Annotated in this window: 112 protein-coding genes and 8 pseudogenes (1 of these 120 running past the window's edge); 41 read left to right on the forward strand and 79 right to left on the reverse strand. The window is 61.4% G+C overall.

The window, feature by feature from the left end:
- Positions 1-1000, forward strand: a 1000-nt coding sequence (locus tag HMPREF3104_RS12405; protein ID WP_168156338.1) for a hypothetical protein, incomplete at its 5' end; no start/stop codon positions are given.
- Positions 1001-1048: 48 nt separating this feature from the next.
- Here HMPREF3104_RS12405 and HMPREF3104_RS01410 read toward each other — a convergent pair.
- Positions 1049-4210, reverse strand: a complete 3162-nt coding sequence (locus HMPREF3104_RS01410; RefSeq protein WP_070493604.1) for an error-prone DNA polymerase — start codon at positions 4208-4210, stop codon at positions 1049-1051.
- A 169-nt stretch (positions 4211-4379) separates the two neighbouring features.
- Between HMPREF3104_RS01410 and HMPREF3104_RS01415 the strand changes: the two genes are divergently transcribed.
- From HMPREF3104_RS01415 to HMPREF3104_RS01430, 4 genes are read left to right on the forward strand one after another with little or no spacing between them, the layout of a single operon-like run.
- Complete coding sequence (locus HMPREF3104_RS01415; protein WP_052205298.1) at positions 4380-5276, forward strand: MetQ/NlpA family ABC transporter substrate-binding protein; 897 nt, start codon at positions 4380-4382, stop codon at positions 5274-5276.
- A 12-nt stretch (positions 5277-5288) separates the two neighbouring features.
- Positions 5289-6320 carry a methionine ABC transporter ATP-binding protein gene (locus HMPREF3104_RS01420; RefSeq protein ID WP_052205299.1) on the forward strand — a complete coding sequence of 344 codons (1032 nt, stop codon included), beginning with the start codon at positions 5289-5291 and terminating at the stop codon, positions 6318-6320.
- Positions 6317-7021, forward strand: a complete 705-nt coding sequence (locus tag HMPREF3104_RS01425; RefSeq protein ID WP_070493607.1) for a methionine ABC transporter permease — start codon at positions 6317-6319, stop codon at positions 7019-7021. The genes HMPREF3104_RS01420 and HMPREF3104_RS01425 overlap by 4 nt, the downstream gene beginning before the upstream one ends.
- Before the next feature lie 17 nt (positions 7022-7038).
- Positions 7039-7821, forward strand: a complete 783-nt coding sequence (locus HMPREF3104_RS01430; protein WP_246816297.1) for an HAD family hydrolase — start codon at positions 7039-7041, stop codon at positions 7819-7821.
- Here HMPREF3104_RS01430 and HMPREF3104_RS01435 read toward each other — a convergent pair.
- Entirely contained in the window at positions 7805-8695 is an 891-nt protein-coding gene (locus tag HMPREF3104_RS01435) for a sucrase ferredoxin (protein WP_070493614.1), read from the reverse strand. The genes HMPREF3104_RS01430 and HMPREF3104_RS01435 overlap by 17 nt on opposite strands.
- A gap of 93 nt (positions 8696-8788) precedes the next feature.
- Here HMPREF3104_RS01435 and HMPREF3104_RS01440 point away from each other — a divergent pair, with 93 nt between their 5' ends.
- Entirely contained in the window at positions 8789-9436 is a 648-nt protein-coding gene (locus HMPREF3104_RS01440; RefSeq protein ID WP_141738081.1) for an AMIN-like domain-containing (lipo)protein, read from the forward strand.
- A gap of 26 nt (positions 9437-9462) precedes the next feature.
- Here HMPREF3104_RS01440 and HMPREF3104_RS01445 read toward each other — a convergent pair whose 3' ends face one another.
- The 8 genes and pseudogenes from HMPREF3104_RS01445 to HMPREF3104_RS12690 all read right to left on the reverse strand — a co-directional run bounded on the left by HMPREF3104_RS01445 (position 9463) and on the right by HMPREF3104_RS12690 (position 16636).
- Positions 9463-11016, reverse strand: coding sequence for a DNA polymerase Y family protein (locus tag HMPREF3104_RS01445; RefSeq protein WP_070493617.1), 1554 nt, complete (start codon positions 11014-11016; stop codon positions 9463-9465).
- Between the two features lie 3 nt (positions 11017-11019).
- Entirely contained in the window at positions 11020-11754 is a 735-nt protein-coding gene (locus HMPREF3104_RS01450; protein ID WP_246816298.1) for a hypothetical protein, read from the reverse strand.
- 58 nt (positions 11755-11812) lie between these two features.
- Positions 11813-12529, reverse strand: coding sequence for a GIY-YIG nuclease family protein (locus tag HMPREF3104_RS12675; protein WP_246816300.1), 717 nt, complete (start codon positions 12527-12529; stop codon positions 11813-11815).
- Positions 12530-12581: 52 nt separating this feature from the next.
- Positions 12582-12986: a hypothetical protein gene (locus tag HMPREF3104_RS12680; RefSeq protein WP_246816301.1), complete on the reverse strand. Its 405-nt coding sequence runs from the start codon at positions 12984-12986 to the stop codon at positions 12582-12584.
- A complete protein-coding gene (locus HMPREF3104_RS01460; RefSeq protein WP_070493622.1) occupies positions 12986-15004 on the reverse strand; it encodes a DEAD/DEAH box helicase in 2019 nt (672 codons plus the stop codon). Before HMPREF3104_RS01460 ends, HMPREF3104_RS12680 begins: the two co-directional genes overlap by 1 nt.
- The gene (locus tag HMPREF3104_RS12890) at positions 15004-15378 is read right to left on the reverse strand and encodes a type IIL restriction-modification enzyme MmeI (RefSeq protein WP_330910990.1); all 375 of its coding nucleotides are present in this window, start codon (positions 15376-15378) and stop codon (positions 15004-15006) included. The genes HMPREF3104_RS01460 and HMPREF3104_RS12890 overlap by 1 nt, the downstream gene beginning before the upstream one ends.
- Positions 15379-15843 (reverse strand): annotated as a pseudogene (locus HMPREF3104_RS12895) (type IIL restriction-modification enzyme MmeI); the annotation flags it as partial.
- Positions 15800-16636, reverse strand: coding sequence for a DNA methyltransferase (locus tag HMPREF3104_RS12690; RefSeq protein WP_246816305.1), 837 nt, complete (start codon positions 16634-16636; stop codon positions 15800-15802). The pseudogene HMPREF3104_RS12895 and the gene HMPREF3104_RS12690, both read right to left, overlap by 44 nt.
- A 15-nt stretch (positions 16637-16651) precedes the next feature.
- Between HMPREF3104_RS12690 and HMPREF3104_RS01475 the strand changes: the two genes are divergently transcribed.
- Together HMPREF3104_RS01475 and HMPREF3104_RS11905 are read left to right on the forward strand one after the other, a co-directional pair.
- A complete protein-coding gene (locus HMPREF3104_RS01475) occupies positions 16652-16969 on the forward strand; it encodes a hypothetical protein (protein ID WP_246816306.1) in 318 nt (105 codons plus the stop codon).
- A gap of 144 nt (positions 16970-17113) precedes the next feature.
- Positions 17114-17494 carry an HNH endonuclease gene (locus tag HMPREF3104_RS11905; protein ID WP_083278868.1) on the forward strand — a complete coding sequence of 127 codons (381 nt, stop codon included), beginning with the start codon at positions 17114-17116 and terminating at the stop codon, positions 17492-17494.
- A gap of 245 nt (positions 17495-17739) precedes the next feature.
- On the opposite strand, the gene HMPREF3104_RS11910 is transcribed toward HMPREF3104_RS11905, so the two are convergent.
- The 3 genes and pseudogenes from HMPREF3104_RS11910 to HMPREF3104_RS01480 form a co-directional block, all read right to left on the reverse strand.
- Positions 17740-18438: a trypsin-like serine peptidase gene (locus tag HMPREF3104_RS11910; RefSeq protein ID WP_141738082.1), complete on the reverse strand. Its 699-nt coding sequence runs from the start codon at positions 18436-18438 to the stop codon at positions 17740-17742.
- Positions 18439-18452: 14 nt separating this feature from the next.
- Positions 18453-18749, reverse strand: coding sequence for a hypothetical protein (locus tag HMPREF3104_RS12230; RefSeq protein ID WP_201822813.1), 297 nt, complete (start codon positions 18747-18749; stop codon positions 18453-18455).
- Between the two features lie 105 nt (positions 18750-18854).
- Positions 18855-20047 (reverse strand): annotated as a pseudogene (locus tag HMPREF3104_RS01480) (IS3 family transposase).
- 291 nt (positions 20048-20338) lie between these two features.
- On the opposite strand from HMPREF3104_RS01480, the gene HMPREF3104_RS01490 reads away from it, so the two are divergent.
- From HMPREF3104_RS01490 to HMPREF3104_RS01515, 6 genes are all read left to right on the forward strand, one after another.
- Positions 20339-20716, forward strand: a complete 378-nt coding sequence (locus HMPREF3104_RS01490; RefSeq protein WP_070447350.1) for an HNH endonuclease — start codon at positions 20339-20341, stop codon at positions 20714-20716.
- A gap of 248 nt (positions 20717-20964) precedes the next feature.
- On the forward strand, positions 20965-21540 hold the full coding sequence (locus HMPREF3104_RS01495) for a P27 family phage terminase small subunit (RefSeq protein WP_014320313.1): 576 nt from the start codon (positions 20965-20967) through the stop codon (positions 21538-21540).
- An 88-nt stretch (positions 21541-21628) separates the two neighbouring features.
- Positions 21629-22819, forward strand: coding sequence for a methionine adenosyltransferase (gene metK, locus HMPREF3104_RS01500; RefSeq protein ID WP_070493632.1), 1191 nt, complete (start codon positions 21629-21631; stop codon positions 22817-22819).
- Entirely contained in the window at positions 22791-24041 is a 1251-nt protein-coding gene (locus tag HMPREF3104_RS01505; RefSeq protein WP_070493635.1) for a site-specific DNA-methyltransferase, read from the forward strand. Before metK ends, HMPREF3104_RS01505 begins: the two co-directional genes overlap by 29 nt.
- A gap of 310 nt (positions 24042-24351) precedes the next feature.
- The gene (locus HMPREF3104_RS01510) at positions 24352-24702 is read left to right on the forward strand and encodes a DMT family transporter (protein ID WP_035757987.1); all 351 of its coding nucleotides are present in this window, start codon (positions 24352-24354) and stop codon (positions 24700-24702) included.
- Positions 24699-25013: a DMT family transporter gene (locus HMPREF3104_RS01515; protein ID WP_035757985.1), complete on the forward strand. Its 315-nt coding sequence runs from the start codon at positions 24699-24701 to the stop codon at positions 25011-25013. The genes HMPREF3104_RS01510 and HMPREF3104_RS01515 overlap by 4 nt, the downstream gene beginning before the upstream one ends.
- 3 nt (positions 25014-25016) lie before the next feature.
- Here HMPREF3104_RS01515 and HMPREF3104_RS01520 read toward each other — a convergent pair.
- A pseudogene (locus HMPREF3104_RS01520) lies at positions 25017-26211 on the reverse strand (AMP-binding protein); the annotation flags it as partial.
- A gap of 59 nt (positions 26212-26270) precedes the next feature.
- Here HMPREF3104_RS01520 and HMPREF3104_RS01530 point away from each other — a divergent pair.
- From HMPREF3104_RS01530 to HMPREF3104_RS12900, 3 genes and pseudogenes are all read left to right on the forward strand, one after another.
- Positions 26271-26921, forward strand: coding sequence for a hypothetical protein (locus tag HMPREF3104_RS01530; RefSeq protein WP_014320309.1), 651 nt, complete (start codon positions 26271-26273; stop codon positions 26919-26921).
- A gap of 215 nt (positions 26922-27136) precedes the next feature.
- The gene (locus HMPREF3104_RS01535; protein WP_070493645.1) at positions 27137-27403 is read left to right on the forward strand and encodes an Nmad4 family putative nucleotide modification protein; all 267 of its coding nucleotides are present in this window, start codon (positions 27137-27139) and stop codon (positions 27401-27403) included.
- A 117-nt stretch (positions 27404-27520) separates the two neighbouring features.
- Positions 27521-27763 (forward strand): annotated as a pseudogene (locus tag HMPREF3104_RS12900) (transposase); the annotation flags it as partial.
- A gap of 24 nt (positions 27764-27787) precedes the next feature.
- On the opposite strand, the pseudogene HMPREF3104_RS01540 reads toward HMPREF3104_RS12900, so the two are convergent.
- Together HMPREF3104_RS01540 and HMPREF3104_RS12905 are read right to left on the reverse strand one after the other, a co-directional pair.
- Positions 27788-28819, reverse strand: a pseudogene (locus HMPREF3104_RS01540) (IS30 family transposase).
- On the reverse strand, positions 28753-29274 hold the full coding sequence (locus tag HMPREF3104_RS12905) for a transposase (RefSeq protein ID WP_083278850.1): 522 nt from the start codon (positions 29272-29274) through the stop codon (positions 28753-28755). Before HMPREF3104_RS12905 ends, HMPREF3104_RS01540 begins: the two are co-directional and overlap by 67 nt.
- Positions 29275-29591: 317 nt before the next feature.
- On the opposite strand from HMPREF3104_RS12905, the gene HMPREF3104_RS01545 reads away from it, so the two are divergent.
- The 3 genes and pseudogenes from HMPREF3104_RS01545 to HMPREF3104_RS01550 form a co-directional block, all read left to right on the forward strand.
- Complete coding sequence (locus HMPREF3104_RS01545) at positions 29592-30452, forward strand: alpha/beta fold hydrolase (RefSeq protein WP_256388251.1); 861 nt, start codon at positions 29592-29594, stop codon at positions 30450-30452.
- Positions 30453-30635: 183 nt separating this feature from the next.
- A complete protein-coding gene (locus HMPREF3104_RS12410; protein WP_167594494.1) occupies positions 30636-30800 on the forward strand; it encodes a hypothetical protein in 165 nt (54 codons plus the stop codon).
- An 85-nt stretch (positions 30801-30885) separates the two neighbouring features.
- A pseudogene (locus tag HMPREF3104_RS01550) lies at positions 30886-31311 on the forward strand (N-acetylmuramoyl-L-alanine amidase); the annotation flags it as partial.
- An 83-nt stretch (positions 31312-31394) separates the two neighbouring features.
- Here HMPREF3104_RS01550 and HMPREF3104_RS01555 read toward each other — a convergent pair.
- The gene (locus tag HMPREF3104_RS01555) at positions 31395-31583 is read right to left on the reverse strand and encodes a hypothetical protein (protein ID WP_070493649.1); all 189 of its coding nucleotides are present in this window, start codon (positions 31581-31583) and stop codon (positions 31395-31397) included.
- 209 nt (positions 31584-31792) lie between these two features.
- Here HMPREF3104_RS01555 and HMPREF3104_RS12240 point away from each other — a divergent pair, with 209 nt between their 5' ends.
- From HMPREF3104_RS12240 to HMPREF3104_RS01575, 4 genes are read left to right on the forward strand one after another with little or no spacing between them, the layout of a single operon-like run.
- On the forward strand, positions 31793-32203 hold the full coding sequence (locus HMPREF3104_RS12240; protein ID WP_049157412.1) for a hypothetical protein: 411 nt from the start codon (positions 31793-31795) through the stop codon (positions 32201-32203).
- Positions 32204-32205: 2 nt separating this feature from the next.
- Positions 32206-32415: a dihydroorotase gene (locus tag HMPREF3104_RS01565; RefSeq protein ID WP_231782322.1), complete on the forward strand. Its 210-nt coding sequence runs from the start codon at positions 32206-32208 to the stop codon at positions 32413-32415.
- Between the two features lie 19 nt (positions 32416-32434).
- Complete coding sequence (locus HMPREF3104_RS01570; protein WP_083278851.1) at positions 32435-33871, forward strand: recombinase family protein; 1437 nt, start codon at positions 32435-32437, stop codon at positions 33869-33871.
- On the forward strand, positions 33872-35485 hold the full coding sequence (locus tag HMPREF3104_RS01575) for a recombinase family protein (protein ID WP_070493655.1): 1614 nt from the start codon (positions 33872-33874) through the stop codon (positions 35483-35485).
- On the opposite strand, the gene HMPREF3104_RS12910 is transcribed toward HMPREF3104_RS01575, so the two are convergent.
- The 5 genes and pseudogenes from HMPREF3104_RS12910 to HMPREF3104_RS01595 form a co-directional block, all read right to left on the reverse strand.
- On the reverse strand, positions 35482-35925 hold the full coding sequence (locus HMPREF3104_RS12910) for a GmrSD restriction endonuclease domain-containing protein (protein ID WP_371441033.1): 444 nt from the start codon (positions 35923-35925) through the stop codon (positions 35482-35484). The genes HMPREF3104_RS01575 and HMPREF3104_RS12910 overlap by 4 nt on opposite strands.
- Before the next feature lie 83 nt (positions 35926-36008).
- On the reverse strand, positions 36009-36611 hold the full coding sequence (locus HMPREF3104_RS12245) for a hypothetical protein (protein ID WP_141738083.1): 603 nt from the start codon (positions 36609-36611) through the stop codon (positions 36009-36011).
- A 43-nt stretch (positions 36612-36654) separates the two neighbouring features.
- Entirely contained in the window at positions 36655-38388 is a 1734-nt protein-coding gene (locus HMPREF3104_RS01585; RefSeq protein WP_070493661.1) for an ABC transporter ATP-binding protein, read from the reverse strand.
- The gene (locus tag HMPREF3104_RS01590; protein ID WP_070493665.1) at positions 38385-40931 is read right to left on the reverse strand and encodes an ABC transporter ATP-binding protein/permease; all 2547 of its coding nucleotides are present in this window, start codon (positions 40929-40931) and stop codon (positions 38385-38387) included. Before HMPREF3104_RS01590 ends, HMPREF3104_RS01585 begins: the two co-directional genes overlap by 4 nt.
- Before the next feature lie 83 nt (positions 40932-41014).
- Positions 41015-41412 (reverse strand): annotated as a pseudogene (locus HMPREF3104_RS01595) (arsenate reductase ArsC).
- Positions 41413-41468: 56 nt separating this feature from the next.
- On the opposite strand from HMPREF3104_RS01595, the gene HMPREF3104_RS11935 reads away from it, so the two are divergent.
- Positions 41469-42269 carry an EamA family transporter gene (locus HMPREF3104_RS11935; RefSeq protein ID WP_210386474.1) on the forward strand — a complete coding sequence of 267 codons (801 nt, stop codon included), beginning with the start codon at positions 41469-41471 and terminating at the stop codon, positions 42267-42269.
- Here HMPREF3104_RS11935 and HMPREF3104_RS01600 read toward each other — a convergent pair.
- Positions 42220-42525: a hypothetical protein gene (locus tag HMPREF3104_RS01600; protein WP_070493668.1), complete on the reverse strand. Its 306-nt coding sequence runs from the start codon at positions 42523-42525 to the stop codon at positions 42220-42222. The two genes, HMPREF3104_RS11935 and HMPREF3104_RS01600, sit on opposite strands and share 50 nt — an antisense overlap.
- Positions 42526-43031: 506 nt before the next feature.
- Between HMPREF3104_RS01600 and HMPREF3104_RS12550 the strand changes: the two genes are divergently transcribed.
- Positions 43032-43376, forward strand: coding sequence for a hypothetical protein (locus HMPREF3104_RS12550; RefSeq protein WP_210386475.1), 345 nt, complete (start codon positions 43032-43034; stop codon positions 43374-43376).
- Positions 43377-43503: 127 nt separating this feature from the next.
- Here the strand turns inward: HMPREF3104_RS12550 and HMPREF3104_RS01610 are convergent, their stop codons facing one another.
- Positions 43504-44511, reverse strand: coding sequence for a type IIL restriction-modification enzyme MmeI (locus HMPREF3104_RS01610; protein ID WP_246816310.1), 1008 nt, complete (start codon positions 44509-44511; stop codon positions 43504-43506).
- Positions 44512-44781: 270 nt separating this feature from the next.
- Here HMPREF3104_RS01610 and HMPREF3104_RS01615 point away from each other — a divergent pair, with 270 nt between their 5' ends.
- A complete protein-coding gene (locus HMPREF3104_RS01615) occupies positions 44782-45198 on the forward strand; it encodes a hypothetical protein (protein ID WP_070493672.1) in 417 nt (138 codons plus the stop codon).
- 131 nt (positions 45199-45329) lie between these two features.
- Here HMPREF3104_RS01615 and HMPREF3104_RS01620 read toward each other — a convergent pair whose 3' ends face one another.
- The 6 genes from HMPREF3104_RS01620 to HMPREF3104_RS01645 all read right to left on the reverse strand — a co-directional run bounded on the left by HMPREF3104_RS01620 (position 45330) and on the right by HMPREF3104_RS01645 (position 53206).
- Positions 45330-46721 carry an ATP-binding protein gene (locus tag HMPREF3104_RS01620; RefSeq protein ID WP_070493675.1) on the reverse strand — a complete coding sequence of 464 codons (1392 nt, stop codon included), beginning with the start codon at positions 46719-46721 and terminating at the stop codon, positions 45330-45332.
- Positions 46722-46845: 124 nt separating this feature from the next.
- Positions 46846-48066 (reverse strand): alkylhydroperoxidase domain protein, encoded by a 1221-nt coding sequence (locus tag HMPREF3104_RS01625; RefSeq protein ID WP_070493678.1) that lies wholly within the window; start codon positions 48064-48066, stop codon positions 46846-46848.
- A gap of 1 nt (position 48067) precedes the next feature.
- Positions 48068-49684: a dipeptide ABC transporter ATP-binding protein gene (locus HMPREF3104_RS01630; protein ID WP_070493681.1), complete on the reverse strand. Its 1617-nt coding sequence runs from the start codon at positions 49682-49684 to the stop codon at positions 48068-48070.
- Positions 49684-50568 (reverse strand): ABC transporter permease, encoded by an 885-nt coding sequence (locus tag HMPREF3104_RS01635; RefSeq protein WP_070493685.1) that lies wholly within the window; start codon positions 50566-50568, stop codon positions 49684-49686. Before HMPREF3104_RS01635 ends, HMPREF3104_RS01630 begins: the two co-directional genes overlap by 1 nt.
- Positions 50565-51527 carry an ABC transporter permease gene (locus tag HMPREF3104_RS01640; protein WP_070493687.1) on the reverse strand — a complete coding sequence of 321 codons (963 nt, stop codon included), beginning with the start codon at positions 51525-51527 and terminating at the stop codon, positions 50565-50567. Before HMPREF3104_RS01640 ends, HMPREF3104_RS01635 begins: the two co-directional genes overlap by 4 nt.
- A complete protein-coding gene (locus HMPREF3104_RS01645; protein ID WP_371441032.1) occupies positions 51527-53206 on the reverse strand; it encodes a TIGR04028 family ABC transporter substrate-binding protein in 1680 nt (559 codons plus the stop codon). The genes HMPREF3104_RS01640 and HMPREF3104_RS01645 overlap by 1 nt, the downstream gene beginning before the upstream one ends.
- A gap of 55 nt (positions 53207-53261) precedes the next feature.
- Here HMPREF3104_RS01645 and HMPREF3104_RS01650 point away from each other — a divergent pair, with 55 nt between their 5' ends.
- A complete protein-coding gene (locus HMPREF3104_RS01650; protein ID WP_070493694.1) occupies positions 53262-55199 on the forward strand; it encodes an FAD/NAD(P)-binding protein in 1938 nt (645 codons plus the stop codon).
- A gap of 200 nt (positions 55200-55399) precedes the next feature.
- Here the strand turns inward: HMPREF3104_RS01650 and HMPREF3104_RS01655 are convergent, their stop codons facing one another.
- A complete protein-coding gene (locus HMPREF3104_RS01655; RefSeq protein ID WP_052205316.1) occupies positions 55400-56023 on the reverse strand; it encodes a LuxR C-terminal-related transcriptional regulator in 624 nt (207 codons plus the stop codon).
- Positions 56020-57147, reverse strand: a complete 1128-nt coding sequence (locus HMPREF3104_RS01660; protein WP_070493696.1) for an ATP-binding protein — start codon at positions 57145-57147, stop codon at positions 56020-56022. The genes HMPREF3104_RS01655 and HMPREF3104_RS01660 overlap by 4 nt, the downstream gene beginning before the upstream one ends.
- Positions 57148-57260: 113 nt before the next feature.
- Here HMPREF3104_RS01660 and HMPREF3104_RS01665 point away from each other — a divergent pair, with 113 nt between their 5' ends.
- Positions 57261-58340, forward strand: coding sequence for a PspC domain-containing protein (locus HMPREF3104_RS01665; RefSeq protein ID WP_070493702.1), 1080 nt, complete (start codon positions 57261-57263; stop codon positions 58338-58340).
- A gap of 1 nt (position 58341) precedes the next feature.
- Here HMPREF3104_RS01665 and guaA read toward each other — a convergent pair whose 3' ends face one another.
- Positions 58342-59943: a glutamine-hydrolyzing GMP synthase gene (gene guaA, locus HMPREF3104_RS01670; RefSeq protein WP_083278854.1), complete on the reverse strand. Its 1602-nt coding sequence runs from the start codon at positions 59941-59943 to the stop codon at positions 58342-58344.
- Between the two features lie 13 nt (positions 59944-59956).
- Here guaA and HMPREF3104_RS01675 point away from each other — a divergent pair, with 13 nt between their 5' ends.
- Positions 59957-60835 (forward strand): EamA family transporter, encoded by an 879-nt coding sequence (locus HMPREF3104_RS01675; protein WP_070493709.1) that lies wholly within the window; start codon positions 59957-59959, stop codon positions 60833-60835.
- 29 nt (positions 60836-60864) lie between these two features.
- Here the strand turns inward: HMPREF3104_RS01675 and HMPREF3104_RS01680 are convergent, their stop codons facing one another.
- Both HMPREF3104_RS01680 and guaB read right to left on the reverse strand, forming a co-directional pair.
- Positions 60865-62025 (reverse strand): GuaB3 family IMP dehydrogenase-related protein, encoded by a 1161-nt coding sequence (locus HMPREF3104_RS01680; protein ID WP_070493712.1) that lies wholly within the window; start codon positions 62023-62025, stop codon positions 60865-60867.
- 7 nt (positions 62026-62032) lie between these two features.
- On the reverse strand, positions 62033-63556 hold the full coding sequence (guaB, locus tag HMPREF3104_RS01685; RefSeq protein ID WP_070493714.1) for an IMP dehydrogenase: 1524 nt from the start codon (positions 63554-63556) through the stop codon (positions 62033-62035).
- Positions 63557-63643: 87 nt separating this feature from the next.
- Between guaB and HMPREF3104_RS01690 the strand changes: the two genes are divergently transcribed.
- Positions 63644-64006, forward strand: a complete 363-nt coding sequence (locus HMPREF3104_RS01690) for a DUF5319 domain-containing protein (RefSeq protein ID WP_052206452.1) — start codon at positions 63644-63646, stop codon at positions 64004-64006.
- Positions 64007-64050: 44 nt separating this feature from the next.
- Here HMPREF3104_RS01690 and HMPREF3104_RS01695 read toward each other — a convergent pair whose 3' ends face one another.
- Both HMPREF3104_RS01695 and HMPREF3104_RS01700 read right to left on the reverse strand, forming a co-directional pair.
- Positions 64051-64980: a hypothetical protein gene (locus HMPREF3104_RS01695; protein ID WP_070493717.1), complete on the reverse strand. Its 930-nt coding sequence runs from the start codon at positions 64978-64980 to the stop codon at positions 64051-64053.
- A complete protein-coding gene (locus tag HMPREF3104_RS01700; RefSeq protein ID WP_070493720.1) occupies positions 64977-65597 on the reverse strand; it encodes a sigma-70 family RNA polymerase sigma factor in 621 nt (206 codons plus the stop codon). The genes HMPREF3104_RS01695 and HMPREF3104_RS01700 overlap by 4 nt, the downstream gene beginning before the upstream one ends.
- Positions 65598-65882: 285 nt before the next feature.
- Here HMPREF3104_RS01700 and HMPREF3104_RS01705 point away from each other — a divergent pair, with 285 nt between their 5' ends.
- Positions 65883-66200 (forward strand): WhiB family transcriptional regulator, encoded by a 318-nt coding sequence (locus tag HMPREF3104_RS01705; RefSeq protein ID WP_052205325.1) that lies wholly within the window; start codon positions 65883-65885, stop codon positions 66198-66200.
- Positions 66201-66308: 108 nt separating this feature from the next.
- On the opposite strand, the gene groL is transcribed toward HMPREF3104_RS01705, so the two are convergent.
- The 10 genes from groL to HMPREF3104_RS01755 all read right to left on the reverse strand — a co-directional run bounded on the left by groL (position 66309) and on the right by HMPREF3104_RS01755 (position 73901).
- On the reverse strand, positions 66309-67934 hold the full coding sequence (gene groL, locus HMPREF3104_RS01710; protein WP_070493723.1) for a chaperonin GroEL: 1626 nt from the start codon (positions 67932-67934) through the stop codon (positions 66309-66311).
- 15 nt (positions 67935-67949) lie between these two features.
- Complete coding sequence (gene groES, locus HMPREF3104_RS01715; RefSeq protein WP_052205327.1) at positions 67950-68249, reverse strand: co-chaperone GroES; 300 nt, start codon at positions 68247-68249, stop codon at positions 67950-67952.
- A 161-nt stretch (positions 68250-68410) separates the two neighbouring features.
- Positions 68411-68854: a hypothetical protein gene (locus HMPREF3104_RS01720; RefSeq protein ID WP_052205328.1), complete on the reverse strand. Its 444-nt coding sequence runs from the start codon at positions 68852-68854 to the stop codon at positions 68411-68413.
- A gap of 101 nt (positions 68855-68955) precedes the next feature.
- A complete protein-coding gene (gene tsaD, locus HMPREF3104_RS01725) occupies positions 68956-69987 on the reverse strand; it encodes a tRNA (adenosine(37)-N6)-threonylcarbamoyltransferase complex transferase subunit TsaD (RefSeq protein ID WP_070493726.1) in 1032 nt (343 codons plus the stop codon).
- Positions 69984-70469 (reverse strand): ribosomal protein S18-alanine N-acetyltransferase, encoded by a 486-nt coding sequence (gene rimI, locus HMPREF3104_RS01730; RefSeq protein ID WP_052205330.1) that lies wholly within the window; start codon positions 70467-70469, stop codon positions 69984-69986. The genes tsaD and rimI overlap by 4 nt, the downstream gene beginning before the upstream one ends.
- Positions 70466-71101: a tRNA (adenosine(37)-N6)-threonylcarbamoyltransferase complex dimerization subunit type 1 TsaB gene (gene tsaB / locus HMPREF3104_RS01735; RefSeq protein WP_070493728.1), complete on the reverse strand. Its 636-nt coding sequence runs from the start codon at positions 71099-71101 to the stop codon at positions 70466-70468. The genes rimI and tsaB overlap by 4 nt, the downstream gene beginning before the upstream one ends.
- Positions 71101-71604 (reverse strand): hypothetical protein, encoded by a 504-nt coding sequence (locus HMPREF3104_RS01740; protein WP_070493731.1) that lies wholly within the window; start codon positions 71602-71604, stop codon positions 71101-71103. Before HMPREF3104_RS01740 ends, tsaB begins: the two co-directional genes overlap by 1 nt.
- A 10-nt stretch (positions 71605-71614) precedes the next feature.
- The gene (tsaE, locus tag HMPREF3104_RS01745) at positions 71615-72115 is read right to left on the reverse strand and encodes a tRNA (adenosine(37)-N6)-threonylcarbamoyltransferase complex ATPase subunit type 1 TsaE (RefSeq protein WP_070493734.1); all 501 of its coding nucleotides are present in this window, start codon (positions 72113-72115) and stop codon (positions 71615-71617) included.
- Between the two features lie 33 nt (positions 72116-72148).
- On the reverse strand, positions 72149-73234 hold the full coding sequence (gene alr / locus HMPREF3104_RS01750; RefSeq protein ID WP_070493736.1) for an alanine racemase: 1086 nt from the start codon (positions 73232-73234) through the stop codon (positions 72149-72151).
- 7 nt (positions 73235-73241) lie between these two features.
- On the reverse strand, positions 73242-73901 hold the full coding sequence (locus HMPREF3104_RS01755) for a hypothetical protein (RefSeq protein ID WP_052205335.1): 660 nt from the start codon (positions 73899-73901) through the stop codon (positions 73242-73244).
- 61 nt (positions 73902-73962) lie between these two features.
- Between HMPREF3104_RS01755 and HMPREF3104_RS01760 the strand changes: the two genes are divergently transcribed.
- A complete protein-coding gene (locus HMPREF3104_RS01760) occupies positions 73963-74817 on the forward strand; it encodes a poly(ethylene terephthalate) hydrolase family protein (RefSeq protein ID WP_070493739.1) in 855 nt (284 codons plus the stop codon).
- Between the two features lie 263 nt (positions 74818-75080).
- Positions 75081-75350: a hypothetical protein gene (locus tag HMPREF3104_RS01765; RefSeq protein WP_141738085.1), complete on the forward strand. Its 270-nt coding sequence runs from the start codon at positions 75081-75083 to the stop codon at positions 75348-75350.
- A 64-nt stretch (positions 75351-75414) separates the two neighbouring features.
- Here the strand turns inward: HMPREF3104_RS01765 and HMPREF3104_RS01770 are convergent, their stop codons facing one another.
- The 4 genes from HMPREF3104_RS01770 to glmM form a co-directional block, all read right to left on the reverse strand.
- Positions 75415-75690, reverse strand: a complete 276-nt coding sequence (locus tag HMPREF3104_RS01770) for a hypothetical protein (protein ID WP_070493742.1) — start codon at positions 75688-75690, stop codon at positions 75415-75417.
- Positions 75690-77153: a hypothetical protein gene (locus HMPREF3104_RS01775; protein ID WP_141738086.1), complete on the reverse strand. Its 1464-nt coding sequence runs from the start codon at positions 77151-77153 to the stop codon at positions 75690-75692. Before HMPREF3104_RS01775 ends, HMPREF3104_RS01770 begins: the two co-directional genes overlap by 1 nt.
- Positions 77150-77464: a hypothetical protein gene (locus tag HMPREF3104_RS01780; protein ID WP_052205340.1), complete on the reverse strand. Its 315-nt coding sequence runs from the start codon at positions 77462-77464 to the stop codon at positions 77150-77152. Before HMPREF3104_RS01780 ends, HMPREF3104_RS01775 begins: the two co-directional genes overlap by 4 nt.
- Positions 77465-77634: 170 nt before the next feature.
- On the reverse strand, positions 77635-78978 hold the full coding sequence (gene glmM, locus HMPREF3104_RS01785) for a phosphoglucosamine mutase (protein ID WP_070493747.1): 1344 nt from the start codon (positions 78976-78978) through the stop codon (positions 77635-77637).
- Between the two features lie 140 nt (positions 78979-79118).
- Between glmM and HMPREF3104_RS01790 the strand changes: the two genes are divergently transcribed.
- A complete protein-coding gene (locus HMPREF3104_RS01790; RefSeq protein ID WP_070493749.1) occupies positions 79119-80807 on the forward strand; it encodes an FAD-dependent oxidoreductase in 1689 nt (562 codons plus the stop codon).
- A gap of 90 nt (positions 80808-80897) precedes the next feature.
- Here HMPREF3104_RS01790 and rpsI read toward each other — a convergent pair whose 3' ends face one another.
- The 6 genes from rpsI to eccCa form a co-directional block, all read right to left on the reverse strand.
- Positions 80898-81449 carry a 30S ribosomal protein S9 gene (gene rpsI / locus HMPREF3104_RS01795; protein ID WP_070493751.1) on the reverse strand — a complete coding sequence of 184 codons (552 nt, stop codon included), beginning with the start codon at positions 81447-81449 and terminating at the stop codon, positions 80898-80900.
- On the reverse strand, positions 81449-81892 hold the full coding sequence (gene rplM / locus HMPREF3104_RS01800; protein WP_052205343.1) for a 50S ribosomal protein L13: 444 nt from the start codon (positions 81890-81892) through the stop codon (positions 81449-81451). Before rplM ends, rpsI begins: the two co-directional genes overlap by 1 nt.
- Positions 81893-82250: 358 nt before the next feature.
- On the reverse strand, positions 82251-82535 hold the full coding sequence (locus tag HMPREF3104_RS01805) for a WXG100 family type VII secretion target (protein ID WP_052205344.1): 285 nt from the start codon (positions 82533-82535) through the stop codon (positions 82251-82253).
- 36 nt (positions 82536-82571) lie between these two features.
- The gene (locus HMPREF3104_RS01810) at positions 82572-82889 is read right to left on the reverse strand and encodes a WXG100 family type VII secretion target (RefSeq protein ID WP_052205345.1); all 318 of its coding nucleotides are present in this window, start codon (positions 82887-82889) and stop codon (positions 82572-82574) included.
- 180 nt (positions 82890-83069) lie between these two features.
- Positions 83070-84041, reverse strand: a complete 972-nt coding sequence (locus tag HMPREF3104_RS01815) for a type VII secretion-associated protein (RefSeq protein ID WP_070493753.1) — start codon at positions 84039-84041, stop codon at positions 83070-83072.
- Positions 84038-87742: a type VII secretion protein EccCa gene (gene eccCa, locus HMPREF3104_RS01820; RefSeq protein WP_070493755.1), complete on the reverse strand. Its 3705-nt coding sequence runs from the start codon at positions 87740-87742 to the stop codon at positions 84038-84040. The genes HMPREF3104_RS01815 and eccCa overlap by 4 nt, the downstream gene beginning before the upstream one ends.
- 227 nt (positions 87743-87969) lie before the next feature.
- On the opposite strand from eccCa, the gene eccD reads away from it, so the two are divergent.
- Together eccD and HMPREF3104_RS01830 are read left to right on the forward strand one after the other, a co-directional pair.
- Positions 87970-89298, forward strand: a complete 1329-nt coding sequence (eccD, locus tag HMPREF3104_RS01825) for a type VII secretion integral membrane protein EccD (protein WP_070493757.1) — start codon at positions 87970-87972, stop codon at positions 89296-89298.
- A gap of 2 nt (positions 89299-89300) precedes the next feature.
- Positions 89301-90470, forward strand: coding sequence for a S8 family serine peptidase (locus HMPREF3104_RS01830; protein WP_070493760.1), 1170 nt, complete (start codon positions 89301-89303; stop codon positions 90468-90470).
- A gap of 7 nt (positions 90471-90477) precedes the next feature.
- Here the strand turns inward: HMPREF3104_RS01830 and eccB are convergent.
- The 14 genes and pseudogenes from eccB to secY form a co-directional block, all read right to left on the reverse strand.
- Positions 90478-91715, reverse strand: a pseudogene (gene eccB / locus HMPREF3104_RS01835) (type VII secretion protein EccB).
- A gap of 97 nt (positions 91716-91812) precedes the next feature.
- On the reverse strand, positions 91813-94038 hold the full coding sequence (locus HMPREF3104_RS01840) for a DUF6541 family protein (RefSeq protein ID WP_246816317.1): 2226 nt from the start codon (positions 94036-94038) through the stop codon (positions 91813-91815).
- Between the two features lie 5 nt (positions 94039-94043).
- Complete coding sequence (gene truA / locus HMPREF3104_RS01845; RefSeq protein ID WP_246816319.1) at positions 94044-94901, reverse strand: tRNA pseudouridine(38-40) synthase TruA; 858 nt, start codon at positions 94899-94901, stop codon at positions 94044-94046.
- Positions 94889-95866, reverse strand: coding sequence for a nucleoside hydrolase (locus tag HMPREF3104_RS01850; RefSeq protein ID WP_070493766.1), 978 nt, complete (start codon positions 95864-95866; stop codon positions 94889-94891). Before HMPREF3104_RS01850 ends, truA begins: the two co-directional genes overlap by 13 nt.
- Before the next feature lie 92 nt (positions 95867-95958).
- Positions 95959-96456: a 50S ribosomal protein L17 gene (gene rplQ / locus HMPREF3104_RS01855; protein WP_070493768.1), complete on the reverse strand. Its 498-nt coding sequence runs from the start codon at positions 96454-96456 to the stop codon at positions 95959-95961.
- A 65-nt stretch (positions 96457-96521) separates the two neighbouring features.
- Positions 96522-97535 carry a DNA-directed RNA polymerase subunit alpha gene (locus tag HMPREF3104_RS01860; protein ID WP_052205353.1) on the reverse strand — a complete coding sequence of 338 codons (1014 nt, stop codon included), beginning with the start codon at positions 97533-97535 and terminating at the stop codon, positions 96522-96524.
- Between the two features lie 82 nt (positions 97536-97617).
- Positions 97618-98223 carry a 30S ribosomal protein S4 gene (gene rpsD, locus HMPREF3104_RS01865; RefSeq protein WP_052205354.1) on the reverse strand — a complete coding sequence of 202 codons (606 nt, stop codon included), beginning with the start codon at positions 98221-98223 and terminating at the stop codon, positions 97618-97620.
- 26 nt (positions 98224-98249) lie between these two features.
- Positions 98250-98651 (reverse strand): 30S ribosomal protein S11, encoded by a 402-nt coding sequence (gene rpsK, locus HMPREF3104_RS01870; RefSeq protein ID WP_052205355.1) that lies wholly within the window; start codon positions 98649-98651, stop codon positions 98250-98252.
- 3 nt (positions 98652-98654) lie between these two features.
- Positions 98655-99023 carry a 30S ribosomal protein S13 gene (gene rpsM / locus HMPREF3104_RS01875; protein ID WP_052205356.1) on the reverse strand — a complete coding sequence of 123 codons (369 nt, stop codon included), beginning with the start codon at positions 99021-99023 and terminating at the stop codon, positions 98655-98657.
- A gap of 202 nt (positions 99024-99225) precedes the next feature.
- Positions 99226-99444: a translation initiation factor IF-1 gene (gene infA / locus HMPREF3104_RS01880; protein WP_052205357.1), complete on the reverse strand. Its 219-nt coding sequence runs from the start codon at positions 99442-99444 to the stop codon at positions 99226-99228.
- 148 nt (positions 99445-99592) lie between these two features.
- Positions 99593-100357 carry a L,D-transpeptidase gene (locus tag HMPREF3104_RS01885; protein WP_070493897.1) on the reverse strand — a complete coding sequence of 255 codons (765 nt, stop codon included), beginning with the start codon at positions 100355-100357 and terminating at the stop codon, positions 99593-99595.
- A 53-nt stretch (positions 100358-100410) separates the two neighbouring features.
- Positions 100411-101202: a type I methionyl aminopeptidase gene (gene map / locus HMPREF3104_RS01890; protein WP_070493770.1), complete on the reverse strand. Its 792-nt coding sequence runs from the start codon at positions 101200-101202 to the stop codon at positions 100411-100413.
- A gap of 85 nt (positions 101203-101287) precedes the next feature.
- Positions 101288-101833 (reverse strand): adenylate kinase, encoded by a 546-nt coding sequence (locus tag HMPREF3104_RS01895; RefSeq protein WP_070493772.1) that lies wholly within the window; start codon positions 101831-101833, stop codon positions 101288-101290.
- Complete coding sequence (secY, locus tag HMPREF3104_RS01900; RefSeq protein WP_052205361.1) at positions 101833-103161, reverse strand: preprotein translocase subunit SecY; 1329 nt, start codon at positions 103159-103161, stop codon at positions 101833-101835. The genes HMPREF3104_RS01895 and secY overlap by 1 nt, the downstream gene beginning before the upstream one ends.
- Before the next feature lie 423 nt (positions 103162-103584).
- On the opposite strand from secY, the gene HMPREF3104_RS12250 reads away from it, so the two are divergent.
- Both HMPREF3104_RS12250 and HMPREF3104_RS11940 read left to right on the forward strand, forming a co-directional pair.
- A complete protein-coding gene (locus HMPREF3104_RS12250; protein ID WP_168156340.1) occupies positions 103585-103980 on the forward strand; it encodes a TorD/DmsD family molecular chaperone in 396 nt (131 codons plus the stop codon).
- Entirely contained in the window at positions 103883-104212 is a 330-nt protein-coding gene (locus tag HMPREF3104_RS11940; protein ID WP_168156341.1) for a molecular chaperone TorD family protein, read from the forward strand. The genes HMPREF3104_RS12250 and HMPREF3104_RS11940 overlap by 98 nt, the downstream gene beginning before the upstream one ends.
- A gap of 123 nt (positions 104213-104335) precedes the next feature.
- Here the strand turns inward: HMPREF3104_RS11940 and rplO are convergent, their stop codons facing one another.
- The 7 genes from rplO to HMPREF3104_RS01945 all read right to left on the reverse strand — a co-directional run bounded on the left by rplO (position 104336) and on the right by HMPREF3104_RS01945 (position 108053).
- Positions 104336-104821: a 50S ribosomal protein L15 gene (gene rplO, locus HMPREF3104_RS01915; RefSeq protein ID WP_052205366.1), complete on the reverse strand. Its 486-nt coding sequence runs from the start codon at positions 104819-104821 to the stop codon at positions 104336-104338.
- 7 nt (positions 104822-104828) lie between these two features.
- Complete coding sequence (gene rpmD / locus HMPREF3104_RS01920) at positions 104829-105014, reverse strand: 50S ribosomal protein L30 (RefSeq protein WP_019249595.1); 186 nt, start codon at positions 105012-105014, stop codon at positions 104829-104831.
- A gap of 5 nt (positions 105015-105019) precedes the next feature.
- Entirely contained in the window at positions 105020-105649 is a 630-nt protein-coding gene (gene rpsE / locus HMPREF3104_RS01925) for a 30S ribosomal protein S5 (RefSeq protein WP_052205367.1), read from the reverse strand.
- Between the two features lie 40 nt (positions 105650-105689).
- Positions 105690-106094 (reverse strand): 50S ribosomal protein L18, encoded by a 405-nt coding sequence (gene rplR / locus HMPREF3104_RS01930; RefSeq protein ID WP_052205368.1) that lies wholly within the window; start codon positions 106092-106094, stop codon positions 105690-105692.
- A 2-nt stretch (positions 106095-106096) separates the two neighbouring features.
- Positions 106097-106633, reverse strand: a complete 537-nt coding sequence (gene rplF, locus HMPREF3104_RS01935) for a 50S ribosomal protein L6 (RefSeq protein ID WP_052205369.1) — start codon at positions 106631-106633, stop codon at positions 106097-106099.
- A gap of 18 nt (positions 106634-106651) precedes the next feature.
- Positions 106652-107050 carry a 30S ribosomal protein S8 gene (gene rpsH / locus HMPREF3104_RS01940; protein ID WP_052205370.1) on the reverse strand — a complete coding sequence of 133 codons (399 nt, stop codon included), beginning with the start codon at positions 107048-107050 and terminating at the stop codon, positions 106652-106654.
- 286 nt (positions 107051-107336) lie between these two features.
- Positions 107337-108053 carry a DUF2786 domain-containing protein gene (locus HMPREF3104_RS01945; protein ID WP_052205371.1) on the reverse strand — a complete coding sequence of 239 codons (717 nt, stop codon included), beginning with the start codon at positions 108051-108053 and terminating at the stop codon, positions 107337-107339.
- 201 nt (positions 108054-108254) lie between these two features.
- On the opposite strand from HMPREF3104_RS01945, the gene HMPREF3104_RS01950 reads away from it, so the two are divergent.
- Both HMPREF3104_RS01950 and fdhD read left to right on the forward strand, forming a co-directional pair.
- Positions 108255-108524, forward strand: a complete 270-nt coding sequence (locus tag HMPREF3104_RS01950) for a DUF6457 domain-containing protein (protein ID WP_052205372.1) — start codon at positions 108255-108257, stop codon at positions 108522-108524.
- A gap of 3 nt (positions 108525-108527) precedes the next feature.
- Positions 108528-109355 carry a formate dehydrogenase accessory sulfurtransferase FdhD gene (fdhD, locus tag HMPREF3104_RS01955; RefSeq protein ID WP_070493781.1) on the forward strand — a complete coding sequence of 276 codons (828 nt, stop codon included), beginning with the start codon at positions 108528-108530 and terminating at the stop codon, positions 109353-109355.
- Here the strand turns inward: fdhD and HMPREF3104_RS01960 are convergent.
- Positions 109334-110414, reverse strand: the 3' portion of a protein-coding gene (locus tag HMPREF3104_RS01960) for an HNH endonuclease signature motif containing protein (protein ID WP_070493784.1). Its footprint extends 503 nt past the window's final position; 1081 of the gene's 1584 nt are visible here — the last part of the coding sequence; the start codon falls outside the window, past its right edge — the gene reads right to left on this strand; the stop codon is at positions 109334-109336. The two genes, fdhD and HMPREF3104_RS01960, sit on opposite strands and share 22 nt — an antisense overlap.

A 110414-nucleotide genomic window follows, 5' to 3' on the forward strand; every position in this document is an offset into this window, starting at 1 on the left:
GCCGAGAAAAGCACACATTTTGTCACTTAACCCGCGGGTGATGGGCTTAAGAGACATTATCAAAATAAAAGCGGACACCGAAGTGCCCGCTTCAAAGGGAACTGTCAACCTAACGGTCCGTCTCCTTCTTCGCTGCCGAACCATCGACAGCGGATTGACTCATTATATCAAACATCTGACAGATATCGATGGCTACGCTGATTCTATGTCGTTAGGAGAGCCTTTAAATAAAGGGATAATTACAAACACGCTGCCACAACGTCGTTTCAGCAGTTATATTGACGCCGCCCAACAGTCGGTGGTCGATCCTGAAGCACTCTATGTTTGGGGAATTCGGATGGCGGGCGCTATCCAAGAAGCACTCGGTGTTACAGAAATCTATTTGCGGAATGCAATAGACGAGAGTTTAAAAAATTCACCTGATGGTAACCGACAATGGATTGCAAATTACCGCCTAGTCCCACACCTGAATCAACTTCTCGATTCTCGCGGCAACCCCTACTTCCGAGAAAGAACTCTGAAGGACCAAGTTCGGAGAAACCGCAGAGGATATAGCAGCTCTACCTCTAGAAACGCTATAACCCATGACGATCTTGTAGCCCAAACTTCGTTTGGATCCTGGGCATTATTACTCCCCGATCGATGGGAAAGGAATGCTCAGAGAAAGAGAGCCCGTGAGGAATTATGGAGATCGTGCTTACATAGCGCATTTCCCTGTCAGATACGCACCGCTTCACGGCGATCATCCGTCGGTGAAACTGTTGGTGAATACACACGAATCGCTGTTCACTTGAGGAATCGTGCGAATCATATTGATTCGCTTTTAAATATTGACGTGCTCGAGGCTTTCAATAAGTTTATTGTCCCTCTCATTTCCAGCATCGGTGCTGAGGAAAATGATGTCCTGATATCCGTGGAACGAATTGAAGCCACGTGGCATCTCCGCCCTTGTCAGTTGAGTACGCCAAAATATGACCTGCAACTAGCAACGCGCAGCTAAAGGATGGACGCTGGCGATTACGCTACCAGCCGCAGCGTCGAGTTCAGATCACCGGAAATCCCGTGATCCGCGGGTGAGCCACTCCCCCATCTCTAGCGGTTCTAAGCGATCAGCCACGATAGACACCGCCCCGGAAGCGTTTTGCACAATGCCACGCACAATCATCGCCTTTGCGGTGCGCGCCACCACACGCTGACGGTTCCATAATCCGACGGAGATAACTACGTTCATCAGGCCGGTCTCATCCTCCATACCCAGAAATGTCACCCCGCTGGCGGTAGATGGCTGCTGGCGGTGGGTGATAACGCCGGCGATGCGGACACGTGTGCCGTCTTCAACCAAGCGCAGCTGATCCGCGGGCACAACGCCGGCCGCACCAAGGGCGCTGCGCAGCATCTCTACCGGCATCAGACCAGGGGTGACACCGGTGGCGGCAACGTCGGCTGCCATGAGCTCAAACGCGTTCATGCCGGGCAGTGCTGGCGCGGAGATAGCGCTCACGCCCGGCAGCATGCCGTCGCGTTCGGTGGCGGCAATGCCTGCCTGCCACAGCGCCTGCCTGCGCGTCACGCCGAAACAATCCAAAGCACCTGCGCGCGCCAGCGCCTCAACGTGCTCCACGCTCAGCTCCGCCCGGCGCGCCAAATCCGGGATGTCTGCAAATGGGGCTGCGGCTTCTACTCGTGAAGCAGCATCCGCGCCGAGGCCGCGCACCAGCCCAAGGCCCATCCGGATTGTTGTGGAGTCCACGCACAGCGCCTCGCGCCCGGAGGCGTTCACACATACTGGCAGTACTTCTACGCCGTGGCGGCGGGCGTCTTGAATCAAGGACTGCGGCGAGTAGAACCCCATCGGCTGCGCACGAAGCAGCCCCACGCAGAACTGCGCCGGGTAGTAGTGCTTGAACCACGCGGAGAAATACACCAGGGATGCAAATGATTGGGAGTGGGATTCGGGGAACCCGTAGGCGGCAAAGGCCACGATCTTCTGCCACAACCGTTCCGCAACCTCCTCAGGGATCTGGTTGACCTCCCAGCAGCCGGTGAAGAAACGCTGCCGCATGGCCGCCATTTTCTCCGGGGAACGCTTCGAGCCCATGGCGCGTCGCACCGCATCGGCTTCGCGGCCGGAAAAGCCGGCGGCGTCCACGCAGATCTGCATCAGCTGCTCCTGAAACAGCGGAATCCCCAACGTTTTGCCCAGGGACTTCTCCAGCACCGGGTGGTCATATTCCACAGGCTCTAGCCCGTCGCGGCGCCGCAGGTACGGGTGTACGGATCCGCCCTGGATCGGCCCCGGACGAATCAGCGCGACCTCCACCACCAAGTCAAAGAAGCAACGCGGCTTCAACCTGGGCAGCGTGCTCATCTGGGCGCGCGACTCCACCTGGAATACGCCCACGGAATCGGCGCGGGCGAGCATGGAGTACACAGCGGCGTCGTCAAGCGGAAGCTCCCACAGGCGAACCTCGCGGCCGGTGGTGTCTAGGACCAGGTCCATCATGTGGTGCAGTGCTTCGAGCATGCCCAGGCCGAGCAGGTCGAACTTGACCAGGCCGGCGGACGCGCAGTCGTCTTTGTCCCACTGCACCACCGAGCGGCCTTCCATGCGCGCCCATTCGACCGGCACAACGTCTGCAATCGGGCGATCACAAATCACCATGCCGCCGGAGTGAATGCCCAGGTGGCGGGGCTGGCCGCGGAACTTGTCCGCCAGGGCAACCACGTTCACCGGCGGCTCCTCAATCCCCTTGGACCAGCTGTCGGCCGCGCCCTGCGCGTAGCCCAAAGCGCGCGCGGCATCGCGCACGGCACCTTTGCGGCGGTAGGTGATCACATTGGCCACCTGCGCGGCGTTCTCGCGCCCGTAGCGCGCGTACACGTACTGGATAACCTCCTCGCGCCTGCCGGATTCAATGTCAATGTCAATGTCCGGAGGGCCGTCCCGATCCGGCGACAGGAAGCGCTCAAACAGCAAGCCCGCTGAGACCGGCTCCACATTCGTTATGCCAAGTGCGAAACAGACCGCGGAGTTGGCCGCACTGCCGCGCCCCTGGCACAGGATGTTTTCGCGCCGGCAGAAATCCACCAGGTCATGCACGATGAGGAAGTAGCCGGGGAAGTTCAGCTCCTCGATTACGCCGAGCTCATAGTCAATTTGGGCTTTTGCTTGCCGACGCCACACCGCATCCCTCCCCACGTAACGCACCTGCGCCCCCGCGTGGGTGATTGAGCGCAAAAAGCTCATCTCGTTGTGACCCTCGGGGGTGGGAAACGTAGGCAGTTCCGGCGCAACCAGGTTCAGCGTGAAGGCGCACTGCGCGGCAAGTTCGGCGGCGTAGGCGATTTTTTCCTCACTACCTGGGCACATGCGCGCGATCTGGGCGGCGCTGCGCAGCCAGTTCGCGCCCATCGGGTGCAGGTCCCCATGCGCCTGGGCGAGCGACTGCCTGCGCGCAAGTGCGCGTTTGGCGGCGGCCAGGCGTGCCGCGTCCCGGGTGGCGGCGGCAGGCGCGGCAGTAATGATGGCCGGCAGCCGTGTTTGTGCGGCTATAGCGTCAAGCAAAGCGTGATTATCGGCATCTTCCGGGGTCATGGAGACCTCATATTCCAACACCACGTTGTCACTTCCGAAGGTGTCGACCAGGTGAGCGATATCACCCGCCCAGCGCCACCCGGCAAGTGCTATACACGTGCCGGCAAGTTCCTCCCCGATCACCTCCAGCGGCGGGTAGGCCACCTTGCCCTTTTCGCGCGTTGCCATATGCGCCCCCGCCATCAGGTGCGACAGGCGCTTATACCCCTCAGGCCCGCGGGCGATAACGGGCAGGATCCGCTCCTCCAGTCCCACACTCAAGGTCAGTTCGGCGCCAAATACCGTGCCCACGCCAGCTTCGGCGGCGGCCTCCGCAAACTTCACGGCGCCATAGAATCCATCACGATCCAGCAGGCCAACTGCCTGCAATCCCAGTTCCGCAGCACGCGCTACGAGCTCTTCCGGCTCGCTCGCGCCGCCGAGAAAACTGTAGGAGCTCACGGCGTGCAGCTCCGCAAACGGCATGAGCACTTCCGGCCGATCGCGTCGCCCAGCCGACTCTGCCCCCTCAGGCTCATCAACGTGCCCCACCGGCACAGGCGCAGGTCCCGGCCGGCCGGAGAGGATCCGCTCCAGCCGCGACCAGGAAAGTGGCGCTCCCCCGTTGAATCTCATGAGGGAAACACTAGCACTATCCGCCCGTACGTTCTAACGGTAAATCTTGATCTACAGACAGCTTGGTCAACCGTTACACCCCTTAATCGGGCCAGAAATAGACTAAGCGGTACATGGGGTGCTAAGTTCACTCCTCGTACATTCCCGATGCCTATAAAGGAGAACCCTCATGCGCGCATCTCGTATCACCGCCTCCCTGGCGGCACTGACCATCGCAGCAACCAGCCTGGTTGCTTGCTCCAACGAGTCCGACTCCGCTACCGACGCAGCTGCACAGGACGGCGACAACGTAGTGGTCAAGATCGGCACCACCGACGCTGACCAGCAGGCTTGGTCCGTCTTCGCCGACCTGGCTGCTGAAGAGGGCATCACCCTGGACATCGTGCAGTTCTCTGACTACCCGCCGGTCAACGAGGCCCTGGCGCAGGGCGAGCTAGACCTGAACAAGTACCAGCACATCCTCTACCTGGCTAAGTACAACGCTTCCTCCGGCAATGACCTGCGCGTGCTCGGCTCCACCGAGATCTACCCGCTGGCACTGTTCTGGAAGGACCACGACTCCCTGGACGGCATCGAGGGCTCCGAGATTGCCATCCCGAACGATGACTCCAACCAGGGCCGCGCCATCAACGTGCTGGTCCAGGCTGGCCTGCTCACCCTGAAGGAAGGCTCGGACGCGCTGGCTCCGACCCCGGCTGACATTGACGCTGCTGCGTCCAAGGTCTCCGTGGTTCCGGTTGACGCTTCCCAGACCCCGACTGCCTACAAGGAGGGCCGCCCGGCGATTATCAACAACTCCTGGCTGGACCGTGCTGGCATTGAGCCGACCGAGGCTATCTTCCAGGATGACCCGGCTTCTGAGCAGGGCGAGCCGTACATCAACGTCTTCGCGTCCCGCGCAGAAGACATTGACAACCCGACCTACCTGAAGCTGGCTGAGCTGTGGCACGACCCGGCTGTTGCTGAGGCTGTGCAGAAGGACTCCCGCAACACCGCTGTTGAGGTTGAGCGTCCGAAGGAAGAGCTCAACGAGATCCTCGACCGTCTGGTTGCAAACGAGAAGTAAGAGCTGTAATCCATGGCTAACACCGGCACCCGGGTCGAATTCCGGGACGTAGAAAAGGTATTTAAAACGGGCGGCCGCGAGGTCAGGGCGGTAGATGGGGTCACCCTTACCGTTGAGCCCGGCGAAATCCTCGGCGTCATTGGCTACTCGGGTGCCGGTAAATCAACGCTTGTGCGTTTGATTAACGGGCTTGATCAGGCGACTTCGGGGCAGCTGCTTTTAGACGGCACCGATGTGGTTGGCAAGTCCGAAAAAGACTTACGCAAGATCCGCCGCAACATTGGCATGATCTTCCAGCAGTTCAACCTGCTGTCTTCCCGCACCGCGGCGGCCAACGTGGAGTACCCGCTGCAGCTTGCGGGCATGGACAAGGCCGCGCGCAAGGCGCGTGTGGCTGAGCTGCTCGAGTTCGTCGGCCTGTCTGATCGTGGCCAGAACTATCCGGAGCAGCTCTCTGGCGGCCAGAAGCAGCGCGTTGGCATTGCCCGCGCCCTGGCCACCAACCCATCGCTGTTGCTTGCAGACGAAGCGACGTCCGCCCTTGACCCCGAAACCACCGAAGAGGTGCTGGGTCTTTTGCGTCGCGTCAACGAGGAGTTCGGCATCACCATCGTGGTGATCACCCACGAGATGGACGTGATCCGCGCTATCGCCGACAAGGTTGCGGTGATGGAACAAGGCCGCGTGGTTGAGTACGGCAGCGTCTATGAGGTGTTTTCCAACCCGCAGACCCGTGTTGCCGAGCGCTTTGTATCCACCAGCCTGCGCAACACGCCAAATGAGGTTGAGGAAAAGCAGCTGCTCAACGCCGCACCTGGACGCCTGTTCACGGTGGACCTGACCGACAACTCCGGCTTTTTCGGCGCTGCTGAGAAGGCTCGCGCGCGTGGCGTGTCGGTGCAGCCGGTACACGCCGGTATTACCACCTTGCAGGAGCACAGCTTTGGCAAGATGACGGTGCGCCTCAACGGCGATGACGCCGCGATCAATGAGTTCCTGCACACCCTGCAAACCACCACTGATATTCAGGAGATCACCCGATGAGCGCAAACGTGAGCGCAAACGTCAACGAGTTCCTCCTAGCAGAGGCCAACTGGGAGTGCCTCGGCCCCTTGTTCGTCGAAGCGATCGGCGACACCTTGTGGATGGTCGCCATCACCATGGTTGTCGGCGGTTTCTTCGGGTTGCTTCTGGGCGTGCTGCTCTACACCACCCGCTCGGGCGGCATTTTGCAGAACCGCGTGGTGTACACGCTGATCAACGTGGCCGTGAACTTCTTTAGGCCGATCCCGTTCATCATCATGATCGCCATGCTCTACCCCATCACCCTTGCGGTGCTGGACACCACGATTGGGCGCTCCGCCGCCACGTTCGTGATGTGCTTTTCGGCCACGTTTACGGTGGCACGCATTGTGGAGCAGAACCTGGTGGCCATTGACCCGGGTGTGATCGAGGCTGCTCGTTCCATGGGCGCCGGCCCGTGGAAGATCATCCAGTCTGTGATCCTGCCGGAGGCGCTCGGCCCGCTAATTCTGGGCTACACGTTCATCTTCATCGCCGTGATCGACATGTCCGCCATGGCGGGCTACATCGGCGGCGGTGGCTTGGGTGACTTTGCCATTGTGTACGGCTACCGCCAGTTCGAGCCGGCCGTGACGTGGGCTGCGGTGATCGTGATTGTGGTTGTGGTGCAGCTGGCGCAGTTTGTGGGCAACTGGTTGTCCAAGAAGGTCATGCGCCGCTAGTCACTACCATGAGGTGCGTGAAGATTGCGGTTTTCGATTTTGACGGCACCTTGTACCACCGCCGCCCAAACGGCACCTACAGCTTCAACCAGCAGGATTTAGAAGCAATCAGCGCCTGGCGCGACAACGGAAACCTGGCAGTAGCTGCCACGGGCCGGTCGCGCTCGGCGCTTACGTTTGCCATGCCCCCGGAAGATGCGCTGGTGTTTGATTACCGCGTGTTGTCCAACGGGGCGTCTGCAACCACCGGTGACGGCGCTGATCTGATCTACGCCTACCCCATTGACACTGACATCCTGCGCGCCGCGGTCGAAGAATTCGGCGACACCGAGGGCGTTGCCATTTTCGGCACCACGGTTGGTCCGGTCGATGGCGCGTTTAGCATCAACACCAAAACCGGCGACCTGTTCACGGACCACTTTGCACGCATGGAGCTTGCAGACATCCCGGATCACACCTTTGCTGTTGTGCCGATCCGTGTGACGGACCCTGCGTTACGACGCCACGTTGCCTCCTGGGCCGACCAATTCCCCCAAGTCACCGTCGCCCAGAACCTGGACTACGTGGACATCATGGCCAACGGCCGCAACAAAGGCACAGGCGTGCTTGAGCTGCTGGAGCACCTGGACATCAACCGTAAGGACGTGGAGATCTACACGTTTGGGGATTCCTGGAATGACCTGGACATGCACGCGATTGCGGATCAGTCCTTCAGCTTCACGCACTCGCCTGCAGACGTGAAGGAAGCCACCGACCACGTCATCGAGGACGTCGCCGACGTGCTCAGCGGCCTGGCGTAATGTTCTCCACGACCCAGCCCTTGCCGGTCTTCGGCGCCTTGCCGCAGGAATCCACCACGCCTTCGATATCTTTTTGGCGTAGTTTTACCTCGTATTCATCGCCAGTATCGCGGTTTTTCACGGTGACTGTTGCGGTTGGGTCGTTCGCGTTCGCGTCGATACGCACCTGCAACTGATCAATGCCCACCTTGATGCCCTGGTGGGACAGCGCAGCCGCAACGGCGATCTCCGCAGTCTGCTCTGGTGGGGTCAGCGTGCCGCGGCCGCGGTTGCCGGGCACGAAGAACAGGCCGTCATCGGCGTGCTCCAACATCGCGGAGGTCGCCTCACGGCTCATATGTCCGAAGCTGAACGCCCACGGCATCAGCATCATCGTCGGCGCAAACCTGTGGCCCTTGATGTGGGATGTCTCCCACACCTCATCACCACGACGCAGCTCATTGACCAGCGGACGGCCCTTCACCGCACAGCAGGTGTCACGCTTGGCGTGAGTACAGATCAAAAGCAGGGGCGTTGTGCGCAGTTTCGCCCCGTTTTTCCCCACCCCCGACAAATCCAAATCCAGCACGTCCTCTGGCCCATCCACGTGCAATACCTCAGTTATGCCCTGGTCGGCGAAGACGAGGTAGACGTGGTGATCCGTAATCTGGCGTGCTTCGCGCGTGGAGTGGCGGATCAGCAGCAGCGTAGCGTTGTAGCGCTCCACGTGTGCTTTGAGCTTGTTGGTGAGTTCCTCACCGAACGTGCCACCGTCGAGAACGTCGCGGCTCCACGCCCCCGGCCACTCAAAAAGCACATAGGTCGAGCCGGTCTTCGCGGTTCCGGGCAGGGCCTCAACCGCAACATCTGAGCAAGGCGGAGTTAGGGAAGTCATACCTCACACCATACTGTCTAACGTTTTTATAACCATTCCTAATTTTCACGCCTGTAGTTTTGCCCTGTACGCGGCGTTGGATAGCGTGAAAGTATGTTTGTTGCAGGGCGCGCGATTGCGGTGTTGGTGGGGACCTCGCTCATGTTGGGCGGCTGCGCTACTGCCACTCCCCCAGTCGCCGGCCATGGCCATCAAGCCTACGACGCAACAAGTACTCCCACTGCCCCAGCTACCAGTGCGGTCTTGGCGGGCATCACCCGCGACAGGGCGGACCACCGGGCAGACCACCCGGCAGACCACAGTGCAAACCTCTCCCCCGAATCCCAGCGCCCATCTGAGCCTGCCCAGCTTGCGATTTCCGGCGTGCGGGTGGACAGCCACAACAGTGCCGACGGTGTTGTTGACCGCATTGAGATGGACCTTGCAGGCGACGGTGAACCGGGCTGGTTTGTGGACTACACCGCAACCCCCATGAAAATCTCCGTGGGCAAGCCCCTGACTATGGACGGCCAGGTGTTCCTCAACATCAACGTCGACGGCACCATCCACCCCGGCGAGATCGGCGTGGACACCACAGAGCTTGTACAGATGGCCAACCCGTCTGAAAACGTGGTTGCCGTAGTCAACGGCGGCACTTCCGAAGGCCGCAGCCAGATCGTAGTGGGCTTGCGCGACAAGGCGCCCTACTCGGTGCAGATGCTGGATAACCCGAAGCGCCTGGTTATTGATCTTCAGCGTTAATACTGCGCCCGCAACTAGTACCGCAACTAGTACACGGCCTCTACTCGCCAGGCGCGCCGCGTCCACACCAGCAGCCACCCGGTGACCTCGCCTGCGAATTCACCACCGAGCTGACCGACAACCTGCATGCGTGCCGCCTTGTTGTGTTGCGCCTCTTGTCCCCACCACCCCTCATCTACCGGCCACGGACCCGCCCATGCGGTAACCAGGTATTTCTTCTCGCCCCACTTGAGTGCGTAGGGCTTGGATGACAGGAGGGCTTCGGCGGTGACGGTGATGGGGTTGGCGGTGGCGTCGATAAGCAGAATGCTCGAAGCGGGGTGATCGATGCCGCCGCCGAGGCGCGCGGGCAGCGGCGCGGGGATGGCGCCGGGCCAGGTGTGGTCGGTGGTGTCGGGTGGGGCTTCGCCGAAGGGGACAAGGCGGATGCGTTCGGCGACGCCACGGCCGCCAACCAGGTGTGGTTGGACAACTGCGTCGATACCAAGCTGGGACTGCACCCGCTCAATGACGCGGCGTGCGCCGTCGGATGATGTGCCTTGGGACCACAGCTCGCCCGCGATGTCTGGCTGAGCGAGTTCGAGTGGCTCCAGGATCAGTGAGGTGATCGCGCCAGCGCCGCCGGAGGTCAGCCAGCCGTCAAGCTGCCAGCGCACGCGATCCGCCGTGGCGTGCTCGGTGAGTGCTTCGCGGGTGCGCCAGATGCGTTCCACACGGGTGCCGTCTGCAAGTTCCGCGATAACTTTCAGGCGCAGGCAGTTGCGGCCAGTTTCTTTGAGACGCTCATGCAAACTCGCGGCGAGCGCGCGAGCGGCGAAGGCTGCCGCGTCTACACGTTCGATGGGATCTTCAGGGATGATCGCCACAGCGAGGTCCTCGGTGGGCAGCTCTGGTGCTACTCGACGATCCGGCGCAGCCACCGCCACCCGATGAATATGCATGCCGTGCGCACCGAAGCGCGTGGTCATTGCGGCAGGTGGGATCTCAGCAAGCTGGCCAAGCGTGGCAATACCGAGTTGGCCCAGCGTGCGCACAGTCTCTGGGTCGGCGGCAAGGGCGGTCTCTGCGGTCAAGGCAGTAATCGGATGGTTGGCCAAAAACTCGCGAGATTTTTGTGGCGGCACGATCTGGGAGGTACGCGCGGCGATCATGGCGGTGGCGATCTCATCGGCGGCACCGGCTTGGGTGTCGATGCCGCGTCTCGACACTGCGTCTATAAGCATCTCCAGCGCCACATCTTCACTGCCGTGAAACTTGGCGGCGGCCTGTAGATCCACAACCACCAAGCCCGGACGCAGTACTTCTACGCTTGCGGCGACGTCATCCAGGCTTGCGGCAAGGGAGGCGAACATGCGGCCGTCGCGGTCCGGATTGTCCTCAATGACCGTCAGCTCCGGCGCTGCCGCCTGGGCGTTTCGCACCCGCATGCCGCGGCGGATGCCTACGCGACGCGCCGCCTGCGAGCACACCTTAATCCGATGCTGGCTGGCAATCGCAATAGGTTCTTCCAGCGCATCATCATGTTCCAGCTTTGCCGCCTGCACTGGCCAATCCGGAAACCACAGTGCCGCGACCCGCATGGTTTAGGGCACCGCCCGGAGGTGGGTTGGTTGTTGTTCTTGTTGTTTCGGCTGTTTCTGGCCAAGCGTGACCGTGGTGCTGGCCGGGCGAGCGCCTTTATGCTCAACGCGCACGCGCAGGTCAATGCTTTGGATACGCCCTACGCCCTCGCCGATGCCGCGGAAGCCTTCGATGTGGCCGGTGATGGTGAGCGCCGGCGAGGGCACCGTGGTGTTGATAGTCAGCAGCGCGGCGTTGCCTTTACGCAGGCGTGCCAGCAAGGGACGCGCACGCACGGGCGTGAGCTCAAGCTGGGTTCTGGTGCGCAGGATAACCAGGTCGAGGCCTTCTGCAAGTACGCCCGCCACGGCGATGTCTTCAATGCCCGGTTCGGGCACTGCGATGATGCGTTCTAACCCTTCTTTGGAAATCGCCGCGTACGACAGCTCCGGCCACCCCACCACACCAACGTGCCCGCCGGCGGCAGTGACCTGGTCGATCACTTCCACGATCAGCGCCGGGGTGTCACTGCAATGCGTCACCGCTTGCCTTGGCAGCCCGTTGTTAGGCAGGACCTGCGACAGCGCTCCGTCGATAGTAAGGGTGCCATGCTTTTCAGCAACCGGGCGCACCACCTCCCCACCCAACGCCGCCATCTGGGCGCGCAACTGCGCGATTTGTTCCGCCCGGCTTGGGCGCTCTACTCCCGCGACCTCCTCCGGGAGCGCCGCGAGTGATCGAATAGACGTTCCACTCACAGCGTTTAGTATGCACCCCACCTAAAACACAGGCAACCGCCAAGGTCGAACGGGCTTTCTACTCTATTTCGATTAGGTCCTGCTGCGCTGGATCGTAAACATAGTTCACAATGTCACCCGACAGAATCAGGTCCACTGCATGATCAATCACTGGGAAGGGAACCAGGAACCACTCGTTCGCGTTTACTGCACCGCCTGCGGAATCCACAATGGACGCGTCCAACCGTGCGGAGGCGAACACTCGGTGAAGCAGGTGCTCCAGTGCTGAAGGCCGCAGGTTATAAGCGCGATAATCCGCGACTACCTCGACTGGCGCCATGAGGTACGTCGAGCTCTTTTCCGCGCCGCGGATACGCTTAGCCACCGGAGTGGTGGAGAACCCGATCTTGTACAGATCCTTCAATCCACGAATGTCTGGGTGGTCACTGAGTGAACGCAGCACGTAAATGTGTCCGGTCTCTACATCGGCATCACCGATCTCACTGACGTCAAACCCCGTACGGGTAACAGCAAATCCGCCCTGCTCCCCCATTCGCGCTGCGAAGGACTGTCGGTACATGGCGGATTCAGTGCCGTTCTCAAACACCACGCGGAGACGCTCCTTGCGCTGATCTTTATGCTTCAGGCTCTTCATCTCAGATTCACCAACCTCCGCGATGAAGGCCATGACACCGCGCAGGATGAAGAAGGCACCGGGAATGATTGTCTGGGCACCCTCAAACTTGGTCAGAGAGTAGGTGCCCTGTTCAAGCTCTGCGTGCTTCTGTTTGAACAAAGGCTCAAACTTTTCAAAATCTTTGCACCGCTTACGCAGCTGGCGGTCCGATTCAATCGGCGTATCCCGCTTTTTGTGGCAGTGAGGACGTGTCAAAGATTCCACCTGCGTTGCCAATCAGACCAAGGGGGTCCGAATTCAGCAGATCATCAACAGAGGTTGGTGCTTGTTCTGTTGCGAGCAGTCCGTAGGTATCCATATCTTCAAGAGCCTCAATTTTGAAGTTGCTCGCCCGGATCCCGGTTAGGCGCGCACCAAGCTTGCGCTCTGAGATGTTCATCGTCTCCGGGTCAGGTTCGCGGCCTTCTTTTTCGTAGAACTCCACAACCTCTTGGAACGCACGCTGAAGCCTGTCAGTTTCCGTTACCGGCAAGGGTTTTTCTGGTGTATCCAACAGCCCTTCATCGTCGCTTGCGATCAGGGCATCAAGTTGCGCAAGAATTGCATCATCTGTCATTACTGCTCACCTTCCCCAAGCTGAGCGGCTTCTGCCTGCTTTGCCTGCTGCTCACTTCTGCGCTCATTTGCAGCTTTACGCACTACCAAGAGTGCTTCTGCTAGCTGCTTTTCCTCTGCGTCATCAGAACGTCGGTCGGGATGACGCCCCTCCGCTCTCACCCACGCCTGAACCTGTGGGTATAACGCCATTGCTTCCTCAAGGCTCATATCAATGCGAGTTGTCGCAATCGCGTCGGAAATCAACGACAGCACGCTTGGCGTGACGGATTTCGACAAAATTTCGAAGGCACGCTGGAACGGATTAATGCTGTCAATCAGGTTGATGTTGAGCTCATCGATGTTGACAAACTGGTTCGCCATCTCAATGAACCGCTTGTCCCCAACCTCTTTGACCTCACCGGTCTTAATCACCGAATCAATGACCACCCGCTGACGGACCTGCTCAACCTCATCGTCCGAGAGGTCCGGATACTGCTCACGAATAATCTTCGGGATGAGCACTTTGTTGGTGGTCTGGGGATCAAGTTTGCCTACAGCTGCGCGTGCAAACGTATCGTCCTGGAGGATCGTGGCCTTGAGATTGAGATCATTGAGGTCATTGGAAACAATCTGTCGCACACGATCCGTGGTGAGCTCTTTGAGCCCTTCAATCTTGACCGTGTTGCCTTCAGAGCGCTCATCAGGGTTGAGCTTTGGCTTGAAGTCAAAGTTCTGGGCTAGCACCTGTTCCATCAACAGTGAGGCAGTGATTGCCTTGAGCATGTTGTTGACAGAGATGGTCACTTCGCTCTGTGCTGCGTCGGGTTCAGCCAGAAGGTTGGTGAATTGTGCATGCCTCTTGCCTTCGCTGTCACGTGTCACACGCCCGATGATCTGGATGATTTCAGTCAGTGAAGAGCGATATCCAACGGTGAGCGCATGCTCTGCGAATGGCCAGTCGAAGCCTTCCTTCGCCATGCCAAGGGCAATGATGATGTCCACGGCATCGCGGTTCTTGGAAGCAACGTCGGTCAAATACGTCAAGGTATGCGCACGTGCTTTCTGGTCCGTGTCATCTACAAGATCCGCAACGCGAAGTGTCTCACCGTTGTCTCGACGGCGGACGAGGATGATGCCGGTTTCTTCCTCTTGGCCGATCACTTCACCGATGGTGTCAATGATCTGGCCGACTTCTTCGATCTTGTCCTTGGTGGATTCACCCGAGTTCACGTTGGGAATGTGCAGGATCGTTTTCTTGTCTAGATCCAGCACTTGGTCAATCGCATCGGTGTAGCGACCTTGGTAAAAGTGGTGGCCGATACCTAATGATTTCAGGTACTGGTAGCCATTGAGCTGGTCGTAATAGTTGAAGGTGACGGAAGTAAACTTCGCTTCATCCTCCGGTAAGAGCACCGGCACGGTATCCCCGCGGAAGTACGAACCTGTCATGGCAACGATGTGCGCATCAGAGCCGTTCATCACTTCACGCAGCAAGTAGCCGAGGCGGCTGTTGTCTAGGTCTGCTGAGACATGGTGGAACTCATCGATTGCAAGCACTGTGCCATTGAATGCGTCTGGTGTGAGCTTTTCAAATGCGAAGCGCAAGGTGGCGTGCGTGCATACGAGCACCGCGTCAGGACCTTCCAGGAAGCGGATAAATTCTGCGACCTTGCTCTTGCTACTACCCGGAGTGCAGAGATTGTTTTCTGGTTTGATGTCCCAGTCTGCATAGAACCCGTGGGAGCGCAGATCAGTCGGTGCAAACGAACCACCGATGGAGCGCTCTGGCACTGCCACAATGACTTTCTTACGGCCCTGGTGGAAGAGCTTGTCCAGTGCGACGAACATCAGCGCACGTGATTTACCCGATGCCGGAGGAGCCTTAATCAGGAGGTACTGCGCACCACGTTGTTCGTAGACGCGGCGTTGCATTTCACGCATACCGAGTTCATCAGTACTTACCGAGGTTCCTGCCTGCGCATACTCAACCTGAATAATGCTTTCACGCGCGTTTGGATTTCCTGTTACTGCAGCCATTATTTCGCTCCTGCCTGGTCAGATTTTTTCACCGTTCTACGGCTACGTTTTGCGGCTTTCGCAGCTTCTTCGGCTGCAATCATTTCCTCGTACAACTCGAAGAGATCCGAAAGACGTGCCTCATCTGACTCGTAAGGTTTCTTGGAATACAGCGAATCCACTAAAGCATCGTTCGCCTCGTGTGCTTCGCGCAGGTTCCGCGGCATCGCCTCTGGGTCGTAGAGCTCTGCCAGCGTCTTTTCGCAGTGGTACTCACGCACATCCAGGATCCGCAGCGCAGTTTCCGTGAGTTGGTCTTTGTACTTTTCGATTCTCTTAGGAACCGGGAAGTTGTTGTAGACGATGGTGTTTGAATAGCGGTAGTCGGTCTTCATCTTCCCGCCGACGGCTCGAACCCAAGCCATATGCATCTTTGAAGTGAGCAGCGCAAACAGCCACGGTTCAGCGTCGTAGACCGCGAACGCAGCATTCGAAATGACGGTGTCCGGTCCGAGATACCCCATGGGGATATAGTCTCTTCGCTCAGAAGAAACCCTCGGCACAATGATGGAGTCTGTCTTTCCGCCTTTTTGCTCACGGAATTTCCAAGGTTCGGATGCCTTTTTACGTGTGCCAGCATCACTGCTGGAAAGCCGCTTAGCTTTCACTCTCTCAACCCGTTCACGAATCGGGTTGATGTCCAAGGCATCTTTCCTCTCTTCGTCCAAAATCTAGAGACAGTACCGTTCCTCGCCGTTGATAAATTCTTGACTGCCTAAAATTCGTCGAACAAATCGACTCGCATTTGGGTGATTCTCAACAATCCATCTCTTCGGCCGAGTTGAGAAGGAGGTTCCCACCGTCCATTGCCATGTTGCCGAATGTCATTTTCGGAAATATAGAACTCAGAGGCTTAGTACGCCGTGCAATCGAAATATTCCGCGCATCAGCCAAATAGCCGTTGATATTGCCCGCCTCTGTTTTTAAGTCATCGATGAATATGTACTTCGGCTGACTCGAGTTCGATCGCAGGCCAATCACAACAACGGTTACCCCCGCATTATGAGCAGCGTTGTTTTCCCACTTGAATGAGGTGTAAGCAAACCCGCTTTCGACGCCCATCTCAAGGATCATTGGAAACAAGAGTCCAACATGCTCCCCTTGAACTACCGAGTTGGTTGACACCAATGCGAGTTCTGCCGATGTCCCTGCAATGTAATCAGCGCCCTTGATAAACCAGAGAGCAATGTAGTCGAGATTTTTGTTAAACGGGCGATCCCCGAAAACAAACTTGTAATCTTCTTTTTGCTCAGCGGTTTGTTTCTTCGAACCAGCGTACGGCGGGTTTCCAATGAGGTACACTTCTTCCTCACCTTCGTTTGGACACACCGCATTCCAGTCCATGCGGGTCGCATTCCCTGCATGAACTTGGCCGGTTTCTTTCAGAGGGATAAGCGGAATCGCCACCTTGAACTGACGCTCAAATTCACGGTTCATTTGGTGCTTTGCAATCCACATAGAGAGGATCGCAATCTCCACAGCAAAATCATCAATCTCGATGCCATAGAAGTTCTGCAAGATTACCCACTCATGGAACACGCCGCAGGAGACACCAGCCACGTGGCAGATCAGCTTCGGGAGGATCTCGTCCACCCAGCCTCGCCTAGGTTGGATGGCCTGCCGCGCTATGTGAATCCGCACGGTAACGAAAACAGGATTGCTGCGACCTTAGACAAGATCGACCTGCTCGCCGAACGCCAACGCCAAGCCCGCGAATACCTCGACTGGTTCCTCCCCGCCTGGGGTTTGCTGTCGGAGGATGACAGGTTTGTGCTCGAGGCTTTCTTCCTCGGCGACGGTCCACAAGAAGACGCCGTCAACCTGGTGTGCGACCACTTCTACGTCGAACGCTCCACCGCGCACCAGAAGAAGTCACGGGCGCTGGGGCGGTTGGCGACGGCATTGTATGGGCCGAGTGGACTGTGAACCCACCCGCCAAAAGGTGCCGGCAAACGCGGATGACTTGCCCCAAACCAGCCCGTAACGTAGTAAGCGGTTGACAACTAGGCCAAGACCCCCAGACGCTCGGTAGCCCGTCTGGGGGTCTTGCCGTATTCGTGGGAGGTGGGTGTGGTACCGAGGAAACCGAAACGCCCCTGCTCCGAACCCGGCTGCCCAGAACTCACCGACCACCGCTTCTGCCCGGCTCACGCTCGTGCAGAAGACGAGCGGTACCGGACGTATCAGCGTGACCCTGCGATCAACAAGCGCTACGACCACCGCCGGCGCAAAATCCGCAACGCCTACATCCAAGCCCACCCGTTGTGCGAACAGTTCCAGACTCAGGGGCGTGTGACGCCAGCCCAAGAGGTTGACCACATCGTCCCGCTCGAAGATGGTGGCACGCATGATGAGGCGAACCTGCAAGCCTTGTGTAAGCCGTGTCATTCGTCCAAGACTGCGCGTGGTAACGACAGGTGGAGATACCGACGGCATGTGTATAAGAAATAATATGAGTAAGTTTGAACTGGGAAAGTATCACTGTTTTTACGGCGATGGCATGGGAGCGGGAGTAGCTGACTCCATTCGCTCTTTATTCCAATAATCACTCTGTTCAACAGGCGCTTGCGTTGATGTTGGAGAGTCCTGCACTGGAGTAGCTTGCCGTGAATAAAAGGCAAGAAAAACTATCCCGATCACAAGGCAGATAATAAATATTGCGACCGATATAGGCAACCAACTCCTCTTTATCAGGCTCATTTAATACCTTGGAAAAGGTTTTTTACCGCGTCATCGAAAGGTGTAGAAATCAGTAACTTACTTCCTGAAGTTGTACGGCGAGATGTTACACCGAAAACATGTCCCAGATTCGCATCGATTCTTGTTCGTAGCCAGGGGCCTCCACTTGCTCCACCGGTCATGTCGCAGGGCATTATCATGTCGCTGGACCAGAAACGCCACTTCTTGGTATTCCCATCACAGTAGTAAGGAGTTGTGCCATCGTAGGGTTTTTCTGCAGGCCAACCCCATATTCTCACTCCAGTTTGATTGTGTCCATAGTTATAAGCAAGTCCATTGCCACCAACTGTAGCCACTAGGGTCCTTCCGTTTCGAGGATGCACCGTGAAGAATGCTTGGTCGCGCGAAAAATCTGATGAGTTAGTCCATCCTGTAAACGTGTATGCCGTCTTCCAATTCCACAGACCGTATCCTGACGCGCCATTGTAGTAGGCAGGGGCGAATGCAACGTTTGAATGCCATCCTTCCCCTTTTCCCCCATGTACGCATTGGCCAGCGGTAGACACCACGTTTTTCGTCGGACCGTTAATTGCCGAACCTGAGCACACATAGTTTTTACCCTTATAGCTGAAAAATACTTTTCCAGCTGTTGAAGGTACTACGGCATTCCGAGTTTGTTGTCCTGGCGACAATTCGGGGTACACAGGATCTGACAAATCTTCTCCTAAGCTCAACCTTTTAGATCGCTCATCGGATGGGTTCGTATCGGTTTGATAAATTCGGGAGCTAATTTGTCTGCAGGAATTGCAGATCGCATCTTTTCTTCCGTCCAATAGCCTGTCGGATCTAATTCCCGAGCAGATGATCTTGACAGATCAACAGAGGGCGCATTGGCTGATACTGGCTGGTCACCTGTGTCGTCATCTGCAATTGGAGATGCGTGGGCAGGTGGCATCACGAAGCCTACAAACAATGCTAAGGTAGCGAGCAGAGCACTAACAGGTAGAGCTTGACGTCGAATTCTCATTATAACCCCCCATAATCTTCCCGATTCCACTCTTACTCTAGGTGGTTTTTAAGTAATGGACAAGGGTCTAAATGGGTCTGCTGAAGGTTTGGTTGAGCCCAGGGTTTATGCCGCCAGTGTAGTGGTGGGGGCCATGATTGCCTCGTACTCGACGGGGGTCAGTTTGCCTAGGCGTCGTTGTCGTCGTTTGCGGTGGTAGATCCCTTCGATCCATGCGACGATCGCCAGTCGTAGCTCTTGGCGGGTGGTCCAGCGTTGCCGGTCGAGGACGTTCTTCTGCAGGAGCGCGAAGAATGACTCCATAGGAGCGTTGTCACCACACGGGCCAACACGTCCCATGGAGCCGCGCAGCCCGAACTTCTTGAGGGCTTTGCGGTACTTCTTCGACCGGAATTGCGAGCCGCGATCCGAGTGCACGATCACGCCTTTCGGGAAGCCACGGTGATAGACGGCCATCGTCAACGCATCGACAGCGATCCGGGCCTTCATCCTGGGCTGGAAAGAGTAGCCGACGATCTTGTTGTGCCACAGATCCTTGATCGCACAGCAGTACAATTTCCCCTCGTCAGTCCAGTGTTCGGTGATGTCGGTGACCCACACCTGGTCAGGGCCATCAGCGACGAACAACCGCTGCACGAGGTCATCATGGACCGGCGCGCCGGCCTTGCGGTACTTGCGTTTGCGGCTGGTGATCCTCGAGGAGATCCCCGCAACGTGGCACAGCCGCCACACGCGCCGCTCCGAGATCTGGTAGCCCAGATCGTGGAGGTCGTCAGCCAGCACACGATAGCCGCCCTCGGGATCGTCCTCGTGGAGTTCGTGCAACACCTCGTGGAGTTCGTGCAACACCTCGATGAGGTGCCCCTCTTCCTGCTGGCGAGCAGAAATCGGCTGTTGGCGCCACTGGTAGTACCCCTGCTCAGAGAAGCCCAGTACCCGGCACGCCACCGCCACCGGCACCCGTAGCGGGGCGTTCTAGGCGGCCATCTCGCGGACGAGCGGGTACATCATTTTGGGGTCCGCAGATTCGCCTGCGAGAGATACGCCGCCGCGCGACGCAGCACCTCGTTTTCCATCTCCAACTCGCGGATCCGCTGCATCGCGGCCGTCATCTCGCGGCGTTCCTCGACGTCTGTGGTCGGCGTGAACCCGAGAGCCCGGAACCGGTCGTCCTTGACCCACGTCTGCAACGCGGACTTCGAGACTCCAAGGTCTCTACACACTTGCTTCTGCGACAAGCCGCTGTTCACCAGCGCCACTGCGTCACGCTTGAACTCGTCCGAATACATTCTTGGCACGATCGCCATCCTTTCAGCACGACCCTTCCAAAGTCATGCGGTCTTGGACTCAATCGAACCTTCAGCAGACCCCTGCTTCGCCAAGAAGCAGCGCGCCCTTGCCCGCTTCGCGCGTCTCTTGTTCGGCAGAGACTGAAGCATTGGCGCGCATGAGTGTCGCAAAGAGGGGATGACTTTCAGGGTGTGCCTGTCGCATGCTGTAAGTGGTTGAAAAGTAGGTCCCGACCCCCAGACGAATCATCACGGTCCGTCTGGGGGTCGTTGCCATGAACGACAAGGGCGGTGAGACGGATGCCTTTCAAACCCAAGCGCCCGTGCTCCCAGCCCGGCTGCCCCGAGCTGACCGAGACGCGGTTCTGCCCCGAGCACGCCCGCGCCGAGGACACCCGCTACCGGACCTACCAGCGCGACCCGAAGATCAACCGACGCTACGACCACCGGTGGCGAAAGATCCGCGCGGCCTACGTCGAAGCCCACCCGTTGTGCGAGGACTGCCTGACCCGTGGCCGGTACACGCCCGTGGCTGAGGTCCACCACGTGATCCCGCTCGACCACGGCGGCACCCACGACGAGTCGAACCTGCGCAGTCTGTGCAAGCCGTGCCACTCGCGCCAGTCCGCGCTCGATGGCGACCGGTGGCGGCAAGCCCCTCGGGTCTACAGCTACTAAAAAGCGCTGTGTGCCCGCCTGTCGCGGCCTCCCTGCTGACCTTCACCTGTGCCAGCTTCGAGGCCGCTGGCCCGGCACGAGGCGACGTGGCGCGCTTGCCGAGGGGGTGGGGGCGAGCGGATCTCCACAGCTGGGCTGCTCCTCAGCGGGCGGGGCCAACCGTGCGCAAAACCGCCGAATCAAACGGGGTATTGACCCCTTCACGCCCTCCACACCAGGGCACGATGCCCCAGGAAGGAGGCGAGACCATGGCCAAAGACGGCACCAACAGGGGCGGACGCAGGGTGCGCGCTGGGGCGAAGCCCGAGGCGCTTTCCGACAAGCTCGCCTCAGGTCGCCCCGCCACCCGGCTCACGACACCTGCCGAGCTCGATGTGTTCGACCTGGACGGCACCGACATCGGCGATGGTGCGCTGCTCGCAGGCGAGCCGATGCCAGAACCCGGCGAATATCTGTCGGCTGAGCAGCGTGACGGCCAACCGCTCGGCGCGGATTTGGTCTACCGGGAGACGTGGAGCTGGCTGGATGAGCGTGGCTGTACCGAGTTCGTCTCCAAACGGCTCATTGAGCAGTACGCGCAGGCGTTCGCTCGCTACATCCAGTGTGAGCAGGCGATTTCCAAGTTCGGTCTGCTCGGTAAACACCCCACCACGGGAGCTGCGATCGCCAGCCCGTTCGTGGCCATGTCGCAGTCGTTCGGCAAGCAGGCCAACGTGTACTGGTACGAGATCTTCGACATCGTACGCGCCACCTGCACCACCGACTACTCCGGCACCACACCAGGCGATGAGGTCATGGAGCAGCTGCTCAAAGCCTCCTCCTAACGCCCCGCGACCCCTTGTTTCGTTTCCTGCCTGCCCGGCACCCGGGCGGGCTTTCTTGTTGTTCGCTTTTGTGAAAGGAGCCCTCCGCGTGTCTGTAGTGCGAAGTGCTGAATCTGTGTGTATCGGCCACCCCGACAAGCTCTGCGATCTGATCGCAGACCACATCCTCGATGACATCCTCACCCTCGACCCGACGGCACGCGTGGCCGTTGAGGTCATGGCCACCGGCAGGCGCATCATCGTCACCGGCGAGATCACCACCACCATCCGGCCCCGTCTGCGCGCCTCCACGCGTGCTGCACTACGACGGGCCGGGTACAACCCGAACCGGTTCCTCATCTACGTGTGGGTGCGCCGCCAATCCGCCGACATCGGCGCAGGCGTCACCACCTCCATCGAGGCGCGTGCGGGTGACGAGTCGGCGTATGCGAGTCTCGGGGCGGGTGACCAGGGCACCGTCTACGGGTACGCCACGAACGAAACACCCCAGCGCCTGCCACTGCCACTCGTGCTCGCCCACGAGATCTGCCGCCGCCTCGACGCCGCCCGCACCGACGGCACGATCGCAGGCATCGGCCCGGACGGAAAGTCACAGGTCAGTGTGGTCTACGACGAGCTCGGCGCCCCGGTCGGCATCGACACCGTGATCGTCTCGATCCAACACGATGCGAACAAAGACCCCGAGGCGCTTGAACGCGAGGTGCGCACACTGATCGTTGCTCCCGCCATCGAGGCGCACCTGCCCGGTGCCACGCCCGAGCAGGTGCTGGTCAACCCGTCGGGACGGTTCGTCACCGGTGGGCCCACCGCTGACACCGGGCTGACCGGACGCAAGCTCATGGTCGACACCTACGGTGGGCTCGGCCCGCACGGCGGTGGCGCGTTCTCGGGGAAGGACCCCTCCAAGGTCGACCGGACAGGCGCGTACATGGCGCGCCTGATCGCGAAAACCGTGGTGGATGCGCGCCTGGCCGAAGAATGCCACGTCGCTATCTCCTATGCGATCGGTAAGGCCGACCCGGTCGCGTTCCACATCGACACCTTCGGCACAGGTCAGCACTCGGACTGGCTGCTCACCGACGCCGCCCAGGCGATCTTCCCGCTGCGACCGGCCGCGATGATCGAACGCCTCGGCCTTAGAGCCCCCATCTACGCGAAGCTTGCCACCTGCGGGCACATGGGCCATGGCCTGAGCGAGTGGGAATGGACACTGCCATATGCCGACAAGCTCAGAGAAGAGGTGACCCGCCGTGCTCATCAAGCAGCTACCCATCAGTGAGCTCAAGCCCGCCGACTACAACCCGCGTAAGGACCTAAAACCGGGAGATCCAGAATACGACAAGCTCAAGCGCTCGCTGGCGGAGTTCGGGTATGTCGAGCCGGTGATCTACAACCACACCACCGGCCACGTCGTCGGCGGCCACCAGCGCCTGAAAGTGCTCGCCGACCTGGGCCACACTGATGTTGACTGCGTGGTCGTCGAACTGGACGAGACCCGCGAGAAGGCCCTGAACGTCGCATTGAACAAGATCAGCGGCGACTGGGACGAGTCCAAGCTGGCCCTGCTCATCGCCGACCTGGACGCGGCCGACTTTGATGCCGAGCTCACCGGCTTCGACGATGACGAAATCGCCCAAATGATTGGCTCCCTCGACGATGACGAGGTCACCGATGACGGCTTTGATCTCACCGCCGCTCTCGAGGCCGCCTCCTTCGTCCAGCGCGGGGACATTTGGACTGTCGGCAGGCACCGCCTGGTCTGCGGGGACGCCACCAACGCAGACGATGTCGCGGTGCTCATGGATGGCAAGAGCGCGAACCTGGTGCTCACCGACCCGCCCTACAACGTCGCCTTCGAGTCCTCCGATGGGCTCACGATCAAGAACGATGCGATGAAGGCCGACTCCTTCTACGAGTTCCTGCTCACCGCGTTTACCAACATGGCGGGTGTTCTCGACAAGGGTGGGTCGGCGTATGTGTTCCACGCCGACACCGAAGGGCTGAACTTCCGCAAAGCGTTCATCGACGCCGGGTTCAAACTCTCCGGCTGCTGCATCTGGGTCAAAGACTCCCTTGTCCTGGGACGCTCGCCGTACCAGTGGCAGCACGAACCAGTGCTCTACGGGTGGAAGCAAGGTGCCAAGCACAAGTGGTTCGCTGACCGGAAACAGACTACGATCTGGAACTTCGCCAAGCCGCGAAGGAACTCCGACCACCCGACCTCCAAGCCGCTGGACCTGCTGGCTTATCCAATCCGCAACTCAACCCAAACCAACGCGATCATCCTCGACACCTTCGCTGGCAGCGGTTCGACCCTGATGGCCGCCGAGCAGACCGACCGCATCGCCTACCTCATGGAGTTGGACGAGAAGTACGCCTCGGTGATCCTGCGCCGCTACGCCGAGGCGACCGGGGACGCGGCCGGGATCACCTGCCAGCGAGGCGACACCCAATACGCCTACCTGGATGTGGTCAAACAGGTCGACCGCGACCGCGAATAAAACCCCGGAAATGCAGGCAAAACAGGGGCGTGAAAATGAGCCGTTGATGAGGGCAAAAACGACTGGATAAGCGGAAAAACGTATGGCTGTATGTACCTGACCGAAAGCACCCCCACACCTGGGGGAATCGAGCGAAAAGGACTGGTCATGAGTGAATTACACATCGAAATCAGCGAGCTCATCGCAGCCGGAGTTAACGGGCTCTTCGGAATTTTGGGTGTAGATGGGTTTGGTGATCGGGGTGTGTTGAAGTGGTCGGACGCGATTGATAGAGTAAGCCCGGACTCATTACGGAAGTTGGAAATCCCACATGCTCAAAAGCTGGCTGTTACTGATCGGGGCGGTTGTTGCCGAGGCGCTTGGCACCATGTGCCTGCGTGCAGCCGTTGATCAACCGCTCTATGCCATCGGGGTGGTCATCGGATACATCATTGCTTTCACCCTCTTGGGACTCGCCCTGGGAAGAGGTATTCCAATCGGCATTGCCTATGGAATTTGGGCAGCAGCCGGAGTTGCCCTGGTCGCGGTTCTGGGTGCCGTGTTATTCCATGAAACGCTCAGCTTAACGGCGATCATCGGCATTGTCACCATCATGGCCGGCGTCTTCATTGTCCAAACCGGCCAGCGCGATCCAGGCAAAGCTGAGGTGTTGGAATCATGAGCTGGCTGTTTCTGTCCTTTTCGATCGTTTCTGAAATTATCGCTACCCTGAGTCTGCGTGCTTCGGATGGCTTTCGGAAGAAAATCTGGATCCTGCCACTCGTGGTGTTCTACGGGCTCGCTTTCTTTTTCTTAGCGGTTACTATCTCCTACGGCATGCCGGTGGCCATTGCCTACGGCATCTGGTCAGCTATCGGTGTCGCGCTCATCGCAGTGCTGGCGCGGATCATCTGGAAAGAGCCGTTAACCCCGCGCATGATCTTGGGACTGGTGCTGATCATGGCGGGGGTGGTGCTCGTCGAACTGGGGTAAGCGCTATTGGGCCCGAGCGGCGCGAACCTGCTGCTGGATAGTCTCCATGACCGAAGCATCGGCCAAGGTTGTGGTATCACCAATCTCGCGGTCTTCGGCGAGATCTTTGAGCAGACGGCGCATAATCTTACCCGAGCGGGTCTTGGGGAGGTCAGTGACCACGGTGATTGATCGCGGTGTCGCAATCGGTCCGATCGCGGCACGAACATGATCACGCAGGACCCCGACGGCGTCGTCGAGTTGCTGAGCGCTTTCGCGCAGAATCACAAACGCCTCGATCGCCTGCCCGGTGGTTTCATCTTGGGCCCCGACCACAGCGGCCTCAGCAACCATCGCATGGGCGACCAACGCCGATTCAATTTCTGCCGTCGACATCCGGTGCCCGGAAACATTGAGCACATCATCGACCCGGCCCAGGACCCAAATATCGCCGTCCTTATCGAATTTCGCGCCGTCACCGGCAAAATATACGCCAGGGTACTGTGACCAGTAGGTTTTCTGATACCGTTCCTCATCGCCCCACAGGGTGCGCAGCATGCCGGGCCACGGTTCGGTGATCACCAGATAGCCACCGTTGCCGGGTTCTACCGGAACGCCGGCTTCGTCATAGATATCGGCCGTAATGCCGGGCAGGGCGCGCATCGCGGCCCCGGGTTTCGTGGCGGTCACCCCGGGTAGCGGGCTGATCAGAATATGGCCGTTTTCGGTCTGCCACCAGGTGTCCACGATCGGTGCGTTATTGCCCCCGATGTGCTCGCGGTACCACATCCACGCTTCGGGGTTGATCGGTTCACCCACGCTGCCCAACAACCGCAGCGACGACAGGTCATATTCGGCCGGGATATCGCGACCCCAGCGCATGAACGTACGGATACTGGTGGGCGCACAGTACAGAATCGTCACGCCGTATTTCTGCACGATCTCCCACCAGCGCCCCCGATGCGGAGTATCCGGGGTGCCCTCATACAGCACCGAGGTGGTCGCATTGGCCAGCGGCCCGTAGACGATATAGGAGTGCCCGGTGACCCAGCCGATATCGGCGGCCGTCCAGTAGATATCGGTTTCGGGTTTGATATCAAAAACCGCCCAGTGGGTGTAGGAAACCCCCACGAGATAGCCAGTTAACGTCTACGACCCCGAGGAAACCCTGCGGGTTGCCAGAGCTCGCGGCTACCAGCTGGTGGTGCGCGTGATCGAATACGACCCGACGCGTTTCCTCACCATGGTGGCCGCCTGGTTCGAGCAGGAGGTCGTGGCATGAGCATCCTCGCCTTCACCCCGCACAAAACGGGCAGGAAGAAGCTCGCCCAGCTTCTCGCCGATCACCTTGGCACCGAGGCCACCTATCTGGGCACGCCCTCGTTTGCCTACCAGATCGCAGACGCCACGCTGGATCGGGACTGGACCCTCTACCTGCCAGATGGTATCGAGGCGCAGGCCGTGCTCGAGTCCGCACACAAGGCGGGCTTTGAAACCGCCGACCCGGGCGAGGTGGCGTTGACGGTCACGATGCCCACCACCGGGTGGAGTGAGCGCACTCGCGCCAACCTCGAAGCGCTCCTGGCAGCCAAAGGGCCACTGATCGCCAAGGCCCTGGGCATCCCGGCCACACCCGTGCAGTTCAACGATGACGAGACCGTCTCGTTCCCGTGGTGTGAGTCGATTACGCCGGAGACGGCACGCGAGGCGGTGATCCCGCTTGTGGCAAAGCTCTGCCAGCGCGCCCAGGAGGCAACCCGGATCCGATCCACGCCGCCTGCACCGGGCAATGACAAGTACACGATGCGCTGCTTCCTGCTCTCCCTGGGCTTCATCGGCCCCGAACACAAGCAGGCACGCCGCATCTTGCTGGCAGGCCTGGAAGGCGACGCCGCCTGGCGCACCCCGGCAAGCAGGAAGGAGAACTGACGCATCAATCGCGACGCCTGACCTGCTGGCACCCGGAAACCCTGCCACGAGCGGGGTTTCCGCTCATCACAAGCCTTGTTTCTCCATGGTTTTCTTAAGTGCTGTAGATCCCAAAAAATAGTGCCTGATCTGGGCAAATACGACTGGATAAGTGCCCGCACCTATGGCTGTATGTACATGACAAAAGAACAGCCCCTCAGGAAAGGACAACAGCCATGAACACCACCGAGAAGCTCACCACCGAAGCCCTGCAGATGCGCGTCGACTCCTACGGGGCGATCCTCGCACACGGCGACTACACGCTGGCCACCTTCGCGACCTGGACCAAGAAAGACGGCTACGGCAACAGCGCCCAGGTCTACCGCCTGACCGAAGCCCCGATCGACGGCTTCGGCCCGAACGCACGCGGCCGCAGCGAATGCGCCCTGGAGCTCATCGCCGAGGCCGACCACCTTTTCGCAGACGCCGGGCACGCTGGGTGATGAGGTGGAAGCCTGCACTAAACGCGTTCGCGATCACCTTCGCCGGACGGTTCGAGAGAACCACCCACTAATGAAAACCGCCGGACCCCACACACCGTTCATCGGACAGACCCGATCATGCCAATTGTGTATACCCAGGAGTTCAAGCAGCGGGCGTTGCGTTTGATGGAGGATCATCTTCAGGACACGCAATGCTCGCAGTGGTCGGCTGCCCAGTCGGTTGGTACGAAGCTTGGAGTCTCACCGCATACGATGCGGGGATGGCTGAAACAGGCCCGACGTGATGCCGGTACTGAGCCGGGCGCGACTACAGATGAGCTCGAAGAGCTGAAACGGCTACGGCGGGAGAATCGTGAGCTGCGGCGGGCGAACGAGATGGCGGATTCAACCGGTGGTCGCAACGAGTTCCGTGAACTTCTCCGATGGTGTCAGATATCCGAGCGTCTTGCGCGGTCGGCCGTTGAGCGAGTCCTGAATCGCGGTCAGGTCCGCGCGGCTAACGATGCTCAGATCGGTGCTCTTCGGAAGGTATTGACGTAGCAACCCGTTGGTGTTCTCATTGCTGCCCCGCTGCCACGGGGAGTGCGGGTCGCAGAAGTAGATCGGGATCCCGGTTGTGGCTGTGAACTCGAGGTGCTTGGCCATCTCCGCGCCCTAATCCCAGGTGATCGTCCGCGCCAGCGACGACGGGAGCGCGGTGATCGCTTCGCGCATCGCGGCCTCCACCTTGTCTGCACTCTTCCCATCAGGCAAATGCAGCAGGAGCGTGAGGCGGGTGCTGCGTTCGACGAGGGTTCCGACGGCGCTACGGCTGTTCTCACCAAGAATGAGATCGCCTTCCCAATGCCCGGGAACGGCACGGTCCTCGACCTCAGCGGGGCGCTCGCTGATCATGACCATCCCTGGCAGACGGCCGCGCCGATCCGTTGCCGTTCGCGCCTTCCTGGCCGTGCGTCCCGATCTCAGGCAGCGGGCGAGTTCTCGGCGCAGTTGCCCGCGTCCCTGTACGAACAGGGACTGATAGATCGTCTCGTGGCTCACGTGCATCTCCGGGTCGTCGGGATGCTCCAACCGTAGGCGGGCAGCGATCTCCTGCGGCGACCACAGCTGCTTCAACTGCGCTGTCACGGTCTCGAGCAACCGGCCACCGTCAAGCTTGAACGGCTTCGGCCTGCGGGCCTGCTCCCGGGCGTCCTCATGCGCCCGCCACGCCGAGTACTCCTCGCGTCCGCCGCCCCGCTTGACCTCGCGGCTGATCGTCGACACCGCCCGCCCGAGGCTGCGCGCGATCGCAGTGAGCGTGTCACCGCGGGCGAGACCCACGAGTATCTCCTCGCGGTCGAAGACCGTCAGATGACCCTCGCGCGGCTCCCAGCCGAACGGTTTCCCGTCGAGGTGACGCCCTTCCCTCGCCATGCGGCCGACCATCGGCGCCGTGCACCCGATCTCGCGAGCGATGTCGATGAGTCTCCATCCCTTCGAGTGGAGACGGAGCGCGAGCTGCTTCTGCTCACGACTGAGATGACCATGCTTGCCCTGCAACCGATGCCTCCTGAGATCAACGTCTGCTTCATCTCACAGCACCCATTGCGTTGACCGGTTGAATCCGCCATCTCGTTCGCCCTGCGCAGCTCTTTATTCTCTCGCCGCAGACGCTTCAGCTCATCGTCTGCTAACTCGCCGGAGCTGCCCTCGACGCCGTGTGACGGCCCTGAAGGCTTCAACCAATTATTAAGCGTGTGCGCGGAGACACCGACCTTGTCACCGATCTCAACCGCCGCACCCCACTTCGAGCACCCTTCAAGCTCAACAAATTCCTCAGCCAGACGCACCGCCTTGGCCTTGAACTCATCACTGTACTTCCTTGGCATGATCCCAATCTTTCTCTAGAAACGATCGGAACCAAACCCAGGACGCTTCACTTCGTAGAGAGCCACGGCATTACGTTTGAACTCTTCGGAGTACCTAGGCATGGCGGTAGATTACCTTTCTTCCCAACCCGACAGGGTTGGATATCAGGTGTCTACCCCACGGGGGTCAGATCCTTCTACGGTCAATCCTGCTTTCACAGCTTCCTCGGTCAGGATGAATTAGGGTAGCCTATCTTTGTCTGTGTGAGCGGCGTTGGTATGATCACGCCGTTCGAGCCCACACCGGTCACCGCGAGAAAGGCACGCCTATGCAGCCGATGCCCACCCGTGATGTGGTCGTGACTCCTGACGGTAGACGCTTAGCATCGATCAGCCTCGGCGAGGGGCCGCGTTTGGTCGTGTGTGAGGCTGGCCTGGGGATGAGCGCACACTACTGGATTCCGGTCATGCGCCACCTTGCGCCCCACTGCCGCGTGGTCGCCTATAACCGGGCGGGCATCGGCGACAGCGATCCGGATCCAGCTACGCGGAAACTGCAACGACTCGCTAACGACCTGGCGTGTGTCGTTAAAGCTCAATCTTACGAGTCTGTCGTCCTCGTCGGACATAGCTGGGGCGGTCCCATCGTACGTACTGCACAGGGCATGTCGGCGGGCCGCATCGAGCGCGTCGCAGGACTTGTGCTCGTCGATCCAAGCGATGAACACCTCTTGGATAAGTTCCGCCCGCTGTCCTTGGCCCTGCAGCGCCTGAGTCTAGTGTCGCTTGCTCGGCTGCGGTTGCTTTCTGCGATGTACACCCCCATTCTCCGAGGGCTGCCGCCGGACGTGATGACACGAGTGCTTCAGGACTCTACGACCGTTTCAGCAGCACGTGAGGCCGCTGCCGAATTGCGATCGTTGCGTACTGGTCTCGCGCAGCTAGCAACCGACGATCAGCACTACGGCTCTCCCGTGACCGTGATCAGTGGCGCCCAAGCGATGGTCGGCGAGAGCGAAAAGATGCGTGCGGCAATCCGCAAGGCCCACCACTTATCTGCCGCTCGGACAGCAAGTTCCCAGCTCATCGTGGCACGTGATTCTGGTCACGCCATCCCGATTACGGAGCCGGAGGTGGTCGCTCGCGCGGCTCTCGCTCTCTTTGATCGGGACCACTTCGCAGCAGACCTCAACCGTTGAGCTCATCGCAACCTTGGCACGTCTATTACAGGAAGCACGAGCCGGCGTCCCTCATCGTCACATCGTGGCCACGGTGGACGCCACACTGGTATCCTCCGCTATCGTTCAGCCACCAGATATCCCGGGGCCAATGCCCCGAGGAAGCATCTAATCTAACGGGCCTGGCCCACTCAAGGAGAGCTAATGAAGAAGGCAATTTGGCTTGCCGTGCTATACACCGCGGTGATGGGTGCAGGGAAGGCCTACGTCAAAAACGTCAAGGGCGTGGGGTACTCCGACCCTGGGTTCCTGGAACATTTTTCTGGATCCTGCTCGGGTTGGCGACGGCCACCGTACTTTACACCGTAGTGTTCCGTAACGACGCGACGATTCCTTTCAACCAGAATCGCCGATGGGCAATGTACGCCGTCGTCATGGTTCCACTCATTGTATCGCTTCCACCGAATGCCCGGCCTCGCTGGCAGGCTCCCAGCATGCGGCCTACATGGCACGCGCCCAGTACTGGTACGACCGCATGAGCGGCACCAAGCCCGCCCCGACACCACCGGCAAAGCCCACACCGCCCACGCCCAAGCCCTCCGCCAACATCGACGCCCTCGCCGACGCGGTCATCCGAGGCGAGTACGGCAACGGCGACGAGCGCAAACGCCGACTCGGAGCCAACTACACTGCCGTGCAGAAGCTCGTCAACGAGAAGCTCACCGGAGGAAACCCCAACAAGCCTTCCGTCAACATCGATGCCCTGGCTGATGCGGTGATCCGTGGAGACTATGGCAACGGCGAGGAACGCAAGCGCCGCCTCGGAGCCAACTACGCCGCTGTGCAGAAACGCGTCAACGAGAAGCTCGGCATCAGCTAACCCACGCGAAATCAACCCTTGGCCCCGTCATCACCTTCATCGAGGTGGTGGCGGGGCCTTTTCTGCGTTTGCGGAGCTGGTGTTTACCGCAGGTCGTCGAACGGGTCGATGACGGACTGCACTCCACAGCTCGGGCAGATGAACGCGACCTTGATGCCTTGACCTTCGCCTGCAATAAACGGGTCAGGGACACAGACTGAGGTGCATTCTGAACAGGTTCGGTACGACTGGTCGTCGAGAAACACCGGGAGTTCAAAGTCGTCGCCAGTCATCTTCACCCGCCCTTGCTCTGTCGCGGTTCACACGTCGATCGGCCCGCATTGTGAATTGAGCAAAGAATTGCTGCCTTATCTGAATAGAGGCGCAGATCCCAGCCACGGGTGCGAACGCGGCAGGGAGCTTTGTTTCTGTTGCCGGTTTCGTCTGGCGTGACCGGCGTATGGGCGACCACCTTTCGCCTCGTTCCCAGGAGGGCCTGCTCATGGCTCTGAACCAGACTGATCGCCATCACATCCAGATGATGCGCGCTGCAGGAGTTGCCTACTCTCGTATCGCCGCGCACCTGGATCTCAACGCCAACAGCGTCAAGACCTATTGTCTGCGACACGGCATCACCGTCGATCCTGCCGTTGAGCAGGTCACGGATCCAGTTGGAGTGTGGTGTTTGCACTGCTGCAAGCCAATCGAGCTCCGGCAAGGATCGAAGTTCTGTTCCACTGCCTGTCGACGAGCCTGGTGGGCCACCCACCGCAGGGTGGTCACCGAAGAACTGGTCTGCGCGAACTGCCACCGACAGGTCACTGTGGCTCGCACGAGCCAGGTGAAACGCAAGTACTGCTGCCACCCGTGCTACATCCAGCACCGCTTCAATACCCGTGGCGGCAAACGATGAACATGGCAGCCGAGCTGACGGCTCATCACCAACTCACGCAGGTCAAGCAGCTTCTCGAACGCGGCATCCTCACCCCACGCGAAGCCATCACCGTCTGCCAGCGCCTCGACGCCCCAGATGCGCCGCTAGCCGCCCTACAAAGAGCCAGTTTCGTTGACTATCTCGAGGGTTTGAGTGATGTATGGATACAACCTGAAACCCTGTCTGACTAGGAGAAATACCTTGAAGAGAATGGAGCAAATCACCCCGCCACCGATCAGCACTTCTCCGCTTGTGAAAGTGGCAGCGTATGCCCGCATCAGCATGGAAACCGAACGCACACCGCTGAGTTTGTCCACCCAAGTTTCCTACTACCAGCAACTCGTTCACGACACTCCTGGCTGGACGTTCGCCGGAGTGTTCGCCGATTCTGGAATCTCTGGAACCACCACAAATCGCCCCCAGTTCCAAGAACTGCTGGCCCTCGCCCGGAAAGGGGCAATCGACCTGATCCTCACCAAGTCGATCTCGCGATTCGCTCGCAACACCGTCGACCTGCTCGAAACCGTTCGCGAGCTGAAAGACCTCGGGGTGGAGGTGCGATTCGAGAAAGAGAACATCTCCTCAACCAGCGCTGACGGAGAACTCATGCTCACCCTGCTGGCGTCTTTCGCGCAGGCAGAATCAGAGCAAATCAGCCAAAACGTCAAGTGGCGCATTTGGAAAGGCTTCGAAGAAGGCAAAGCGAACGGCTTCCACTTGTACGGTTACACCAACTCCGCTGACGGCACCGACGTGCAGATCATCGAAGAAGAAGCAGCCGTGGTGCGCTGGATATTCGACCAGTACATGAAGAAGATCTCGTGCGAAAAGATGGCCGCGCAGCTCATCGCCGACGGCAGGGTTCCACACCTGGCTGACAACAAGTTGCCCGGCGAATGGGTCCGTCACATCCTGAAGAACCCGCACTACACCGGCGACCTCCTGTTAGGGCGATGGTCCACTCCGGAGGGTAAGCCTGGACGAGCAGTGCGCAACACCGGCCAGTTGCCGCAATACCTGGTGGAAAACGCGATCCCCGCCATCATCGACCGCGACACCTTCGTCGCGGTTCAAACCGAGATTGCACGCCGACGCGAACTCGGGGCCCGTGCGAACTGGTCCATAGAAACTGTGGCGTTGACGTCGAAGATCAAATGCGTGTCCTGCAACTGCTCGTTCGTGCGCAACGTACGCAATCCAAAAACCCAAAACTCGATCTCCACCGAGCACTGGATCTGCACCGAACGGAAGAAAGGCCGCAAAACCGGATGCGGCACCTGCGAGATCTCTGACACGGCACTCAAAGGCTTCATCGCCCGAGTCCTGGGTATCGAGGCCTTCGACGAGGACGTGTTCACCGAGCGTATCGACCACATCGACGTGCAGGGAAAAGACCGCTACACGTTTCATTACACCGATGGCACCAGCAGCTCGCACACGTGGCGACCAAACCTGAAGAAGAGCTCGTGGACCCCAGTAAGAAAAGCCGCCTGGGGTGAACTCGTGCGTGCTCGCTGGGCCGAAGCCAAAAGGCTCGGGTTGGACAACCCACGGCAAGCACCAACACCACCAGAAGCATTGGCGAAGTACCGGGCCGTGGCCAAGGCAGAGGCTGAGCGCCTGCGCGCCGAGCGAGGCGAACGCTAAATGGCCCGCACCGTCACAGCAATCCCCGCCACCCGAGCGCTCCACACTGGTGCTCCACTTGGACAGACAACCCTGCGCAGGGTCGCCGGGTATGCCCGCGTGTCCACCGACCACGACGATCAGGTGACGTCCTACGAAGCCCAGGTCGACTACTACACCCGCTACATTAGCGATCACGCGGGCTGGCAGTTCGTGAAGGTCTATACCGATGAAGGCATCACAGGCACCTCAACCAAACACCGCGCTGGGTTCCAGCAGATGGTGATCGACGCGCTCGACGGCAAGATCGACCTGATCATCACCAAGAGTGTGTCCCGGTTCGCCCGCAACACCGTCGACTCGCTCACCACCGTTCGAGCCCTCAAAGACAAAGGCGTGGAGGTCTTCTTCGAGAAAGAAGGCATCTGGACCTTCGACGCCAAAGGCGAGCTCCTCATCACCATCATGAGCTCGCTGGCGCAAGAAGAAGCCCGCTCCATCTCCGAAAACGTCACCTGGGGGCACCGCAAACGCTTCGCCGACGGCAAGGTCACCGTCCCATATTCTCGGTTCCTCGGATACGACAAAGGCGAAGACGGCAGCCTCGTCATCAACCCCGAGCAAGCCAAACTCGTGCGCCGGATCTACAACATGTACTTAGGTGGCATGTCCATCGGAACGATCGCCCGCACCCTCACCGACGAACCAGAGACCTTCACCGCCGCAGGCAACAAGACCTGGTATTACCGATCCATACGAGCGATTCTCACCAACGAGAAATACAAGGGTGACGCTCTCCTGCAGAAGTCGTACGTCGCTGACTACCTGACGAAACGTCAAGTCATCAACCAAGGCGAAGTACCCCAGTACTACGTCACCGCCAGCCATGAGGCGATCATCAGCCCGGCAGTGTGGGACTTCGTCCAAGCCGAAATAGCTAAAGGGGCTAGAGATCAGCGAACCCAGCATCGCACCAGGCCCTTCTCATCGACCTTGGAGTGCAGCCAGTGCGGGCACTTCTTCGGCTCGAAAACCTGGCACGCGGGCAGTAAGTACGAAAAGGTCATCTGGCGGTGCGGCCACAAATACGCAGGCCAGGAAAAATGCGCCACCGGGCACATCAGCGATCAACGACTCAAGGACATGTTCCTCGAGGCTATCCGCCTCCGATTCGGCTCACCTGCCGATGACACCGTCAACCACGCCGTACTCGACGCGCTCGACACCAGCGACCTCGAAGTCGAAGCAGCCGGACTGATCGCCCAGATCGACCAGGTAGCGAAAAAGCTCGAATCACTAATCACCCACAACGCACGCGTCGCGCAAGACCAACAGGTTTACGAGAAGGCGTTCAACGCTAGCCACGAACAGCACCAGGCGCTGTTAGCTGAGCACGCTGCCGTGGTCGACGAAATCCACAACAAGCACAACCGACTAGCCGCCTACCACTACTACAGGCAAGAGACCGCCAACCTTGAACTTGAACAGTTGGCCTTCAAACCATACCTCTGCGTAGCTTTGCTCGACAAAGGCACCGTTAACATCGACGGTACGGTGACTTTCCACTTCCGCGACGGCAGCACCCAAGTAGTAGCCATCAAGGCGGACATTGGGCAGGCGCCAGGGTGTGATTAGAGTTGCCACTCCTTAATCAAGATCTCCAAAAGCTCTTTCTGACGTCGCTCGATAACACTCGGAGTCCACACCGGTTCTCCAAGTACCTGCGTGGTGAGTGCGAACACCGCCACGCCTTTCCCCGACTTGAAGTACCTCTCCTTCTTAACATCGAAGTCATAATTGCAAGCACTGGAGTTTTTCCGGCGATTGAGCAGCAGTAGGTTCCCAAGACGATGTGTCCATACTTTTGCTTCGCAGAAAATGACGGGCTCGATGGTGCTGGTTTTGGACAGGTCATCGGAATAGACCGTGCCGCGCAGTGCGTGGGCTTTGCCCTCGACCCGGTGTGCGGGTAGGACGTTTTTTCGTGCTGCCAGCCAAGCTGGTTGCCCGCTAGACGCAACTCCACGGCTTTTGGCACGGCGGGATCGGTGAAGTCCCGCGATAGGGATGCTGATTCTCCGCCGATCTCAAGATCGGCCCTCACATTGGTTTTAGCGACGAAGCTGGGGTCACATGACGTTTTCGTGACGGTCGCTGCCTACCCGTCGACTATCACCTCGCTTTGAGTCTTGGCGAATAGAGCATCGAGTGGCTCGAGCTGAGCTTTGCGCTCAGGGCTCGGTGCGTACTGGCCGTTGGCTACCGACTGATACGGGTCGTCGCGATGATGGCTCTCGTCAGACGTGCAGTCGATCTCCGCTTGGATTTCCATAGCCTTGAGTTCGGCCGCACCGTCGCCGCTGATTTCACGCACGGAGGCCTCGATCCGCCAGCGGTCTGCGTCAACACTCACGAGCGGGTCACGTCCAAAGTAGTCGCCTCCCCAGGAGTGCAGGGTGTTGCCAGCTTGCCATATCACATCCTTGACGGCGCCATCGGCAACCTTGACGGTGAGCAACGACTGCGGCTGATCCGGTGTTTCGAATGACACCGTTGATTCCCCGTCGATCGTGGCGCACGCGGCAGATGTCAGGGGCTTATCCGTGCTGTCAACGCTGAGCTTTGCGCTGATGGAAGGAGCTGAGGTGGTCGGGGGGTTATCTCGTCGCCACAACCGGCGAGCGTAGCTGCAAAAACCAGAGCCATTGCTGCACAGCGTTTCTTGATGCCATCCTTTCAACCCGGCGGTGAGCTGGGTCACGTAGGCTATGGCGTTGAATCTACCGTAGGGCTTGGCGGGAGCACTAGCGCACGCGCCAAGCGCTGGCGGCCTGCTGCTGGCGCCAGTATGCGGCGAAGCGGCCATCAAGGGCGAGCAGGTCCTCGATGCTGCCGTCCTCGATGATGCGGCCGGCATCGAAGAAGATGACGCGGTCGGCCTGGCGGATGGAGGACAGGCGGTGCGCGACGATGATGCGGGTGCGGGGCGTGGTCTCCGAGCTCAGGGCAGCGGCGACGGCGCGTTCGTTTTCGGTATCGAGCGCGCTGGTGGCCTCATCGACTAGCAGCACGGGGGCGCAGCTGAGCAGGGCGCGGGCGATCGAGACGCGCTGGCGCTGCCCGCCCGATAGCAGCGTGCCACCGTCGCCGACCATTGTGGCCATGCCGTCGGTGAGTTGCGCGGCAACGGCATCCACGCGCGCGAGTGCGGTGGCGCGCTCGATCTGCTCGCCGGTGGCGTGGGGATTACCGATGGAGATGTTGTCCAGCAGTGTGCCGTCAAACAGGTACGGGTCTTGGAAGATGACGGCGATGAGGGCGCGGCGGGCGGCGGGAGTGAGCTCGGCGAGGTCCGTGCCCTGGATACGGATGCTTCCGGAGGTGGGCTGGTGGAGCCCGGCCAGCAGGAACAGCAGGGTGGATTTGCCCGAGCCAGAAGGCCCGACGATCGCGGTTGTGGTGCCCGGCTGGAAGGTGAGGTTCAGGCCGTCAAGCACGGGGCGCTCGCGCGTGGCGTCATAACCGAAGGTGACGTCGGCGACCTCGATCTGGGGAGCGGTTGAGAGGGTTGGTGTCGCGGTTCCGGGGTGCTCGCGCGGTGCGGCAAGCACGGTGTGGATGGTGCGCAGTGCGTTCGTGGTCAGTTGCAAGCCGGCGGTGATATCGGCCACGAGCGCCAGGGGCTCCAAGAAGCGGACGATGACGACGATGAGCGCGATCGCGGCGGCGGGGGAAACCTCGCCGGTGACGGCGCGGCTGACCGCGAGGGCGCTGAGCGCAATGAGGGCGAGTTGGGTCAGCAGAGTGAAAACCAGCTGCTCGGGCGCGCGGTAGGCGAGCAGTCGACTCATCGCATGAGTGCGCGCGGCAAGTGCCTGGCCGACATGGCTGCTCTCGGTATCGACGCGGCGGGCGGAGCGCAACGCCTGCTGGGTGCGGGCGAACTCCAGGAGGCGCTCGGACAGCTGGGCGTGGGCGCGATCCGCGGCGGCGTCGGCGCTGCGCGCCAGGCGCATCGAGAGGACGAGGGCGCCAAGCAGCAGCGGCAGGAACGCCAGCGCTGCAGCGCCGAGCGTTGGAGAAAACCACAGCAGGCCGATGCCGATCGCGGCCGGAAGAATAAGGGCGTTCAGCAGCGGCGTCACCAGGTAGGCGATCAACCCGACGAGTTCGGGACCGGTGGCAGCGACCGCCTGACGCGTGGTGGCCAGGTTATCGCCGGTCAGCCACTGCAATCGGATGGTGGTGATGCGCTCGGCGACGGTGTGCTGAGCGTGATCCAGCAGCACGAAGCCAACAGCGTAGGCGTGGCGGGCCGCGGCGCTATCGCACCCCCAGCCAAGCGCCGTAGCGATCGCGATCATGGCCAGAGGGCGCCAGGCATCACCCGGCTGCGAGCTGAACAGGGCCGAGATGAGCGGAATGAGGGCGAGCGCCGCTGCGGCGCGTAGCGCGATACTTAGCGCCGTGAGCGCCAGGTAGGGGGTGATATGGCGGCGCTGGGCCGGTGGCAGCAGGTTAATGAGCGTGCGGATCATGAGGTGGCCTTCGTCTCGGCGGCTGCCCAGAGTTCGGCGTAGCGACCGCCGCGTGCGAGCAGTTCCTCGTGCCGACCCTGCTCGATGATCTGGCCGCCATCGAGCACAACGATGGTATCGACGCCAGTGATGGTGTGCAGGCGGTGAGCGATGAGCAGCACGGTGCGTCCGGCGGTCAGGCGGCTGACCGCCTGCTGGACGAGGTATTCGGATTCGGGGTCGGAAAATGCCGTCGCCTCGTCCAGCACGAGGATTGGGCAGTCGGCCAGCAGCGCACGGGCGATGGTGATGCGCTGGCGTTCACCGCCGGATAGGGCGATGTCAGCGCCCAGGATCGTGTCATAGCCGTCCGGTAGGGCGAGGATGCGCTCGTGAATGTGAGCGGCGCGGGCAGCCTGCTCCACCTCGTGCCGACTGGCATCCGGGCGGGCGAGCGCGATGTTCTCGTGGGCGCTGGCGCGCACCAGTTGCGGATTCTGGAAGACGAAGCCAACCCGCGAATACAGCTGTGATGCCTCGAGCGTACGAAGATCGTGGCCGCCGATGCGGATTGCGCCGTCGGTCACGTCGTAGAACCGGGCAAGCAGGCTCGCCAGGGTGGATTTACCCGCACCGGACGGGCCCACGAGCGCAGTGATGGTACCGGGCGCCAGGCGCAGCGAGACGCCCGACAGCACGGGGGTAGACGCGTCGTAGCCAAAGCTCACATCATCGAACTCGACGAGACCAGCGGGCCTCGGCGCGCTCGCCGCATGCTCGACCTCAGGCAGCGTGGACAGCTGCTCCTGGTCGAGCATGACCTGGATCCGGCGTGCCGCGAGCATACCGTCGCGCAGCGCCTGCAGACCGTAGCCGACGCCCAGTAGCCGCGCACCGAACGTCGTGCCAAGAAACAGGAAGGGCAGCAGCGAGATCGGATCCATCATGCCCGCGGTGATGAGCGCGGTGCCCACCACGCAGCTGAGGAACAGGAACGTCGCGGGGCGCGTGACCAGATCGATGAAGGTTTTGCGGCCGCTGAGCGGCTGCTGCCAGGATCGCAGGAAATCGAGGTAGTCTCGCAGGCTCCGGGTGAAGGGCGCGGCGGCTGCACCCCCGAAGACGCGCACGACGGCCTGCCCCTGCAGGTAGGCGTCAGCAGCGCTGGCCATCTGCTGGCGCCACTGCGGCGCCTGCACTATGCGCGGGCCCGACTGCGTCATCATGATGTACATGCCGATCAGGTAGGCGAGCACCGGCAGCAGCAGGGTGAGCGCCACCCGCCAGTCGATCACGAACAGGTAGCCCAAGACGGCCACAGGCGCGACGATGGCGCCGACCGCATCGGGCACCGCATGCGTGATGAGGTAGTGCATCGCCAGCGGATCATCGTGCACCAGCTGCTTGATGTGCGCCGCGCTGCGGGTATCGAAAAACCCGAGGGGCACGCGTCCGAGCGTCATCAGCAGTCGGGTGCGCAGGTCCTGACTGACGCGCGCATCGACGATGTGCAGCCAGGTCATCAGCCCGGTCGTGAGTAGCGCGCCCGCGATAAGGACCAGGCCGGCCCACCAGCCCAGGCGGATGAGCTCGTCGGTGCCGGCGCCGACGAGCAGCAGCCGGGAGAGTTCGACGAGCAGGACGTAGGGGGCCAGCTGCGCGAGTGTGGCCAGCGCTTGCACGATCGCTGCCAGGATGAAGGTTGTGCGCAGCGGGGCGAGCAGGCGCCGACCGGCCTCAGCCCGCCACGTCCCGCTGATAGGCGCAGCCTCGCCGGCCGCAGGTACCTGCGCGGTGGCAGCCTCGGGCAGATCCTTGGGGCGTTTTTTGCCGAATGCCCGCCCATAACACCAGTAGGCGCGGGCTTGGATTTCGGACTTCGGGAAGCCAAAATCGTTCATCAAGCGGCGACGCACATATTTCAAGCTGTCGGACTCACACGCCACCCACGCGCTCCAGTTCGACCAGTCCCGCGCAGCCAGTCCCGCCGCCAGGCTCGCCTCATCGACGCGCGGCACCCAATGCACTCGCGCGCGCGGATGCGTGCGGATTTCCAGCATGTGGTCATCGAGCGTGTGTTCTTCCAGGTACAGTTCGACCGGCAGCTCGGATGGAAGCACCTCGAGGATTGAATTGATGGCGGGCAGCGACGCGGCATCACCAATGACGAGGTATCCGTCGGGTAGTTCCTCGGGCAGGACGAAACCCGTCGAGCCGAGCGTAGTGACCGCGATGGTATCGCCCGGCTGTGCCTGGCTTGCCCAGCTGGAGGCCGGCCCGGCAGGTTCGTGCAGCACCACGTCGATCGCGAACTCACCGGTATCCGGGTCGGCCTCGACGATGGTGTAGCCGCGCTGATGTTCCTGGTCGCTGCCGTCCGGATCGGGGAACCAGAACCGCAGCCAGGCCGTGGGCGCGAGAACGACCTCGGCAAGCAGACTTGCACTCACCAGGTGGATTCGCACGAAATGCGGGGCGAGGTAGGTCACGGCCGTGACTGTTGCGCTGTGGTCGCGCGCTCCAAATCCGCGCGTCAGCACGCCCTCAAAACCCCGTTTCGCCATGTGCATTCCCTCCTGCGCCGCGCCACAAATTAAGGTGACCCTAACCTAAGTCGAGGGCGGGGTCAAATGCGTCGGCGCGGCGCCTAGGGCTGCGGGCTCGCCACCAGCTCGCGCACCCGAGCCTGAATCTCGTCGCGGATCACGCGCACGGTGGCAAGGTCCTGCCCAGCCGGATCGGCCAGCTGCCAATCCTCATAGCGCGTGCCGGGAAAAACGGACACGCATCGCCGCAGCCCATCGTGATGACGACGTCGGAGGATTGCACGTCCTCAGCCACCAGCACCCTCGGGCGCGCCGCGGCCAGATCGATCCCGACCTCCGCCATCGCCTCTCGTACCACGGGGTTGATCGAATCAGCGGGGGCGGAGCCCGCGGAGCGGACCTCAATGCGTCCGCCGGACAGCGTCTCGGCAAAAGCCGCCGCCATCTGGGAGCGGCCTGCATTGTGAACGCACACAAACATGATCGTGGGTCGGGTCATAGCCCCATTGAACCGCAGGCGTGGGCAATGGCCAAGGCAGGGTCTAGCCTGGAAGGGTGAGCCTATGGCGCGACAAGCAGCAAGCCCGGGCGGCCGAGGTGCCGCCCTGGCTACTCACCGTCCTTGCCATGCTTTCGGTCCAATTCTCGGGAGCCTTCGCCGTTGGCTTGATCAACGACGTCGGGCCGCGCGGGGCTGCCTGGCTGCGCGTGGCCGCCGGCGCCGTCCTCATCCTGGCAATCGCGCGCCCGCGCCTGCGCGGTATGACCTGGCGTGACGCCGGTCTCGTCACCGCCCTCGCCATGATCGGCGTCGTCTTACTGACCCGGCCCTGGATCGGTAACGTCGACGTCGTCGGCATCCTGTTCGCCCTCGGCTCCGGGCTCGGGTGGGCGCTGTATATCGTCTTAACCCAACGCGTCGGTGATCGGTTTTCCGGCATCAGCGCCCTCGCCTACACCATCCCGATCGTCGCCATCGCCTACGCGCCCATCGGTCTACCCGAGGCGCTGCCGTACCTGTCCCTGCCGGTCATCGCCACGGCGCTCGGGCTCGCACTCCTGATGCCGGTCATCCCTCTCGCCTTCGAAATCGTCGCGCTGCGTTCCATGGCCCCGGCCGCCTTCGGCACCCTCATGTGCTGGAGCCCGCGATCAGCGTGCTTATCGGCGCGATCGTCCTCGCCCAAGTACCGCTGCCAATCCAGGTCCTTGGCATCGTGCTCGTCGTCGCCGGAATCGGCTCGGAGTGCTTCACCGCCCGCGATGTGTCGCCCACGCCCATCACGTGGCCGGAGAGCGACGAAGCCTAGGTCAGCAGGGCCCGCACCTTCGTGTCGGTCGCCTTACCCGAGATGACCGTGCCCTTTTCAAACAGCTCGATCACCCGCGGATTGATATAGGAATCGCGCGCGATCGCCGGCGTATTGTGTAGCCACTCGGCCGTCGTCTTGATCGCCGCCGTCACGGCCCCGGGAGAGGTATCGCCCGCCTTGGCCGCGCGCGACAGGGCCTGCGCCGCGACGGCAGCGAACAGACAATCGCGACCAGTTCCTAGTGGTCCTAGGACTCTCCTCTCGTCACCCGGGCAGTTAGACACGTTGAATAAAGTCATGCGCTTTCCGGCAACCGTTCTGCGCGTTCTCGTCGCCCCCCATCCGACGTACCCGATGCCCGAGATGCAGTCGAGGGCGCTCTGCACTCATGGAATCGACTCCACGCGACGACTCGGAATGTAGTCTTACTGCCGTGGCGGTGGGAGACCAATTCTGTACCGCTGCTCGGAGGTCACCCTCAGGAGATCATCAACACCCAGGGAGTCGACGGAGCCGACATCGTGGTCGCGCTCTTCGGCAGCCGACTCGGCTCACCAACACCAGATGCAGTGTCGGGAACAGTTGAAGAGATTGAGCGAGCAGTAAACAGCGGGAAACCGGTACACCTGTTTTTCTCAAGAGCCCCACTGCCTCATGACGTCGATACTGCGCAACTCGAGGTCTCCGAAATTTCAAGAATGAAATCAAGGAGCGGGGACTGCTCGGAGAATTCGATGACATCCGCCAACTGGAGAACCAAGTCTGGGCTGCCGTCGAGCATGACCTAGTCAAAATCGATCTCTCCGTGGTCGGGGTGCGCCATGAGCCGCTCGGCTTCCGCTTCCGCGTCGAGTCAAAGAGCGAGCGACACGAAAAGGAAATTGACAAGCGCGGCAAGATCAAATACGAAACGAAACACTGGTTTGAGGTTACCAATACTGGTGATCTCGCTGCTGAAGCGGTGGCCTTCGAAAGCCAAGCCGCATCGGGCCTTATGAGACTCCTTGTGGATGATCAGCCAATCACGCTGGAACCTGGGGTCATCTGGAAAGTGCCAGTCTCGTATTCGATGGGCACCGCAGGCACAAAGCTAACCGTTCACTGGGTCGAAGATAATGAAAAACAGTCGAAGACTTTCGACGTCCAATGAAGCGCGAGGTTACGTCGGTGAACCAGTCAGGCGGCTAAATCGTAGTTCGCGCGCGTTTGTATCCGTCGTGGCATGAAAGTTTCAAAAACCTTGATGTTTGCAATGCGGTCGAGCAGTCGGTCGAGCTTCACCCGACTGTCATATATGCCGCGTCAAATTCTTCCTTCAGCTCATCCAAGAACAACGGCTCAATCGTCTTCAGAATGTTCGGTACTGAGGTGTAGTGCTGTCCAAGGTTGGAACGTTGTCCCGGGGTAACGATGGCTTGGAACATCGAACCGAAAATGTCCGGGTTAATGTCCTGCCACTTCAACGTTCCCAGATCGATCAGAGCCTCACGCGCCTTAGCGGTGAAGCGCGGGACGGTCAGCAGAGCATTCTCACGGAAAAGACGACCATTTACGTACGGAAAATCAGCGAGATACGCCGGTTTTTCTTCTGGGGCTGCTGTATCCAATGCTGCGAAAAGCTCACGCAGGAACGTGTCCATATCTGAGCCATCACCCAAAGTTTGTGAGGCAACAGCATTAGTGAACTGATTTTCCCCAAAAATGCCCGTGTCTTCTGCGAAGAAACAAAACAACAGACGTGTGAAAAAGACATCCAGACCGTGTCGCGATGCATCAACAGCCATCATGTCCGGATTGGCAGAAGCGAGCTCATCAAAGAGCTTGCCCATCCGCTCCGCAGCTTTAACGTCGGCGTGAGATTCCGAGGTGTACTGCGTCTTCTCCATCCCCGCCCACGGCAAGAAGAAGGTGAAGTGTTGATCGATTTCACGAAGGGGAAACTTACGGTTCTCCGTTGTCTTGGTGTCAAACGCCAGCATGTCCTGGTAGTCCGTGACAATGACAAAACGCGGGCTGTACTTCACTACGGTCGGTGACACTCGGAGTGTTTCTAGCTCTTCTAGTAGATCCCCGGTGGTCTCCCGAAAGTAGACCACGTTTTTCTGGCCTACCTCATGCGCGGGGTCCTCGGCGATATTAAGGCTGCCATTGCGTAGCCGGGTGACGTTTCCTTTTGATCGCCCATAGGCGAGCAACAAATCGAAGATGATTTCTCGGTCATATTCAACTTTTACGGCGAGCGGAGCAACCCGCTCTTCAATCGCCTTTAGCCCTAGTCTTGCCATGCGAAACAGTCTAGAGTGCGACGGCACAGCTTAGAGTGGCACGTCACTCCCATTCGAACATGATGATCAATGTGGAAGGCGTTGTTTTAGCTTCAGCAGGATTTTGCCTCCTGCGTATGTCGGAGCCGTGGTCCGTGCCTTACAAGATCAGCGTCCTTGTGCCTCGTACTCCCTCGACGCGCGAATCCCTGTAGTAGATCAACTGATTCGCCACTACGAACAGAAAACTGGAAGTTCTAAACCTGCCGGATAGACGGTAACGTCTCTGACGTGATCCCCATCAGTGCTGCCGAGGCCCTTAACCGAAAAACGCCGATCCCCACGCCGATCATCGTGCACGTGATTGGCTCACTTGGAGTCGCCGGATCGGTAGCAGTCCTAGTTTCACAACTGACCATTGGCACTAAAGTGATGCTCGCGCTGGCGTGCGTCATCGCGGCAGTAGCAGTCACGCTTGCACACCCCTACCGCAAGCAAATGCGGGCGTATGGGGAACAAAAGAACGTATACACGGGACCCCAGATAAGCATGATGCTTCCGCTTATGGCTTGGTGGCTGCTCCTCATGTTGGCGCCACTCGCAGCGTGGCCCGTATGGGGCGTGGCAGTGACGTTTGTCGTATTGTTCGGCGCCGCGTGGGTGCTGTACCCGCACGTGGATGGGTCGCGTCGACTGGCCTACGCCTAAGGCGCGAGTACTCGAAACAATCTACTCGAAACCGTTTCGAGTAGATTGCTATCCGCAGGTCAGACTAGGAAAATTCGTTTCGAGCACGTTTCAAGTACGTTTCAAGTAGCTCGAAATGCACTCAGAATTACTTAACGCAATATCCCCTCGACATACCAAACAGCGCGCGGATCACGCGGACCGTTTCCGCGCCACTGCACCAACCGTGCGTCGCGCATTGCCTGCAGCGCCCGGCGCACGGGCGGAGCGGAAAGCTCCAACACTTCAGCAATCTCACCTGTAGACATCGGCCGTCCATTTGTTTCAAGCACCGTCAGCACTTTCTCGGCGTAGCGAGGCAAGCTTTGCAAGACCTGGGGATCTAAACGCTGAATCGCATTCAGCGTAAGCACGACACTGCCACTTGTTTGGTTATAAACCGGATCAGCAAATCCCACCCTGCGCATGCTGGCAAACATGCGTCGGATCCCCTCCCCCAGCTCCTGACCGATACGAAGCTCCGCAGTCACGCGAGCGATAAGTGGGTTACGCGCAAAGCGCGCAATGGACTCAGGCTTAGTAGGGTCAGCCAAGCCCGGGAACCGCCCAGGACTCGAAATCTCAATACGTCCCGGGTAGATCTCAAAGCGAATATGATCCCCGGCCATGCTGTACGAGCGGTGCACTACTGCGTTGACTAACCCCTCAAGCCAGACGTCATGGGGAATCAGGTTCTCGTCCTCAAACAAGCCCGAGCCCGTCAACCTACGAACACTAGGCAGCATTGCGCCGATCACTTCTTGGGCAGCCTGGATTTGTTTCGGTATTGGTCCATCAAAACGCTGATCATCCATCAGCTGCTGCATCTGGCCAGGCAGTCGCTGATCCTCACCAAAGCGAAGCACCCGAATATGGGCGTTAGGGAAAAACTCTTGCGGGTTTTTACCAAACAGCAAGATGGCGGCCGTACGCGGATTGCCTTCGCGGTCAATCAGATTCCGGGCCTTCAAGGCATTTTCCGCGGAGGATGACCCAATCGCCTCGGCATAATCCCCGACCAGCTCCAGATCCAGGTCACTGACGCTAACCCTCGGCGGGACCGTCGCGTCGTACTGCTGCTCACCCTTGGTGTAGCGAAGCTCAAGAATATCGTCCGCCTTCAGCTGACGAGACTCATCGCCAACCCGCAGATAGCACTCGCCGGATTTTAAGTAATGCACACGCTCACTTGGCAGCACATGGAAGAGATACACCTGCGCACCCTCCCCTGCCCCGCAAACCTCAATCTGCACTCGGACTGTTGGATCGGTATGGTCCAACGCCGTCTGTCGCAGATCGTTGTCCTGCGTGGCGCTTGGACGCCCCTCAAACTCACAGTCCGTAATACCAACGGCAATAATGCCGCCTTCAGCATTGGCCATGCCCACAATGGTCTTGGCCAAATCCTTCGGCTTAATACGGAAGGACTTGCGCTCAAACCACTGATCCTCCGGGACCTGCAGAAGCTGGCGGGGATCCTCAGAAAAGTTGCGCTGCACACTCACGGCTCAACATTCTACTCGAAACCGTTTCGAGTGGATTGTTATTCGCAGGTCAGACTAGGAAAATTCGTTTCGAGCACGTTTCGAGTAGCTCGAAACGCACCCAGAATCACGCACCCCCGACCGCCTAGCGGAAGCGCTTCGGCACATCCGGCGCACCGAGGGTGAGCATCAGGCGGTTTGCCCAGTTGAAGAAGGCGGAGGCGTTGATGACGTCGATAATCGACACGTCATCAAGACCAGCCGCGCGCAGTGCTTCAACCTCGGCCGTACTAAACGCGAAGGGGGTGCAGGTCAGCGCCACAGCTGCATCCCGGATCGCGTTCCACAGTGGGGAGCCAAGATCGGTTTCTACGCCTTCGGCAAGCAGGCGATCAATAATCTCGGCGTCGCCGCCCTCTTCTTTGGCACGCGCCTGGTGGACGGAAGCGCAGTACTCGCACCCATTGAGCCGCGACGCCACCGTGGCCGCCAGCTCACGCTCCGCACGCGCAAGGCCACCTTCCGTGTTGTAGAAAATGTCTAAGTCCGTCAAGGTGCGCGCCTTCAGCGCCGCCGGGTCACGTGCCAGGAGACGGAAGTACTCCATATCAATACGTTCAGGCTTAATCAGCGCATCAATGTGTGCCTGCGTGAACTGCTCCTTCGGCAGTGGTGCAACCCACGGCTTCCACCCCAGCGAGTGGTTGACAAAGCCTGCCGGTGCGACAACCTCGGGCTGCAGGGTTGCTAGCGTTGGCGCCCAGCCCGGATCCGCAACACCCACAGCACGCGCGGGTGCTTCTACCGAAGCACCAGAAACACCTGCGTCACCAGAAACCCCTGCGAGCACACGCACGCCGTGCGCCACGCGCAGCTGAAACGCCACAAATGAGATCAGCTGGGACAGCGACACGATGCCGGTTTCCGTGTAGCCCGCCTCCTGCAGGTGACCGATCGCGGCAGGTGAGGCGTCCTTCGGGTGGAAGGTCAACAGGTGCGCGAAGTCGAACGCGGCGGCAAGCTTTGCATCCAGCCCATCAACACCCTCAGCACCACCAAAGAGAACGAAGTCCCCACCTGAATACGGGCCGGTGGAACGGCCCACCTCCACGGCGGAGGCGACGACGTCTACCAACGCCTCGTCCTCATCACTCAAAAGGTCGGCGTAGAAGTCAAACGCGCAGGCGTCGCCAGAAATACCGGCGATGAAGGCGGCGGTGGCGTAGCGGTGGTTAACGGGGACGTCGATAAGCAAACTGCTCTCAAACAGTGCCTCAAAGCTGCGCTCAGCATTCGCCACCGCGTCCGGACGAGCCGAGCGCTCAGGCAGCGTAACCCCAGCTAGAACATCAATAATGTTGGTCATGTTAGACAACGAACTCTCCTAACTGTCGGGCGCGGAACACGCTACCCGGAATAGCGTCAATCAACTCACGCGTTACCTCATGCCGCGGGTGCGTAAACACCGTATCGGTCGGGCCGGTCTCCACCTGGCGGCCGCGATGGAACACACTCACCGTATCCGAAATCTGACGCACCACCGCCAGGTCATGCGAGATAAACACATACGTCAAGCCCAGCTCACGCTGCAGCTGCTCCAACAACTCCAAAATCTGCGCCTGCACCGTCACATCAAGCGCAGACACCGCCTCATCCAGCACCACAAGCTCCGGCTGCACGATCAGCGCACGCGCAATCGCCACACGCTGGCGCTGGCCACCCGACAGCTGTGCCGGCATACGCTGGGCGAACACCGACGGGTCAAGTGCGACGCGGTCCAGGTACTCCTCTGCAAGCTTCAGGCTCTTGGATTTGCTCACCCCGTGCAGGTTGCGCACGGGCTCCGCCACAATGTCACGAATCCGCATCTTCGGATCCAGCGACGCATACGGGTTTTGGTACACCATCTGCACGCGCGCACGCATCGCGCGCTTCTCACGCGGGGTCAGCTGCGTCAGGTCCGTGCCGTCCAAGGTGATGGTGCCGGCCGTGGGCTGGTTGAACATGGCAATCGCACGGCCTGTGGTGGTCTTGCCGGAACCGGAACCGCCGACCAGCGCGTGGGTGGATCCGCGCTTGACCTCAAAGGAAATGTTCTCAATCGCGGTGAAATCGCCGAACTGCTTGCTTAGGCCCTCAACGCTCAAAAGCGTCTCGGTGCTTGTGGCCGGGCGATGGTAGGCATCCGCCACCGCGAGCGACGGCGCGTTATCCAACAACCGCCTGGAGTACTCCTGCGTTGGGTTCGCCAACACCTCGCCCGCGGGCCCACGCTCAACGACGCGGCCGCGCTGCATAATCACCACGTCATCCGCGCGATCGCCCGCAACCGCTAGGTCATGGGTAATCAGAACGATGCCCAGGCCAAGCTCCGCACGCATCTCATCCAACAAATCCAGGATGGTTTTCTGCACGGTCACATCGAGTGCAGACGTCGGCTCGTCCGCAATAATCACCTGCGGCTCAAGCGCAACCGCCGCAGCGATAAGCACGCGCTGCTTCATGCCGCCAGAAAGCTCATGCGGGTACTGGGCGTACCTGCGCTCCGGGTCATCAATACCCACACGCTGAAGCAACGCAAGCGTGCGCTCCTTGCGGCTGGCCGCATCCCCGATCCCATGGATTGCCATGCCGTCCTCGACGGAGGCGCCAATGGTTTTCAGCGGATTGAGCGAATTGTTCGGGTCCTGCGGCACCAGGCCGATGTGCACACCGCGCAGCTGGCGCCACTGCGCATTGGTGGCGCCGGTGATGTCCTCGCCCTTGAAACGGATCGTGCCGCTGTGGATGTGCGCGCTGGGATCCAACAACCCAATCGACGCCATGGCAGACGTAGTCTTACCGGAACCGGACTCACCCACAATCGCGGTGATTTGGCCGGCCTCCACGGCAAAGGACACGTCCTGCACCACCGGATCCTTGCCGCCGTAGGACACGGTCAAGCCCTCGACGGACAGCAGTGGATTATTTTCTGGGGTGCTCATTACTTCTCCCCTTCCGATCGGATCGCCTCAGACAGGCGGTTGGCGGACATGACCGTGGCCACAATTGCCAGGCCAGGCAGCAGGATCAGCCACCATGCGGTGGCCATGAAGTCGCGGCCCTCTGCAATCAACAAACCCCACTCCGGCACCGGCGGCGGTGCGCCGTAGCCCAAGAACCCGAGGATGGATAGCTGCAGGATCGCGCTACCAAACTGCAGCGCAGCCAGCGCCAAGACTGGGGTGAGCGAGTTCGGCAGCACGTGGCGCACCAGCACCTGGGCCTGCGTTGCACCGGAGCCGTAGGCTGCTTCGACGAATTCAGCGTTTGCAATCTGGATGACCTGGGAGCGCGCCAAACGCGCAAACGTAGCCACAGACGTCATACCCACGGCAAACGCCGCCTGCAGGGAACCGAACCCGGTCACGATGATGATGGAAAGCGAAAGCAGGATGCCGGGGATGGCTAAAAGCACATCAACAAAGCGCATCAAGACCGTCTCCACCCAGCCGCGCTGCGTGCCGGCAATCAGGCCGATCAGAGTCCCTAGCACCAGACCAACAACCACGGCAATCAGAGCGCCGAGCAGCGACTGGCGCGCACCAAACACCACGCGGGAGAACAGGTCGCGCCCCACCGCGTCAGTGCCAAAGAAGTGCTGCGAGCTCGGCGCCAGCAGCGCCACATCCGTGCCTTTGTACGGGTCATGTGTGGCAAACAGGCCTGGGAACAGTGCCCACAACAACGCGACGGCCAACACCACAATCGCGATGATCGTGCCCGGCGCGCTCCAGCGCTTGGGAGTGCTGCGCTTGAGACCACGCCTAGGGTCTCGCTTGGGGCGTTTGTTGGGGTTTACGTGGGCGTCGATAAACGAAGTGCTCATTTCGCACCCTCCTTAGTGGGAGTTTTCGAAGTGGTGTCGCGCAGCCGGACATCCAAAACCGGGTACAGCAGATCAACAACCAAATTGATAATCACGTAGGCGGCGGCCGCGATCAGCACCACGCCAAGCAGCACCGGCATGTCGCGGGAGGACACCGCGTTCACGGTGAGCTGGCCAAGGCCCGCGCGGCCAAACACCGTCTCCGTGACCACGGCGCCGCCGACAAGCTCGCCGAACAACAGGCCAGCCATAGTGATCGCCGGCAGCAAGGCGTTGCGCAGCACGTCGCGCCAGAAAATCCGTGACTCACTGGCACCACGCGCACGCAGCACCTGTACAAAAGGCTTCGCCTGGACCTCATCAATCGAGCGGATCAGCACCTGAATCAACGGTGCCGCCATGGGCACAACCAACGTCAAGGTGGGCAGAATCAACCCCTCGAACGCGGTCGGATTAACCACGTTGACCCAGCCAAGCTGGAAAGAAAACACCTGGAGCAGCACAATCGCAATGAAAAAGCCCGGAAGCGAAACCATAAACGACGGCAACGCGCGGAAACCCCGGCGAATAACGCCGCCACCCGGCAGGGTTGCCACCCACGCCACAGCAAGCGCAACCACAATAGCCAAACCAACCGAGGACACCGCCAACACAAACGTGTGCGGCGTGGCTGTCGCAATCAGGCTAGATACCGGGGTGCCGGTTGCCACCGAGTAACCAAGGTTGCCCGTAAACAACCCGCCGAGCGTGGCAAAGTACTGCTCAAGCAGCGGCTTATCCACACCCATCTGCTCACGAATCTCCGCGATCTCCGCGTTAGACAGGCCGAGTGCCGGATCCGCGTAGCGTGCCGCCACACCATCCGACGGCAACGCCGACAGTAGGAAAAACGCCAGCGTGTACGCCAGCAGCAACACAATCAGCGCCTGGCCTAAGCGCTTCGCAATGTAGCGGCCCATTAGTTCTCGGCCTCCTTTGCGGTGCCTTCTTCATCCTTGCCGTTTTCGAAGTACACGCTGTAGAAACTCGGGCGCGCCACCGCTTCGGGCGCAAAACCCTTCACGTACGGTGCCAGCGCGTAGACCTGCGGCTCTTCAAACATCGGCAGCACGTAGGCCTGCTCGGTGAGGTAGTCCTGCACTGCCTTCGATGCGGCCTCGCGCCCCTGGGCATCCGCCGTGGAGGAGATCGTGGACAGCAGCTCCTCCAACGTGGGATCCACAGGCGTGTCGTCGCCGGCGTTGTTCAGCAGCGCGTCCCTGCGCTTGAGCGACAGGTGGGACACAATCACGTCATAATCCGCACGCCCCACCACCGTGTGCATGATCTGCACCCGCTCAATGTCTTTCACCGCAGCGTTTTGCGTTGCGCGATCTCCCGCCACCATGTTCAGCTCAATGCCAAGCTCACGCAGGTCAGACTGGACCATGGTCACCAGTTCCTTGGAGCGCGGCTGGGGCTGCGCGTAGTTCACCCACAGGCTCAAGCGCTGCCCGTCTTTGACTCGGATGCCGTCCGGGCCCGGAACCCAGCCGGCGCTATCTAACAGCTCGCGCGATAAGTCTGGGTCAAAGGTGTACTCGCCGGGCTCCTCTTTGTAGCCGAGCGCAGTAGACGCCATCGGGCCGGTGGCCAGCGGGTAGGAGTCGCTGTAGAGCACGCGCAGGATTTCCTCGCGGTTAATGCCGTGGATCAGCGCCTTGCGCACACGGATGTCCTGCAGCAGCGGGTGGTTAAAGCGAAACGCCAGCTGGTTGCTCATCCCGTTGGTGCTGGCGGAAACTACCTGGATGCCGTGGTTTTTCAGGTGCGGTTCCACCGGCGCGGAGATCTCGCGCACCATGTCCGCCTGTCCGGAGATCAGCGCGCCGGAGCGCACCGCCTCCTCAGCGGCCAAGGTGTAGTGGATGCCGTCTAAACGTGCGCGCCCCTGGTGTTCAAGCACTGGCGGCGCCCAGTCGTAGTCTTCGCGGGCGCGCAGCACCAGGTCGGTGCCCAGCGTTTCAGACTCCACCACGAACGGGCCGGAGGCAATCACATTGACAGCGTTGCCTGGGCCGAAGTCTTCGCTGCGGAGCTTCAACGAGGCGTCTGCAAGCAAGCCAGCATTGTAGGAGGAAGTTGCCTGCGCGAAGCCCGGGGAGGGCTTGCTGAAGTAGAAGCGCACCGTGTCCTCATCCACAACCTCGCCGCGCTCGTAATTAGAGATCTGCTCGGAGACGTTAAACAGCCGCTCCTTGTCGCCCAGGCCGTAGAGGTCAAAGTTGTCCACGATGTTCTGCGCCGTCATCGGGGTGCCGTCGGAATACGTCACGTCCGTGCGGATATCAAAGGTGAACACCGTTGCGTCCTCATTGATCTCCGGCAGGTCCGTGGCAATCCACGGGTGCAGCTCAAGCGTCTCGGGATCCTGGTAGAGCAATCGGTCTGTTATCTGGTTAACCACGCCGCCGTTGGGGTAAAAGCCGGCCGCCGGCGGGTACAGGTTGTTAAACCAGGCGGATTCTAAGTAGGTCAGCACGTTGTCTGACTTCCCGCTCGTCGGCGGCGCACACCCTGCAAGCAGGGCCGCTACCACTGCAATTGCTATTGAAGGTGTCACCTTCCCTCTCAAGACGTTCATGGTGCCTTTCTTCATGCCACTCATTATTAGACAAGTTTGTTTCGCAACAATAGACTATGCAGTCTAGAAGATGCCAACTCAACTATCCGGAGGATTTAGATTCGTGGCAGCATCCATCGCAATCATCGGAGCGGGCCCCCGCGGGATCTCCATCACTGAACGCCTCGCCGCATACCTGCACGAGCGCCCGAGCCAGACCCCGCTCACCCTCCACGTCATTGATGACTCTCAGATTGGCGCCGGCCGCGTCTGGGACACCACCCAAACCCACACGCTGTGCATGAACACACTCGCCGGCGCCGTCACACTGTTTACCGAACCCGGCGCAACCGTCGGCGCCCCCATCCTCGAAGGCCCCACCATGTACGAGTGGATCCAGGCCCTTCGGGGCGAGCATTCGCATCCGCTTATGCGCGCCCACCCGCACCCCCTCCCCACCTCCTTCACTGAAGAGATCCGCGCAACCCGACCAGAGTCCAACCCTTCGCGCGCACTCTACGGCGAGTACCTGCGCTGGGTCTGGCAGGTCGCACTCGCCCAGCTGCCTGAGTATGTGACGGTGGTTGAACACAACACCCGCGCGGTGAGCATCCACGAAGACGGCGTTACTGACGCGATCCAGCTCGCCGACGGCACCGTGATCCACGCCGACGCGACCGTGCTTGCCACCGGCTGGGTACTGCCGGGCATGTCGCCTGCACAGCAGGCGTTTGCGGATTCCGGCGTGACCTACATCGGCGCGAACAACCCGGTTGAGCAGGACGTGGATCGCCTCGCCCCCGGCGAGCAGGTGCTGGTGCGCGGCATGGGCATGGGCTTTTTCGACCTCATGGCCCTTGTCACCATTGGCCGCGGTGGGCGTTTTGTGGAGGATGCGTCGACACGCTCCGGCCTGCGCTACGAGCCCAGCGGGCGCGAACCACACCTTGTTGTAACCTCCGGGCGCGGCTACCCCTACCTGCCGAAATCCGAGTACCACTCGCTGCCGCCGAAGGCCGATCTGACTCGCCTGCGCGCCGCCATCGCCAATAGCCAGACGCCAGTTTCCTTCGGCCGCGACCTCTGGCCAGCACTCGCGCGCGATGCCTACGCGGCGTATTACACCACGCTTGCAAGGGTGCGTCCACAAGCAATGAAGCTCCCGCTTGACGAGGTTTTGGCCGCCATCGACGCCGTTGACCTGGACGCGCACGCAAGCGCTGCCAGCATCTTCCCCGTCGCCGAAGCGCTGAGCGAGACTTGCGCGGACTTCAGCACCGAACCTTTCCACCTGGCTGACTGGGCCGACCCGCTCGCCGGCACCGAAACGCTGTCGTTGGAAGAGCTCAACCACTGCATCGGCAAACGCATGGCAGATGACATCCGCGAGGCCGTCGCCGCCGCCGACTCCCCCATCAAGGCCGGCCTGTGGGTGATCTCCGCAGGCCGCAAGCCCAGCGCGATCGCCACCGAAAACGGCCGCGGCCTCCGCGAAGCAGCCCTGTCGCAGTACATGGCGTTCGGCCAAATGGTCGGCTCCGGCCCACCACTATTCCGCACCCGCGAGCTTCTCGCGCTTGCCGACGCCTCCCTGGCCACCTTCCTCGGCCCCAACCCCACCACCGAGGTCTCCACTGGCAATTCTGATGCTACAGGCGCCGAGGGCACCTACACCGCCAGGAGCCACTCGCGCACCGTCACCGCAACGGCGCTGGCAGATGCGTTTTTGCCAGGCCCGGATGTGCGTACGTCGGTGGACCCGTTGGTGGCGTCGTTAAGAAAAAGCTCCCGCGTGCGCCCCTTTGCGCCCGGTGGTGTGGAAACGGCCGCGCCGGAGACCGACGCATCCACCCGACGCGCCGTCCACCCCGACGGCACACTAGATGCACGCCTGCACATCGTGGGTATTCCCACCGGCAAGCAGTGGGCAGATACGACCATCTCACCCATGCCGGGCACGAACCCGCTGATGCTGCAGGAAACGGACAAGACGGCGCTGTCGCTGTTGCGGCAAGCGGGTCTGCTCTAGGCCTGCGGCTTAGGTTGGCGCTGGGGTCGCACATGGTGTCTCCATATCGTCTAGCAGTGAGCAAGATGTTGCTAGACGATAAAATTTTTCCTCCGCATTTCCGCAGGTCGCATTTTGTTGGATTTGGGGGTTTTGCAATGTCGTCTAGCAGCGGCCCGAGAGCGCTAGACGATAAACGTTATGTCAAGCAGGGCCCGCCGCTACCCCAGGTCGCGCGCCACCGCCCAACGCGTGAGCTGATGCCGGTTCGACGTCTGCGTCTTGCGCAGGATGTTTGAGGCGTGCGTCTCCACCGTCTTTACAGAGATGAAGAGGCGCTCGGCGATCTCCTTGTACGTGTAGCCGCGCGCAAGGAGGCGCAACACCTCCAGCTCGCGCCGGGTGAGCGAGTCCACTGCCGGGTCGTCCTCCTCCACCACCGGCCCGGAGGCAAAAGCGTCGAGCACGAACCCGGCGAGCCGTGGCGAGAAGTACGCGTCCCCACCACGCACCCGCTCAATTGCCTCCGCAAGCTCCGCGCCTGCAATGTTCTTGGTCACGTACCCGCGCGCACCCGCCCTGATCAGGGCGATGACGTCTTCTGCTGCATCCGAGACGCTCAGCGCCAAATACGCAGGTCCCGGCGCGCGTTTGAGGACGGCTAGGCCCCCGCCGTCGGGCATGTGCACGTCTAAGAGCACCACGTCCGGCTGGGTCTCCTCGATCCCGCGCACCGCCTCCGCAACGGTGCCGGCCTCCCCGACGATTTCCACCGCAGCGGACAACTCGGCCTTCACCCCGGCCCGAAACACCGAGTGGTCATCCACCAAAAACACGCGCGTCATAGGTCCAACGCTAGTTCGATCTCGGAGCCATTGCTTACCGACGCCACCACGCCCACCTCTCCCCCAACCCGCTCAACCCGGCCCACAATGGAGTCTCGTAAACCGTGCCGGTCTGCCGGTATGGCGTCTGGGTCGAAGCCTTTGCCACGGTCGCGGACGAACACTTCGAGTCGGCCGACGAGGTGTTCGGCGTAGACGTCGATAGTATCCACACCCGAATGCTTGGCGGCGTTGACCATGGCCTCACGCGCGGCGAGCACGACCGCTTCGGTGCGCTGGTCAAAGGGGATGTCTTCGCCGACCGTGACCGGTTTGATCACTACCCCGTACGTGTCTTCAACCTCACCCGCAGCCTTCTGCAGTGCGGCGAAAACGGTGGTGTGGTTGGACACGGTGTCATTGAAAAGCCAGGCGCGAAGCTCCCGCTCTTGACCGCGCGCGAGCCGGGCAACCTCCTCCGGATCGTCGGCCTGCTTTTGAATCAGCGCAAGCGTCTGCAGCACCGAATCGTGCAGGCGCGAGGCGATCTCCGCGCGCTGGTTCGCCACCGCTTTTGCCTCACGCTCCGCAACCAGCGAGTTAGCCAGTTTGACCATCAGCGGCACTACTAAAACGCCGACACCCAGCACCGTGACCAGTACAGAGACGACCACACCGGCTACTCCACTGCTCTCCCCTATGAGCGCAATTGCCAGTACTCCGCCCATGATCAACAGCGCACCCAGGGTCAGTGCGGCAATGTTGCGCCACGAATCCGTACCGCGGTCATACGCCTGCAGCGCGATCACCGCACCGACAATGAGCACGCCAAGGATAAACAGCACCGCCCCGCCGGCACCGGAGGAGACCTGTAGCGACGTCAGCGCTCCTGCAAACCCTGCGAGCACCAGGAAGATATCAAGCGCGCTGGGGCGCTGCCGCGGGGCAGTGTTCGCGGCGAGCGGGGTGAACATCCACAGCCCGGCGTACAACAACGCGCCGAAGCCACCGGCGAAACTCGCCGCCACAAAAAACAAGCGCACCCACTTCGCCTCCACCCCGAGATGCGAGGCCAGGCCAGCGGCCACGCCGGCGATCACGCGACGGGATCTGACTCGGGTCAACCGGGGATACAACGCAGACATGTCCCCCATCGTTGCACGCCCAATGCCCTGAGCACATCGGGGTAAACCCTGAAAAGAAAAATCAGGGTCATACCCGATACCGTGCCAGGCGTTGGCTCGCAACAATAGAAGCCATGGAAACCAACACACTGAAACGCATGTGGGAGACCCGCCCACCCCGCATCCCTCAAGATCAAGGCGGCAAGGCCGTCATCGCTGGTGTCTGCGAAGGCATCGGTGCCCGCTTCCAAATCGACCCAACGCTGATCCGCGTCCTGTTTGTCGTTTTGTCTTTCGCCTTCGGCGGCGGCTTCTTCCTTTACCTGCTGTGCTGGATCAACATGCCCCGCTTCGGGCTAACCCGCACACCGGCAAACGCGATTTCCACTCCGAAAGATCAGCTGACCAAGATTGAGAAGAAAGAGCGCGATACCGCCTGGCTGCTGCTCGTTGGCCTTGTCATCTTCTTCCCGTCCGTTGCTGTCGCTAGCGACATGCGAGGAGTCTTGGTTACCTTCGTGCTCTTCGCGCTCGGCTGGTACCTCGCCTACCAGCGACAGCCGGAGGCACCGGCGGGGTTGTTGGTGGTGGGGGGCGAGGCGGCGTCGGCAAGCGAAGGCCCTGCCGTGGATACCTCCCACCTGACCGTGCCGGAGGGCTACGAACACCCCGGGCAGAAACCACCGGCATGGGACCCACTCGGTGCGGCACCGGGCCTGTGGCACCTGCCGGACCCAGTCGAGCCCGCTCCGGAGCGTGCGCAACCAAAGAAGCGATACTGGCTGTGGGTCCCCGTCACGCTGGTGCTGACAACGGCAACGGTGTTTGCGCTGGGGGTCACCAGCGAATTGCGACTTGGCAATTACAGCCGCTTCGGCAGCGCGTACATCACCGTGTACGACGTCGACGAGCTACCAGACCAAATGGGCACCAGCGGCTTCATCGGCGAGTCCTACATCGACTTCACCGATCTCGAACCGCTGAGTGAGCCGAAAACGGTCAACATTGCGAACAACATCGGCAGCACCGATATCATCCTGCCGGAAAACGTCCCCGTCGACATCAACTGCAAGGTGAACATCGGCGAGGCCGCATGCCCCGAAGAACGACAAAACGCGGACAAGGACGGCGAGCTGCTCACGATTAACGTGCAGCAGCGCGTCGGGTCCGTGTCCGCGTACTACGCCCGCGAGGACGCGGGCGAGGAAAACTGAATTACTCCCACTCGATGGTCCCCGGCGGCTTGGACGTCACGTCCAACACCACGCGGTTGACATCAGCCACCTCGTTGGTGATGCGGGTGGAGATCACCTCAAGCGTCTCATACGGGATGCGCACCCAGTCCGCGGTCATCGCGTCCTCAGAGGTAACAGGGCGCAGCACGATCGGGTGGCCGTAGGTGCGGCCATCGCCCTGCACACCCACCGAGCGCACATCAGCCAGCAGGACCACCGGGCACTGCCAGATCTGGTCATCCAGGCCAGCCTTGGTCAGCTCCTCGCGAGCAATCGCATCAGCAGCGCGCAGGGTTTCCAGGCGCTCCTCGGTGACCTCGCCAATAATGCGGATACCCAGGCCCGGACCCGGGAACGGCTGGCGGTTCACAATCACCTCTGGCAGGCCGAGCTCGCGGCCAACGGCGCGGACCTCGTCCTTAAACAGCAGGCGAAGCGGCTCAACCAGCTCAAACTCCACGTCATCCGGCAGGCCACCGACGTTGTGGTGGCTCTTAATGTTGGCGGTACCGGTGCCGCCGCCGGACTCCACAACGTCCGGGTACAGGGTGCCCTGGACCAGGTAGTCCACGTTTTTCTCGTTTCCGGATTCTGCAAGAATCCCGGAAACAGCGCGCTCGAAGGAGCGGATGAACTCCGCACCAATCGCCTTACGCTTGGCCTCCGGCTCGGTCACACCGGCCAGCTTGTCCAGGAAGGCCTTGCGCTCATCCACAGTGACCAGCTTCGCGCCGGTTGCGGCAACAAAGTCGGTCTCCACCTGCTCGCGCTCGCCCTGGCGCAGCAAGCCATGGTCCACGAACACACAGGTCAAACGGTCACCGATCGCGCGCTGCACCAGCGCGGCAGCAACCGCGGAATCCACACCACCAGACAGGCCGCAGATGGCGTAGCCGTCCCCAACCTGGGTGCGAACCTGCTCAATGAGCTGCTCCGCAATGTTGGACGCCGTCCAGTTCTGCTCCAGGCCAGCGATCTCGGTGAGGAAGCGGGTCAGCACCTCCTGGCCGTGCGGGGAGTGCATGACTTCCGGGTGGTACTGCACGCCGGCGAACTTGCGCTCTACGTTCTCAAACGCAGCAACCGGCGCGCCCGGGGTAGACGCGGTGACCTCGAAGCCTTCCGGTGCGCGCGTCACGGAATCGCCGTGCGACATCCACACTGGGTGCTCATCCAGACCAGCGTGCAGCACGCCGCCCTTGACAGCCATCGCCGTGCGGCCGTATTCGCGGGAGCCGGTCTTGGCAACCTCGCCACCCAGCGCCTGCGTCATCACCTGGAAGCCGTAGCAAATACCAAAGATAGGCAGACCCAGCTCAAAGATCTCCGGATCCAGCTGCGGGGCGCCCTCGGCGTACACCGAAGACGGGCCGCCGGAGAGCACGAGTGCCACCGGATCCTTCGCTTTAAGCTCTTCTGCCGTGATGGTGGAGGGAACCACCTCCGAGTACACGTTCGCCTCACGCACGCGCCGCGCGATGAGCTGCGCGTATTGCGCGCCAAAGTCCACTACAAGTACAGGTCTCACGGTTTCAAATACTAACTGATGCCACCCCTGATCCCCCAGACGTGTACTGGCCATGCATAATCCATGCATGAAAACTGTCCGCCCTTCTACCCCGCCGCAGGGTATGGCCATTGCTTGCATTCTTGGTTCATGCTTGTCGTTGCAGTTCGGAGCAGCTCTTGCTACGCAACTGTTTCCGGCGGCTGGTACGTGGGCCACGGCATCGCTGCGCCTGCTGATCGCCGCGGTTATCCTCTTCGCTCTCTCGCGTCCGCGTTTCTGGGAGTGGAGCGCCGCCCAGTGGCGCGGCGTGTGCCTGCTGGGGCTAACCATGGGTGGGATGAACGGCTCGTTCTACGCCGGCATTTCCACCATCCCCCTAGGCACCGCGGTGACCATCGAGTTTTTGGGCCCCTTGCTGCTTGCGGCGGTGCTTTCGCGCTCGCTTCGCGACGCCACCTCCGTCGCCCTCGCCATGATCGGCATGGCCCTTCTGGCCGTGGACTCTTTGACGGGCGACCCGCTGGATCCCCAAGGCGTTGTCTACATCCTTGTCGCGGGCGCGTTTTGGGCGGGCTACATCATGGCAAATAAACACGCCGGTGCGTTGGTGCCCGGCCAGGGTGGCCTTGCGGTGTCGCTTGCCGTGGGCGGGTTAATCCTGATGCCGTTGGGGTGGCGCGGCTCCGTTGTCATTCTCACGGACTTTTCGCTGCTCTGGTTAGCCATCGGTACGGCGATCTTGGCGTCTTTGATCCCCTATTCGCTGGAGCTGATCGCCATGCGCCAGCTCCAGCCGAACGTGTTCGCCATTTTCATCGCCCTGGAGCCTGCGTTTGCCGCCGCCATTGGCTGGCTTGTGCTTGCGCAAAGCCCGAGCCTGCTCAAGGGCGCCGCAATCGTGCTGGTGATCTTGGCGTCCGTCAACCAGACCTTGGGTGGGCGGCGCACCCGGCGCCGCAGGTAGCGGCCCCGCACAGGGCCACTACCTAGCCGCTAAATCGTGGGGCGAACCGCCAGCTGCGCCTTCTGGAAGGCCTTGACCGTGGTAAAGCCACACTTGGCCATGATTCGGCGCAGGCCACCAATGAGGTTCAAGGTGCCCCAGGCGTCATTGGAAGGCCCGTGCAGGACCACCTCAAGCGGGTAGTGATTTTCTGAAAAATCCACCTGAATGCCACCGCGCGGGTTGCGCGGGTGCGCTGCCTGTGGCTCCCAGTAAGAGCCTTGGGCTGCGGCCTCCTCGGCGCACGCCAGCGGGCGACCAACCATCACGGCGTCAGCGCCACACGCCAGCGCCACAGCAATCTGGCCCGCCGTGTTTACATCGCCGTTAGCCACGATGTGTACGTAACGGCCCTCGGTCTCATCCAGGTAGTCGCGCCGTGCCGCCGCGACATCTGCAATCGCGGTGGCCAACGGAACGCCGATGCCCTCCAGGCCAGCGCTACCGCTGCCCACAATCACACCGGCCACGCCAGCGCGCATCAGGTGCATCGCCGTGGAGTAGTCATAAACGCCGCCTGCGATCACCGGCACCTCAAGCGAGCCGACGAACTCCTTCAAGTTCAGCGGCTCCCCGCCCTGCTGCACGTGCTCCGCAGACACCAGCGAACCCTGGATGAACAGGAGCTCCGCGCCTGCCGCAATCACCACAGGCGCCAGCTCACGGGCGTTCTGCGGGCTCACGCGCACCGCAACGGTCACCCCAGAGTCACGCACCTGGCGGATACGCTCCGTCAGCAGATCAGTATCCAACGCCTGCGCGTGCAGACGCTGCAACGTCTCCACAGCCTGCGTCTTCGACGCCTCGTACTCCAGGTAGTCCTTCCGGGAGTTCATCGTCTCCGGGTACTGCGTCTTACCGGTGACCTCCGCAATCGCGTCTGGGATGGAGGCGCTGCGCCCCCACAGACCCTCAGCGTCAATCACACCCAGGCCGCCCTGCTTGCCCATCTCAATGACAAACTCCGGGCTTGCCAACGCATCCGTCGGGTACGAAATGATCGGGGCGTCAAAGGTGTACGCATCCACATGCCACGTGGTGTCAACGTCCTTGGATGAGCGGGTGCGGCGGGTGGGGACCAACGTGACGTCGTCAAGCGAAAAAGCCCTACGAGCGTCCCGGCCAATACCAATTTCTACAATCTCGCGCATGATGCTCCTAGCCGCGGTAGTTCGGGGCCTCGACGGTCTGCGTGATGTCGTGCGGGTGCGACTCACGCAAGCCAGCCGTAGTGATCTGTACAAACTGCTTCGTCTGCAGCTCTTCAATCGTTGCGGCACCGGTGTAGCCCATCGCCGCGCGCAGGCCGCCAACGATCTGGTGTGTGATGGCATCCAGCTCGCCGCGGTACGGCACGCGGCCCTCGATACCCTCCGGCACCAGCTTGTCCTCGCTAGCAACGTCAGCCTGGAAGTAGCGGTCCTTGGAGAAGGAACGCTTCTCACCCGTCAGGCCACGACCCTGCATCGCACCCATGGAGCCCATGCCGCGGTAACGCTTGTACTGCTTGCCACCAACCACGACGATCTCGCCCGGAGCCTCTGCGGTACCAGCAAGCATGGAGCCCAGCATGACTGACGACGCACCCGCCGCCAGCGCCTTCGCCACATCACCGGAGTGCTGCATGCCACCATCAGCGATGATCGGCACACCCGCCTTCTTCGCCGGCACCGAAGCCTCCAAAATCGCCGTGATCTGCGGCGCGCCAACGCCAGCAACCACGCGCGTAGTGCAAATGGAGCCTGGGCCGATGCCAACCTTGATAGCGTCCGCACCAGCATCCACCATCGCCTGCGCCGCAGAACGGGTAGCCAGGTTGCCGCCAATCACGTCAACGCGGTCACCGAAGTCCTTCTTCACGCGGGCAACCATCTCCAGCACGCGGTTGTTGTGTGCGTGCGCGGAATCCACCACAAGCGCGTTCACGCCGGCCTCAACCAACAGGCCCGCGCGATCGTAGGAATCCTCACCGGTGCCCACACCGGCGGCGACCAGCAAGCGACCCTCAGCGTCCTTCGACGCCAACGGGTACTGCTCACTCTTCACAAAATCCTTCACGGTGATCAGGCCAGCAAGCGTGCCATCTGCAGCCACGATCGGCAGCTTCTCCACCTTGTTGGCGGACAGCAGGTTCAGCGCCTCTTCCTTGCTCACGCCCTCGCGTGCAACCACCAGCGGCATCGGGGTCATTACCTCAGCGACCTTGCGGCTAAAGTCCCGCTCAAAACGCATGTCACGGTTCGTAATGATGCCAGCCAGCTTGCCCGCATCATCCACCACCGGCAGACCAGAGATACGGAAACGTGCACACAGCGCGTCCACATCAGCCAGCGTCATCTCCGGGGTGGCCGTCACCGGGTTGGTGACCATGCCAGACTCGGAGCGCTTCACAATGTCAACCTGCTCCGCCTGCTCCTGCGCGCTCAAGTTGCGGTGCAGCACACCAATACCACCCTGGCGCGCCATGGCGATCGCCATTCGCGACTCAGTCACCGTGTCCATCGCCGCCGACGCAATCGGAATACGCAACGAAATGTTGCGGGTGAGTTGCGTCGAGGTAGACACCTCAGAAGGGACGATGTGCGACTCCGCGGGGAGCAGCAGCACATCATCAAACGTCAAGCCTCGAAGGAGGACTTTTTCCGGATCATCGCCACCAGTTAGTACACGCTCATTTGCCATGTCGCCATGATATTAGAAGTAAGGGTCAGGGGCATAGTCGGCTTCTTTTCTTTAGCGGCTAGTCTGGTCTTCGTGAACTACGACGACATGATGCCACTCGACCCGTTCGCGGATGACCCGAACGACCCGGCATCGTTCATCGAAGATGACGAGCCGTTCGAGCCACTTAGTGACCAAGAACGCGCCGAAGTCCTCCAAGACCTAGGACACGTGCGCGAATGTAAACTCCGCCTGCGCCCACGCGGCATCCAAGGCATTTTCTTCCAGTGCGAAGACTGCGAGCAGATGCACTACTACGACTGGGAAATCATGGAGCAGAACATGCTCTCAACGCTGCGTGGTGAGCTACCCCCGGTGCATGAACCCAGCGCGAGCCCGAACGTTGAGGCGTATGTGCCCTGGGATTACGCCATGGGCTTCCTCGACGGGCTTGACGCCCGCGGGCGCTAACTGGGGCTCTTCAGCCTGGGTTTTTGAGCCCGGGCTTATTCGGGCTACTGCCCCGGGGTTGCCGGCACCACTGGCGGCACCGTCACGCTACCTGGGTGGCCAGGTTGCCCCTCCGGCTGCGGGTTCTGCGCCGCACCCTGCCCCGGCTGCTGCTGGCCAGGCTGTCCCGGCTGGCTCTCGGGCTGCGGGCTTTGCTGATCTTGCGACTGACCAGGCTCACCCGGCTGGCCCGACGGGCCAGGCTGGGCCGACGTCGGCGTCGACGGGCTTGGGCTAACCGTCTGCGAGGAAGACACAGGCTGCTTCACCGTCTCTGTCTGCGTCACGGTCACAGCCACGGTCACGGTTTCAGTGACGGTGTGCGGAGGCTCCGCCGGCTTCTCCTCCCGCTTCACGTGCTCCTCCGCAGGCTGCGTGTTCGCGCCGTTCGCCGCCATCGCCTCTGCCAGTTCCCGCGCCTGGATCAGCAGCTGCTCAAGGTAGTCCGCATCACCGCCCTGGCTAGCCACCTGGATTTCCTCCAGGGTGGAGGCAAGCTCAATGGCTGCGGTGTTGTTGGGGCTCATGCTTGTCGACGTCTCCAGCAACGCCGAGTCCTGCTCCAGATCCAAAAACGCCACGCCCCCACCGACGACCATCGCCGATGCTGCGGCAGCGCCAATGAGGCCAGCGGCCCACGGGTTCATCTGCTTGCGAGGAGCGCTCCCGCCGGAGGTACGCCTCTTAGTGGTGGCCTCGGTGCGGCCCCCGTTGATCGCCGTGAGCTTCGGCGCGGACACGTGCTCAACGCTGGGCGCGTCCGGCATCGACTGTTCAACCTCCGCCCGCAGTTCCAAAAACAACCCAGCAAGCGGGTCTTCCCCATCGGAGGGGTCAACGCCGCGGCCAAGCGCGTCGAGGAACGCGTCAGTGTCATTGACGTGTTCAACCTGCGTCGCATCATTATCAAACTGACCCTTATCGCGGCCTGTCATTGATCCCGGTCCTGTTCTTCCAAAGCCTCGCGCAGCTTTGCCAGTGCCCGGTGTTGGGCAACTCGCACGGCCCCGGGGGTAGACCCCACGGCCTCAGCTGTCTCTTCTGCGGACAGGCCCACGAACACCCGCAAGATAATGATGTCTCGAGCCTTGTCACCTAGTTCATCGAGCAAAACCCTAATTTGGTTACTACCGTCTGCTTCCAGCGCAAACATTTCGGGGGTAGCGCCGGTATCAACAGCATCCGGCACCTCTTCCGTGGGTGTGAGTTTGTCTCTAAAAAGGCTGCGGTGTGCGTCCGCAACCTTGTTAAACGCAATGCCGTACACGAATGCCATGAACGGCTTGCCCATGTCTTGGTACTTGTCTATGGACGTTGCCACGGCCAAGCAGATTTCCTGCGCCACATCCTCAGCCGTTGGCATCCGGCCACCACTGATGCGTGCGCGGGCATACCGCAGCACCTGGGGGTGAACGATTCGGATGACGTTTTGCAGTGCCCGTTTGTTCCCAGCGGCGGCAAGCGGAACAAGGCGCGTGAGTTCATCCTCTGCATCAGGCTGGGACACAGCGCTCCTTTCTTCCTCGCTCACCCGTGGTCCCGGGCAATACATCTTCGGCCACAGTACCGATGTCTCTATTTTCACACCAGCAACCGCGCCGAGGAAAAACTGGCCAGCCCAGTAGCCCCATAAGAGCCTAAAACGCCTGGGAAATAAGAATTCTCCCCGAATTCACCCACCCTTAACCTTTAACAAAACCACTGCTCATAAGCATTTTTTACGGGGGCACACCGATGGCGCAAGATGCCCGTTACCGCGGCTTCACCAACCGTTTACCAAAGCAGACCACACTGCTACATCGGCTGTACGAAAGCAGATTGAAGGAGCTCTAAGACTATGTCCCTGCCAAGCGCACTGCCCGGACCAAACGCAGACTTCTGGGATTGGCAGCTACGCAGCGCCTGCCGAGGCGAAGCATCTGAGATCTTCTACCACCCCGACGGGGAGCGTGGCCGCGCCCGCGCACAGCGTGAAAACCGCGCCAAGGCCATCTGCTTCCAGTGCCCGGTGCTCTCGCAGTGCCGCGAGCACGCACTGCGCGTGGCAGAGCCTTACGGCATCTGGGGCGGCATGAGCGAGTCGGAGCGCCAGGCAATTCTGCGCAAGTCTCGCGGCGGCGCCCGTGTTCCTGCTGCGGCTGCATCCGCGAAGTAGCCCCAAACATCGGATAAGGCGCCAGCACCCCGGGAAAGGCGAAAGCCCCGCTCATACCGAAGTAAGAGCGGGGCTTAAGCGTTTAGCTTGGGCGTTTAGCCGTAGAAACTAGTGCATGTGGCCGTGGTGGACGCCAGCAGCAGCTGGTGCAGTCTCTTCTTCAGGCTTGGTCACAACGGAAGCCTCGGTGGTCAGGATCATACGAGCTACGGAAGCAGCGTTGACCACTGCGGAGTGGGTGACCTTCACCGGGTCGATGATGCCCTGCTCAATCAGGTCGCCGTACTCCAAGGTTGCGGCATTGAAGCCGGAGCCGTTCGGCATCTCTGCGGTCTTGGACACGACAACGGCACCATCAAGGCCAGCGTTCTCAGCAATCCAGAATGCCGGCTTGGTCAGGGCACGAGACACGGCCAGGACGCCGGTCTTCTGCTCGCCCTCAAATTCCTCAGCGAACTGCTCGAGTTCCTTCGAAATCTGGACCAAAGCGGAACCACCGCCGGCGATGATGCCCTCCTGGACCGCGGCGCGCGCGGCGTTGATGGCATCTTCGACGCGCAGCTTGCGCTCGTTCATCTCCGTCTCGGTGGCTGCACCGACGCGGATCACGGCAACGCCGCCGGAAAGCTTGGCAAGGCGCTCCTCGATCTTTTCCTTGTCCCAGGAAGAGTCGGTGGTTTCCACGTCACGACGCAGCTGGTTACGACGCTCCTCGACAGCCTCTGCCGTACCTGCACCGTCAACAATGATGGTCTCATCCTTGTTCACGGTCACGCGGCGGGCAGAGCCCATGTGCTCCACGGTGGCGTCCTTCAGGTTCACGCCAACCTCCGGATCAATAACCGTGGCGGCGGTGACCACTGCCAGGTCATCCATGAACGCCTTGCGGCGCTCGCCGAAGTACGGGGACTTCACTGCAACAACCTTCAGCGTCTTGCGCAGGGTGTTAACCACCAGGGTCTGCAGCGGCTCGCCCTCAATGTCTTCAGCGATGATCAACAGCGGAACGTTAGCCTCCGCCACCTGCTCCAGCACCGGCAGGAAGTCCGGCAGGGAGGAGATCTTGTTGCGGACGAGCAGCACACGTGCGTCTTCAAGCACGGCCTGGCCAGCGTCCGGATCAGTCATGAAGTACGGGGACAAAAAGCCCTTGTCAAAGGAGATGCCCTCGGTCAGGTCCACGTAGGAATCGATGGAGGTGGACTCCTCAACGGTAACCACACCGTCCTTGCCCACCTTGTCCATGGCGCCAGAGACCATCTCGCCGACCTCCGGGTCGCGGGAGGACACGGTGGCCACGTTCGCGATCTCCGTGGTGGAGGACACGTCGGTTGCGCGGTTTACCAGCTCCTGGACAACCTTCTCGGCTGCGGCACGGATGCCCTTGTTCAGCTCGATCGGGTTTGCGCCAGCTGCCACGTTGCGCAGGCCTTCTGCCACCAGCGCCTGCGCGAGCAGGGTAGCGGTGGTGGTGCCGTCACCAGCAATGTCGTTGGTCTTTACAGCCACGGACTTCACCAGCTGGGCGCCGAGGTTCTCAAACGGATCCTCAAGATCAATGTCGCGCGCGATGGTCACGCCGTCATTGGTCACGGTCGGGCCGCCCCAGCTCTTGGACAGCACCACGTTGCGGCCGCGGGGGCCGAGAGTGACCTTGACCGCGTCTGCGAGCGTGTCCACGCCGCGCTGGATGCCCTCGCGGGCCTCCTGGTCAAATGCGATCAGTTTTGCCATATCGGGCGCAGCCCCTTACTTCTCAATAACAGCGAGCAGGTCACGTGCGGAAAGGAGCAGGTACTCCTCGCCGCCGTACTTCAGCTCGGTGCCGCCGTACTTGGCAAACACGACGGTGTCGCCTTCCTTGACATCCAGAGCCACACGGTTGCCGTTATCGTCCAGACGGCCCGGGCCGACTGCAACCACGACAGCCTCCTGCGGCTTCTCAGCAGCGGAGTCCGGGATAACCAGGCCGGATGCGGTGGTGGTCTCAGCCTCGGCGATCTGCACCAGAACCTTGTCGTCGAGAGGGCGGATGTTGACGTTTGCCATGATAGGTACTTGACCTTTCGTCTCTAAAGCGTTTGGAAAATGTTGCGGTTATTCCCATGTCGCGCAGCCGTCGTCGCGGGTGAACAACTGTGCTCGAGACAACCCGTTTAGCACTCTACCGTCGCGAGTGCTAAGTGACAACAACGCCGCCCAAACCCGCTCTACTCCTGCGGTGCACCCATGTTGAGCACCGCGTTTTCCCACAGCTGAAACTCCTCCGGATTGTCGTCCCGGTAGTGGCGTGCGGCGCGGATGGTCTGTTTGATTTCCTCCACGATGTCGTCGTTAATGCTGGTGCCCTTGCGGCCGGTGAAGATCACCGGGCCGGAAATCGCGGTCATCGGGTCCTGCAAGAAGCTGGGGTTGCCGGTGGCTGCATGGTTCTTCGCCAGGGAGGCAACCGGGTTCGGCTTCGCGCGGTCCTCGCGTGCGGACGGCGAGTAGATCGCCTCAAACTCCTCTTCCTGCTCCATAAACGCCACACGCACCGTGTCAAGCACCACGGGGCCAAGGAAATGGTTGGCGTCTGCGAGGTCGAACACAATGCGTCGATACGTCAGATCCGGGTTAACAAGCAGGCCAAAACGCTGGTCGTCTCCATGCATGGCGGGGTCCTTTCGCAGTCAGGCAAAGCATGAATCCACAACAGGCTAACTGCACAAAGGCAATCCCGCTCGCTAACTCTGCCAGGCGCCAGATGAGGCCGCTACACCAGCGGGACTTCCACCTCAAGCGACGTATCGGTCGCCGCGTCCAGACCGGAGGGCTGCGCCCCCTCATGAATCAGCTGGGCGGCAAGCGCCGCAATCATCACGCCGTTATCCGTGCACAGGCCAAACCGCGGCACACGAAGCTCAATGCCGCGCTCGGCACAACGCTGCTGCGCCAGCTCACGCAGCCGCGAGTTCGCCGCCACACCACCACCGAGAAGCAGCGTGCGCGCGCCAGTATCCTCGCAGGCCAGCACCGCTTTCATGGTCAGCACGTCACACACCGCCTCCTGGAAGGATGCGCACACGTCCGGCACGGAGTACTCCTCGGCCGATTCCACATAGCGCGCCACCGCGGTCTTGAGCCCAGAGAACGAAAAGTTGTAGCGGTGCTCCCCGCGCATGTCCTCAGCCTTGGTCAAGGCTCGCGGCAGCGCAATGCTCGGTTCCCCAAGGGCACTTTGCTTATCGACGACCGGCCCACCCGGATACCCCAACCCCAAAAGACGCGCGACCTTGTCGTAGGCTTCACCGGCTGCGTCATCAAGCGTGGAGCCCAGCTCGCGCATGGGTTTGCCAACGGCATCCACCTCAAGCAGTTGTGTGTGACCGCCGGAGACCAGCAGCGCGACGGAGTGCGGCAGCTCGCCCTCCCCTTCCAGGTTGGCCACTGCCACGTGGCCGCCCAGGTGGTTGACGCCGTAGAACGGCACGCCCCAGGCCGCGGCGTACGCTTTCGCTGCAGACGCGCCCACCAACAGCGCCCCGGCTAGGCCCGGGCCAACCGTGGCCGCCACCGCATCGGGTTTTTCAATGCCGGCTTCTGCCAGCGCGGCATCCATCACCTGCGGCATCGCCTCCAAATGTGCGCGCGAGGCGATCTCGGGCACCACGCCACCGAAGACGGCATGCTCCTCCATAGAAGAGGCAACCTTGTCCGCAAGGATGGTCATCGCACCGTCTGCTTCAAGACGCACAATGCCCACGCCCGTCTCATCACACGAGGACTCAATACCAAGGACAATCATTGGGAATCACCTTTCGTGGCGGGTCGGGTCATGGTAAACGCATCCGCCCCAGAGGGCTGATAGTAGGCCTTTCGGGTGGCAAGGGTGTAAAAACCGTAGCTTTCATACAGTGCGATCGCGGGGGTGTTGTCGGTGCGGACCTCCAAAAAGATCGGCCCACCCAGAAGATCCGCGGTGTGCACGAGCTGGTCCATCAGCGCACGTCCAATGCCTTTGCCTTGGTATGCGCGGTCCACGCCGATGGTGTGTACTTCAAATTCCGGGTCAGTGCGCGGGCCCAGCATGGCCAGGCCGGCGTAGCCAACCAGAAGCTCTTCCCCGGTTTCCTCATCGGGCACAAACGCCCCGACGTAAAACGTGTGCGGTGCGGCGAACTCGGCCACAAAAGCGTCGCGCGACCATGGATTGTCGTCGGCGAAGAGGTCGGCTTCGATGTGGGCGACCCGTGTAGCGTCGCTAAGCACAAGCTCCCTGAAGATCATTTGGGCGGCACCGCATCGGGCCTGCGCAGATACAGCGGCACCAGCGGGGCCGGCGGGGCATCAAAGTCCGCAGCCGCAATCAGGCCTGCCGTGCGCGGGCCGAGGTAAGTGACCTCGCTGGCGGTGACCGTCAGCTGGTCCCGGAGCTGCTCCGGGCAGCTGAGCACGTCCACCGAATCAACCGGCACCGCAGAAGGCGCGCACACGCCCGGGCCAGCCACGCGGTGACCGCGCTCATAGTGAGCCCAGTAGACCTCGCGGCGGCGCGCGTCCGTGACCACCAGGCAGGAGGGGGTATCAACAGTCAGCCCCGTCGCGTCGTGCGTAACCACGCCATAAACAGGGATCTTCAGCGCCTGCGCAAACGCGGAAGCCGACGCCATGCCTACGCGCAGGCCGGTAAACGGGCCAGGCCCGCAGCCAACCACCACAGCGTCAAGATCCGCAAAGGTTACGCCTGCTTCCTGCAACGTCGCCTCGACGGTGGGAACCAGCAGCTCATTGTGGGCACGGGTAGCCTGGGCGGACTCCGCCAAAACGGTGACCGCCCCGTCTTCACCGCGCTTGGCAACGCCAACGACCAGCTCAGCCGTCGCGGTGTCAATAGCCAGAACGAACTTCGGATCAGGCATTACTGCGCGATACCCAGCTGCCACTGGCCGTCCGAGTAGAAGAACGGCATACCAGCATCCAGCGGGTAGGTCTCAGCGTGCGGGGTGGTGCAGATGTTGATGTCATTGAGCGCAACCTGGTCCAAGCTCACCGGGGCCTCCACATCGTGCGGCAACAGCAACACGTAGCCGTAGCGGCCGTTCAGGTCCAGAGCCGGGTCAAGTTCGAACGCCTCCAGCTTGGCGTTGATCAACTCTGGCGGCTCATTCGGGCACAGGATGGTGTAGGCGGAGTACGTGTTGGTGTCATAGACCAATGCCGGGTTGACCAGGTTCGCCACCACAGCACCGCTGTTGGGGCGAGCACCCGCAAGGGAGGTGGTCAACGAGTTGGTCGGGGCGATCTTCACCTCCGCGGCCTCAGGGCGAGACTGCGGGATAAAAATCAGACCGATGAGGGCAACAATCCAGGCTGCGATAGCAAGGACGACCCAATTGCGCTGCGTGTTGGAGAGATTCAGCATGCGCCCAAGCCTACAACCCGCCGCCACACGCAGTGAACCAGGTGATCACGCGGCCCTCAGATTCCGGGTCTTGCTTAAACAGTGTTTCCCGATCCAGCTTGATAAGCAGGTACTTCGACGCGATCTGCTCCACCAGTCCCCCGCCCCACTCGGCGACAACCACGGCCTCATCCAAATCCGTATCCAAGTCCAAGGCATCCAGCTCCCCCAACGGATCTCCACTGCCGCCCTCACCAACCAAGCGGTAGGCGTCCACATGCACCAGGTTTGGCCCGCCCACAGTGGAACGATGCTCGCGGGCAATCACAAACGTTGGGCTAGTCACACGCCCCTTGACCTGCATCCCAGCGGCGATCCCCTGGGTCAGGGTGGTCTTACCGGCACCCAACGGGCCGTCCAAAATCACCACGTCGCCGGCCTCCAGCGCGGCTCCCAGTTCGCGGCCCAACGCCTGCGTTGCAGCTGCATCCTCACACACGCGGCTGCCCTCAGCGGGAAATGACGCCTTCATTGCATTCCTTTCAGCAGTGCTCGATCAGCTCGATCAGCAGTATTCGCGGCGGGTGCGACCCTTTGGTGAGCACAACACCTCATAGTCAATGGTGCCAATGCGGCCAGCAAGCTCGGTTGCGCTCATCCCGCCAGGGCCAAAGATCACGGCCCTCTCACCAGCCGTGACCCCCTCCTCGTTAGCACCCAACCAGATCACCATCTGGTCCATGCACACGCGCCCCACCACCGGGTAGCGTGTGCCGCGGACCGTGATCTGCAGGTGCGGCTGCCACGCGCGCGACACACCATCGGCGTAACCAGCAGGAACTACGGCGGTAAACCCATCGTGCGGCGCGTGCCATGTCAACCCGTAGCTGACCGGGTCGCCCTTGCCAATGCGCTTGACCGCCAAAATGTCCGCCACCCACGACATCGCCGGACGCAAACCTTTGTCCGCGCTTTCATCCGGCCCAACGATCGGATCTATGCCGTACAGGCTGACCCCGGGGCGGACCTGGTCAAAGTGCAGGTCCGGGCGCGTCCATGTCGCCGCCGTGTTGGCGAGGTGGTTGCAGGAAAGCTCCAGACCCGCTGCGCGCCCACGGTTGATTGCGGTACGAAACTGCTCCGCCTGCGTATCGGTGTAGGGATCTTGCGGATTGTCTGCATAGGCCAGGTGGCTCATCAACCCCTTGACGCGAATGCGCCCGGCCTGCTCCGCCTCAGCCGCCAGGGCGAAGACCTCATCCCACGCGCTTTCATCGAAGCCGGAGCGATGCATGCCGGTTTCCACTTTGAGGTACGTGGTGGGGGTAAACGGGGCGTCGATAAGCCTGATCAAATGCTCCATCGTGGGGGCAGCGAGCTCGATGCCTTCCGGGATGTCGTCGCTCGGGTCCCACAGCCAGCACATCACCGGCAGGCGGGTGAGGGCGCGGACCTCTCGGGCCTCGGCGAGCGTGGCCACCCCGAAGGCGTCCGCACCGTTGGCCTCCATCACCGGCACGCAGCGCACAACCCCGTGGTTGTAGGCGTCTGCTTTGACAATGCACACCAGATTCGCGTCGCCTGCCTGGCGTTTCAACAGGCGGGTGTTGTGCGCGATTGCGTCAAGATCAATGCGAGCAGTCAAACTCATGCGTTCATTACAGCAGGTGCAGCGCGCCGAGCGCGATCAGCATCACCGACACCGCCCACGTTGCGGCCAGCGACACGGTTTTTGGGTTCGCGCGCGCCCACGCAAACGCGCGCCCGGCAGCAGAGTTCGGCTTCGCGCGCACCCACCCCACCAGCAGGGCACACAGCGTGGGCAGCGACAGTGCAACCGTGGCGTACAGCGGAATCGCCGCGTAGCGCTGCACCGGCTCGATGCCAGCGGCCGACAGCAGCGCCAGCCCGCCATAAAACGGCACCGAGGTCGCCGACTGCACCAGCCCCAGCACCACACCCGTGAGCACTGTGCTTATCGACGGCACCGCCAACGGCCCCATCACCTTCTGCACAAGACCGGCGTTATCCCCGCCCCGAAGCGCCAAAAGACCAGTGACAACGCCGGTGACAATCAGCAAAATGCCGAACACTGGGCCCTCGACGAAGCGTTGGACGGTGTCACCGAGGCCGTCGAAAATCAGCAGCATCAGCGCCGCAAGCGATGCAACCCCCAGCCAATCACCCGCGATCAGCAGACCTGTGACCTTGGCATATCTGCGGTTTTCCCGAGGCGCCACAATGCCCACGGCCACGATGACTGCAATCAGCAGCAGGTTGACCGAGTCAATAAAAGCAAGTGATAAGGCGCCTAGCATCCATGCCACCCTACGCGGCTTTCCGGCAGAAACATATGCCAAATCAAGTAGAGTTGCCCGTGTGTCTGCGAACTTGAAGCAACTTTCAGAACTGTCCAAGCGCGGCCCACACCGTGTGATGGAGGGCGACCTGGGCCACACCGGCCTGCCCGGCAAGGTCTACGCGCCTGCCAAAGGCAAGGACCTGCCGGCGGTAGCGTTCGGTCACGACTGGCGCCGCGACATCGGCGCGTACACCGAGACGCTTCGCCACCTTGCCAGCTGGGGCATCGTGGTGGCGGCACCTGATACTGAAACCGGCTTGAGCCCGGACCACGCTGGGTTTGCCGCCGATTTGGAAACCGCACTCCAGATCCTTGCCGGGGTGCGTATGGGTGACGGCGAGGTCACCGTCTCCCCGGGCAAGCTGGGTGTTGCTGGCCACGGCATGGGCGGCGGCGCCGCAGTACTGACAGCCGTTGGCAACGACAAGGTCCGCGCAGTGGCAGCGCTCTACCCGGCAAACGTGGCGCCGTCTGCCGTTGAGGCGGCGCGCCGCGTGTACGTGCCCGGCCTAATCGTGGGCCCTGGCGAGGACGCCAACTCCCTGTTCAACCCCGGCAACCCCGCCAAGCTTGCCTACAACTGGGCCGGCCAAGTGTCCTACCGGACGGTGAAGAAAGCATCGCAGCAGGGCTTTTCCGAAGACGGCCTGGGCATCCGCTTGCTGGGCCTTGGCTCTAATGACAAGAAGAACCAGGAAACCACCCGCGCACTGCTCACCGGCTTTTTGCTGCACAAGCTTGCCGGTGAGAAGAAATACGCCGCGTTTTCGGATGCGGAAGCCACCGGCAAGAACGTGGACTCCCTCATCGGTGAAGACCTTGCTGAGGCCGCAGGCATCGCCCGCGACGACAGCAAGTTCTCCCTGTTCTAGCTGGCTTGTGTTCTAGCTGGCTTGAGCCGGCGTCGCGCAGGCTTCTGCTTGTCCTTTGATTGCCTTCTGCTTGCTCCTGCTTGTGTCGGCTTCTGCTTGTCTTCTGCTCGCTTTCTACTTGACATAACGTTTATCTGCTAGGAGGGCGGACGGGCTCCTAGCATACAACGCAAAAATGGCCGAAAGTCTGCACATTTCACCTGGGGAAATGGAGGGCGGTTTTCATTGTCTGCTAGGAGTATCCCGCCGTCCACTAGCAGACATTGCAAAAGCCCAGAGCAAGCCGAGCGCGACCTGGGCAAGCCCAGCGCAGCGCAAGCCAAGCCAATGAATATTTCGACGGCCACATGGAAATCCAGTCCCCGCCCCGCAACCAGGCACTGGCCGTCACCATCGACGCCATCACCATCGCTGGTAAGAACAACGTTCCTGTCACCGACACCACCAGCTGGTGTACGGCGGTCGAGAAAAAGGTGGCCGTACCCGGGTCCAGCCTCGTCGAATTCGCCCTGGACGGCCGCCGCCAGCATTAACCGCTGCTGCAGACCTCTTTCACCCGGCTCTCCCGAACCTCCGAGGAAGTACACCTAGCCGGCTTTAGCTGTCTGGCTTTTCGGACTCAGTGCCGGGACCTTCCCGCCGTAGCACCGAACGCACCTGGCCCCGTCTTTGTTTCTCATACAGTTTGCGCGGCAAGGTGTAATCCCCCCGCGGGATATACACAGGGCGCTGCGGATACAGCTCGCGTGCAATTGCATGTTGCTGCGCAGTGACCTCCATTGTGCGCTGTGCGGCCTTGATCGCCGCCTCAAAGTCCTGCAACCGTTTCGCAGTACGACGCTGATATCTTTCAGCAAACTCGGCGAAATCCATTACCACTCACCCACCTTTTTGCTCCCCCAATTTTCGTCCGTGTTTGGCACGTGCGGCTGATTCGGTGCCGGTTTAGGGGCCGAAGTTTCTTGTGGACCCCCCGTGTCCGAGCTGTGTGAAGCAGCCTGTGTGTTCATCATTCCAAGTTTTTCCTGAGGAGGTGTCGGTTCCGGCACATCTGCTAGATGTGGAGGAGGCGTAATTACCCCATCACCCACCGGCGGCTGCGGAGTTGGCGCAGGTGGTGGCGCCGGTGGTGGCGTAGGAGCCGGCTCCGGAGCGGGGGTAGGCGGCGGGGTTGGTTCCGGTGCTGGTGGCGTGCAGCACTGCTCACCACAGACGCAGTGCGCCGATTCGGTCAGTGTTTCAGCGAAGAACTCGATGCAGCCCAGCACCGCAGCAACACCTAGCTGGCCGAGCGGGCCACATGCCACGTTGGCCGGCGCGCACTCGGGCGCGGGCTGTGGCTGGAACTGCGAGGTGACATCACACCCCACCATGTTTGTCAGCGAGCTAGCGGCAGTCTCCAGCCCTTGCCCCAGGTTCACGTTGGTATTGATCCCGCCGTTGAGGGTGAAATCAAACTGCAGGTTCACCGGCAGGTTCACCGGCATATTCACGGAAGCAGGCACAACCTGGGTCAGCCTCTCCAAGGTAGGGATCACCTGCTTGGCTACGTCAGCGACACCGCCCTCCGGAGTTGGCTGTGGTGTAGGCGCCGGTGTCGGTGCTGGTGCCGGTACAGGCGTAGGTGTCGGCTGTGGGCAGGGTTCCGGTTGGGGTGCCGGGTTGGGCGCAGGAGCAGAAGGCGGGCACGCACAATTGCCATACTGCACCGGTGCCTGAGGCTGAGTCTCTGCGGCGGTACAGATATTGTTCGCAATTTCATCCAGGGCGATTTCTACCGTGTTGTTGCAGTCTTGCAAGGTTTCAACCGAGCCGCGCATTGCATTGATCACCAAATCCGCGGCAGCCGGAACGAGATTGCTAAACCCCGCCCTCAGCAGCGTCTTTAGCATCTCTGCGGGTGGCTGGAGAAGCAGCTCCACTCCAACCTTCGTGGACTCCTGCACCGTTTCGATGCAGGAGCAGCACTGCTCAATGCGGGTAGCCACTTCGTCTCGACGAGCAAAGTGTTCCTTCTCTAACTTCACATCAGTACGCTCGCGCTCCGCGATGCCTTCGTTTTCAAACCAGCGCCTGGCAAGCCCAGGCTCCGGCACGAGGCCCGCCTGGGGTGCTAGCGCCAACCCAATGCCGCGCAATGCATCTGCCGCAGCAAGAAACGTGCGCAAATCTTGCCCCTCGGATTTGTTCAGCAGCAGCATCAGATCCGCTGCCAATGACGCTACGTGCGCACGCTGATCAGCACGCACCTGTGGTGAGTTGTCCAACAACCTCACCACGTTTTTGATCTCTCGGCCGAGCGTGAGCAGCACGCTGCCGTTTGTTGCCGTACTCACAGCCCACTCACCCCGCTAAAGGCTCCGGCACCAGACCCATCCTGGTTTTCCACGTCATCCACCAGCGCCAAGATGCTGTTCCACGTGCCCCTGCGGTTATCAAGGTAGGACAGCGTTGTGCCGTGGAGGGTTTCCAGCGCGCTCACAATCCGCGCCCCCTGGACGGCAAACCCCTCGCCGAAGTCAACAGCACGCACGTCTACCTTTTCCCGGTTTAGTTGCGCCGCGGTCTCTTCATACGTTGCCATCGCCGCGCCGAAGCGTGAGCGCAGCTCGTCTGTATCAAGCTCTGGGCCCCAATGTGCCTCCATGCGCAAACCCCCAATCCTGGTATTGAAAAATCCTTCCTCATATTCAGACTGCGAAAAAGGCCCGCTGGTTCCCTGCCCGGCAGAAAAATTTTTCTACACGGGCAATACAGGGATCCGAGCGGACCTACACCTGACTAAAAATGAGGCCCTCGCGGCCAGGATGAGCTGCGCTACACAGCTGCGACTACCGCTGCCAGCGCGCCTGCGACCTTGCGCGCCTGCTCCTCATCGGCAGCTTCCACCATGACGCGGAACAGCTCCTCGGTGCCGGACGGGCGAAGCAGCACGCGGCCGGAGGAACCCAGCTCCGCTTCTGCCTCGCGGATGGCTTCCTGGACCTCGACTGCGTCCATGATCTTGCCCTTGTTAGACACGGGTACGTTGATCAGCACCTGCGGCAGCACCTTCATCACGCTCGCAAGCTCAGCCAGGCTCTTGCCGCTTTCCGCCATGCGTGCCATGAGGCTCAGGCCGGTCAGCGTGCCGTCGCCAGTCGTGGCATGCGCCGGGATGACCAGGTGGCCGGACTGCTCACCACCGAGCGAGTAGTCGCCACGGCCGAGCTCTTCAAGCACATAGCGGTCGCCCACTGCGGTTTCTTTTAGCTCAATGCCCTGCTCCGCCATGGCCAGCTTCAGGCCAAGGTTGCTCATCACCGTGGCCACCAGCGTGTTGTCGTGCAGCGCGTTGCGCTCCTTCATGCCGGTAGCCAGGATCGCCATGATCTGGTCACCGTCCACAATGTTGCCCTCGGCATCCACGGCAAGGCAGCGATCCGCGTCACCATCGTGGGCAAGGCCAATATCGGCGCCGTGCTCCACCACAGCCTCCTGGATCTGCTCCATGTGGGTGGAACCGGAACCGTCATTGATGTTGAAAGCGTTCGGCTTGTTAAAGATGGCAACCACCTCAGCACCCGCGGCCGTGTACGCCTTCGGCGCTACCTGGGAAGCCGCACCGTTGGCACAGTCCACCACAACCTTGATACCGGACAGGTCAGTAGACACAGCCTCCTTCAGGTGCGCCAGGTAGCGCTCTTGGGCATCCGGTGCTTCCTCAATGACGCGGCCGATGCCGGTACCAGTTGGGCCCGTCTCATCCAGCTGCGCCATCGCAGCCTCAATCTCGTCTTCCACATCATCCGGCAGCTTCTTGCCGCCGGCGGAGAAGAACTTGATGCCGTTGTCCGGCATCGGGTTGTGGGACGCCGAGATCATCACGCCAATGTCCGCACCGTAGTCGTCCGTAAGAAACGCCAAACCAGGGGTAGGGATAACGCCGACGCGCAGCACATCCACGCCTTTCGACGCCATGCCGGCGGCCATTGCTGCGGCAAGCATCTCACCGGATACGCGCGGGTCGCGGCCGATCAGCGCGGTTGGGCGGCGGCTCTCAGAGCGACGATCCTTGGTCAGTACGGTTGCGGCCGCTGCCCCCAGTTTCAGTGCCATCGAGGCCGTCAGCGCTTCATTAGCCAGGCCGCGGACACCATCAGTTCCAAAGAGTCGAGTCATGCGTTTCATTATGCACGCCCCCTTCTGCCCCAGGCCCATCATTCGACTGTGTCGCTTCACAGCAGCCGACATCCACGTTGCTTCTTTTCCGTAGAATGGCGGATCAAGGTAACGACTCACACACAGCGAAGGAGAGATCCATGAGTGCTCCCTCAGGTCCCACCGCACGCGATATTGAAGTTGATGTCCTAGTCGTCGGCTCCGGTACCGGTTTGGCTACTGCGCTCTACGCCGATGATCTGGGCTTAGATGTGCTGGTCATTGAGAAAAGCGAATACGTCGGCGGTTCCACCTCTATGTCCGGTGGTGCTTTTTGGGCACCCGGAAACCACGTCTTGCGTCGCGACGGTTTCAACGACACCGTGGAACGTGGACTGGAATACGTCAACGACCTGGTCGGTGACGACGCCCCACGCGAACGCTGGGAAGCGGTAATAAAAGCGGGCCCGGCCGCAATCAAGAAGTTGGACGAGCTGACAGACCTGAACCTGTTTTGGGCAAAAGGCTACTCCGACTACCACCCTGAACGTCCCGGTGGTGCCGCTATCGGCCGTACCTGTGAGGCGAAACCGTTTGATCTGCGAAAGCTTGGGGACGAGCGGGGGCGCTTCCACCCGCCAGCCATCGAAGCCCCATTCCCCATGCCGGCAACCGGCGCGAACTATAAGTACCTCAACCTGATTACCAAGCTGCCCGTAAAGGCCCTGCCGCAAGCCGCGTGGCGCACCATCCAAGGCATCGGCGGTCTGGTCATCGGGCGTGAATATGTGGCAACCGGCCAGGCAACGGCAGGTGGCTTGTTCCACGGTTGTGTAAAGCGCAACATCCCTATCTGGACCCGCACCCCAATGACTGGGCTGTTGCAGGACGACGCAGGCCGCGTCACAGGTGTGACAGCCTCCCAAGATGGCAAGGACGTCACCATCCGAGCTCGCAGAGGCGTGGTGCTTGCCGGCGGCGGGTTTGAACACAACATGGATTGGCGTCAGCGGTTCCAGTCCCCCACGCTGAGAAAGGACATGACGCTAGGAAATGACGCCAACTTTGGTGACCTAATCTCCATCGCCGTAGACCAGGCCGATGCGGAGACCAGCTTCATGGATCAGGCGTGGTGGTTCCCGTCGCTCGCCCCGGTAGAGGCCGACGGTGGGCCGAAGATCATGCTTGCAGAGCGTTCCCTGCCGGGCTCCTTCATGGTGGATGAGCACGGCACGCGTTTTATTAACGAGTCCATTGATTACATGACCTTCGGCCAGCGCACCTTGGCGCTGCGCGAGGAGGGCCGCGCCAACGATCTCTGGCTGATTTTTGATAAGGCGTATAAGGATTCCTACCTGTTTGCCTCGGAGATCTTCCCGCGGATGCCGTTCCCGCAGGAGTGGTACGACGCTGGTGTGATTGTTGAGGCAGATACCCCGGAGGAGCTCGCCACCAAGGTTGGGCTGCCCGTCGATGATTTTGTGCAGCAAATGCAGTCCTTTAACGCGGACGCCCAGGCGGGTGTAGATACCCAGTTCTGGCGCGGCGATTCGCTGTATGACAACTACTACGGCGACCCGACGAACGTTCCGAACAACAACCTGCGCCCACTCAGCGGCAAGCTGTATGCGGCACGTATGGTGCTGTCAGATCTGGGTACCTGCGGCGGCCTTTCCACGAATGAGAACGCAACCGTGTTGCGTAACGACGGCTCTCCCGTACCCGGCCTCTACGCCCAGGGCAACACGGCCGCGAACGTCTTCGGCACCGTCTACCCAGGTGCCGGCGCAACCATCGGCCAAGGTTTGGTGACAGGCTGGATCATTGCCAACCACGCCAAAAGTGCCTAGGCAGGCAGGGTAAGTATAGGCAAAGCAAAAACGCCGCCACCCAGGAAACGGGTTGCGGCGTTTTGTACGTACTGCAGTAAGTGCCAGCGATTAACGCTTGGAGTACTGCGGTGCGCGACGTGCCTTGTGCAGACCAGCCTTCTTGCGCTCCACTGCACGAGCGTCACGGGTGAGCAGGCCAGCCTTCTTCAGGGTGGTGCGCTCAGCCGGGTTGTAGATGTTCAGTGCGCGGGCGATAGCCAGGCGCAGAGCACCGGACTGGCCGGTCGGGCCGCCACCGGAGATGTTGGCCTTGATGTCGAACTGGCCCTCGCGCTCCAGCAGCGTCAACGGCTGCAGGATGTCCTGCTGGTGCAGCTTGTTCGGGAAGTAGTCCTCGAACTCGCGGCCGTTAACGGTGATCTTGCCTTCGCCCTCGACCACGGTGACGCGAGCGATTGCACGCTTACGGCGACCAACGGTCTGGATCGGGCCTTCGTGCAGCTGCACCGGCTCAACTGCCTCGGCTGCCTCGTCCTGCTCAGGAGCGATAGCGTCGGCGATGGTGTAGTTGAACTCCTCGGTTGCAGCGGTAGCAGCGTCGATGTCGGTGTCGAGCGCCTCAGCTGCGGTTTCCTCGGTGTAGTTGTTCTGCTCGGTCATTACTGTGCCACCTGCTTAAACTCGTAGGTTTCCGGCTTCTGAGCAGCGTACGGGTGCTCTTCGCCGACGAAGACGTGAAGCTTCTTGATGGACTGACGGGAAAGCTTGTTGTGCGGCATCATGCCCTTCACAGCTTCCTCGATCACGCGGTCCGGACGCTCGTCCAGTGCGCGGCCGAGGGTCATGGACTTCAGACCACCCGGGTAGCCGGAGTGGCGGTAGCGCATCTCACGATCGCGCTTGTTGGACGAGATGTGGATCTTGTCAGCGTTGATCACAATGACGTGGTCACCAGTGTCAACGTTCGGTGCGTACTGCGGCTTGTGCTTACCGCGCAGGATGTCTGCAACGGTGGAAGCGAGCTTGCCCAGCACCACGTCGGTAGCGTCGATGACGTACCACTTACGGGTAATGTCACCGCTCTTCGGGTGGTAAGTAGACATGCATGACTCCTTAAAGTCTGTCTAGATGGCTGCCGGCCAAATCTGTTCAAACATGTGCATCTTGCTTATCGACGGCGGCCGGTGGAGACCCGACGACAACCACGCACAACACCCACACATGGGTGCCTGCACGACACACAGGTGGATAACCTTACGTCACCCGAGGTTCATCCACCAAAACCCCAAAGAATCTAAAAGAGCAGCGCCCCGCCCACCAGCCGAACCGGAGTTCATGAACGTTATGGCTAGTGTGCGAGGCGCCGCCTCCCCCATATTCTGTTGTATCCCCCTTCCCCCGTTCCCCTTGCATCCACGGCCCCCATCGCCCGTGCACCAAGGGGAAGTCTGTATTTGGTGTTTAGCCCCAGCTGTTGGCTGCTGCGTTGTTGACGGCCATCATCTGGTTATTGCCCTCATCCACAGTCTCAGCGATCTGGTTGAGGATGCGGTTGAGGTCCTCAGCGGCCTGGTCCCACTTGGCCTGGTGCGCGTAGTAGGCATCGCGGGCCTCACCCTCCCAGGTGTCCGTCATCGGCTTGATGATGTCTTTGAGGTCCCCCAGCTGGCCATTGATGCGCTGTGCGGAGGAGCGGATGTCCTGCGCGGTGTTGGAGATCTGGGCGAAGTTGTACTTGATCTGCATGATGAAAGTCCTTCTCTACTCGTTTGCTCTGCTTGGTTACAGCGCCAGACCCGGGGTGGCGGCGATGCGGTCGATGTTGTCGGTGGTGGTTACGTCCGTGTTCTCGAAGTTCTTTGCGTTGTCACGGATGTTGTTGGAGATGTCGCTGAGTGCCTCCGTCAATCGACGCTGGGCATCGTCGTAACGAACCATCAACTGGTCGAAGCTCTGCTGCGCGCGGCCCTCCCAGGAGCTGCGGACGGACTGCGCCACATCCTGGATGCGGTCGATTTCACGGTTGACATCTGCGTTGACGTTGTCCGCGTGGTCCGCGGTGGAGCGCATGACGTCGGCTTCGGTCTTGAATTGGCTCATGGTGGTTTCCCCCTTGTAGGTGTTAGGTGAGAACAGCCGGTATGCGATGAACTGTTCACTTATTTGGACTGGCTAAACGGCCTTCAGGTTCCATCGTTTTGCAAAAAACTTTTTGGAAATCCCGTGACCTGCTGAAACTGTGTAAAAATTTTTTGGAACTCGCCCTGTTTTGGCCTGGTTTTAGCCCGCTGCGGGCGGTGAGAATTCGGCGGAGTCGAATGCCATGCGGCACGTTGCTTGCTGCACGGTGGTCGGCGCGGTGCGAGTGTGGCAGGCCACGAAGATTTGGTAGTTGTCGTGCGGCCAGGTCTTCCACAGCACCTCGGATCCGTCGCCGGGAAATTCGAGGTAGGTCAGCGAGTGGCCATCCGTATCCACAAGCTGCGTTTCCGGGTCCGCTTCAATGTCACGCAAGACCTGCTCAGCCATGGTGTGCGCGGGCAGGTTGTACAGCTGCTCGACCGCCATGTGCAGGCGGAAATCTGGATCCAGGCCGGTGGCGCGCCACGTGTCCTCATCCTCAGCGAGGGTAAAGCCGGCGGGCAACTCCACTCGCAGCCCGTCTTGTTCCAGCACAACTGTTTGTGGCTCAACAGGCTGGGCAGGCTCCGTCGTGGTCACCTCGCTCGTGGTCACCACGGTTGTAGCCGGCACCGGCTCCGCCTGGGCGCTCGCTGGCGGGGAGTTCCAGGCACGCATTGCCCACACCGCACCGAACCCCACCAGCACTACGACTGCCGCCAGCGCCGCACCCAGCAAGTACAGCGGCCACTGGCTGCGCTCTGCAAGCGGCTCTTCCGGCTCATCTACCAGCCAGTTTTGTTCCCAGTCCTCTTCCACCCCAAAGGGCTCGTGGGGCTCTTTGGGCTCTTGCTTATCGACGTCCACGCTAACCCCCACCAACTCCTCCAAGGTCAACACCACGTCATAGTCCGCAAACGCCGCCTCCAAGCGCGCTAAGCGTTCGGCGGACGCGGTGATGTGCACGGGCGCGCCTTCTGGAAACGGCCCGAGGACGTTTTTGGCGTAGGCGACAATTTCGTGTTCCGACGGTGCGTCGAAACGGTGCAGGTTCGCCGCCCCGGTAAACACGGTCGATCCGTCCGTTACCGTGATGCGCAGTTTTGGCTGCTGCTGGCTGAGCTGATTCATAGGTCCTCCCCCTCTTCATATGGTGCGGCAACCTGGATGGCGCCGACTGTTGATCCCAGTTGCACAAGCGTTGCGCGCCCCGGCGCAAGCGGGCCGGGACGAACCCCGAAGACGCTGCCCTCATCGCGCGTGCCGTCCATGACCAGCGCGTCCGGGTGGATGTCTTTAACCGCGCCCAAAAACCCGCCGAAGAGCGCGCGCGAGATCCCGCTTAGCTTCCTGGCACAGATCACGTGCAGGCCGATGTCGCGGGCGTGCGGGATGTACTCGGCGAGGTCCCGCAGCACAGCGTCGTTGACCAGGTCTAAGTCATCGATCACCAGGTACAGCTCTGGCCCCTGCCACCAGGAGCGCGCCGCCAGCTCAGAGGGCGAAATGTCTGGCCCCGGCAGGCGCGAGGACAACGTGTGGCACAGCGCCTTGACCGCGTCATCGATAGAGGTTGATGACGCCCCGTAAGCGGCGATCATGTCGTCGCTGGCGCGCCCCAGGTGTGCCCGGCGCGGGTCCAGGATCACCATGCGCGCCTCTTCGCGTGGCAGTGCCTCGATGGCGCGGATGGCGGTGGCGATGAACGTGGATTTTCCACACCCTGCCCCGCCGGTTGCAACCACGTGGCCGGAGGCGCACCACACCGGTTCCAGGCGTGGGCCGCCAACGCCGAGTGGGATGGGGGTGGTTGGGGGCGACGGCGGGGCGTCGATAAGCACAAGCCCATTGACGTGGGTAGGAAGCACCTTGAGTTTTGGCACGCGCGGCTGTGTGGCGGTGACCTGGGCGATGTGGGCGAGGTCTTCCGCGGTGGTGCGGGCGATCAACATGACCTTGCCCGCTGGGGTGACGCCGATGCCGGGGCGGTTTGGCAGGGTGGTTTGGACCTTGCGGTCAATCAGCGAGTCCATCGGCTCGGTGAGTTTCATCTCCCAGCGGGTGGCCACTAGGTCGCGGACGCCGGAGCGGACCGCGCTCCAGCGCTGGGTTGTCAGCACCAGGTGGATGCCGGTGGCCGGGCCTTCAGAGGCGATGCGGGTGAGCGGATCGCGCAGGTCTTCGAGTTTGGAGTCGGTGGCAAGGAGGGTGTGCCAGCCGTCCACGAGCAGGACCGTGTGGCGGGTCGGTTGTTGCTGGTGCTCGGCCTCAGCATCGATCACGCCGAGCAACTCATCGACGATGCGGCGCACCTTCTCCTCATCACCACGCGTGGCGGTGCCCGCAACGTGCGGCAGCACCTCTAGGTCTGACAACCCGCCGCTGCCAGCATCGATAGCGTAGATCGCCACCTGGTCCGTGGTGTGCGTCAGCGCAAGCGACGCCGCCAGGGTTTTGAGCGCTTCCGACTTGCCGGTCTGCGGCGCACCCGCCAACGCCACGTGCCCACCCGAAGCACTTAAATCCAGCAGCAAGGTGTCCTGGCGCTGGTGATAGGGCTCATCCACCAGGCCCATCGGCACCTGTAGCGCGCCAAAGTTGTGTTCACCGGGACGCAGCGCGGAAAGCTCCAACTGCGCCGGCAAGGGCGGCAACCACACCTGGTGTGCCCGCATGCCCGCCTCCTCGGCGAACCTGCGGGTGGTTTCCACCACCGCATCCACCACCGTTGTAGAGGTGTCAGTCTCCGTGACCGTCTCCGGCTTTGGTGGGTTATCCAGCGCCTCCTGCTCGGCATCCCAGGCGTGGAACGGCCTCACCACGACCGGCCCTACCGGCGCGTGTGTAACCACGCTGCGGGTGACCGGCCCTGAGACGTAGGCCGCGCGAAAACGCGTCAGCTGAGGCGCACCGGCCTTGAGGTATCCCGAACCGGGCTCACCGGGCAGCTCGTAGGCGTCCGGCACACCGAGCACCTGGCGCGACTCGGCGGCAGAAAACGTCTTCAAGCCGATGCGGTAGGACAGGTGGCTATCCAGCCCGCGCAGCTTGCCCTCTTCCAGGCGCTGCGAGGCCAACAGCAAATGCACCCCAAGCGAGCGCCCCAACCTGCCGATAGCCACAAACAGATCCGCAAAGTGCGGGTGTTGGGTCAGCAGCTCCGAGAACTCATCGACAACCACAACCAGTGCCGGGAGCGGCTCCAAGTTGGCGCCGCGGGCTGTACCCGCGAGCCGCTCCGCGGTGTAGTCCGTGATGTTGGCAAAGTTGCCAGCCTTGCGCAGCAGCTCTTGGCGGCGATGCATCTCACCCGACAGCGCGTCATACATACGCTCCACCAGCACCGCCTCATCCTCCAAGTTGGTGATCACGGCGCTGGTGTGCGGCAAGCCCTCACAGCCAAGGAAGGTCGCGCCACCCTTAAAATCCACCAGGACCAGGTTCAGCTCATCCGGCGAGTGGGTGGCAGCAAGGGCAACAACGAGGGTCCGCAACAATTCCGACTTTCCACTGCCTGTTGCCCCAATGCACAGACCATGCGGCCCGGATCCACCGTGGGCGGCCTCCTTCAAATCCAGAAACACTGCCTGGCCGTCCGGGGTCGCACCGATCGGCACCGTCAGGCGCTGGCGCGTGCCCTCGCGGCCCGGCCACATGGACTCCATGTCCGCCGAATCCAGCCGGTCCAACCCCAACATGGACAACACGTCCGCCCCACCGGAGCCTGCGGATTCCTCCGGGCGACGATAAAACGCGAGCAAGCGGGCAAGGTGCTGCGCTTCCACATCACGGAAGTCATCCGGCACGCCAAGCGGCTCCGCACCGGTTGCTGTGTGCGCCGTGATCGTGTCCGCGCACACCAGGTGCAGAGCGTCTTCGTCCACGAAGTAGTCCGGGTCCGGGTGGATGGTGATCACGCAGTCGCTCTCGTGCGCTGCCATGGCTGCGGCCGCGGCGGAGCCTGTGTGGAGGGCGCTAGTGGGGGTTAGCGTGGCGTCGACAAGCGAAATGCGCCACTGCGCCTGCTCTGGCCTGCGGACGTGCGGTAACCACTTTGACCAGGAAAACGGCGCACGCAAGGCGTCAATGCCCACCAGCTCCGGGCCGTGGAAAAACGCCAGCTGGCACACAATGGAGGCCGCCACCTCCGCCGCGCGCGGACCCGCCAACGTGACTGCCGGAAACGCCGCCAGCTGCACCACAATCGGCATCTGGTGCACCGCGCTGACCGCAGCCACCGTGCGCCGCAGGCTCACCGCGCACACCGGGTCCAGATCTTCCGGCGAGCCCGGATCATCCACCTCCACCGGGGTGGCCAACGCCGTCGCGCCCGTACCCAGCCGGACCTGGAGGGCCTGTGGGTGCGTGTCACCTCGCTCCCACACCCGCTCCGAGGCAACTCCCGTAGCCAACTCGCCCGGCGCGGGGTGTACGAACGTGGAGTGTTCGCGCTGCTTCACGGCGTTAGTGCGGGCGCGACCCACCAGTGCATCTAAGTGACGCAGGTAGACGCGCCGGGTCTCATCGATGTCGCCTTTGCCCTCGGTGGGGTTGAACATGGCGACCATGCCAATCAACATCATTAAAGGAAAGACCAGCATCATCGGGCTCATCTGGCGCCCCGAGGCCACCATCAGCCCCATCACGGCAGCGATTGCCACCACCATCACCACCGGGATGAGCACCCGGATCAGCGGCAGCGGCTGATCTTTCTGGGCCGCAGGCACGGCCTCAGCGTTGAGCGCCCCCTGCGGCATCGGTGGTGGCTGCTGCTCCGGCATCAGCACACCGTGGGTGGGTGCAAGAACTGGGTTGCGGTCGCGGCCAAGCATTCTGCCTGTTTCCCCCTTTGTCACAGTGCCAGCAGGCGCCGATTCCCCCAGAACCGGACCCCCAAACCTGCAGGCCTTGGTGGAAGTATAAACCCAATGTGCGGCCTGCACGCATGTTTTTTAAGAATTTTGCTAGACACAGCTTCTGCGCTGGTGCATACTGATGGCCAGCTGCGCGGCTTAAAAAAGGGGGTCCGCGCAAACACTTACTTTGGGGGGATAGAACCATGGTTGCTACATCGGCGCACCACGTTGTGCGTGTCACGGTGCGGGTTTCGGTAGCGTCAACTCACCGCGACATCGATGTCACACTGCCTACCGCATCCACGCTGGCAGAGGTGCTGCCGGAGCTTGCGCGCATGATCGACATTCCGCAGGTACACCGTCCGTGGGAGGCCACTACCGTCGCAGGTGCCCCGCTGGACATGCACACACCACTGCATAAGCTTCGGCTTTTCGACGGCTCCGTGATCACCTTCCACCCCATCGAACCGCCCTCCGCCCCTGTGGTTCGCGACGCCGCCGAGTCACTGAGCGCTGCCGCCGAAGGTACTGGCGAGGCGCGCGGGTTAGATGTGCTCGCAGGCGTTGTCGGCGCGGTGGGCATTGCCGGGATTGCCAGCCGCTTTGCTTCGCTGCCCGTCGCCTTGGCGGCATGCGCGATGGTGGTGTTGGTAGTGGCGGCAGTGTCGCGCTCACGCGTGCTGTACGGCTTCGTGCCTGCGATCACCGCGCTTGCGGTAGGTGCGTTTGTTGCTGGACCGCGCGCCACCTGGATGGGGCCAGGAGATCTGGCGGTGGCAGCGATGAGCGGGGCGTTCGCCGCACTGACCACCATGGCGGCGGGTGCCGTAGTGCGCCTCGTTGGGCCGGCGCTTGCCGCCGCCTACTGCACCGCCGCGGTGGTGGTCAGCGTCACCGCCTTGGGTGCGTGGCTGCCCGACCGGGACGCCCCGGCAGCTTTGGCCGTACTCGCGGGACTAGTCACCGTCATGGCTATCCCCGGCGTGGCCAGCCGCGCAGCAGGCTTGCAAATCCCGCGCATCCCCACAGCCGGCGAGGAATTCACCGGCTCTGACGGCTACCAGCTGGATGTAGACGCTCGCAGCGCCAACGCGATCGCGATTGCGGACGCCATGGCGATTGCCGTTGCCATCTGCACCATCCCCGCTTTTGCTGTGATCAGCTGGCATGCGGACGGCCGCGTTGGATGGGTCTCGGCGTTTGCGTTGACCGCCGCGGGCGCTATGGGGCTGCACGCCACCCGCCACCACTACCCGGCGTCCCGAGTGGCGTTAACGCTGACCACCCTGGCCGCACTCTGCGCATTATTTGGCGCCGTCATCGTGGCTCAGGACCCACACCCCGTGCTGATCGTGCTGGCGGTACTGCTTCTGCTTGGCATCAGCACCACCCCACTGTGGGCGCCACACCTACCCACACTGGAGCCGACCACGGTGGTGTGGTTCGAACGCGCCGAGGCCGCCGCCATCATGGCAGTGATCCCGCTTGCGGTGCAGCTCACCGGCCTCTTCGGACTGATCCGGGGGCTCTAAGGATGCGCACTCGACGTGTTATTCGTGCGGGTGTCCTTGCCACGGCGCTGGCTGCTTTGGCAACACCTGTGCCAGCGTTTGCCCCCGTTGCCACCGCCCAGGATTACGCCTGCGCCGTGCCCGCCCATCTACCGGCAGACATGCCGGTTCCCGCACCGGGACCAGAACGTCATGCGCTGCACCGCTTCGCCACCGGCGCCGGCGTCCGCGTAGCGGTCATTGATACGGGCGTGGCCCATCATCCGGAGCTAGACCAGCTCATTGCCGGCCGCGACTTTGTCGATGCGGGCGCGCCAAACCCGTTTGCGGACTGTGACAGCCACGGCACCATCGTGGCCGGCATCATCGCTGGCACCAGCCGCGGCATCGCTCCCCACGCAGAGATCATCAGCATCCGGCAAACCTCCGCCCACTACCGCAACCGCGCCGGCGACGCCGAGCTTGCCGAATACGCAGGCACCCTGGAAACCCTCGCCGCCGCCATCCACAACGCGCTCGACGAGCACGCACGCGTGATCAACATCTCTGTTGTCTCGTGCCTGCCACCGGAGGTAGCCCAGCTTGTAGATATGGCGCCGATTAACAACGCCTTGATGCGCGCCGAACACTCCGGCGCCGTCGTCATAGCAGCAGCCGGCAACACCACCGAAGCCTGCGAGCAGGGCTTCAGCGTCATCCCCGCCCACTCCCCAACCGTGATTGCCGTAGGCGCCCGCGCGACCAACCACGCGCTTGCGGACTACTCCATTACCGTGCCCGGCCCGTTCGTCTCCGCCGACGGCACCGTGTCCTACGCGCTTGCCTCCGACGGTGCGGGCTGGGCCACCGGCACCGTCGCCGGCCGCGACCGCATCTCCCAGTACGTGGGCACCAGCTTCGCCGCACCAAGAGTTGCCGGCGCAGTTGCCCTGCTGCTGCAGCGCTACCCGTACTTGAGCCCACACCAGGTGCGCGAGTTGGTGTTCGCCGCCGCCGAACCCGGCGACGGCGCGATCGACCCGCTGCGTGTTATCTCCCAGCTGCCACCCGAGGTACTTGAGGAGCAAGACCCGTTGGTCATCACCCCGGCAGCGAAGGAACGTTCCTCAGCGCCCGGGCGCGGGCTCATCGCGTTGGCCGCCGCGCTGCTGCTCGCAGGCGTAACCACGGTCGCGCGCAGCCTCCGGCGTTAGTACCGGCCTAGTAGGTGGCCGTCAGCGCGGCTTCCCGCGTCAACGCCTCGCCTTCCGGAAGCAGGGCGAGCAGCCCCCACGGCACGGTGTCGATGCGCGCCACGCCGACGGTCTCCAAGGTCAGGGCCTCGGCGGCCGCATGCCGCAGCCCATTCGCAGAGACCACGTGAAACCCGAAGCCGGAGTCCACCCCCACTGATCCCGCGTGAAGGCCCGCGAAGTGTGTCGCCACCGCGGTGCCGGAAAGCTGCACCGCCCCGCGCAGCGCCTCCTCGTAGGAAACGGCACCGGCGCCGCCAACTTCATCCACGCACACGGCGCGCCGCGCGGGATCCACCCACATCGGGATCTGCTCCGGCAGCCGCAGGTCAAAGGCTGGCTCCAGGTCCGGGTATGAGGCGAGTTGGGGTTGGGTGATGTGGGTGGGGTTCACGCCGGCGTCGATAAGCAAAAGCTCCTGGAGGCGAGTGATTGGCTGCACCGCACCATTGACAAGCAGCCAGGCGCCGGCCGGGGTGCGCACGATCTGCGGCGCAGGGTGCGGCAGCACATATGGTGGCAGCTCTTTGAGTGCGGTGATAAGCGACGGCGGCGGCGACCAACGCGGCGTGGTCGCACTGATGCCCAGGCCGCGGCGGATGATGCGGCCCTCCGGGGTGGTTGGCGGCGGCAACTGTGTGCGGCCCGCCGCGGTAACCACCCACTCGCGGTTATCCGCCACCGCCAGCACCGCCTCCGAGGGCAGCAGCGCCTCCGGCGCTTGATCGGCGCGCACCACCACATCCGTACCTGCCTGGCACACGGACCAGAACTCATCCTCCGAATCCGCGGGCGCAAACACTGCAGGCGCGGACACGATCCCCACCGGAACGCCCTTACGAAGCTGCCCCAACGCCTGATCCCCCACCCGCGCCGGCTGCGCGGCAGAGCCCGCAATCAGGCGTGCGGACGCGAGATTGGTCACCGGGTGTGCGACGCCATCCACCTGCACGAACAGGGACCCGTCGCTGGCACGCAGAATCGGCGCCTCGCCCGGGTCCGGGTTTGGACGCATCCACGCAAACAACCCCATCACCCCTGAAACCAACAACACCGCCACCATGCAAACACCATGGCGCGGCGCCTGGATAACAGCGGATCGTGGATCATGCGGACGTCACCAAAAACGATGCCGTGTTCAACACGCCTGCGCATGAAGCGGTGGCCAGAAACCTGCGTTTTGGTGGTTGGCAACAGTTTTGCCATAGTTTTTACCCTTCCCCCGATTTCCCCCAATTGCAATATCGCAATCGCAGTAAGCGCTCATCCTACCTTGGACTGCGCACGGGCGTGCAGCGATGGGCTAAAAACCTGTGACGCTGGCGGTACTTGTACCGCCTGCAGGCGCCAGCAGCGGCACGGCATCGGAGCCGTTGTTCAGGGCATCTGCACGCATGGCCTTGATCTCCGCCGGGCTAAACGCCGCGTTGACAGCAAAGATCACCACTTTGCCCTTGCGATACACCGGGGTCATGCCTTCAGAAGCCCACAGCCCCAGCTTGGCCTCCTGGTTTGTGCGCTGGAAATGCCAGAAAGGATCCGGGCTAACCATATAGAAGTTCACGTCCAGCGCCTCGACTGCCTTGTCTGCAATGTTCGTGGCACGCGGTTGGCCACGCAGGCCCTCGCCGATGTCATCCACGTTCCAATACGTGATGTCAAAGGCTGTGCCGCGCCCACCCGTGGGCCACAGGTAGTGCCGTGACATGGTGGGCACCCCGTTATACGCGTACATCCAGGAGTGCCCATCGGCGGGATCGCCCATGGTGTAGCCTTCAAAAGCCTTCGGCTGGGTAGCAAGCCAATCGAACGCGGCCAGATCATCGGCGCTGACCATGCGACCGCTGCTTCGTGGGCTGGCGAAAGAATCCTCCGCGCCTGCAACCGTCTCCGCGCGCACGGCGGGCACCGCCACCGCACCAAGGACCAACGCCACAGCCACCGACGCCGCCGTTGCTGCCGACCGTGCCGCTGTGCTTTGGGAGCGCGCGGCCAGCGGCGCCAGCGTTACCAGCCGCACCATCGCGGCCAGTGCCACCGCCACCGCGGCCACCACGCACATCACCACCGGCAGGATCAACCGGTGCGGCGTGTTGTAGTGCAGGTTGCCCAACACGTTGAGCGCAGTACCGAAGCCGTTATCAAACTGGTCAATCGCATTGACCGCGGCGCACAGGCTGATCGCGTACACCAGCACCGGCCACACCTGACCGCGCCAAAACACCATCACCACGGCACCGATCAGGGCAAGCCACAGCGCCACAACCGCGTCCGCTTTGGCAAAGTTGGGGAAGAACTGATCCACGTGGCGCGTCTGCATGTAGAAGGCAGAGGCCCATGCGTCGGTGTCTTTAAACGCCTCGTCTGCACGCCAGCCCGATACTTCCTCAGCCTGCGTGGAGCCCGCCAAAATCTGCGGCAGGAACGCCACCGAGGCACCCAGTGCCGGCGCGCCCAGCCACAGCAGGTCACTGATCCGGCTGCGCGCGGGCTTGATTACTAACGACGCCACCCACGCCAACGCCACACACACCACCACAACAGTGACCGCCGAAGGGTGCGCGCACAGCACGCCTAAGAAACCCAGCGCCGCCGGCAACGCCGACGCATGGTGGAACGGCACCCGCAGAAACAGCCACACCACGGTGCCGGTCAGCGTCATGGCAAACAGGTAGGGCCACATGCCCACGTAATCAGACACCCACAGAATCTGCGGTGCGCCGTACACAAGGGCCGCGGCAAGGCCCGCGGCAATCTGCGCCGTCAGTCCCCGCGAGCGCAAAAACGCCAGCACCAAACACGCCATGCTCATCGGCAGCGCAATGCCAGGCAGCACGATCTGGCTGATGTTCAGCGCCGGAATCGGCTCCAAGCCGGCGGCCTCAGCAAACAGCGCCACGCCCGCGTGGAAGCCAGAGGGGTACAACAGTGCCGCGTGGGTCTCGAGGTTCTGCAGCTCGCCCATCCTCGTTGGGGAGGCCACACCCGTTTCCATGATGAAACGCACTGCGTTGGCGTGCCACTGCACGTCCCAGCCCTGCACGATGTTGTCCAGGCCATTTGGCAGGCGGCGCAACCACCCCAACCTATCGGTGATGCTCATCCATGCACCCACCGCCACGCCAAGGCCAGGAAGCACCCACGCTGGGTCCAGCACGCTGCCCGCGCGCCAATCACCAGGGAACAGGGCCCGGCGCCAGCTCACCTCGCCGCCGCGCCGCCGTGCCCTACGCGCAAACGCATAACGCCACGCTGCCGCCGCGGCAAGGGCGAGCACCCAGCTGACCGTGAACGTCCATAAGCTAAACGGCGCCGTGGTCAGCCCCCACATCCAGGCGGACATGCCGATCACGCCGAAGCTGACCGGGAGCGCTGCCCCCATCGCCGCCGGCGCGCGCATGCCAGCAACCCAGTTGACTACAAAGCCCGGGAGCATGAAGAAGATGAGCGCGAACCACACGGCGGCAGTCGACGTCATGGTTTCCTCCAACTCATAGCCCGGCAGGGTGAGAGATAAGTACGCAAGCATTCTAGCTACAGGCTCCGCTTATCCCTTGTTACCGCCACCCGCGCAGCCAAATCCTCCTCCCGCGGGTACGTCACCCCAGTTAGCGTGAGCCCCTTCGCCGGCGCCAACTGCACCTGCGGATCCCGTACTGACTTGCCCAACAGCTCAAGCGCCCACGCCAAATCCTTGCGGCCGTCGCCCACCATCAGGCACGTCGCTGTCAGGGCACGGACCATGTTCCAGCAAAAAGCATCTGCCTGAATCCGTGCCTCGTACAGCTCAGGCTCCGCGGGTGTGGACACGTCGTGCCATGTAAACGACTGCACGTGGCGAATCGTCGTCGCATGCTCACGCGGCCTGCAGAACGCCGCGAAGTCATGCAACCCCACCAGAACGTCCGCGATCTCCTGGGCGCGCTTGATATCCACCGGCTTGCCCCACACCGCCGTGTCACGCACTCGCGTCGGCAACGCCCCCGCCGGGTGCGTGGTCACCCGGTACGTGTAGGAGCGGGTCAGGGCGGCAAAGCGGGCGTCGAAAAGCATGGGCACCTCGCGCACCGCAAGCACCCTGATGTCATCCGGGAGCAATTTTGCTAATCGACGCACCAACGCCCCCACCTCCCCCAACGACCGCTGCGCCAGCGACGCTGTCGGAATATCAGCATGTGCCACCTGGCCGCTTGCGTGCACGCCAGCATCCGTGCGCCCCGCCACCGTCAGCGTGATCGGGGCGCGCAGGACCAAACTCAGCGCATCCTCGATCGTGGCCTGCACCGTGCGGGTGCCCTCCGTTTGGCGGGCCCACCCGTGAAAATCCGTGCCGTCATAGGCAATATCCAGACGGATCCGCAGCGTCTCCTGCTCCACAGCTATGCAATCCACGTTTCTTTATCCGGAGTGGTCTGCGTTTGCAGCAGATCATCCAAGATGGCAAAGAACCCGTCCTTATCCAACTTCTCAATCACCTCTGCATTCGGCTGGAAGTTGTCGGATTTGTCCCACCCCATCGCAGAAAAACCACGAGTCAACTCAGACGCCGTCTCCACATCCACCCGGTACGGCGCACTCTTGGTAATCAGCTCCGGGTACAGCAACGCCGCCAACGTAGCCGAATCCGGGTGCGTCGAACCGTCCACCCCCACAGACTCGTTGAAATCCAACGTGGTGTCACATACAGCCTTGAAAAAGTCCGAAATGGGGGTGCCAAACGCACAACGCTTGTCATACTCCGCACGCGTAATCGTGGCATCCACCAACGTCACCGGATCCCACGGCAACACGACGATGCGCTCAAAGCCAGCAGTGAACACAATCTGGGCAGCTTCCGGGTCCACATAAAAGTTGAACTCCGCCGACGGCGTAATGTTGCCGCGCCCGTTGTTCGAACCACCCATGATGTAAAGACTCTTCACGTTGTGAACAAAGCGACGATCCTTCACAATCGCCGTAGCAATATTGGTCAGCGGACCAATTGCCACCACGGAAACCTCACCCGGGCGCTCCCCTGTGATGCGCAACAGCGCATCCACCGCGTGCTCATCCTCCGCCGTCGCCGCATCAAAATCCATGGTCAGCCCACCCGAGCCATCACCATGCACGTTCTCCGCCGACGCCCACGGGCGCAACATCGGCTGCGAACAGCCCGTAAAGATCGGGATCTGCCCAAGCTTGCCCATCACGTTCAGCGTTAGCTGCGCGTTCTGAATCTGACGCTCAAAACCAACGTTGCCAGCAACCATGGTGATGCCAAGCATCTCAGCGCGCTCGCTCATTGCCCCAAGCAGGATGGCAACGCAATCATCCTGCGCGGTATCAGTATCAAGAATGAAAGGGATCTTCTCAGCCATGGCAACTACTGTAACTGGCAAAAGAAAACCGGCACTCAGGGCCTTTCGACCCTACGTGCCGGTTGTTCAAAGCCTTCAAGGCTCGGCGCAGATTACTTCTGCTCCTCAGCAGCCTCCTCGGCAGCTTCCTCGGTTGCCTCAGCCTTCTCTGCTTCTGCCTTCTCAGCCTTCTCGGCCTCAGCCTGGCGGGAAGCAGCGGCGCGGGCGGTGCGGGACGCCTCGTTAGAGACGGTCTCCTCCGTCACCAGGGAGATGTGTGCCATCGGCGCATTGTCGCCAGCACGGTTCTCCAGCTTGATGGTGCGGGTGTAGCCGCCCTCGCGGCCGTCGAAAAGCGGAGCAAGGTCGTTGAACAGGTGTGCAACGATATCCTTGTTCGGCAGCTCAGCAGCAACAGCGCGGCGGTCAGCCAGCGTGCCACGCTTCGCCTTGGTGATCAGCTTCTCAGCGTAAGGGCGAAGCATCTTCGCCTTAGCCTCAGTGGTCTTGATAGCACCGTGCTCGAACAGGGACTGAGCCAGGTTAGCCAGAATGTGGTTCTGGTGCTTGGCGGACCCTCCGAGACGGGCACCCTTCTTAGGGGTAGGCATGTTCGTACTCCTCGTGTGCGGTTATGTGAGCGCTAGCTCAAAGAATGTTCTTTCTACTCTGTTGCCTACTCAGCGTCGTCCGCGCTGGTATCAACGTAGTCGCCGGTCTCGGCGTCATAGCCCTCGATCTGGGTCGGATCGAAATCTTCCGGAGCGTCCTTCAACGTCAGACCCAAGCTAGCCAGCTTGATCTTCACCTCATTGATGGACTTCTGGCCAAAGTTGCGGATGTCCAACAGGTCGGACTCCGTGTACTCAGCCAGCTCACCAACGGTGGAGATCTCCTGGCGCTTCAGGCAGTTGTAGGAACGCACGGAGAAGTTCAGATCCTCAATCGGCATGTTGTAGGCAGCGATGAACTCCGTCTCCTGCGGGGACGGGCCAATCTCGATGCCCTCAGCCATGGTGTTCAGCTCACGTGCCAGGCCGAACAGCTCCACCAGGGTGGAACCTGCGGAAGCCAGAGCATCGCGCGCAGACATGGAGTTCTTCGTCTCCACGTCAATGATGAGCTTGTCAAAGTCGGTGCGCTGCTCAACACGGGTTGCCTCAACCTTGTAGGCAACACGGGTCACCGGCGAGTAAATCTGGTCGACCGGGATGCGGCCAACCTCGCCACCGGAGTTGGGCATGGCCGGGACGTAGCCGCGGCCGCGCTCCACAACAAGCTCCATCTCAAGGCGCGCGCCCTCATTCAGCGACGCAATGTGCAGATCCGGGTTGTGGATCTCAACGCCAGCCGGCGGCTCGATGGAGCCAGCGGTGACGGTGCCCGGGCCCTCGACGTTCAGGTACATAACAACCGGCTCGTCAGAGTCGGAGGAAAGCACCATGTCTTTCACGTTGAGGACGATCTCGGAAACATTCTCCTTGATGCCGTTGATCGTGGTGAACTCGTGGAGCACACCGTCGATCTTGATGGAGGTCACGGCTGCGCCCGGGATGGACGACAGCAGCGTGCGGCGCAGGGAGTTACCAAGGGTGTAACCGAAACCAGGCTCGAGCGGCTCAATGATGAACTTCGAGCGGTTGGTGTCGATGTATTCCTCAGTCAGTTGCGGGCGCTGAGAGATGAGCATGAACTTCTCCTTATTCGGCAACCACTATCTGATGCCGGTAGGAACGGATATTTTACAAGCGCTATGAACGCTAAGAAGTGGACTACTTCGAGTAGAGCTCGACGATGAGCTGCTCCTGCAGCGGAACGTCGATCTGAGCGCGCTCGGGCAGCTGGTGCACGAGGATGCGCAGGGTGTCCGGGACGACCTGCAGCCAGGCCGGAACGACGGAGTCAAGCAGGTTGTCCTGGGCCTCTTCGAACCACAGCATCGAACGAGACTTGTCGCGCACGTCGATGATGTCGTACTGAGTGACCTTGAAGGACGGCACGTCAATTGCCTTGCCGTTCACGGTGAAGTGACCGTGGGAGACAAGCTGGCGAGCCTGGCGGCGGGTGCGAGCCAGACCAGCACGGTAGATGACGTTGTCCAGGCGGGACTCCAGGAGCACCAGCAGGTTGTCACCGGTCTTACCCGGGAGGCGGTTGGCCTCCTCGTAGTAGCGGCGGAACTGCTTCTCCATCACGCCGTAGGTGAAGCGAGCCTTCTGCTTCTCCTGCAGCTGGAGCAGGTACTCAGATTCCTTGATGCGGGCGCGGCCAGCCTGCCCCGGAGGGTACGGGCGACGCTCGAAGGACATGTCGCCGCCGACCAGGTCGACGCGGAGGCGACGGGACTTACGGGTAGCAGGGCCGGTATAACGAGCCATGTTCTCTTACCTCTTTCCTTTCAGCCTTAAACGCGACGACGCTTCGCCGGACGGCAACCGTTGAACGGCTGCGGCGTCACGTCGGAGATCGACGACACCTCCAGGCCAGCGGCCTGCAGGGAACGGATAGCGGTCTCGCGGCCGGAGCCCGGACCCTTAACAAAAACGTCAACCTTCTTCATGCCGTGCTCCATTGCCTTGCGGGCAGCGTTCTCGGCAGCCATCTGCGCAGCGAACGGCGTGGACTTACGGGAGCCCTTGAAGCCGACGTGGCCGGAAGAGGCCCAGGAGATGACAGCACCAGTCTCGTCCGTGATGGACACGATGGTGTTGTTGAAGGTGGACTTGATGTACGCGTGGCCAGCGGCCACGTTCTTCTTTACGACGCGACGTCCACGACGCGCGCCAGCACGAGTCTTCGGTGGCATGTTTTACTTCTTCTTTCCTGCGATGGTCTTCTTCGGGCCCTTGCGGGTACGCGCATTAGTCTTGGTGCGCTGGCCGCGAACCGGGAGGCCACGGCGGTGGCGCAGACCCTGGTAGGAGCCGATCTCAATCTTGCGGCGGATATCCGCCTGCACCTCACGACGCAGGTCACCCTCGACGGTGTAGGAGGACTCAATTGCGTCACGCAGTGCTGCAAGCTGATCGTCGCTCAGGTTGTCAGTGCGCAGGTCAGGAGAAACGCCCGTCTTCTCGAGCAGTTCCTTGGCACGGGCCGGGCCGATGCCGTAGATGTAGGTCAGTGCGATCTCCATGCGCTTGTTGCGCGGCAGATCAACACCTGCAAGACGTGCCATATCGGGTCACGTTCCTTTCGGGTTGTTACGGTGGTTTTCTCCCTATCCGTCCGCGCCAGGCAACACTTTGTCCGGACCGTGCCGGAGAGTGGGTTGTGGTTTCGCGCGGCTTCAGCCACCGTGGCCGAAGGTAAACGAGGGCTCCCGCCAAACTCATCGAGTTTCACGGAAAAGCACCCCTGGATAAGGAGGCGAAAAGTGCTTACTTGTAGCGGTAGGTGATACGCCCGCGTTCCAAGTCATACGGGGAAAGCTCCACGATGACCCTGTCCTCAGGGAGGATGCGGATGTAGTGCTGGCGCATCTTGCCACTGATGTGGGCGAGAACTTCGTGCCCGTTGTCCAACTCGACACGGAACATTGCATTCTTCAAGGGCTCAACAATGCGGCCCTCAACCTCGATTGCGCCTTCTTTTGCCATACACTCCACTTCCTAACGCACCTAGGTTTTCCCAGGTACTGGACGTATTTACCGGATTGCTACATGACGTGTTGCCACGCCAAACGTCCACTATAGTGCCTCACCTGGGAAAAGCGCAACATGTGCCAGGTGAGGAAAGCTTCCAAGGTTAGTAGATAAAGACCTTGTCACCGATCTGCAGATCGGTGAAGTACTTCTGTGCATCCTTCTGGTACATGCGCACGCAACCGTGAGACAGGATGCTCGGGTCGCCCTGGTGGAACGCGTGGCCACGGTTGGTGAAGTACACCGCATACGGCATCGGGGCGTTGTTGAACAGGTAGGAAACCTCGTCCTTGACCTTGCGGTTGACGTAGAAGGTGCCCTTCGGCGTTTCGTGGCCGGCACGTCCTGGGCCGACGTAGACAGAGCCGTAGTAGACCTCACCGTTGTTCTGCAGCCAGGAGCGGCGGCCGGAGATGTCGACGCAGACCTTGGCGTCCTTCGGGCAGGGGCCGTAGTCAAACGCGGGCTTCGCTGGCGTGGGTGCCGGGGCGGGAGCCGGAGCAGGGGCTGGCGCAGGCTTCGGCGTGCGCTCCGCGATCAGGCCTGGGAAGAGGCTTTCCACGGTCTGGTCGATCTGCGCCTTAGCCTGCACCGGCGCCTGCGGACCGAAGACTGCAAGGCCATCTGCCTGCTTGCGTAGCGAGTTGCGCATGTTCCACGCCGCATCGCGCGTCGCTTGGTCATTGCTGGAACCGAGCGAGGAGTACTGGGACTGCACCTGGCTGTAGAAGTCCTGCGGTGCGGGCTGCGCCTGGGCAACACCTGCGGGCTGTGCGATCAGGGTGGCGGCGATGCCGACGCTTGCGGCAAGCGCGGCTACGCGGCGCTTCATAGTCGGCTTCATAGTCGGCTTCATCGTCGCCTTCATCGCAGACGTCTCGCCGTGGCGGGTAGAGGTAAACATGCGCAAAAGTATATAGGTTAAACACGCGGAGTGAGGATGCGCGGCCCATGTTTTGTCGCCGCAACCGTGTGTTCCCAGTGGGCAGCGGGCGAGCCGTCGGCGGTGACCACAGTCCAGTCATCGTCAAGCACATCGGAATCAATTTCCCCGCCGAGGATCAGCATCGGCTCAATAGCCAGCACGGATCCCTCCTGGATGCGCGGGCCGCGATTCGGCTTGCCCTCGTTGGCCAGAAACGGCTCCTCGTGCATCGCACGCCCAATGCCGTGGCCGCCGTAGCCGTCCAAAATGCCAAGCTCGACGCCGAACTTTTCCTCGGCGCGCCGCGTCGCCACCTCGAGCGCGTGCGAGACATCCGTCAGGCGGTTGCCCGGCACCATCGCCTTCATCCCCTCAGCGAGTACCCATTCGGTCGCGCGGTTCAGCGCATCCACCTCGGGCGCCAGCTCCCCCACCCCAAAGGACCAAGCGGAATCCCCCACCCAGCCGTTGAGGGTCGCACCACAGTCCACCGACACCAGGTCTCCCTCTTTGAGCACCTTGCTTGCCGACGGTATGCCGTGCACCACAACCTCATTCACCGAGGCACAAATCGAGCCTGGAAAGCCCTGATAGCCCAAAAACGTCGGGATCGCGCCGTGGTCACGGATCACGGTTTCCGCAACGGTGTCCAAATCAAGCGTGGTCGCACCAGGCATGGCTGCGGCGCGTACCTCCTGCAACGCGATGCCCACAATGCGGCCGGCCGCCTCCATTGCGTCTAATTCCTCTGCCGTCTTAGCGGCAATGCTGCGTCGTCGAAATGCCATGGGGTTCTCCGGGGGTTCGTTGAAACGTCGATAAGCAAAAAGCGAAAGGCCGGTGAAACCACCGGCCTTGTAAAACGCTGTCGGGCTACTTGCCCAGCGCCTGCATAGCGCGGGCGTTGATCTCGTCCACATCGCCGACTGCGTCGATGGAGATGATGTCCTCGCCGTAGTGATCAATCAGCGGGGAGGTCTCATCACGGTAGACGCCGAGGCGGGTGCGGATGGTCTCCTCATTGTCGTCGGCGCGGCCACGGGCCAGCATGCGCTCAACCACCACGTCCTCATCAACAACGAAGTTGAGCACGCCGTCGAGCTTCTCGCTCTTTTTGGCCAGCAGGTCGGTCAAAATATCTGCCTGTTCGACCGTGCGTGGGAAACCATCAAGCAGGAAGCCGTCCTTGGCATCGTCCTGATTCAGGCGATCCTCCACCATGCGCGCGGTGACATCCGTCGGTACAAGCTTGCCGGCGTCGATGTAGCTCTTAGCCTCAACACCCAGCGGGGTTCCTTCACCAATGTTGGCGCGGAACAGATCACCCGTAGAGATGTGCGGGACGCCGAGCTTTTCGGACAAGATGGCTGCCTGGGTGCCCTTGCCAGCACCGGGAGGGCCGAGGAGAACGAGACGCATTATCGCAGAAGTCCTTCGTAGTTAGATTGCAGAAGCTGGGATTCAATTTGCTTAACCGTGGTCAATGCCACGGACACCATAATAAGGATCGCGGTGCCGCCGAAGCCAGCCATGCCACCCGAACCGGAGCCAGCCACACCAGCATCCATAGCAAGGTTCGGAAGCACAGCGATGCCCGCGAGGTAGATCGCACCAACAAACAGTAGGCGGTTCATAACAAAGCCGAGGTACTGCGCGGTTGCACGGCCCGGACGGATGCCCGGGATGAAGCCGCCGTACTTCTTCATGTTTTCAGCCTGCTCGACCGGGTCATACTGAATGGAAACGTAGAAGTACGCGAAGAAGATGATCAGCACGACGTAGGTGATGATGTACTGCCAGGAACCGGGGTTCTGCAGCCACGACATCACGTTGTTCATCCACCAGTTATCCGGCTGTGCCGTCTGGTTCATGGTGACAATCTGGGTCAGCAGCACCGGCACGTACATCAGCGAGGAGGCAAAGATCACCGGGATAACGCCGGCCTGGTTGACCTTCAGCGGCAGGTAGGTCGACGACCCGCCGTACTGGCGGCGGCCCACCATACGCTTTGCGTACTGCACCGGGATGCGGCGCTGGCCCTGCTCGATGAAGATGATGCCCACAACCAGCAGGATCATGGCGCCGAGAACCAGGAAGAAGGTCAGCGGGCCGGACTGTTCCCAAATGGTCACGCCCTCGATCGGGATGCGGGTGGCAATGCCGGCGAAGATGAGCAGCGACATACCGTTGCCCACGCCCTTCTCAGTGATGATCTCACCGAGCCACATGATCAGCACGGCACCCGCGGTCATGACGATGATCATCATGATCAGGGTCCAAGCGGTGCGATCCTCCACCAGCACGGGGATGCCGCTACCCAGAAGCTGCTCACGATCCGCAAGCGCCACGATGCCCGCAGACTGCAGCAGCGCAAGCGCCACGGTGAGGTAGCGCGTGTACTGCGTCATCTTCGCCTGGCCGGCCTGGCCTTCCTTCTTCAGTTCCTCGAACTTCGGAATAACCACGGTCAGCAGCTGCACGATAATGGACGCCGTAATGTACGGCATGATGCCGATGGCGAAGATAGACAGCTGCAGCAGCGCACCGCCAGAGAACAAGCCGATGATAGAGAACATCGACGCTTGGTCACCCTGCGAGATGTCCTGCAGACGCTGATTAATCAGTGCGTAATCAACACCCGGGGTGGGGATCTGCGCACCGAGACGGTACAGAAACATCAGGGCAAGCGTGATCAAGATCTTTTTACGCAGATCAGGATCTTTAAACGCCTGAGCAATAGCGGACACAAAGCCTCCTGGCTCCCGCCACCTTAAGCAGCAAGAGAATATGGACAGTATTCCAAATGGGCCGAATCACCTGCCGAAACGCAAGCCAAGGCCCACCCGTACATATTGGACCCCACCACTCTAGCAGCTCGGCCCCTAATTACTAAGTTCCCTCCCATCTGCGCGCAGACTCCCCGACCCTATTAGTTCACGATTGCCTGCGCTGGATCCGCATCGCGCTTTTGCTCATCGGTGCCTTCATCGTCGGCCTACTGCTGGCCTTCAGCGGCACGCGAGGTCGCCCTACCGCATCGGCGTTGTTCTGGATCATTCTCGCCTACGTGCTTGTGGTAGTCGCTGAGCTGGCAGGACGATGCATGTTCTACGGCGCGATGGACAGGGTGGGAATCTGGCGTGGAAATGGATACGGATATGGATCGTGGCATGGAACGGTTCCGGCGCTTGAGCGTTGCTGCAGTTATTGTTGGCCAACTGTTTCTGGATGAGCCCTCCCCAGAGATGCTCACCGCACTGACCAACCCGGATCTGCTCAAAGATTGGCCCCTGCAGGACCCAGACTCGCGTGAGGCTACAGCGATGCTTGAGCGATCCGCCGCCCAGCCGGATACGGTTGAACAGCTGCAGCGCGACCACCTGTATCTGTTCATCGGCACAGGAGCCCCGCTCGCTCAGCCCTACGAATCGCCCTACTTTTCGCTGGACGGTTTGGTGCTGGACGGGGGTGACGTCCCAAGTCGAAGCTTTCTACGCAACCGTTGGCTTCCAACCTGCTTTGAGCACTGGCGGGTTGGGGAACAAGTTGGGGAACCTGCCGCCTGACCACATTGGATTTGAGCTACGCTGCATCGCGCACGTCGCAGCCCTTGTTGCCGGGGCACCCAACGCGCGGGAGTATGAGCGCCTCGTAGCACTGCTGCGCCAGTTTGCCATCAACCACCCGGCTCGGTTTGCTGAACAGGTGCTGGCCGGTGTCACGGAACACGCCCGCACTGCGGTGTATCAAGCACTACCCGGTCTTACGCGAGGTGTGCGGCGCGCCGCGGTGGCGTAGTTTTTGCTGCTTCACCCCTTCTGCAGCTAAATAGGGTTAAGTAAGCAAAAAGCCCGGCCAGCCAAAGCAATTGCTTCAGCAGCCGAGCCTATGCCTTTAGGCTAGCTGGATTAGTCAGCTAGATTAGTCAGCCTTCTTCTCCGCGGAACGCGGGCGGAAGTCCTCGGTGGTGGCGGAGCCGCCAGCAGCCTCGATCTTCTCAACCGCAGACTTGGAGAACTTGGTTGCGGTGACATCCAGCTTGACGTTGATGTCGCCGTTGCCCAGAACCTTCACCGGCTCCTTCGCACGAACCAGGCCAGCAGCAACAATGTCTGCAATGGCAATCTGGCCGCCCTCTGGGAATGCCTTTGCCAGGTCAGCAACGTTGACAACCTGGAACTCGACACGGTTCGGGTTCTTGAAGCCCTTCAGCTTCGGCAGGCGCATGTGAAGCGGCATCTGGCCACCCTCAAACGCTGCCGAAACCTGGTTGCGTGCCTTGGTGCCCTTGGTGCCGCGGCCGGCGGTCTTGCCGCCCTTGCCAGCTTCACCACGGCCGACGCGCTGCTTCGGCTTGTTTGCACCCTTTGCTGGGCGCAGATCATGGAGTTTAATGATGTCAGCCATGTGCTATCTACTCCCCTGCTACTTCTTCGACGGTGACCAGGTGGCGCACCTTCAGGATCTGGCCGCGGGTTGCAGCGTTGTCCTTCTTAACAACAGACTGGCCGATCTTGCGCAGACCCAGAGCCTCCAGGTTCTTGCGGGTAACCGGCTTCTCGCCCACCTTGCCGTGGTGCAACGTAATCTTCAGTGCCATTGCTCTTACGCCTCCTGACCTGCGCGAGCGCGCAGCATACGGGCCGGAGCGACGTCCTCGACAGACTTGCCGCGCTTCGCTGCAACCTCTTCAGGGCGCACGAGCTGCTTCAGGCCTGCAACGGTTGCCTGGACAACGTTCAGAGCGTTGTCGGAACCAAGGGACTTCGCCAGGATGTCCTGGACACCAGCGCACTCCAGCACCGGGCGGACAGCGCCACCGGCGATGACACCGGTACCCGGAGCAGCCGGGCGCAGCATCACGATGCCAGCAGCTTCTTCTGCCTGGACCGGGTGCGGGATGGTGCCGCCAATCATCGGGACGCGGAAGAAGTTCTTGCGAGCCTCCTCAGCACCCTTCTGGATTGCAGCCGGAACTTCCTTCGCCTTGCCGTAGCCGACGCCGACCATGCCCTGGCCGTCGCCTACCACCACGAGCGCGGTGAAGGACATGTTGCGGCCACCCTTAACGGTCTTAGCCACACGGTTGATGGTGATGACGCGCTCAATGTACTTGTCGCGATCATCGTTCTGGTTGCGGCGGTCATCGCGGCGGCCGCGGCCACCACGCTCTCCGCGGTTGTTGTTCTGGTTGTCGGCGGAGCGCCCGCCGTCACGCCGTTCACGTTCGGCCATTACGCGATCCTTCCGTTGATGGTGATGATTGCAGTGATCATTAGAACTTCAGACCACCTTCACGAGCTGCTTCAGCCAGAGCCGCAACGCGGCCGTGGTACTTGTAGCCGCCACGGTCGAAGACGATGGTCTCGATGCCCGCAGCCTTGGCGCGCTCAGCAATGAGCTGGCCAACCTTGGCAGCCTTGTCCTTCTTGTCGCCCTCCAGGTTGCGCACGTCCGCCTCGATGGAGGATGCGGAAGCCAGGGTGTGGCCCGCAAGGTCGTCGATGACCTGGACGTGGATGTGGCGAGACGAGCGGTGCACAACGAGACGCGGGGTCTCCGGGGTGCCACGCAGGGTCTTGCGGATGCGGTAGTGGCGACGTGCGCGGGCCTCGCGGCGGCGGGACGAGATGTCCTTGCCCACCGGGGTGCGCTTGGTGTTCTCTGCAGTATTGCTCATGATTACTTACCCGTCTTTCCGACCTTGCGACGGACCTGCTCACCCTCGTAGCGGATGCCCTTACCCTTGTAAGGATCATCCTTGCGAAGGCGGCGGATGTTCGCCGCGATCTGGCCAACCTGCTGCTTGTCAATGCCCTCGATGGAGAACTTGGTGTTGCCGTCCACTGCGAAGGAGACGCCTTCCGGAGCCTCGATCAGGATCGGGTGCGAGTAGCCGAGGGAGAACTCAAGGTCCTTACCCTTCTGCTGCACACGGTAGCCAACGCCAAAGATCTCCATGTTGATCTTGTAGCCCTCGGTCACGCCAACAACCAGGTTGTTCACCAGGGAGCGGGACAGACCGTGCAGAGCACGGTTGGTGCGGTGGTCATCCGGACGGGATACCACAATCTGATTGTCCTCGACGGAAGCGGTGATCGGCTCCGGCAGCTCCAGGCTCAGGGTGCCCTTCGGGCCCTTCACCTCAACAGCCTGACCATCAATCTTCGCCTCAACGCCGTTCGGGATAGCGATGGGTTCTTTACCTACACGCGACATAAGTCTTCCAACCTCCCTTTACCAGACGTAAGCGAGGACTTCCCCGCCTACACCCTTCTCTTGTGCCTGGCGGTCAGTCAGCAGACCGTGGGACGTGGAGATGATAGCCACGCCCAGGCCACCGAGCACCTGCGGCAGGTCGTTGGACTTTGCGTACACGCGCAGACCCGGCTTGGACACGCGACGCAGGCCAGCGATGGCAGCCTCACGGGTCGGGCCGTACTTGAGGTTAAGGGTCAGCTTCTTGCCAACCTTCTCATCCTCAACCTTGTAGTCTTCGATGTAGCCTTCCTGCTTCAAGATCTCAGCAATGCTTGCCTTGATCTTGGAGGACGGCATAGCCACGGTGTCATGCTGAGCATGTGCGGCGTTGCGCACGCGGGACAGCATGTCCGCGATCGGATCAGTCATGGTCATAAGAGACCGGTTCCCTTTCTCGTTGCGGTTCCCTAACCCACCTGACCACGCAAGCGTGATCGCGTTTTCCGCGTGATCTGTCGGGGGCTACTTGACGCTCCCCACGCTCAATAACGTGAGGCGCTCGCCGCCACCCTTGCACGCGGTCCGCATTTCGGCGGGGGGCCTGCAACAAAGTTGGATGTGCAAAAATCTTTCCGGACATAAGTCCGTCGGAACAACTTACCCGACACCGACCCCCAAAACCAAATCCCACCAGCCGCTGTTCGCAGTAGTTGAAAGCTAACTAGAACGGCAGCGCCGGGCGGGACTGCACACGGGTTTGCCCAAGGTCGGTCAAGGCGCCCGCATCCATCCCCCGATAGTAAGCGTTGGCGTCATAAGTGCGGGTGCGGCGGCCGCTGCCAAAGACCAAACCATGCTCCTCGGCATAGCTATCGCGGGCGGCTTCGGCGGCCAGGTGGTCGTCCATAAGCACAAGCCCATAACCCCCATCCTTGGCAGCCACCGTATCTTCCGCCTCAGCGAGGCGCTCCCCAATTTTTGTTGCAAAGCCGGTCATGAACGAGCGGCGGCGCACCACGACAGAGCCGCGGACCTCCTGCGAGGTGAGCCGTTTCGCGCCGGCGAACATCACCGGCACCAACAGGCTGTAGAGCATGCCAACGCGCTCGATGTGGCGCTTGAGACCAAAGACAGTCACGTTTTCCGCACGCGTGGAGTTGGGAACTGACCTCATGAACCCGACGCAGTGCAGCGCCCCCGAGATGGCCAGCAGCAGGCGCGCCTGCATGTCACTGTACGGCCCAGAGATGACGAAGATTTTGTGGATCACCTCGTCCCCTTCATCGGGCGACGTCAAGTCGCGCTCATCAAAGCCGTAGGTGGCCATGAGCCGAAACGCTTTGGCGTAGAACGAATCCCCCTCCGGCGTCCCCTCCCTGTCTGCCGCCTGGTTCAGCAGCTTCTGCACCTTGTCCTTGATCTTGTCAATGTTTTGCATGGTTGCCCCCTCTTTTATGTGTTTTGTCAGCTGCGGTTTCGCCGCAGTGGCTTTAGTTATATAGGGCGGCCCCCACACGGCCAAGGGGCCAAGCGCGCAGCCTGTGGATACCGCCCGGCCTTCCCTGTGGATAACCAGCATTCGCGCTGGTCGGCTCGGTCGAGGCTTGCGGGGGGAGAAAACGGGTCTAGAGTCGGTCGCATGGCTGAAAAGGAATCGCTTCACACCACCCACGTTTGGCTGCACAACGTTGCTGAGGAGCTGGGCGCCAACCCGCAACTGGTCCAGGAGCTTGTCGGCGACATTTTGGATCTCACGGCCGCGGTGGCTCACAACGGGCCTTCGCGCCCAGCGGCACCGACCACAGCGTTCATCGTCGGCCTTGCGGCCGGCGCCAAGGGTGCGGATGCGCAGGAGATTCGCTCCCTCATCGAGCGCGTCGAAACCATGGTGGACAACTACAAGAAATAGCCTATGAGCAGGATTAATCGCCGCTTCGCAGTTACCAAGGTCACCCGCAAACCGGAAGGCGGATTTGTCACCGACACCCGCGCCGACACCGTAACAGTCGAGGAACCGCTAGAGCTTCGCGCAGGTGGGGAGACCATCAACACCACCATGCGCACCCCCGGCCACGACATTGAGCTTGCCCACGGATGGCTGTACGCTGAGGGCCTGATTAAGCGCGCCGAGGATGTGATCACGGCACGCTACTGCGCCGGCTCACAAAACCCGGAGGGCACGAACACCTACAACCTGCTCGACATTGACCTTGCGCCAAGCGCGAAGCCGCTGACCCCGGACTTTATCCGCCTGACCCCCACCACCAGCGCCTGCGGGGTGTGCGGCACCCAGTCCATTTCGGAGCTTCTTCACCGCACCCATGCACCGATTCAGCCGATCAAGCTGGACCCGGAGCTGGTCATGTCGCTGCCCGATCGCCTGGCTGAGCACCAGCAGCAGTTCCGCAAAACCGGCGGCATCCATGCGGCAGGTGCCTTCGATCTTGAGGGCAACCCGATCGTGGTGCGCGAGGACATCGGCCGCCACAACGCCGCCGATAAGGTCATTGGGCACTTGCTGCTTAACGACGCCCTCCCGGCCCACAACCTCATCCTTGTCATGAGCTCACGCGCCTCCTTCGAACTCGTGCAAAAGGCAGCCATGGCGGGCTTTCCTGCCTTGGTGGCGGTCTCTGCAGCTTCGTCGCTTGCGGTCGAACTCGCGCGCGAGGCAAACATGGCGCTTGCCGGGTTCACCCGCGGTGACCGTTTCAATCTCTACGCCGGCGAGCTGGCGTAGCCCTTTTCCTCACCCCTAAATCCTGGTGAGCCGGGTGGTTCTGCAGCGTCACCCGAATCACCACTGCCACTGCCACTCACGTCGCTTCGGGCACGGTACTTTCGCCGAAGCTTGGTAGCCGCAGCCTGCTCTGCCCCGGCTGAGGTGTTGAACTCAAGCGCACTACCAGCATCTCGCCGCAACCCAACCCTGCCGGTTCCAGGTTCCGATTCCACGTGACTGGTGTTGTAACGGTTGTCTTGGTGGTCATTGTTGCGCCGGTGATGGTGTCTACACAGCGGCGCTAGGTTGCCTATGTCGGTGTTTCCGCCCCTGATCCAGGACGTGATGTGGTGCGCTTCGCTTTCGCTCAGCGGCACATTGCATCCCGCCCAGGCACACACCCCGTGAATAGCAAGCAGCGTGATGCGTTGTTCAATCGATGCCGTGCGGTGGGTGCGGTAGAGGTTTAGAGGGATGGACGTTGCGGCGTCGATAGTAAGGACAAAGTCCGGGGTGCCACCCATGCCGAGCCGAACCAGGTCGAAGGCTGAAAGCTCGATGCCGGTGTTGGTGTGGAACGTGGTGTGCGCGTCAGCGTTTGCAAGCTGGTCAAGCGTCACCGACACCACAACTGAGGCGCAACCACGGTCAGTGGCAGGCTTGTCGCAGTGTTCCACGTGCCTGAGCATCCGGGAGAACTGGTCGTATCGACGCTGCGTCGGCGTCCTGTAGTCCTCCACCTCTTCCGGCAGATTCGAGTTGGGTGCCAACCCTCGGTCCAGGTAGGCCTTGAACAGCGCCATGTCGCTTGCGGGCAGGACCATGCGGACGTCATAGTTACCGTCCGAGCGCTGCCGGCCAAACGTGACGGCGCGGTGCTCCATACTCACGTTGGGGTTCAGCCCGCCACGGCGCGCACGACGGTTCTCACGATCAACCCACCCGCGGACCAAGCGACGCAGGTCCACAATGTCGCGGGAATCGGCCTCACGCAGCGCGTCATTGAGCAGGCGCAGTCGCTCCCCGAGCGCCTCTTTCACAAGCTCGTCGAGCTCCTGGCGAATCGCCTCCTGTTTG

The sequence above is a fragment of the Corynebacterium sp. HMSC30G07 genome (assembly GCF_001806945.1).
GTDB lineage: Bacteria > Actinomycetota > Actinomycetes > Mycobacteriales > Mycobacteriaceae > Corynebacterium > Corynebacterium riegelii.

What these genes read in the sequence shown, in the direction of transcription:
- HMPREF3104_RS01410 (WP_070493604.1), bottom strand. Translation starts at nt 4,210, where the DNA reads ATGAGATTCAACGGGGGAGCGCCACTTTCCTGGTCGCGGCTGGAGCGG.
- HMPREF3104_RS01415 (WP_052205298.1), top strand. Translation starts at nt 4,380, where the DNA reads ATGCGCGCATCTCGTATCACCGCCTCCCTGGCGGCACTGACCATCGCA.
- HMPREF3104_RS01420 (WP_052205299.1), top strand. Translation starts at nt 5,289, where the DNA reads ATGGCTAACACCGGCACCCGGGTCGAATTCCGGGACGTAGAAAAGGTA.
- HMPREF3104_RS01425 (WP_070493607.1), top strand. Translation starts at nt 6,317, where the DNA reads ATGAGCGCAAACGTGAGCGCAAACGTCAACGAGTTCCTCCTAGCAGAG.
- HMPREF3104_RS01435 (WP_070493614.1), bottom strand. Translation starts at nt 8,695, where the DNA reads ATGACTTCCCTAACTCCGCCTTGCTCAGATGTTGCGGTTGAGGCCCTG.
- HMPREF3104_RS01440 (WP_141738081.1), top strand. Translation starts at nt 8,789, where the DNA reads ATGTTTGTTGCAGGGCGCGCGATTGCGGTGTTGGTGGGGACCTCGCTC.
- HMPREF3104_RS01445 (WP_070493617.1), bottom strand. Translation starts at nt 11,016, where the DNA reads ATGCGGGTCGCGGCACTGTGGTTTCCGGATTGGCCAGTGCAGGCGGCA.
- HMPREF3104_RS12680 (WP_246816301.1), bottom strand. Translation starts at nt 12,986, where the DNA reads ATGACAGATGATGCAATTCTTGCGCAACTTGATGCCCTGATCGCAAGC.
- HMPREF3104_RS01460 (WP_070493622.1), bottom strand. Translation starts at nt 15,004, where the DNA reads ATGGCTGCAGTAACAGGAAATCCAAACGCGCGTGAAAGCATTATTCAG.
- HMPREF3104_RS12890 (WP_330910990.1), bottom strand. Translation starts at nt 15,378, where the DNA reads ATGAAGACCGACTACCGCTATTCAAACACCATCGTCTACAACAACTTC.
- HMPREF3104_RS12230 (WP_201822813.1), bottom strand. Translation starts at nt 18,749, where the DNA reads ATGAGAATTCGACGTCAAGCTCTACCTGTTAGTGCTCTGCTCGCTACC.
- HMPREF3104_RS01490 (WP_070447350.1), top strand. Translation starts at nt 20,339, where the DNA reads ATGCCTTTCAAACCCAAGCGCCCGTGCTCCCAGCCCGGCTGCCCCGAG.
- HMPREF3104_RS01495 (WP_014320313.1), top strand. Translation starts at nt 20,965, where the DNA reads ATGGCCAAAGACGGCACCAACAGGGGCGGACGCAGGGTGCGCGCTGGG.
- HMPREF3104_RS01510 (WP_035757987.1), top strand. Translation starts at nt 24,352, where the DNA reads ATGCTCAAAAGCTGGCTGTTACTGATCGGGGCGGTTGTTGCCGAGGCG.
- HMPREF3104_RS01515 (WP_035757985.1), top strand. Translation starts at nt 24,699, where the DNA reads ATGAGCTGGCTGTTTCTGTCCTTTTCGATCGTTTCTGAAATTATCGCT.
- HMPREF3104_RS01530 (WP_014320309.1), top strand. Translation starts at nt 26,271, where the DNA reads ATGAGCATCCTCGCCTTCACCCCGCACAAAACGGGCAGGAAGAAGCTC.
- HMPREF3104_RS01535 (WP_070493645.1), top strand. Translation starts at nt 27,137, where the DNA reads ATGAACACCACCGAGAAGCTCACCACCGAAGCCCTGCAGATGCGCGTC.
- HMPREF3104_RS12905 (WP_083278850.1), bottom strand. Translation starts at nt 29,274, where the DNA reads ATGCCAAGGAAGTACAGTGATGAGTTCAAGGCCAAGGCGGTGCGTCTG.
- HMPREF3104_RS01545 (WP_256388251.1), top strand. Translation starts at nt 29,592, where the DNA reads ATGCCCACCCGTGATGTGGTCGTGACTCCTGACGGTAGACGCTTAGCA.
- HMPREF3104_RS12410 (WP_167594494.1), top strand. Translation starts at nt 30,636, where the DNA reads ATGAAGAAGGCAATTTGGCTTGCCGTGCTATACACCGCGGTGATGGGT.
- HMPREF3104_RS01555 (WP_070493649.1), bottom strand. Translation starts at nt 31,583, where the DNA reads ATGACTGGCGACGACTTTGAACTCCCGGTGTTTCTCGACGACCAGTCG.
- HMPREF3104_RS12240 (WP_049157412.1), top strand. Translation starts at nt 31,793, where the DNA reads ATGGCTCTGAACCAGACTGATCGCCATCACATCCAGATGATGCGCGCT.
- HMPREF3104_RS01565 (WP_231782322.1), top strand. Translation starts at nt 32,206, where the DNA reads ATGGCAGCCGAGCTGACGGCTCATCACCAACTCACGCAGGTCAAGCAG.
- HMPREF3104_RS01570 (WP_083278851.1), top strand. Translation starts at nt 32,435, where the DNA reads ATGGAGCAAATCACCCCGCCACCGATCAGCACTTCTCCGCTTGTGAAA.
- HMPREF3104_RS01575 (WP_070493655.1), top strand. Translation starts at nt 33,872, where the DNA reads ATGGCCCGCACCGTCACAGCAATCCCCGCCACCCGAGCGCTCCACACT.
- HMPREF3104_RS01585 (WP_070493661.1), bottom strand. Translation starts at nt 38,388, where the DNA reads ATGATCCGCACGCTCATTAACCTGCTGCCACCGGCCCAGCGCCGCCAT.
- HMPREF3104_RS01590 (WP_070493665.1), bottom strand. Translation starts at nt 40,931, where the DNA reads ATGGCGAAACGGGGTTTTGAGGGCGTGCTGACGCGCGGATTTGGAGCG.
- HMPREF3104_RS01600 (WP_070493668.1), bottom strand. Translation starts at nt 42,525, where the DNA reads ATGACTTTATTCAACGTGTCTAACTGCCCGGGTGACGAGAGGAGAGTC.
- HMPREF3104_RS01610 (WP_246816310.1), bottom strand. Translation starts at nt 44,511, where the DNA reads ATGGCAAGACTAGGGCTAAAGGCGATTGAAGAGCGGGTTGCTCCGCTC.
- HMPREF3104_RS01625 (WP_070493678.1), bottom strand. Translation starts at nt 48,066, where the DNA reads ATGACCAACATTATTGATGTTCTAGCTGGGGTTACGCTGCCTGAGCGC.
- HMPREF3104_RS01630 (WP_070493681.1), bottom strand. Translation starts at nt 49,684, where the DNA reads ATGAGCACCCCAGAAAATAATCCACTGCTGTCCGTCGAGGGCTTGACC.
- HMPREF3104_RS01635 (WP_070493685.1), bottom strand. Translation starts at nt 50,568, where the DNA reads ATGAGCACTTCGTTTATCGACGCCCACGTAAACCCCAACAAACGCCCC.
- HMPREF3104_RS01640 (WP_070493687.1), bottom strand. Translation starts at nt 51,527, where the DNA reads ATGGGCCGCTACATTGCGAAGCGCTTAGGCCAGGCGCTGATTGTGTTG.
- HMPREF3104_RS01645 (WP_371441032.1), bottom strand. Translation starts at nt 53,206, where the DNA reads ATGAAGAAAGGCACCATGAACGTCTTGAGAGGGAAGGTGACACCTTCA.
- HMPREF3104_RS01650 (WP_070493694.1), top strand. Translation starts at nt 53,262, where the DNA reads ATGCCAACTCAACTATCCGGAGGATTTAGATTCGTGGCAGCATCCATC.
- HMPREF3104_RS01655 (WP_052205316.1), bottom strand. Translation starts at nt 56,023, where the DNA reads ATGACGCGCGTGTTTTTGGTGGATGACCACTCGGTGTTTCGGGCCGGG.
- HMPREF3104_RS01660 (WP_070493696.1), bottom strand. Translation starts at nt 57,147, where the DNA reads ATGTCTGCGTTGTATCCCCGGTTGACCCGAGTCAGATCCCGTCGCGTG.
- HMPREF3104_RS01665 (WP_070493702.1), top strand. Translation starts at nt 57,261, where the DNA reads ATGGAAACCAACACACTGAAACGCATGTGGGAGACCCGCCCACCCCGC.
- guaA (WP_083278854.1), bottom strand. Translation starts at nt 59,943, where the DNA reads ATGGCCAGTACACGTCTGGGGGATCAGGGGTGGCATCAGTTAGTATTT.
- HMPREF3104_RS01675 (WP_070493709.1), top strand. Translation starts at nt 59,957, where the DNA reads ATGAAAACTGTCCGCCCTTCTACCCCGCCGCAGGGTATGGCCATTGCT.
- HMPREF3104_RS01680 (WP_070493712.1), bottom strand. Translation starts at nt 62,025, where the DNA reads ATGCGCGAGATTGTAGAAATTGGTATTGGCCGGGACGCTCGTAGGGCT.
- guaB (WP_070493714.1), bottom strand. Translation starts at nt 63,556, where the DNA reads ATGGCAAATGAGCGTGTACTAACTGGTGGCGATGATCCGGAAAAAGTC.
- HMPREF3104_RS01690 (WP_052206452.1), top strand. Translation starts at nt 63,644, where the DNA reads ATGATGCCACTCGACCCGTTCGCGGATGACCCGAACGACCCGGCATCG.
- HMPREF3104_RS01695 (WP_070493717.1), bottom strand. Translation starts at nt 64,980, where the DNA reads ATGACAGGCCGCGATAAGGGTCAGTTTGATAATGATGCGACGCAGGTT.
- HMPREF3104_RS01700 (WP_070493720.1), bottom strand. Translation starts at nt 65,597, where the DNA reads ATGTATTGCCCGGGACCACGGGTGAGCGAGGAAGAAAGGAGCGCTGTG.
- HMPREF3104_RS01705 (WP_052205325.1), top strand. Translation starts at nt 65,883, where the DNA reads ATGTCCCTGCCAAGCGCACTGCCCGGACCAAACGCAGACTTCTGGGAT.
- groL (WP_070493723.1), bottom strand. Translation starts at nt 67,934, where the DNA reads ATGGCAAAACTGATCGCATTTGACCAGGAGGCCCGCGAGGGCATCCAG.
- groES (WP_052205327.1), bottom strand. Translation starts at nt 68,249, where the DNA reads ATGGCAAACGTCAACATCCGCCCTCTCGACGACAAGGTTCTGGTGCAG.
- HMPREF3104_RS01720 (WP_052205328.1), bottom strand. Translation starts at nt 68,854, where the DNA reads ATGCATGGAGACGACCAGCGTTTTGGCCTGCTTGTTAACCCGGATCTG.
- tsaD (WP_070493726.1), bottom strand. Translation starts at nt 69,987, where the DNA reads ATGATTGTCCTTGGTATTGAGTCCTCGTGTGATGAGACGGGCGTGGGC.
- rimI (WP_052205330.1), bottom strand. Translation starts at nt 70,469, where the DNA reads ATGATCTTCAGGGAGCTTGTGCTTAGCGACGCTACACGGGTCGCCCAC.
- tsaB (WP_070493728.1), bottom strand. Translation starts at nt 71,101, where the DNA reads ATGCCTGATCCGAAGTTCGTTCTGGCTATTGACACCGCGACGGCTGAG.
- HMPREF3104_RS01740 (WP_070493731.1), bottom strand. Translation starts at nt 71,604, where the DNA reads ATGCTGAATCTCTCCAACACGCAGCGCAATTGGGTCGTCCTTGCTATC.
- tsaE (WP_070493734.1), bottom strand. Translation starts at nt 72,115, where the DNA reads ATGAAGGCGTCATTTCCCGCTGAGGGCAGCCGCGTGTGTGAGGATGCA.
- alr (WP_070493736.1), bottom strand. Translation starts at nt 73,234, where the DNA reads ATGAGTTTGACTGCTCGCATTGATCTTGACGCAATCGCGCACAACACC.
- HMPREF3104_RS01755 (WP_052205335.1), bottom strand. Translation starts at nt 73,901, where the DNA reads ATGCTAGGCGCCTTATCACTTGCTTTTATTGACTCGGTCAACCTGCTG.
- HMPREF3104_RS01770 (WP_070493742.1), bottom strand. Translation starts at nt 75,690, where the DNA reads ATGGATTTCGCCGAGTTTGCTGAAAGATATCAGCGTCGTACTGCGAAA.
- HMPREF3104_RS01780 (WP_052205340.1), bottom strand. Translation starts at nt 77,464, where the DNA reads ATGGAGGCACATTGGGGCCCAGAGCTTGATACAGACGAGCTGCGCTCA.
- glmM (WP_070493747.1), bottom strand. Translation starts at nt 78,978, where the DNA reads ATGACTCGACTCTTTGGAACTGATGGTGTCCGCGGCCTGGCTAATGAA.
- HMPREF3104_RS01790 (WP_070493749.1), top strand. Translation starts at nt 79,119, where the DNA reads ATGAGTGCTCCCTCAGGTCCCACCGCACGCGATATTGAAGTTGATGTC.
- rpsI (WP_070493751.1), bottom strand. Translation starts at nt 81,449, where the DNA reads ATGACCGAGCAGAACAACTACACCGAGGAAACCGCAGCTGAGGCGCTC.
- rplM (WP_052205343.1), bottom strand. Translation starts at nt 81,892, where the DNA reads ATGTCTACTTACCACCCGAAGAGCGGTGACATTACCCGTAAGTGGTAC.
- HMPREF3104_RS01805 (WP_052205344.1), bottom strand. Translation starts at nt 82,535, where the DNA reads ATGCAGATCAAGTACAACTTCGCCCAGATCTCCAACACCGCGCAGGAC.
- HMPREF3104_RS01810 (WP_052205345.1), bottom strand. Translation starts at nt 82,889, where the DNA reads ATGAGCCAATTCAAGACCGAAGCCGACGTCATGCGCTCCACCGCGGAC.
- HMPREF3104_RS01815 (WP_070493753.1), bottom strand. Translation starts at nt 84,041, where the DNA reads ATGAATCAGCTCAGCCAGCAGCAGCCAAAACTGCGCATCACGGTAACG.
- eccCa (WP_070493755.1), bottom strand. Translation starts at nt 87,742, where the DNA reads ATGCTTGGCCGCGACCGCAACCCAGTTCTTGCACCCACCCACGGTGTG.
- eccD (WP_070493757.1), top strand. Translation starts at nt 87,970, where the DNA reads ATGGTTGCTACATCGGCGCACCACGTTGTGCGTGTCACGGTGCGGGTT.
- HMPREF3104_RS01830 (WP_070493760.1), top strand. Translation starts at nt 89,301, where the DNA reads ATGCGCACTCGACGTGTTATTCGTGCGGGTGTCCTTGCCACGGCGCTG.
- HMPREF3104_RS01840 (WP_246816317.1), bottom strand. Translation starts at nt 94,038, where the DNA reads ATGCTTGCGTACTTATCTCTCACCCTGCCGGGCTATGAGTTGGAGGAA.
- HMPREF3104_RS01850 (WP_070493766.1), bottom strand. Translation starts at nt 95,866, where the DNA reads ATGGCTGAGAAGATCCCTTTCATTCTTGATACTGATACCGCGCAGGAT.
- rplQ (WP_070493768.1), bottom strand. Translation starts at nt 96,456, where the DNA reads ATGCCTACCCCTAAGAAGGGTGCCCGTCTCGGAGGGTCCGCCAAGCAC.
- HMPREF3104_RS01860 (WP_052205353.1), bottom strand. Translation starts at nt 97,535, where the DNA reads ATGCTCATCTCTCAGCGCCCGCAACTGACTGAGGAATACATCGACACC.
- rpsD (WP_052205354.1), bottom strand. Translation starts at nt 98,223, where the DNA reads ATGGCTCGTTATACCGGCCCTGCTACCCGTAAGTCCCGTCGCCTCCGC.
- rpsK (WP_052205355.1), bottom strand. Translation starts at nt 98,651, where the DNA reads ATGCCACCGAAGACTCGTGCTGGCGCGCGTCGTGGACGTCGCGTCGTA.
- rpsM (WP_052205356.1), bottom strand. Translation starts at nt 99,023, where the DNA reads ATGGCACGTCTTGCAGGTGTTGATCTGCCGCGCAACAAGCGCATGGAG.
- infA (WP_052205357.1), bottom strand. Translation starts at nt 99,444, where the DNA reads ATGGCAAAAGAAGGCGCAATCGAGGTTGAGGGCCGCATTGTTGAGCCC.
- HMPREF3104_RS01885 (WP_070493897.1), bottom strand. Translation starts at nt 100,357, where the DNA reads ATGAAGGCGACGATGAAGCCGACTATGAAGCCGACTATGAAGCGCCGC.
- map (WP_070493770.1), bottom strand. Translation starts at nt 101,202, where the DNA reads ATGGCATTTCGACGACGCAGCATTGCCGCTAAGACGGCAGAGGAATTA.
- HMPREF3104_RS01895 (WP_070493772.1), bottom strand. Translation starts at nt 101,833, where the DNA reads ATGCGTCTCGTTCTCCTCGGCCCTCCCGGTGCTGGCAAGGGCACCCAG.
- HMPREF3104_RS12250 (WP_168156340.1), top strand. Translation starts at nt 103,585, where the DNA reads ATGGAACGGTTCCGGCGCTTGAGCGTTGCTGCAGTTATTGTTGGCCAA.
- rplO (WP_052205366.1), bottom strand. Translation starts at nt 104,821, where the DNA reads ATGGCTGACATCATTAAACTCCATGATCTGCGCCCAGCAAAGGGTGCA.
- rpmD (WP_019249595.1), bottom strand. Translation starts at nt 105,014, where the DNA reads ATGGCACTGAAGATTACGTTGCACCACGGCAAGGTGGGCGAGAAGCCG.
- rpsE (WP_052205367.1), bottom strand. Translation starts at nt 105,649, where the DNA reads ATGGCCGAACGTGAACGGCGTGACGGCGGGCGCTCCGCCGACAACCAG.
- rplR (WP_052205368.1), bottom strand. Translation starts at nt 106,094, where the DNA reads ATGAGCAATACTGCAGAGAACACCAAGCGCACCCCGGTGGGCAAGGAC.
- rplF (WP_052205369.1), bottom strand. Translation starts at nt 106,633, where the DNA reads ATGTCGCGTGTAGGTAAAGAACCCATCGCTATCCCGAACGGCGTTGAG.
- rpsH (WP_052205370.1), bottom strand. Translation starts at nt 107,050, where the DNA reads ATGACCATGACTGATCCGATCGCGGACATGCTGTCCCGCGTGCGCAAC.
- HMPREF3104_RS01945 (WP_052205371.1), bottom strand. Translation starts at nt 108,053, where the DNA reads ATGCAAAACATTGACAAGATCAAGGACAAGGTGCAGAAGCTGCTGAAC.
- HMPREF3104_RS01950 (WP_052205372.1), top strand. Translation starts at nt 108,255, where the DNA reads ATGGCTGAAAAGGAATCGCTTCACACCACCCACGTTTGGCTGCACAAC.
- fdhD (WP_070493781.1), top strand. Translation starts at nt 108,528, where the DNA reads ATGAGCAGGATTAATCGCCGCTTCGCAGTTACCAAGGTCACCCGCAAA.